The 115,343-nt window shown below is 71.3% G+C and carries 96 protein-coding genes (1 of these 96 running past the window's edge); 40 read left to right on the top strand and 56 right to left on the bottom strand.

The features are described 5' to 3' along the window. The 4 genes from GLX25_RS18125 to GLX25_RS18110 form a co-directional block, all read right to left on the bottom strand. Positions 1-1,590, bottom strand: the 5' portion of a protein-coding gene (locus GLX25_RS18125; protein ID WP_155844037.1) for a carbohydrate-binding domain-containing protein. It extends 207 nt beyond the left edge of the window; the window shows 1,590 of its 1,797 coding nt (coding positions 1-1,590); it begins with the start codon at positions 1,588-1,590; its stop codon lies off the left edge, out of view. A 77-nt stretch (positions 1,591-1,667) separates the two neighbouring features. Continuing rightward, positions 1,668-2,513: a polyphosphate polymerase domain-containing protein gene (locus GLX25_RS18120; protein WP_155844036.1), complete on the bottom strand. Its 846-nt coding sequence runs from the start codon at positions 2,511-2,513 to the stop codon at positions 1,668-1,670. Then, a complete protein-coding gene (locus GLX25_RS18115) occupies positions 2,510-3,187 on the bottom strand; it encodes a DUF4956 domain-containing protein (protein ID WP_155844035.1) in 678 nt (225 codons plus the stop codon). Before GLX25_RS18115 ends, GLX25_RS18120 begins: the two co-directional genes overlap by 4 nt. Positions 3,188-3,326: 139 nt before the next feature. Beyond that, positions 3,327-4,376, bottom strand: a complete 1,050-nt coding sequence (locus GLX25_RS18110) for an LLM class flavin-dependent oxidoreductase (protein ID WP_155844034.1) — start codon at positions 4,374-4,376, stop codon at positions 3,327-3,329. Between the two features lie 241 nt (positions 4,377-4,617). Here GLX25_RS18110 and GLX25_RS18105 point away from each other — a divergent pair, with 241 nt between their 5' ends. After that, entirely contained in the window at positions 4,618-6,096 is a 1,479-nt protein-coding gene (locus tag GLX25_RS18105; RefSeq protein ID WP_271192540.1) for an FAD-binding oxidoreductase, read from the top strand. A 153-nt stretch (positions 6,097-6,249) separates the two neighbouring features. Beyond that, complete coding sequence (locus GLX25_RS18100; protein ID WP_155844033.1) at positions 6,250-7,434, top strand: hypothetical protein; 1,185 nt, start codon at positions 6,250-6,252, stop codon at positions 7,432-7,434. Positions 7,435-7,455: 21 nt separating this feature from the next. Here GLX25_RS18100 and GLX25_RS18095 read toward each other — a convergent pair whose 3' ends face one another. Next, the gene (locus GLX25_RS18095; RefSeq protein WP_155844032.1) at positions 7,456-7,980 is read right to left on the bottom strand and encodes a hypothetical protein; all 525 of its coding nucleotides are present in this window, start codon (positions 7,978-7,980) and stop codon (positions 7,456-7,458) included. Between the two features lie 75 nt (positions 7,981-8,055). Here GLX25_RS18095 and GLX25_RS18090 point away from each other — a divergent pair, with 75 nt between their 5' ends. Beyond that, the gene (locus GLX25_RS18090) at positions 8,056-9,057 is read left to right on the top strand and encodes an LLM class F420-dependent oxidoreductase (protein WP_155844031.1); all 1,002 of its coding nucleotides are present in this window, start codon (positions 8,056-8,058) and stop codon (positions 9,055-9,057) included. 2 nt (positions 9,058-9,059) lie between these two features. Here the strand turns inward: GLX25_RS18090 and GLX25_RS18085 are convergent, their stop codons facing one another. Continuing rightward, positions 9,060-9,341, bottom strand: a complete 282-nt coding sequence (locus GLX25_RS18085) for a glutaredoxin family protein (protein ID WP_155844030.1) — start codon at positions 9,339-9,341, stop codon at positions 9,060-9,062. Positions 9,342-9,443: 102 nt separating this feature from the next. Between GLX25_RS18085 and GLX25_RS18080 the strand changes: the two genes are divergently transcribed. After that, positions 9,444-9,881: a YdeI/OmpD-associated family protein gene (locus GLX25_RS18080; RefSeq protein WP_155844029.1), complete on the top strand. Its 438-nt coding sequence runs from the start codon at positions 9,444-9,446 to the stop codon at positions 9,879-9,881. A 14-nt stretch (positions 9,882-9,895) separates the two neighbouring features. Here GLX25_RS18080 and GLX25_RS18075 read toward each other — a convergent pair whose 3' ends face one another. Next, positions 9,896-13,438: a TM0106 family RecB-like putative nuclease gene (locus GLX25_RS18075; protein WP_155844028.1), complete on the bottom strand. Its 3,543-nt coding sequence runs from the start codon at positions 13,436-13,438 to the stop codon at positions 9,896-9,898. Positions 13,439-13,572: 134 nt separating this feature from the next. Here GLX25_RS18075 and GLX25_RS18070 point away from each other — a divergent pair, with 134 nt between their 5' ends. Then, positions 13,573-13,965: an MmcQ/YjbR family DNA-binding protein gene (locus tag GLX25_RS18070; RefSeq protein WP_155844027.1), complete on the top strand. Its 393-nt coding sequence runs from the start codon at positions 13,573-13,575 to the stop codon at positions 13,963-13,965. A 71-nt stretch (positions 13,966-14,036) separates the two neighbouring features. On the opposite strand, the gene GLX25_RS19230 is transcribed toward GLX25_RS18070, so the two are convergent. Both GLX25_RS19230 and GLX25_RS18060 read right to left on the bottom strand, forming a co-directional pair. Then, entirely contained in the window at positions 14,037-16,895 is a 2,859-nt protein-coding gene (locus tag GLX25_RS19230; RefSeq protein WP_155844026.1) for a helix-turn-helix transcriptional regulator, read from the bottom strand. Between the two features lie 81 nt (positions 16,896-16,976). Beyond that, positions 16,977-17,606: a TetR/AcrR family transcriptional regulator gene (locus tag GLX25_RS18060; RefSeq protein ID WP_155844025.1), complete on the bottom strand. Its 630-nt coding sequence runs from the start codon at positions 17,604-17,606 to the stop codon at positions 16,977-16,979. A gap of 101 nt (positions 17,607-17,707) precedes the next feature. Here GLX25_RS18060 and GLX25_RS18055 point away from each other — a divergent pair, with 101 nt between their 5' ends. The 3 genes from GLX25_RS18055 (at position 17,708) to GLX25_RS18045 (ending at position 22,172) form a co-directional block, all read left to right on the top strand. Then, entirely contained in the window at positions 17,708-19,294 is a 1,587-nt protein-coding gene (locus GLX25_RS18055; protein WP_155844024.1) for a purine-cytosine permease family protein, read from the top strand. Continuing rightward, entirely contained in the window at positions 19,291-20,325 is a 1,035-nt protein-coding gene (locus GLX25_RS18050; RefSeq protein ID WP_155844023.1) for an agmatine deiminase family protein, read from the top strand. Before GLX25_RS18055 ends, GLX25_RS18050 begins: the two co-directional genes overlap by 4 nt. A gap of 119 nt (positions 20,326-20,444) precedes the next feature. Further along, positions 20,445-22,172: an amidase gene (locus GLX25_RS18045; protein ID WP_271192539.1), complete on the top strand. Its 1,728-nt coding sequence runs from the start codon at positions 20,445-20,447 to the stop codon at positions 22,170-22,172. 38 nt (positions 22,173-22,210) lie between these two features. On the opposite strand, the gene GLX25_RS18040 is transcribed toward GLX25_RS18045, so the two are convergent. Further along, entirely contained in the window at positions 22,211-22,732 is a 522-nt protein-coding gene (locus tag GLX25_RS18040) for a hypothetical protein (RefSeq protein ID WP_155844021.1), read from the bottom strand. Between the two features lie 361 nt (positions 22,733-23,093). Beyond that, positions 23,094-24,704, bottom strand: a complete 1,611-nt coding sequence (locus tag GLX25_RS18035) for a molybdopterin-dependent oxidoreductase (protein ID WP_155844020.1) — start codon at positions 24,702-24,704, stop codon at positions 23,094-23,096. Between the two features lie 189 nt (positions 24,705-24,893). Here GLX25_RS18035 and GLX25_RS18030 point away from each other — a divergent pair, with 189 nt between their 5' ends. Then, a complete protein-coding gene (locus GLX25_RS18030; RefSeq protein WP_155844019.1) occupies positions 24,894-25,649 on the top strand; it encodes an SDR family NAD(P)-dependent oxidoreductase in 756 nt (251 codons plus the stop codon). Positions 25,650-25,694: 45 nt separating this feature from the next. Here GLX25_RS18030 and GLX25_RS18025 read toward each other — a convergent pair whose 3' ends face one another. From GLX25_RS18025 to GLX25_RS18000, 6 genes are all read right to left on the bottom strand, one after another. Next, positions 25,695-26,084 (bottom strand): TM2 domain-containing protein, encoded by a 390-nt coding sequence (locus GLX25_RS18025; protein ID WP_155844018.1) that lies wholly within the window; start codon positions 26,082-26,084, stop codon positions 25,695-25,697. 76 nt (positions 26,085-26,160) lie between these two features. Further along, the gene (locus GLX25_RS18020) at positions 26,161-26,841 is read right to left on the bottom strand and encodes an alpha/beta hydrolase family protein (protein WP_155844017.1); all 681 of its coding nucleotides are present in this window, start codon (positions 26,839-26,841) and stop codon (positions 26,161-26,163) included. A 79-nt stretch (positions 26,842-26,920) separates the two neighbouring features. Then, on the bottom strand, positions 26,921-27,790 hold the full coding sequence (locus GLX25_RS18015; protein ID WP_166549000.1) for a tryptophan-rich sensory protein: 870 nt from the start codon (positions 27,788-27,790) through the stop codon (positions 26,921-26,923). Positions 27,791-27,842: 52 nt separating this feature from the next. Further along, the gene (locus GLX25_RS18010) at positions 27,843-29,072 is read right to left on the bottom strand and encodes a carboxylate-amine ligase (protein WP_155844016.1); all 1,230 of its coding nucleotides are present in this window, start codon (positions 29,070-29,072) and stop codon (positions 27,843-27,845) included. A 178-nt stretch (positions 29,073-29,250) separates the two neighbouring features. After that, the gene (locus GLX25_RS19460) at positions 29,251-30,459 is read right to left on the bottom strand and encodes an adenylate/guanylate cyclase domain-containing protein (protein ID WP_155844015.1); all 1,209 of its coding nucleotides are present in this window, start codon (positions 30,457-30,459) and stop codon (positions 29,251-29,253) included. Positions 30,460-30,522: 63 nt separating this feature from the next. Next, positions 30,523-33,516, bottom strand: a complete 2,994-nt coding sequence (locus GLX25_RS18000; protein ID WP_155844014.1) for an aminotransferase — start codon at positions 33,514-33,516, stop codon at positions 30,523-30,525. Between the two features lie 147 nt (positions 33,517-33,663). On the opposite strand from GLX25_RS18000, the gene GLX25_RS17995 reads away from it, so the two are divergent. Further along, the gene (locus GLX25_RS17995) at positions 33,664-33,882 is read left to right on the top strand and encodes a hypothetical protein (RefSeq protein WP_155844013.1); all 219 of its coding nucleotides are present in this window, start codon (positions 33,664-33,666) and stop codon (positions 33,880-33,882) included. 4 nt (positions 33,883-33,886) lie between these two features. Here GLX25_RS17995 and GLX25_RS17990 read toward each other — a convergent pair whose 3' ends face one another. The 4 genes from GLX25_RS17990 to GLX25_RS17975 form a co-directional block, all read right to left on the bottom strand. Then, positions 33,887-34,648 carry a hypothetical protein gene (locus tag GLX25_RS17990; protein ID WP_155844012.1) on the bottom strand — a complete coding sequence of 254 codons (762 nt, stop codon included), beginning with the start codon at positions 34,646-34,648 and terminating at the stop codon, positions 33,887-33,889. Between the two features lie 91 nt (positions 34,649-34,739). Continuing rightward, a complete protein-coding gene (locus GLX25_RS17985) occupies positions 34,740-35,282 on the bottom strand; it encodes a hypothetical protein (RefSeq protein WP_155844011.1) in 543 nt (180 codons plus the stop codon). 277 nt (positions 35,283-35,559) lie between these two features. Continuing rightward, a complete protein-coding gene (locus tag GLX25_RS17980; protein ID WP_155844010.1) occupies positions 35,560-36,612 on the bottom strand; it encodes an FUSC family protein in 1,053 nt (350 codons plus the stop codon). 10 nt (positions 36,613-36,622) lie between these two features. After that, positions 36,623-37,099, bottom strand: coding sequence for a MarR family transcriptional regulator (locus GLX25_RS17975; RefSeq protein WP_155844009.1), 477 nt, complete (start codon positions 37,097-37,099; stop codon positions 36,623-36,625). 93 nt (positions 37,100-37,192) lie between these two features. Here GLX25_RS17975 and GLX25_RS17970 point away from each other — a divergent pair, with 93 nt between their 5' ends. After that, positions 37,193-38,395: an FAD-dependent oxidoreductase gene (locus tag GLX25_RS17970; RefSeq protein ID WP_155844008.1), complete on the top strand. Its 1,203-nt coding sequence runs from the start codon at positions 37,193-37,195 to the stop codon at positions 38,393-38,395. 43 nt (positions 38,396-38,438) lie between these two features. Here GLX25_RS17970 and msrA read toward each other — a convergent pair whose 3' ends face one another. Continuing rightward, entirely contained in the window at positions 38,439-39,014 is a 576-nt protein-coding gene (gene msrA / locus GLX25_RS17965) for a peptide-methionine (S)-S-oxide reductase MsrA (protein ID WP_155844007.1), read from the bottom strand. After that, positions 39,011-39,481: a peptide-methionine (R)-S-oxide reductase MsrB gene (gene msrB, locus GLX25_RS17960; RefSeq protein ID WP_271192538.1), complete on the bottom strand. Its 471-nt coding sequence runs from the start codon at positions 39,479-39,481 to the stop codon at positions 39,011-39,013. The genes msrA and msrB overlap by 4 nt, the downstream gene beginning before the upstream one ends. A gap of 302 nt (positions 39,482-39,783) precedes the next feature. Between msrB and GLX25_RS17955 the strand changes: the two genes are divergently transcribed. After that, a complete protein-coding gene (locus GLX25_RS17955; protein WP_155844006.1) occupies positions 39,784-40,749 on the top strand; it encodes a 5'-3' exonuclease in 966 nt (321 codons plus the stop codon). Positions 40,750-40,868: 119 nt separating this feature from the next. On the opposite strand, the gene GLX25_RS17950 is transcribed toward GLX25_RS17955, so the two are convergent. Both GLX25_RS17950 and GLX25_RS17945 read right to left on the bottom strand, forming a co-directional pair. Continuing rightward, entirely contained in the window at positions 40,869-41,402 is a 534-nt protein-coding gene (locus GLX25_RS17950) for a hypothetical protein (protein ID WP_155844005.1), read from the bottom strand. A 266-nt stretch (positions 41,403-41,668) separates the two neighbouring features. Next, positions 41,669-42,223 (bottom strand): hypothetical protein, encoded by a 555-nt coding sequence (locus GLX25_RS17945; protein WP_155844004.1) that lies wholly within the window; start codon positions 42,221-42,223, stop codon positions 41,669-41,671. 102 nt (positions 42,224-42,325) lie between these two features. On the opposite strand from GLX25_RS17945, the gene GLX25_RS17940 reads away from it, so the two are divergent. Further along, positions 42,326-42,814: a nucleoside deaminase gene (locus tag GLX25_RS17940; RefSeq protein ID WP_240898472.1), complete on the top strand. Its 489-nt coding sequence runs from the start codon at positions 42,326-42,328 to the stop codon at positions 42,812-42,814. A gap of 14 nt (positions 42,815-42,828) precedes the next feature. Here the strand turns inward: GLX25_RS17940 and GLX25_RS17935 are convergent, their stop codons facing one another. Beyond that, positions 42,829-43,647 (bottom strand): class I SAM-dependent methyltransferase, encoded by an 819-nt coding sequence (locus GLX25_RS17935; protein ID WP_155844003.1) that lies wholly within the window; start codon positions 43,645-43,647, stop codon positions 42,829-42,831. Positions 43,648-43,743: 96 nt separating this feature from the next. Here GLX25_RS17935 and GLX25_RS17930 point away from each other — a divergent pair, with 96 nt between their 5' ends. After that, positions 43,744-44,268, top strand: coding sequence for a hypothetical protein (locus tag GLX25_RS17930; RefSeq protein WP_155844002.1), 525 nt, complete (start codon positions 43,744-43,746; stop codon positions 44,266-44,268). A gap of 42 nt (positions 44,269-44,310) precedes the next feature. Here the strand turns inward: GLX25_RS17930 and GLX25_RS17925 are convergent, their stop codons facing one another. Further along, positions 44,311-44,793, bottom strand: a complete 483-nt coding sequence (locus tag GLX25_RS17925) for a hypothetical protein (RefSeq protein ID WP_155844001.1) — start codon at positions 44,791-44,793, stop codon at positions 44,311-44,313. 190 nt (positions 44,794-44,983) lie between these two features. Between GLX25_RS17925 and GLX25_RS17920 the strand changes: the two genes are divergently transcribed. The 4 genes from GLX25_RS17920 to GLX25_RS17905 all read left to right on the top strand — a co-directional run bounded on the left by GLX25_RS17920 (position 44,984) and on the right by GLX25_RS17905 (position 48,429). After that, positions 44,984-45,358 (top strand): YciI family protein, encoded by a 375-nt coding sequence (locus GLX25_RS17920; RefSeq protein ID WP_155844000.1) that lies wholly within the window; start codon positions 44,984-44,986, stop codon positions 45,356-45,358. Then, positions 45,340-46,707 (top strand): RNA polymerase sigma factor, encoded by a 1,368-nt coding sequence (locus GLX25_RS17915; protein ID WP_271192537.1) that lies wholly within the window; start codon positions 45,340-45,342, stop codon positions 46,705-46,707. The genes GLX25_RS17920 and GLX25_RS17915 overlap by 19 nt, the downstream gene beginning before the upstream one ends. Before the next feature lie 64 nt (positions 46,708-46,771). Further along, positions 46,772-47,638 (top strand): NAD-dependent epimerase/dehydratase family protein, encoded by an 867-nt coding sequence (locus tag GLX25_RS17910; RefSeq protein ID WP_309299149.1) that lies wholly within the window; start codon positions 46,772-46,774, stop codon positions 47,636-47,638. Next, the gene (locus tag GLX25_RS17905) at positions 47,635-48,429 is read left to right on the top strand and encodes a transglutaminase-like domain-containing protein (RefSeq protein WP_271192536.1); all 795 of its coding nucleotides are present in this window, start codon (positions 47,635-47,637) and stop codon (positions 48,427-48,429) included. The genes GLX25_RS17910 and GLX25_RS17905 overlap by 4 nt, the downstream gene beginning before the upstream one ends. Before the next feature lie 8 nt (positions 48,430-48,437). Here the strand turns inward: GLX25_RS17905 and GLX25_RS17900 are convergent, their stop codons facing one another. From GLX25_RS17900 to GLX25_RS17890, 3 genes are all read right to left on the bottom strand, one after another. Continuing rightward, positions 48,438-48,791: a hypothetical protein gene (locus GLX25_RS17900; RefSeq protein WP_155843998.1), complete on the bottom strand. Its 354-nt coding sequence runs from the start codon at positions 48,789-48,791 to the stop codon at positions 48,438-48,440. A gap of 245 nt (positions 48,792-49,036) precedes the next feature. After that, on the bottom strand, positions 49,037-50,068 hold the full coding sequence (locus tag GLX25_RS17895) for an SDR family oxidoreductase (RefSeq protein WP_166548999.1): 1,032 nt from the start codon (positions 50,066-50,068) through the stop codon (positions 49,037-49,039). Continuing rightward, a complete protein-coding gene (locus tag GLX25_RS17890) occupies positions 50,065-50,466 on the bottom strand; it encodes a MobA protein (protein ID WP_155843997.1) in 402 nt (133 codons plus the stop codon). Before GLX25_RS17890 ends, GLX25_RS17895 begins: the two co-directional genes overlap by 4 nt. A 135-nt stretch (positions 50,467-50,601) precedes the next feature. Here GLX25_RS17890 and GLX25_RS17885 point away from each other — a divergent pair, with 135 nt between their 5' ends. Next, on the top strand, positions 50,602-51,549 hold the full coding sequence (locus GLX25_RS17885; protein ID WP_155843996.1) for a GlxA family transcriptional regulator: 948 nt from the start codon (positions 50,602-50,604) through the stop codon (positions 51,547-51,549). 23 nt (positions 51,550-51,572) lie between these two features. On the opposite strand, the gene GLX25_RS17880 is transcribed toward GLX25_RS17885, so the two are convergent. Further along, entirely contained in the window at positions 51,573-52,127 is a 555-nt protein-coding gene (locus GLX25_RS17880; RefSeq protein WP_166548998.1) for a VanZ family protein, read from the bottom strand. Positions 52,128-52,326: 199 nt separating this feature from the next. Here GLX25_RS17880 and gap point away from each other — a divergent pair, with 199 nt between their 5' ends. After that, positions 52,327-53,325 carry a type I glyceraldehyde-3-phosphate dehydrogenase gene (gene gap, locus GLX25_RS17875; RefSeq protein WP_155843994.1) on the top strand — a complete coding sequence of 333 codons (999 nt, stop codon included), beginning with the start codon at positions 52,327-52,329 and terminating at the stop codon, positions 53,323-53,325. A 489-nt stretch (positions 53,326-53,814) separates the two neighbouring features. Here the strand turns inward: gap and GLX25_RS17870 are convergent, their stop codons facing one another. Then, positions 53,815-54,528 (bottom strand): DNA alkylation repair protein, encoded by a 714-nt coding sequence (locus GLX25_RS17870; RefSeq protein ID WP_155843993.1) that lies wholly within the window; start codon positions 54,526-54,528, stop codon positions 53,815-53,817. Between the two features lie 88 nt (positions 54,529-54,616). Between GLX25_RS17870 and GLX25_RS19455 the strand changes: the two genes are divergently transcribed. The 6 genes from GLX25_RS19455 (at position 54,617) to GLX25_RS17840 (ending at position 59,443) form a co-directional block, all read left to right on the top strand. Then, positions 54,617-55,591: a DMT family transporter gene (locus tag GLX25_RS19455; protein ID WP_166548997.1), complete on the top strand. Its 975-nt coding sequence runs from the start codon at positions 54,617-54,619 to the stop codon at positions 55,589-55,591. A 71-nt stretch (positions 55,592-55,662) separates the two neighbouring features. Next, complete coding sequence (panD, locus tag GLX25_RS17860; RefSeq protein ID WP_155844065.1) at positions 55,663-56,067, top strand: aspartate 1-decarboxylase; 405 nt, start codon at positions 55,663-55,665, stop codon at positions 56,065-56,067. A gap of 175 nt (positions 56,068-56,242) precedes the next feature. Further along, entirely contained in the window at positions 56,243-56,797 is a 555-nt protein-coding gene (locus tag GLX25_RS17855; protein WP_155843992.1) for a dihydrofolate reductase family protein, read from the top strand. A gap of 46 nt (positions 56,798-56,843) precedes the next feature. After that, a complete protein-coding gene (locus tag GLX25_RS17850) occupies positions 56,844-57,524 on the top strand; it encodes an NADPH-dependent F420 reductase (protein ID WP_271192547.1) in 681 nt (226 codons plus the stop codon). Positions 57,525-57,772: 248 nt separating this feature from the next. Continuing rightward, on the top strand, positions 57,773-57,973 hold the full coding sequence (locus GLX25_RS17845; RefSeq protein ID WP_155843990.1) for a hypothetical protein: 201 nt from the start codon (positions 57,773-57,775) through the stop codon (positions 57,971-57,973). A gap of 126 nt (positions 57,974-58,099) precedes the next feature. After that, a complete protein-coding gene (locus GLX25_RS17840) occupies positions 58,100-59,443 on the top strand; it encodes a type I glutamate--ammonia ligase (RefSeq protein WP_155843989.1) in 1,344 nt (447 codons plus the stop codon). A 42-nt stretch (positions 59,444-59,485) separates the two neighbouring features. On the opposite strand, the gene GLX25_RS17835 is transcribed toward GLX25_RS17840, so the two are convergent. Then, positions 59,486-59,695 (bottom strand): hypothetical protein, encoded by a 210-nt coding sequence (locus GLX25_RS17835; protein WP_155843988.1) that lies wholly within the window; start codon positions 59,693-59,695, stop codon positions 59,486-59,488. A gap of 168 nt (positions 59,696-59,863) precedes the next feature. On the opposite strand from GLX25_RS17835, the gene GLX25_RS17830 reads away from it, so the two are divergent. Then, the gene (locus GLX25_RS17830; protein ID WP_166548996.1) at positions 59,864-60,592 is read left to right on the top strand and encodes a VOC family protein; all 729 of its coding nucleotides are present in this window, start codon (positions 59,864-59,866) and stop codon (positions 60,590-60,592) included. Between the two features lie 267 nt (positions 60,593-60,859). After that, positions 60,860-62,683, top strand: a complete 1,824-nt coding sequence (locus GLX25_RS17825; RefSeq protein ID WP_271192535.1) for an aminotransferase class V-fold PLP-dependent enzyme — start codon at positions 60,860-60,862, stop codon at positions 62,681-62,683. A 3-nt stretch (positions 62,684-62,686) separates the two neighbouring features. Here the strand turns inward: GLX25_RS17825 and GLX25_RS17820 are convergent, their stop codons facing one another. From GLX25_RS17820 to GLX25_RS17805, 4 genes are all read right to left on the bottom strand, one after another. Further along, complete coding sequence (locus GLX25_RS17820; protein ID WP_155843986.1) at positions 62,687-63,076, bottom strand: type II toxin-antitoxin system VapC family toxin; 390 nt, start codon at positions 63,074-63,076, stop codon at positions 62,687-62,689. Between the two features lie 61 nt (positions 63,077-63,137). Continuing rightward, on the bottom strand, positions 63,138-63,371 hold the full coding sequence (locus GLX25_RS17815; RefSeq protein ID WP_155843985.1) for a FitA-like ribbon-helix-helix domain-containing protein: 234 nt from the start codon (positions 63,369-63,371) through the stop codon (positions 63,138-63,140). A gap of 45 nt (positions 63,372-63,416) precedes the next feature. Next, complete coding sequence (locus GLX25_RS17810) at positions 63,417-64,760, bottom strand: hypothetical protein (RefSeq protein WP_155843984.1); 1,344 nt, start codon at positions 64,758-64,760, stop codon at positions 63,417-63,419. 294 nt (positions 64,761-65,054) lie between these two features. Continuing rightward, positions 65,055-66,554, bottom strand: a complete 1,500-nt coding sequence (locus tag GLX25_RS17805; protein WP_155843983.1) for a VOC family protein — start codon at positions 66,552-66,554, stop codon at positions 65,055-65,057. Positions 66,555-66,632: 78 nt separating this feature from the next. Between GLX25_RS17805 and GLX25_RS17800 the strand changes: the two genes are divergently transcribed. Beyond that, on the top strand, positions 66,633-66,809 hold the full coding sequence (locus GLX25_RS17800; RefSeq protein WP_166549003.1) for a TOBE domain-containing protein: 177 nt from the start codon (positions 66,633-66,635) through the stop codon (positions 66,807-66,809). A 259-nt stretch (positions 66,810-67,068) separates the two neighbouring features. Here GLX25_RS17800 and ppk2 read toward each other — a convergent pair whose 3' ends face one another. Beyond that, a complete protein-coding gene (gene ppk2, locus GLX25_RS17795) occupies positions 67,069-67,884 on the bottom strand; it encodes a polyphosphate kinase 2 (RefSeq protein ID WP_240898471.1) in 816 nt (271 codons plus the stop codon). A 182-nt stretch (positions 67,885-68,066) separates the two neighbouring features. Between ppk2 and GLX25_RS17790 the strand changes: the two genes are divergently transcribed. The 3 genes from GLX25_RS17790 to GLX25_RS17780 all read left to right on the top strand — a co-directional run bounded on the left by GLX25_RS17790 (position 68,067) and on the right by GLX25_RS17780 (position 71,354). Further along, a complete protein-coding gene (locus GLX25_RS17790) occupies positions 68,067-68,501 on the top strand; it encodes a DUF1761 domain-containing protein (protein ID WP_155843982.1) in 435 nt (144 codons plus the stop codon). Positions 68,502-68,633: 132 nt separating this feature from the next. Continuing rightward, positions 68,634-69,998, top strand: a complete 1,365-nt coding sequence (locus GLX25_RS17785) for a hypothetical protein (RefSeq protein ID WP_155843981.1) — start codon at positions 68,634-68,636, stop codon at positions 69,996-69,998. A gap of 66 nt (positions 69,999-70,064) precedes the next feature. Beyond that, positions 70,065-71,354, top strand: a complete 1,290-nt coding sequence (locus tag GLX25_RS17780; protein WP_155843980.1) for a hypothetical protein — start codon at positions 70,065-70,067, stop codon at positions 71,352-71,354. Positions 71,355-71,388: 34 nt separating this feature from the next. Here the strand turns inward: GLX25_RS17780 and GLX25_RS17775 are convergent, their stop codons facing one another. From GLX25_RS17775 to GLX25_RS18635, 5 genes are all read right to left on the bottom strand, one after another. After that, a complete protein-coding gene (locus tag GLX25_RS17775) occupies positions 71,389-71,781 on the bottom strand; it encodes a hypothetical protein (protein ID WP_155843979.1) in 393 nt (130 codons plus the stop codon). A gap of 19 nt (positions 71,782-71,800) precedes the next feature. Beyond that, entirely contained in the window at positions 71,801-73,915 is a 2,115-nt protein-coding gene (locus tag GLX25_RS17770) for a hypothetical protein (protein ID WP_155843978.1), read from the bottom strand. A 131-nt stretch (positions 73,916-74,046) separates the two neighbouring features. Then, positions 74,047-74,718 carry a response regulator transcription factor gene (locus GLX25_RS17765; protein ID WP_166548995.1) on the bottom strand — a complete coding sequence of 224 codons (672 nt, stop codon included), beginning with the start codon at positions 74,716-74,718 and terminating at the stop codon, positions 74,047-74,049. Next, positions 74,709-76,595, bottom strand: a complete 1,887-nt coding sequence (locus tag GLX25_RS17760) for a histidine kinase (RefSeq protein ID WP_155843977.1) — start codon at positions 76,593-76,595, stop codon at positions 74,709-74,711. Before GLX25_RS17760 ends, GLX25_RS17765 begins: the two co-directional genes overlap by 10 nt. Next, positions 76,592-78,319, bottom strand: a complete 1,728-nt coding sequence (locus GLX25_RS18635) for a sensor histidine kinase (protein WP_155843976.1) — start codon at positions 78,317-78,319, stop codon at positions 76,592-76,594. Before GLX25_RS18635 ends, GLX25_RS17760 begins: the two co-directional genes overlap by 4 nt. 98 nt (positions 78,320-78,417) lie before the next feature. Between GLX25_RS18635 and GLX25_RS17750 the strand changes: the two genes are divergently transcribed. Together GLX25_RS17750 and GLX25_RS17745 are read left to right on the top strand one after the other, a co-directional pair. Next, positions 78,418-80,031, top strand: coding sequence for a type 2 periplasmic-binding domain-containing protein (locus GLX25_RS17750; RefSeq protein ID WP_166548994.1), 1,614 nt, complete (start codon positions 78,418-78,420; stop codon positions 80,029-80,031). Positions 80,032-80,167: 136 nt separating this feature from the next. After that, entirely contained in the window at positions 80,168-81,661 is a 1,494-nt protein-coding gene (locus tag GLX25_RS17745; RefSeq protein WP_166548993.1) for a TRAP transporter substrate-binding protein, read from the top strand. 170 nt (positions 81,662-81,831) lie between these two features. On the opposite strand, the gene GLX25_RS17740 is transcribed toward GLX25_RS17745, so the two are convergent. Then, positions 81,832-83,244, bottom strand: a complete 1,413-nt coding sequence (locus GLX25_RS17740; RefSeq protein ID WP_271192533.1) for an HNH endonuclease signature motif containing protein — start codon at positions 83,242-83,244, stop codon at positions 81,832-81,834. 160 nt (positions 83,245-83,404) lie between these two features. Here GLX25_RS17740 and GLX25_RS17735 point away from each other — a divergent pair, with 160 nt between their 5' ends. Then, the gene (locus tag GLX25_RS17735; protein WP_166548992.1) at positions 83,405-83,887 is read left to right on the top strand and encodes a PH domain-containing protein; all 483 of its coding nucleotides are present in this window, start codon (positions 83,405-83,407) and stop codon (positions 83,885-83,887) included. A 20-nt stretch (positions 83,888-83,907) separates the two neighbouring features. Beyond that, positions 83,908-84,309, top strand: a complete 402-nt coding sequence (locus GLX25_RS17730) for a hypothetical protein (RefSeq protein ID WP_155843972.1) — start codon at positions 83,908-83,910, stop codon at positions 84,307-84,309. 293 nt (positions 84,310-84,602) lie between these two features. On the opposite strand, the gene GLX25_RS17725 is transcribed toward GLX25_RS17730, so the two are convergent. After that, on the bottom strand, positions 84,603-85,418 hold the full coding sequence (locus tag GLX25_RS17725) for a nuclease-related domain-containing protein (protein WP_155843971.1): 816 nt from the start codon (positions 85,416-85,418) through the stop codon (positions 84,603-84,605). Between the two features lie 666 nt (positions 85,419-86,084). On the opposite strand from GLX25_RS17725, the gene GLX25_RS17720 reads away from it, so the two are divergent. Both GLX25_RS17720 and GLX25_RS17715 read left to right on the top strand, forming a co-directional pair. Next, positions 86,085-87,251: an RtcB family protein gene (locus GLX25_RS17720; protein WP_155843970.1), complete on the top strand. Its 1,167-nt coding sequence runs from the start codon at positions 86,085-86,087 to the stop codon at positions 87,249-87,251. A gap of 675 nt (positions 87,252-87,926) precedes the next feature. Then, positions 87,927-88,400 carry a hypothetical protein gene (locus GLX25_RS17715; protein ID WP_155843969.1) on the top strand — a complete coding sequence of 158 codons (474 nt, stop codon included), beginning with the start codon at positions 87,927-87,929 and terminating at the stop codon, positions 88,398-88,400. An 88-nt stretch (positions 88,401-88,488) separates the two neighbouring features. Here the strand turns inward: GLX25_RS17715 and GLX25_RS17710 are convergent, their stop codons facing one another. From GLX25_RS17710 to GLX25_RS17665, 10 genes are all read right to left on the bottom strand, one after another. Further along, complete coding sequence (locus GLX25_RS17710; RefSeq protein WP_155843968.1) at positions 88,489-91,758, bottom strand: sacsin N-terminal ATP-binding-like domain-containing protein; 3,270 nt, start codon at positions 91,756-91,758, stop codon at positions 88,489-88,491. Continuing rightward, positions 91,755-94,793, bottom strand: a complete 3,039-nt coding sequence (locus tag GLX25_RS17705) for a DEAD/DEAH box helicase (protein ID WP_240898475.1) — start codon at positions 94,791-94,793, stop codon at positions 91,755-91,757. Before GLX25_RS17705 ends, GLX25_RS17710 begins: the two co-directional genes overlap by 4 nt. 170 nt (positions 94,794-94,963) lie before the next feature. Further along, on the bottom strand, positions 94,964-96,142 hold the full coding sequence (locus tag GLX25_RS17700; protein ID WP_155843966.1) for a restriction endonuclease: 1,179 nt from the start codon (positions 96,140-96,142) through the stop codon (positions 94,964-94,966). After that, on the bottom strand, positions 96,142-96,558 hold the full coding sequence (locus tag GLX25_RS17695) for a very short patch repair endonuclease (RefSeq protein ID WP_155843965.1): 417 nt from the start codon (positions 96,556-96,558) through the stop codon (positions 96,142-96,144). The genes GLX25_RS17700 and GLX25_RS17695 overlap by 1 nt, the downstream gene beginning before the upstream one ends. Continuing rightward, positions 96,551-97,297 (bottom strand): DISARM system phospholipase D-like protein DrmC, encoded by a 747-nt coding sequence (drmC, locus tag GLX25_RS17690; protein WP_155843964.1) that lies wholly within the window; start codon positions 97,295-97,297, stop codon positions 96,551-96,553. Before drmC ends, GLX25_RS17695 begins: the two co-directional genes overlap by 8 nt. Before the next feature lie 3 nt (positions 97,298-97,300). Continuing rightward, positions 97,301-99,436, bottom strand: a complete 2,136-nt coding sequence (gene drmB, locus GLX25_RS17685; protein ID WP_155843963.1) for a DUF1998 domain-containing protein — start codon at positions 99,434-99,436, stop codon at positions 97,301-97,303. After that, positions 99,400-103,086 carry a DISARM system helicase DrmA gene (gene drmA, locus GLX25_RS17680; protein ID WP_166548988.1) on the bottom strand — a complete coding sequence of 1,229 codons (3,687 nt, stop codon included), beginning with the start codon at positions 103,084-103,086 and terminating at the stop codon, positions 99,400-99,402. The genes drmB and drmA overlap by 37 nt, the downstream gene beginning before the upstream one ends. Then, on the bottom strand, positions 103,086-107,096 hold the full coding sequence (locus GLX25_RS19050; RefSeq protein ID WP_166548991.1) for an Eco57I restriction-modification methylase domain-containing protein: 4,011 nt from the start codon (positions 107,094-107,096) through the stop codon (positions 103,086-103,088). Before GLX25_RS19050 ends, drmA begins: the two co-directional genes overlap by 1 nt. Continuing rightward, the gene (drmD, locus tag GLX25_RS17670) at positions 107,097-110,288 is read right to left on the bottom strand and encodes a DISARM system SNF2-like helicase DrmD (protein WP_155843961.1); all 3,192 of its coding nucleotides are present in this window, start codon (positions 110,286-110,288) and stop codon (positions 107,097-107,099) included. 52 nt (positions 110,289-110,340) lie between these two features. Then, entirely contained in the window at positions 110,341-111,531 is a 1,191-nt protein-coding gene (locus tag GLX25_RS17665) for a DNA cytosine methyltransferase (protein WP_166548990.1), read from the bottom strand. A 103-nt stretch (positions 111,532-111,634) separates the two neighbouring features. On the opposite strand from GLX25_RS17665, the gene GLX25_RS17660 reads away from it, so the two are divergent. Then, entirely contained in the window at positions 111,635-113,869 is a 2,235-nt protein-coding gene (locus GLX25_RS17660; RefSeq protein WP_155843959.1) for a UvrD-helicase domain-containing protein, read from the top strand. Beyond that, a complete protein-coding gene (locus GLX25_RS17655) occupies positions 113,862-114,347 on the top strand; it encodes a hypothetical protein (protein ID WP_155843958.1) in 486 nt (161 codons plus the stop codon). The genes GLX25_RS17660 and GLX25_RS17655 overlap by 8 nt, the downstream gene beginning before the upstream one ends. Positions 114,348-114,399: 52 nt before the next feature. Here the strand turns inward: GLX25_RS17655 and GLX25_RS17650 are convergent. Further along, positions 114,400-115,343, bottom strand: a 944-nt coding sequence (locus tag GLX25_RS17650; protein ID WP_205719933.1) for an MGMT family protein, incomplete at its 5' end; no start/stop codon positions are given.

Here is a 115,343-nt window from a genome sequence, read left to right as displayed (position 1 = left end):
GGAGGAGACGACCTGGAGCTCCGTGCCTGCGGCCACCTGCTGCGAGAACGCGACGAGCACCGACGCCTGCGCGGCATCCGCCGAGGGCGCCACGGCCATGCCCGACGATCCGCCCGCGACGAGCGTGCCCCCGGTGATGTCGAAGCCGCCGTCGACGTCGAGCGCGCCGTTGCCCTGGCCGGTCGGACCGTTCACGACGACGTCGCCGCCCGACATCGCGATGGTGCCGTTCGAGTCGAGTCCGTCGCCCTCGGCGTCGACGACGAGAGCGCCGCTCGAGATCTCGAGCGAGCTGCCGGCGTTGAGTCCGTCGTCGGAGGCGGTGACCGAGATGTCGCCGCCGGCGATGGCGATGGCGTCGGCCTCGAGGGCCTCGTACGACGTCGTCACGTCGAGCGATCCGCCCGACACCGTCAGCGCGACCTCGGCGTGCACGCCGTCGTCGCCGGTCGCGACCGTGATCGAGCCGTTCGCGAGGTGGGCCGTGTTGTCGGTGTGGACGGCGTCGTCGGCCGCGTCGACCGTGACCTCGCCGCCGTCGACGATCACCGAGACCGCGCCCTTGACGCCCTTGGTCGACGTGTCCTCCGAGACGGTGCCGCCCGCCCCGCCGCCGGCGGTCACGTCGAGCGTGCCGCCCCAGATCACGACGTCGGTCGCCGCGTCGAGGCCGTCGCCGCCCGCGTCGACAGTGACGGAGCCGCCCGCGATCGCGATCCAGCCGCGGTCGGCCTCCTCGGCATTGTCGGCCTTCAGGCCGTCGCCGCCGGCGGTCACCGTGACGGTGCCGCCCTCGATCATCATCTCGTCCTTGCCGCGGATGCCGTCGTCGACCGCGTCGACCGTGATCTCGCCGCCCGAGACGAGCAGGCCGTCCTTCGAGGCGATGCCGTCGTTGCCGTTGCCCTGCACGGTCAGCGAACCGCTGCCGGCGATCTCGAGGTCGGCCGAACTGAACAGCGCGGCGTTGACCTCGGCGTCCTCGGCGTAGCTCGACGTGTCGGCGAGCGTGTTCTCGCTGCCGTCGGCGAGCACGACCTGCGCGCGGTCGGCGTTCGTGATCGCGAGGGCGGCGGTCGACTCGCTCGAGATGTCGACGCCGTCGAGGATGAGGCGCACGAGCCCCTCGTCCTCGGTGTCGACGACGACCTGGCCGGCGAGTTCGCCGCTCAGGCGGTAGGTGCCGGCGGCCGTGATCGTCACCGTGTCGCCGTCGACGCTCACTCCGCTCACGTCGCCCGACGCGTCGTCGACCGTCGCGGTGCCGCCGTCGAGCGTGATAGCGATCTCGTCGGCCGCATCCCACGTGTCGTCGCCGTCCTCACCGGGCGGGTCCTCGTTGGCGGCCATGGCCTCGGCGGCGGTGACGCCGGGGTCGACGGATGCCGCGGCCGCGAGCGACACGGTCGAGTCGGTGCTCGCCGAGCCGTCGTCCGTGCTCGCGGCGGTCGTCGCGGTGCAGCCCGCGAACACGAGGGTGCCGGCGAGCACGATCGGCGCGACGCGCGCGGCGACGAGCCAGGGCCGGCGTGCCGGGGTGGTGCGGCGACCGTCGACGGCGGGGGTGCGGGGGAATCGGAAGAGGGTCATGGCAGGTCCTTTCGTGGGGACGGTCGTGCGGGGATGGGTTTCGAAGTGGCAGGGCGCGGCGCGTGGCTGCGGGTCGCTCAGCCGAGCGGCTCGGTCGTGGCGGCCGCGGTGCGGAAGTGGCGGTCGATGACGCGCGTCCAGCGGTTGGCGGGCAGGTCGGGCCTGATCGCGGCGAGTCCGGTGGCGTACTTGGAGACGCGCGTCGGGCGGTGACCCGCCGACCAGAGCAGTCGGTCGACGGCGCCGGCCTGCGAGCCGGACTTCGTCTCGACGATCGCGGAGCCGGGCGTGCGGAGCACGCGGCCGAACCGGCCGTCGACGCCGCGGTCGATCCAGGCGAGGTCGACGTCGATCGTGGCGCGGCTCGCGGGCCGCCCCGTCTCGGCCGGGAGCAGGAGGGTCGCGCGTCGGTACGAGGTCGTGAGCACGGGGTCGAGGCTCGCCCGGCCGAGTTCGCCGATGCCGGCTTCCGCGAGCACCTGGTCGGCGTACGCGCGGGCCTCGCCCGTGAGCGCATCGGCGGATGCGGGGTCGACCGCGATGCGGTCCTTGACGGTGAGCGCCCGGCCGCCGCGGGTCTTCACCTCGAGGAAGCTCGCCTCGGACTCGACGTAGGAGCGCGTGCGGATCTTGAAGCGACGCCGGCGTGCGTGCGCCGCCAGGCGGAAGCTCGTGAGCTCGGGGGTGTCGAAGTAGACCGACTCGTATGCGCTCGCCCGGGTGCCGTCGAGGTCGAGCACGCGGACCCCGTCGGGCAGGCGCCCGAGGATCCCGGGGAGGGCCTCGATCGGCAGCATGTACTTCCGGTCGATGCGGGTCTGCAGCTCGGCCTCGGCGTTCAGGCCCGCGAGGTCGACGCCTTCGACCGCATCGAGCAGCGCGAGCGCCGCCGGGGTGCCGGATGCCGCGTGCCGCGCGGTCATCGTCCCGCTCCCTCGTACTGCGCGGCGCGCCCGGACCCGGCCGTGGGGGCGTCGAGCCCGACCGGATCGCCGGCGCCGCTCGACGTGGCAGGCGGCGCGAGGCGCCGCGCCGCGACATCCGCTCGGTTCGACCTCGGTGCGTCGAAGCGCACCGTCACGGTCGTCGTGTCGTCGACGAGGTCGAGCTCGTCGACGCGCGCCGACCGGATCCGCGCGCCGAGCAGGGTGCCGAGGTGGTCGTGCAGCTCGCGCTCGTCGGAGAACGCCCGGTCGAGCACGAGAACCTGCTGGCGTGACCGGCGGAAGAGCGCCGGGTGGTCGCCGACGGCGAGCACCGCGAGCACGAGCACCATGAGGCCGATCGTCAGCCAGCCGAAGCTCGCCCCCAGGCCGCCGAGGAGACCGATCGCGAGCGCCGCGAAGTAGTACGCGACCTCGTGCTGCTCGATCTCGCTCGACCGCAGCCGGATGATCGACAGCACGCCGAACAGGCCCAGCCCGAGCCCGGCGCCGATCGTGCTCGATCCGAGCACGAGCGATACCGCGAGCACGCCCACGTTGACCGTGAGGTAGGCGACCACGAGGTCGCGTCGCCGATGGCGCGGGAAGTAGAGCGCGAAGGTGAGCAGGGCGACGGCGACGAGGTCGGCGACGATGAGGAGGGTCTGGTCCATGGGGGGCTCCGAACGTGTGTGGGAGTACCCATGAAGCCGGACGGCTCGAGGTGGATCCTGTGGCGATCCGATGACGTTCCTATGAGCGTCGTGCGGGTCGCCTGAGCGCGCCGCGCCGCGTGCGTGCCGGTGCAGTCCGCTACGCGGCGAGGCGCTCCGCGAGCAGTTCGAGCGTGCGCACGCGGCCCGGAGCGGCATCCGGCGGCTCGTCGGCACGCGCGCCCGCGATCGGCGCGACCATGACCTCGTCGATGCCGTGCCGCTCGGCGAGGGCGCGAACGGCGGATGCCGCGGCATCCGCTTCGCCGATCACCCAACGGGTGCGCATGCGCGCGACGACGTCCTCGGCGTCGGAGTCGCGCGCAGCAGTGGCGGCCTCCTCGACGGTCTCGAGCGGGCGCATCGGGCGGTTCAGACGCAGGCGCGCCATCGCCCGGAGCTGCGGGAGCGCGCGGGCCTCGGCCTCGTCGACGGTGTCGGCGACGACCGCGTTCAGCGTGAGGATCGTCTGCGGCGCCGGGTGCCGCTCGCTCGGCCGGTACCCGGTGCGGTAGAGGTCGAGCGCCTGCTCGAGGCCCTCGCCCGAGAAGTGGTTGGCGAACACGTACGGCAGGCCGAGCTCGGCCGCGAGCCGCGCCGAGTAGTCGGAGCTGCCGAGCAGCCACAGCTCGGGGACGTCCGTCGCGGCGGGCGTCGCCTGGATCGGGTACTCGCGGCCGCTCGTCAGGCGCAGCGTCGCACCGTCGGGCGAGAGCAGGCTCAGGATGTCGGCGACGTGGTCGGGGAACCGGTCGACGTCGGCGGTCGGCCCGCTCACGCGGAGGAGCTGGGTGATCACGGGGTCGCTGCCCGGCGCGCGTCCGATGCCGAGGTCGATGCGACCCGGCGCGAGCGCCTCGAGCGCCGCGAACTGCTCGGCGACGACGAGCGGCGCGTGGTTCGGCAGCATGACGCCGCCCGAGCCGACGCGGATGCGCTCCGTGCGCGCGGCCGTCGCCGCGATGAGGACCGGAGGCGTCGTCGAGGCCACCGACGGCATGTTGTGGTGCTCGGCGAACCAGTATCGGGTGAAGCCGAGCCGGTCGGCGGCCTGCGCGAGGGCGACGGATGCCGCGAGGGCCTCCGACGAGGACTGCCCGCTCCGCACGGGGACGAGGTCGAGCACCGAGAGACGTGGGGAGAGAGGCATCCCCCACTGCAACCGGGCCCGCGGGCGCGGTATTCCGGGCGGGTGGGCGCAGGCCGAGACGTCGGCGGATGCGCGGGATAACCCTGAGCGGATCGGCGGGATCCTCCTGATCCTCGAGGGCCTCCCGCCCCATTGGATGGAACTCGTGTCGTGAGCGCCCCCGGTGATCCGGGCGGCCGTCGGACCTGGCCTGGACGGCCGCCGCCCGGCCCGCGACCATCACCCCGTGAAAGGACCACCAGTGAACCCGCTTGCCTCCCAGACCGTCGCGGCCGAGACCGCGGCGGCCACCGACACCACCACCGCCCCCGCCATGTCGCTCCGCGAGTCGTTCGCGCTGCTCGCCGAGCGCCTCGACGGCCGCCTCTCGCTGCCGGGCGAAGCCGGCTACGACGCCGACCGCCTCGCCTGGAACCTCGCCGTCGACCAGCGTCCCGCCGCGGTCGTCGTCGCGGCATCCGTCGCCGACGTCGCCCGCACCGTCCGCGCCGCACGCGAGCTCGGGCTCGCCGTCGCGCCGCAGGCCACCGGCCACAACGCCGCGCCGCTCGCCGAGGGCCATGGGCTCGCGGACGCGATCCTCCTCCGCACGCACGAGCTGCGCGCGGTCGAGGTCCGGCCCACCCAGCGCATCGCGCGCGTCGAGCCCGGCGTGCTCTGGGGCGACGTCGTCGCCGCGACCGCGCCGCACGGCCTCGCCGCGCTCGCCGGCTCCAGCCACGACGTGGGCGTGGTCGGCTACACGCTCGGCGGCGGCGTCTCCTTCCTGGGACGCGCGCACGGCCTCGCGGCCAACCACGTGACGGCCGTCGAGCTCGTGACCGCCGACGGCGAGTTCCGCCGGGTCGACGCGCAGCATGATGCCGAGCTGTTCTGGGCCGTTCGCGGCGGCGGCGGCGACTTCGGCGTCGTGACGGCGCTCGAGTTCGGTCTGTTCGAGATCGAGCAGGTCGTCGCGGGCTCGCTGTTCTTCCCGATCGAGCGCACCGAGGAGGTGCTGCAGGCGTGGGCCGAGTGGACGCGCTCGGTGCCCGACACGGTCACGTCGGTCGGTCGCGTGCTGCGCTTCCCGCCCATGCCCGAGCTGCCGCCCTTCCTCTCCGGGCAGTCGTTCGTGCTCGTCGAGGCCGTCATCCAGGAGTCGCCCGATCGCGCCGACGCGCTGCTCGCCCCGCTGCGGGCGCTGGGTCCCGCGATGGATTCCGTGCACCCGCAGGCGCCCGCCGAGCTGTTGCAGCTGCACATGGACCCGCCCGGCCCGACCCCGGGGCACGGCGACGGCATGATGCTCGCCGACCTGCCCGCCGACGCGGTCCGCGCGTTCGCCGCCGCCGTCGGCCCGGACGCCGACACCATGCTGCTGTCGGCCGAGATCCGCCACCTCGGCGGGGCGTTCGCGCCGTCGGCCGCGCTCGAGGTGGCCGCCGATCGCGGCCTGCCGATCCCCGGGGCCGTCGGCGGTCTCGAGGCCGAGTACCTCGTCTACGGCGTCGGGATCGCCGCGCCCGAGACGATCGAGGCCGTCGTCGCCTCACTCGGGCGACTGCTCTCGCGCATCGAGCCGTGGCGCGCTCCCGTCGAGTACCTGAACTTCGTCGAGCGCCGGACGACGGGTTCGCGGTTCTTCGGCGACGAGGGTCGGCTCGCGCGGCTGCGCGCGATCAAGCACGCGGTGGACCCCACGGGGGTCATCCGCTCGAACCACCCCGTCGGCCGCTGACCCGGTCACGCATCGAACGGGCCCCGCGATCGCGCGGGGCCCGTTCGACGCGCCGTCCCGTGTGGTGGACGAATGGGGCTGTCGCTTCCGCGTCGAGGTTCCTAGGCTGAAGGACACGCGACGACGATGTCGCCGGACCTGGGGGAGGGACGTATGACCGTTCACCACGAACTGCCCACCACGACCGATTTCTCGACGCTGGCGGGCGAGCACCACCCCGCGATCACGATCTACGCGGCCACGTCACCCGTGGTCAGCGAGCGCGAGCGCGCCGAGGTGGCCGTGAAGAGCGCGTTCGACGAGGCCATCGACCGGATCCGCATCGACGGGTCCGAGGCGGGCGAGGTCGACGCGCTCAAGTCCGAGCGCGACGCCGTGCTCGCCGACCGCACGCTCTGGGCGGGGCTCTCCCGTTCGCTCGCGATCTTCGTCGCGCCCGGATTCACGGACGTCTACGTCCTGCCGAACCGCCTCGACGACGCCGTCCACGTGGGCGCGCACTTCGTGCTCGGGCAGTTGCTCCGGGCGCCAAGCCAGGACCAGGAGGCCTTCGCGGTCACCCTCTCCTCGAACGAGTGGGCGCTCTGGCACGCGCTCCCGACCGCCAGGGCCGAGCAGATGCCGCTCGATCCCAGCCTGCCCCGCAACCTCGACGACGCCGCCAACCGCGTGCCCGGCGACGTCGGGCAGCGCCGCCGCGGCGGCCACGGCGATCGCGGGATGAACGAGGACGACCGTCGCCCGGAGATCCACGACATCTACGCCAAGCGCGTCGCCGACGCCGTCTGGCACGAACTGCAGGAGCACGATCCCGAGGCCAGGGTGCCGCTGTTCGTGTTCGCGGCCGAGCCGCTGCTCAGCTCGTTCCTCGATCGCGCCCACAACGGCCGACGGGTGGTCGGCGTGCAGGGCGGTGCCGACCGGCTCGGCGCGGCCGAGATCGACGCGCAGCTGCGCCAGCAGCTCGCGCAGCTCAACGTGAACGAGGCGAAGACGGCACTGACGGGCCTCGCGGACGGCAGCGCCGGCCGCGTCGAGCGCGACCTCGCCGCGATCGGCCGACTCGCGGCCGACGGCGCCGTCGAGCGGCTCTGGTTCGACTTCACCACGTCGGTGAACGGGACGCTCGACCACGAGTCGGGCGCGATCGAGTTCGCGACCGACCACGGCAACGGCGAGACGCTGTCCGACGGCCGGCACGCCGGGGACCTCCTGCCCCAGCTCGCGATGCTCGTCATCGCGCGCGGCGGGAAGGTCGTCACGGTGCGCGGCGACGACCTCGAGACCGCCGTGTGGTCGGGGCCCGCGATGGCGGAGCTGCGGTTCGCCCTCGCGTGACCCGGAGTCCGGTCCCGGTCGTCAGACGGCGACCGCGAGCGCCGGCGCGAACCCCGCGAACGCCGCGAACCCCGCGAACCGCTCGCGCAGGGCGCCGGACGCCTGCGCCGCGGCATCCGCCATCGCGTGCGCGCCCACGGGCATCGCACGACCCACTGCGCCCGCGCGACGGCGTGCGGTCGCCCGGGCACCGGCCCCGAACGAGTCGTCGGCCTCGAGGACCGGGAGCACGACGGCCGGCTGGCACTCCAGGTGCACCTCGACCTCGTGCGTGCGCTCGTCCTCGATGATCGCCTCGAAGGGGACGCGGACGGCACGGAAGCGGCCGCGCCGTCGCGGCGGGGCCGACCGCAGGCCGATGGTGAGGCGTCCGGCCGGCGTGCCGATGAAGGGCGGACGCCCGGCCGCGACGATGTCGACCTGCCACAGCTCGCTGGGGCAGGTCGCGACGCCCGAGAGGTGGATGACGCGGATCCCGCCGCTCGTGACCGCGACGGCGGAGAGCTCGTCGACGAGGACGTGCGCGTGGTCGATCGTGTGGGCCATGTTCGCCGACGGTACGGATGTCAAGGCCCGCCGACATCAGTGCTGGCGCTGAGATCGCGACCGTAGGCTGGCCCGATGCGATTCGGATTCTTCGTTCCCCAGGGCTGGCGTCACGACCTCGTCGGCATCGAGCCGGCCGACCACTGGTCGACCATGCACGGGCTGGCCGCGTTCGCCGACCGCGAGGGCTCGCCGTGGGAGTCGATCTGGGTGTACGACCACTTCCACACCGTCCCCGTGCCGAGCGAGACGGAGGCCACCCACGAGGCGTGGTCGCTCATGGCCGCGTACGCGGCGTCGACCTCGCGCGTCCGGCTGGGCCAGATGTGCACCTGCATGGCCTACCGGAACCCGGCGTACCTGGCGAAGGTCGCGGCCACCGTCGACGTCGTCTCTGGCGGCCGCGTCGAGATGGGCATCGGCGCCGGATGGTACGAGCACGAGTGGCGCGCGTACGGGTACGGGTTCCCGCACGCGCCCGAGCGGCTCCGCATGCTGCGCGAGGGCGTCGAGATCATGCACCAGGCGTGGACCACGGGCCGGGCCACGCTCGACGGGGAGTTCTACACGGTCGACGACGCGATCGTGCAGCCGCAGCCGCTGCAGGACGGCGGGATCCCGATGTGGGTCGCCGGAGGCGGCGAGAAGGTGACGCTGAAGATCGCGGCGAAGTACGCCGCGTACACGAACTTCTACGGCAGCCCCGAGGAGTTCAGCCACAAGAGCGAGGTGCTGCGCGGTCACGCCGAGCGACTCGGCCGCGACTTCGGCTCGATCGTCCGCAGCGCGAACTTCAACACCGTGATCGGCGAGACCGAGGCCGACGTCGAGCGCCGCCTCGCGGCGATCGAGGCGCGCATGGCGGGCTCGGCCGGCCCGAAGGCGGCGGCGAAGTTCATCCACGAGTTCCGGTCCGACGCGGCGATCGCGGTCGGCACGCCCGAGCAGGTCGTCGCGAAGCTCCTCGACATGCGCTCGCGTGGCCTCGGCTACGCCATCCACTACTTCCCGGAGGCGGCGTACGACCGCTCGGGCCTGGAGCTCTACGAGCGCGAGGTCATGCCCGCGCTCGCCTGAGCTCAGGCGGCGGGGGCGGCGACGGCGTCGAGCTTCGCGCCGAGCTCGGCGTCGGTGGGCTCGGTGAAGTGCGTGCCGTCGGGGAACACGACGACGGGGATGTTGGTGCGGCCCGAGATCGCCTTCGCGCGGTCGGCGCCGTCGGCGACGACCATGAGGTCGACGTACTCGTAGTCGACGCCGCGGCGGTCGAGCAGCGCCTTGGAGCGGCGGCAGTCGCCGCACCACTCGGCGCCGTACATCGTGACGCGGGCGGGGTTCAGGTCGGTGGTGGGGGAGGTCATGCGAATAACCTACGCGGGTATCCTGTGCGGTATTCCCAGCGAGGGCGCGGATGCCTCGGGCAGGGGTTCCGCGTCCGGCCTCCGAGTGCGAGGCTCGGGAGCATGCAGTTCGAGACCACGCTGTCGCAGACCGGCCGCAACACGGGCATCGAGGTGCCGGCCGAGGTGGTCGAGGCGCTCGGCGGCGGCCGGCGGGCACCCGTCGTCGTGACGGTCAACGGCTACGAGTACCGCAGCACGCTCGCCGTGATGGGCGGTCGCCACCTGATCCCGTTCAGCTCGGACAAGCGGGCCGCGACCGGGCTCTCGGGCGGCGATCCGATCTCGGTCGAACTCGAACTCGACACCGCGCCGCGCACGGTCGAGCCGCCCGAGGACTTCGCGGCGGCGCTCGACGCGACGCCGGGCGCGCGGGAGGCGTTCGACCGCCTGGCGCCGAGCCATCGGAAGGCGCACGTGAACGCGATCATGGAGGCCAAGGCGCCCGAGACCCGTGCGCGCCGCATCGCGAAGGCCGTCGAGCAGCTCGCGGGCGGGTGAGTCGGGCCGGTCGACTACCCGACCGGTTCGCGGTCCCACGCCGGCAGTTCGACGCCGACGAGCCGCGCGAACGCGCTGAGCTGCGCGACGCCCTGCGGGGTGCGGGGCAGCGCGTCGAGCAGGCCGGGCGAGTGGATCAGGTACGCGGCGACTTGCGCGCGCGAGATCGCGACGTTCAGGCGGTTCTTGAGCAGCAGGAACTCGACGCCGCGCGGGGCGGCCGCCGCCGACGACGCGGCGAGCGAGACGATCGCGACCGCGGCCTCCTGGCCCTGGAACTTGTCGACGGTGCCGACCGGGACGGCGGTGTACCCCGCACGGTCGAGTGCATCGCGCACCACGGCGAGCTGCGCGTTGTACGGCGTGACGACGATGATGTCGGCCTGGGCCAGCGGTCGTGCCGGCGCGGCCACCGGCTCGCCGTCGCCGTGCGCGATGCCGGTGAACGCGCGCCCGAGGAACGAGCCGACGATGCGGACGACCTCGGCGGCCTCCTCGACCGACTCGGTCGTGTTGCCCTCGTGCTCGATCGGAACGGGGGTCAGGCCCGGCTCGACGCCCTCGATCCCGCGGAGGGCCGCGGACGGGTGCGATGCGAGCTCGCCCTCGTACGAGAGCGCGGAGACGGATGCCGCGAGCTCCGGGTGCATCCGCCGGCTCTCGGCCAGGAAGTAGCCGAACTCGGCGGGCAGCACGTCGTGGCCGTCGGCGACCCACCCCAGCGCGGACATGTCGACGGGCTCGGGGTGCGTGCCCTGGCTCACCTGCGGCAGCTGCTGCGGGTCGCCGAGGAGCAGGAGCCGGCGGGCGGCGACCGAGGCCGCGATCGTCGACGCGAGCGAGAACTGCCCGGCCTCGTCGACGACCAGGACGTCGAGCGCGCGGCGGCCGACCCGGTCGGCGTTGGCGAAGTCCCACGCGGTGCCGCCGACGACGAACCCGGCGTCGCGATTCGCGGCGATGAAGGCCGACATGCCGTCCTTCTCGATCGCGGTCCAGCCGCGCACGGCGTCGTCCTCACGGCTCTTCGGCGCCTTGGCGATGCGCCGCGGGTCGAGCCCGGCGGCGACGACGGCGTCGAGCAGGTGCTCCACGACCGCGTGCGACTGGGCGACGACCCCGACTCTCCAGCCGTGGTGGCCGACGAGCCGTGCGATCACGTGCGCCGCGACGTAGGTCTTGCCCGTGCCGGGAGGGCCCTGCACGGCGAGGTACGAGTCGTCGAGGTCGCCGAGCGACCGCACGACCGCGCCGACGTACTCGTGATCGGGCAGCGGTGCGAGCGCGCCGGACCGGGTGCGCGGCGGGACGCGCCGCAGCAGGTCGACGGCGGCATCCTTCGGCCAGGCCGGCTGCCGGTCGACGATCGGCCGCGCCCACTCCGCGATCGCGGCCTTCTGCCGCCCGGCGGGCGGTGGGTTGCCCGGCACGAGCGCGAACGGCAGGTCGCGCCACGTCTCGTCGACCGTCGACCGCTCCTCGATGCGTACGCCGTCGGGCGTCGCCTCGAGCACCGTGGCCTTGGCCCAGGCCCGTGAACCCGGTCGCCGGGAGAACGACGGGAACGGCGCCGGCCAGTCGTACAGCAGGTAGAGCTCGGCACCCGCACTGAACCGCGAACCGGGCGCGATGCGCCCGCGGAGCAGCAGCTCGCGGCGATCGAACTGCTGCCGGCCCTCGCGGTACCAGTCGTGCAGCACGACCGTGCGCGCGGGGTCGACGACGAGCACGTCGCGGTGGTCCTCCCACGCCTCGAGCGGCTGCTCGACCCGGAAGAAGTGGCCCCACCAGAAGGTCTTGAGCTCACGCTCGTGGTAGTCGATCGCGGCGGCCGCGAGGGCCAGCGCCGTGCGATCGGGGTCGTCGCGACGCTCGTCGGCACTGCCGGCGAGCGCGGACAACTCGGTCGCGAGGGGGCTCGCCGCGTACTGCTTCGCGGTCGGCTCGACGAGCAGGAGCGCCGGAACCGGGGCGACGCCGCGCTCCCGGGCGAGGCCGAGCAGCCAGTCGCGGAGCCGAAGCGTGGAGACGCAGTCGTACTCGTTGTACTCCGCGAGGTCGTCGAGCACGAGCTGCGCGGCCTCGGCATCGCCCGTCGCTGCGAGCTCGCGGGCGCGGACGTACTCGAGGATCGAGTCGCCGCCGGACTTGACGTCGGCCTCGCGCAGCTTCTCGCCCATGTAGAGCGGCTCGAGCTTCTTGATCGAGTACGAGCGGCTCCCGACCCGCACCGCACGCTTGACGATCGGGTACAGGTCGACGAGCACGCCGTCGGCCAGCAGCTGGTCGACCTCGGCCTCGCCGACGCCGTGGCGCGCGGCGATCGAGGTGAGGTGCGTGCGCTCGTAGCTCGCGTAGTGGTAGATGTGCAGGTTCGGGTGGCGCTCCCGCCGCTCCTTCACGAACGCGAGGAACCGCACGAGCGCCTCGCGCTCCTCCGCGAAGCTGTGCGCCCAGATCGGCGTGAACGCCTCGTCGACGTCGATCATGCCGAACAGGTAGTCGAGCCCCCACTCCGTCGCCGCGCCCTCGGTGTAGAGCGGGTCGCCCTCGAAGTCGAAGAAGAGGTCGCCGGCGTTGGGCTCGGGGATCGCCGCCAGCGCGCCCGGCTCGCGCACCTCGACGGGCGGCGGCAGCGGCGGGTCGTCGGGCGAGCGGTCGCCGGATGCCTCGGCCGCGCGCGCCTCGGCCTCGGCGGCGAGCTGGAGCCGCGCCTGCACGCGCAGGCCCTCGAGCGTCGCCTCCATCACGCCGTCGACCGGCCCGGCGGAGGCAGCGAGCGCGTCGATCGTCGTGATGCCCGCGGAGTGGAAATGCGCGCGCTGCGTGATGCGGAGCCCGGCGACGAGCAGCAGGTCGCGGTTGGCCTGCACCTCGAGGTCGCACGTCGGGCAGCGCCCGTCGAGCGCGTAGCGCGGGTCGCCCCACTCGACCGGACCGTCGGCGGCGACGCGCTCGTCGACGATCTGGCGGAGGCGCTCGCGGCGGAGCAGGAACACCGGCTCGATGTCCTCCAGCCGATGGGTGCTCGTCGTGCCGTCGCCGAGCAGCAGCTCGACGGTGTCGGCCCGCGGCACGCCGATGCGGTCGAGCTGCGCGGCGTACGCCGCGAGCTGGAGCAGCGCCGTGACGCGCGCGCGGCGCGCGAGCTTGGAGTCCTGGACGAGGTAGCGCCCGTCGGGCTGGCGCACGATGAAGTCGGCGAATCCGACGAACCCGTCGTCGACGAAGGTCGCCTGGAACACGACGGGTGCACCCGACTCGAACGCGGCACGGGTGGCCGCGACCGCGGCCTCGAGCTGCTCGGCGTCGCGCAGGTCGGGCCGGTCGATCTCGACGACGCCGTCGCCGAACTCGGCGCGGTAGCGGTCGAGGATCCGCAGCTCGTGCGCGTCGCCCATGCGACCGGCCCGCTCGAGCATGGCATCGGCCACCGGCTCGAACAGCGTCTCGCGCCCGAGCTTCACGTCGAGCTCGCGCAGGAACGCGAACTCGCAGTCGGAGGCCTTCTTGAGGTCGCTCGCGCTCGTGACCACCGTGCCGTCGGCCAGGTACATCGGGCTCCCTCCGCCGCTTCGATCGAGACCACCGTAGCCGCGGCATCCGACATCGACGGGCGGAGCGGGGTGGCGCGGCGGCCCGCCCCGGTCGGCCGTCGCCGGCGCGCCCGGTGCGGCGTAGGGTGTCGCACATGGTCGAGTGGGAGGAGATCCGCCGACTGGCGCTCGGCATGCCCGAGGCCACCGAGGCGGTGAGCTACGGCCTCCCGCACTGGCGCGTGCGCAACCGCGGGTTCGTCTGGGAGCGGCCGCTCCGCCGCGCCGACCTCGAGTTCCTGCGCCTCGACGACCAGCCGTGGCCGGTGCTCGGCGCGCGCGTCGAGGACGAGGCGGTCAAGTTCGCGCTCGCCGAGGAGGACCCGGAGGTGTTCTTCACGACGCCGCACTTCGAGGGCTTCGCGGCGATCCTCGTGCGACTCGACACCGTCTCGCAGCGCCGGATCGAGGAGGTGGTCGCGGACGCCTGGCTCGCGGTCGCGCCGAAGCGGCTCGCGGCGGACTGGCTCGCGCGCCACGCCGACTGAGCCGCCGATCACCGCCGGTCGGTGGGGGTCACCGCTGCGAGAGAGGTCGCGTCGGCGACGGATGCCGCGGCTCACGCCGAGCGTTCGCGCCCCTCGACCATCCGGGCCAGGTCGACCCGGTTGGCCGCCCCGGTCTTCCGCAGCAGGTTGGAGATGTGCGAGCTCACGGTCTTCTCGCTGATCGTGAGGAGGGCGGCGATCTCGGCGTAGGTGCGGCCGTCGACGATGTAGGGCAGCAGTTCGCGCTCGCGACGCGTGAGCGGCACATCGCCGATCCGGTCCGCGACGGCGTCGGGCTCGGTGCGGGCATCGTCGTAGAGCCGCACCCGGGACCACTGCGCGAGCGACTCGAGCTCTTCCGTGAGCGCGTCGGCCTCGAGCCCGCGCGCGAGCGCCGCGGCGCGGCGGAGCGACGAGATCGCCCGGTCCCGCCGGCCGTCGTCGCTGGTCAGGTCGTGCTCGGCTCCGCGCCGGAGCGCGTACGCCTCCTCCCACGCGAGTTGCGCGGTCGCGCAGGCCTCGGCGGCGGCGGCCCAGAGGTCGCCGGCCTCGGACGCGTCGCGCGCGCGAGCGCGCTCGCCCGCGTAGATCGCGTCGAGCGCGGCGAGGTCGGCGGGGAACGAGACCCCGAGCGTCCGGGCGAGCACGTGCGGATGAGCCGCCTCGAGTTCGTCGAGTCGACGCAGCGCCTCGGCGTCGGGCTCCCGACGATCCCGCGCGGACCCTGCCAGGTCGGCGAGGGCCCGAGCCGCGAGCGGCACGAGCCACTCGCACGAGTTGTCGCCGGGAGGCGCGGCGATGGCGGGCTCCAGGACGGCGAGCGCCCCATCGGGGTCGCCGTCGACGAGTCGTGCGAGCGAACGGGAGTGCACCTGGGTCGAGATCGCGTAGGCAGGAGGCTCCGGGAACTGCTCGGTCGCGCGCTGCAGGTAGGCCTCCGCGTCGTCGGCCCGGCCCTGCTGGGCGGCCAGGATCGCCGAGACGTTCGCGAGGCCCATCGCGATGTGCTTCGGCGGATCCTCCGACCGCACGTATCGCAGCGCGTCGTGCGCGCCGCCCACGTCACCGATGGTGATCGAGGTCCGCGCCTCGGTCAGCGCGATCGTGGCGGTCACGAGGTAGGGGGCCCCGGCCTCGGCGAGCCGCTCCCTGACGCCGCGAAGCGATCGCAGCGCGGCACGGTAGTCCGGCATCGAATACGCCTCCCAGAATGCGGCGAGCATGGCCGGCCAGTAGTGGCCGTTCGGCAGGGCCGTCTCGAACGCACGAGCCGCGAGGGCCCGTGCCCGTTCGAGGTCTCGCGTGAGGGCGGCGAGCTGGCCGCCCACGGCCAGGGCGTACGACAGCGCCTCGGTGTCGCCGAGTGCCGTGGCGCGTTCGATGGCCTCGGCGGCGTGCGCGGCGCAGGCGGGGTCGCCGGCGAGGATCTCGGCGTACGCGAGCTCGGTGAGCGCCATCGCGTACTCCGGGCTCTCCGGCGCGGAGGCCGAGAGCCGGAGGGCCTCGCGCGCAGGTTCGGGGTCGCCGAGTCCGCCGCCGATGCGGAACTCGAGACGCAGTCGCTGCAGGATGAGGCGGGCCGCACGCAGCGGCTCGGCCGCCCGGTCGACTTCGTCGAGCAGTCGGCCGATCGCCTCGTACTCCTCGTCGGGATCGCCGACGGATGCCGCGGTAGCCGCCCAGGCCTCGAGGAGCTCGCGCCGGGCGGCCCGGTCGGCCGATCCCGGCGCACCGTGGGCGTCGTCGGCCGAGAACCGCGCCGACCTCCGGAGCATGCGCAGCCGCGTCATCCGATCGCCCGATCCCCCGAGTGCCTCGACCGCGCGACGGCTCGCATCGAGGCAGCCGTCGACGTCGCCCGCGGCGGCGAGGTGGTCGGCCAGGTCGACGAGGAGCTCGGGAGCGGGATCGCCGTGGGCGAGGACGGTCGCGGTGCTCTGCGCCAGCTCGGCATGCCGCTCGCGCCGTTCGCGCTCGGTCAGGCCGGCGACGAGCATCTCCGCGGTGAGCGGGTGGTGGAACCAGGTGCGCCCCTCGTCGTCGGTCTCGAGCACCTGCGTCGCGAGGGCCGGGCGCAGGTCGCGTTCGGCGTCGGTCCACCTCGGGTCGATGGCCGCGAGCGTCTCGACCTGGACCGGCTTGCCGTGCAGCGCGAGCATGGTGCAGAGCTCCTGGGTCGCGGCCGGCAGTTGCGACCAGGCCCGGAGCAGCGCGGAACCGAGGTCGGCATCGACCAGTGCCGGAGCCGAGGTCGCCGACGGCTCGACCCCGTCGAGGAGGAGTCGCGCGTGGTAGGGGTTGCCTCTGGTCCGGGCGAGGACGTCGGTGACGAGCGATTCGTGGGGCGGCGCGCCCAGGAGATCCTCCACGAGGTCGCGCATGCCGGGCCGGTCCAGCGGGGGCACCTCGATGGCGCGGGCCGAGGGAAGCCGCAGCAGGTCGGCGCGCCAGCGGTCGAGCGGACGGCCGGCGCCCGCGCGCATCGTGGCGATGACGCCGAGCCGGCGATGCTCGGGCCCGCCGGCGAGGAACATCAGCGCGTCGAGCGTGCTCGCGTCGGCCCAGTGCAGGTCGTCGATGAGGATGAGCACCGGTCCCGCGTCCAGCAGTCGGTCGACCGCGTCGTCGAGCGCGAGGGGCGGCGGACGGTGGACGGCGTCGGCGCGCTCGAGGTCGCCGGACTGCTTGAGGAGGGCGCGGACCGCCAGGTTCGGCACGCGAGTGGTGAGCGGCAGGTTGCGCGCACCGAGCACCGTGAACGAACCCGGCGCCCGCCGTGCCGCGGCATCCATCAGCGCGGTCTTGCCGATGCCGGCCTCGCCCCGCAGGACGATGGTGCGGGACTCGCCGCGGAGCACCGCCGAGAGCTCGTGCGACAGCGCGGAGAGTTCGCGCTCGCGACCGGCGAGGCGCGGCGATACGGCCCCCATGCGGCACAGTCTGCCACGGATCTGAGGGGCGCTCACGGAAAATCGAGGATCGACTCCGGATGCCCCGGGCGAGGTCGCGTGTCAGCCGCGCGTCGCGAGCGACCCGCGCTCGAGCCCGAGCATGCCCTCGACCGCGCCGTGGATCATCGAGCCGCGTGCGCTCGCGTCGCCCCAGCGGACGAGCGCCTGCGCGTTCAGCCCGTCGATCATGCCGAGCAGCTGCCATGCCGCGGCCCCGGCGTCCTCGGTCCGGAACCCGGCCGTCGCCGCGCCGTCCTCGATGACGCCCTGCACGACGGCCTGCCAGGCATCCATCTGCTCGCGGACGGATGCCGCGAGCGCCTCGTTGCGCCGGCCGAGCGCCCACGCCTCGACCCAGACGATCGTCACGTCGTCGCGCGTGCCGTCGAGGAGCGTGTCGAGCAGCGCACCCAGGCGTTCGCGCGGGCCGGGGCGCGCCGCGAGGAAGGCGGCGACCTCGTCGATCTCGTCGGCGACGATCGTCGCGAACGTGTCCGCGACCAGTGCGTCCATGCTCGGCTGGTAGTGCGCGACGAGCGCGGGCGTGACGCCGGCGCGGGCGGCGATGGCGCGCAGCGTGACGGCGGTCAGGCCCTGCTCGAGGGCGAGCAGGCGCGCCGCCTCGGCGATCTCGGCGGATCGCTCGGCGGGGCTCTTGCGAGCGGCTCGGGTGCGGAGGGGTGTTGACATCGTGAGGCCAGTCTAGGTAGTCTCCCACGTTATTGATCGCATGATCAATATATCGATCCGCTCGATCGAAGATCCCACTGTCGAACGATGAGGTTCCGCACATGAGCATCCAGACCCCGGAGGAGATCCGCGCCGACGTCGCCGCGACGCCCTCCGCGCAGGCCGCGGGCGCGGCATCCGCCCCCGCCCGCGCCGCTGCCCACGCCCCCGACGCCGCCCCGGCCGCCGACCGCGTCGGCCACGTCGAACAGCACGGCACCGAGCACGTCCCGGCCTCCGAGCGCCACGGTCGCCCCTCCAGCCTCTTCTGGGTGTGGATGTCGGCGAACGTCGGCTACCTCTACTTCGTCGTCGGCGGCGTGCTCATGCTGCTCGGCCTGCCGCTCTGGGAGGCGCTCGCGATCACCGTCGTCGGCAACCTCTGGTGGGCGCTCGTCGGCTGGCTCGCCGTCAGCGGCCCGGTCTCGGGCTCGCCGAGCGTGTCGATCATGCGGGCCATGTTCGGCGTCCGCGGCAACAAGGTCTTCGGCGCCGGCCTCGGCGTGCTCATCGGCCTCTTCTACGAGATCATCAACGTCGCGTTCGCCACGCTCGGCGCCATCGCGCTGCTCGCCCACTTCGGCATCGGCCTGCCGGCCGGAGGCGAGTGGGTCGTGCTCGCCGTCATCGGCGTCCTGAGCTTCGTGATCGGCGTCTACGGCCACGCCACGATCCTCGCGCTCGCCCCGTGGTTCTCGGCCGCGCTCGCCGTGGTGTTCGTCGTGCTCGCGGTGTTCGTGTTCGGCGCCGCCGACTGGACGTACGCGGTCGAGCCGCTCCCGGTCGCCGACCACTGGGCGCTCGTGATGCTCGGCCTCGCGATCGTCGCCTCGAGCCCGCTGTCGTGGGGCATCGGTGCCGACTACGCCCGCTACCTGCCGGCGGATGTCTCGAAGCGGGCCGTCGCCTGGTACACCGCGCTCGGCGGCTTCGTCCCGGCCGTGCTCATCGGTGCGCTCGGCGTCGTCGCCGGCACCGCGATCGACATGACCGACCCCGAGCTCACGATCGGCGAGATCGTGCCGGCGTGGTTCACGCCCCTCTTCCTCGGCATGATCGTGCTCTCGAGCATCACGAACAACGTGCTCGTCGCCTACTCGACCGGGTTCTACGCGCAGGCGCTCGCCGAGCGCATCTCGCGCGCCGCGACCACGATCGTCACGGGCATCGTCGCGACGGCCGCCGCGGGCTGGGTCCTGTTCCTGTCGCCGAGCTTCCTCGACGCGCTGAGCGCCTCGCTCGAGCTCGCGGTCACGGTGTTCGGCCCGCTCGTGTCGATCTACGCGATCGACATCGTGCTGCGCCGCAACCGCTACGACGGCGCCGCGCTCGACGACACGCGGCGCGGCGGCCCGTTCTGGTACCGCGGCGGCGTGTTCCTGCCGGGCGTCGTCGCGATGGTGACCGCCATCACGATCGCGGTGCTCTCGGCCAACACGACGCTCTACGTCGGCCCGATCTCGAACGCGCTCGGCGGCGCCGACCTGTCGGCCCTCGTCGGCCCGGTGCTCGGCGCGGGTGTCTACGCCCTGCTCTGGCTGACCACCGACCCGTACCGCGACCCCGCCAAGCGACCGGGGGCCGCACCCGCTGCCATCATCGAGACGGATGCCGCGGCATCCCCCCGCACGAACGGAGACCACGCATGAGCTGGCGCATGCCCGCCGAGACGGCCCGCCACGAGCGGACCTGGATGGCGTTCCCGAGCGAGGGGCCGACCCTCGGCGACTCCGGCGCCGAACGCGAGGAGGCGTACGAGGCGTGGACCGCGGTGGCCCATGCGGTCGCCGAGTTCGAGCCGGTCACGATGCTCGTCGACCCGACCGAGCGCGGACGCGCCGCGCGGATGCTCGGCGACGGCGTCGCGCAGGTCGAGGCGCCCGTCGACGAGTACTGGATGCGCGACCACGGCCCGACGTTCGTCGTCGACGACGAGCGCCCCGGCGCGCTCGGCGCGGTCGACTGGACGTTCAACGGCTGGGGCGACCACGCGTGGTCCGAGTGGCGCAAGTCCGCCGAGCACGCGCGCATCATCGCGGAGCTCGTCGGCGCCGAGCTCGTCTCGAGCGCGCTCGTGAACGAGGGCGGCGGCATCCACGTCGACGGCGAGGGCACGGTGCTCCTCACCGAGACCGTGCAGCTCGACCCCCGCCGCAACCCCTACGCAGACCGCGCGCGCGTCGAGGCCGAGATGGCCCGCACGATCGGCGCGACGACGGCCGTCTGGCTGCCGCGCGGCCTCACGCGCGACTACGACGAGTTCGGCACGAACGGCCACGTCGACATCGTCGCGACCATCGCCTCGCCCGGTCGCATGCTCCTGCACCGCCAGGACTCGCCCGAGCACCCCGACTTCGAGGTCACGCGCGAGCTGCGCGCACACCTCTCCGAGCAGACGGATGCCGCGGGCCGGCGCTTCGAGATCCTCGACCTGCCCGCGCCCGCCGCCGTCCGCGACGACGAGGGCCTCGTCGACTGGAGCTACGTGAACCACCTGGTCGTGAACGGCGGCGTGATCGCCTGCGGGTTCGGCGACGAGCGAGCGGATGCCGCGGCGCGCGACATCCTCGAAGCGGCCTACCCCGGCCGCACCGCCGTCACGGTCGACGCCCGGCCGTTGTTCGCCCGCGGCGGCGGCATCCACTGCATCACGCAGCAGCAGCCGGAGGTGGCCCGATGAGCGCCGCCGAGACCACCCGTGGGTCGAATAGCAGCGACGCAGTCGCCGCGTATCGAGACCCGGACGCTGAGGGTCTCGATCCGGGCGCTCCTTCGTCGCGTCCTACTCGACCGGCGGGGGTGTGCGACGTCGTCGAGGCCTCGATCGCCGACCTGCGCGCCGCGCTCGAGGATGGCCGCACCACGGCCGTCGCGCTCGTCGAGGCGTACCTCGCGCGCATCGACGCGTACGACGGGCCCGACACCCCGACCGCACTCAACGCGGTCGTCGTCCGCAACCCCGAGGCGCTCGCCGAGGCGCGACAGTCCGACGCGCGCCGCGCGCGCGGCGAGGCGCTCGGCCCGCTCGACGGCATCCCGTACACCGCGAAGGACTCGTACCTCGTGAAGGGCCTGACCGCGGCATCCGGGTCGCCCGCCTTCGCCGACCTGGTCGCGCAGCGCGACGCGTTCACGATCGAGCGCCTGCGCGGCGCCGGCGCGATCTGCCTCGGCCTCACGAACATGCCGCCCATGGCCAACGGCGGCATGCAGCGCGGCGTGTACGGCCGTGCCGAGAGCCCGTACAACGCGGAGTTCCTCACGGCTGCCTTCGGCTCGGGTTCGTCGAACGGCTCGGGCACCGCGACCGCGGCGTCGTTCGCGGCGTTCGGCCTCGGGGAGGAGACCTGGTCGTCGGGCCGCGCGCCCGCGTCGAACAACGCGCTCTGCGCGTACACGCCCTCGCGCGGCGTCATCTCGACGCGCGGCAACTGGCCGCTCGTGCCGACGATGGACGTCGTCGTGCCGCAGACCCGCACGATGGCCGACCTGCTCGAGGTGCTCGACGTCATCGTCGCCGACGACCCGGAGACGCGCGGCGACTTCTGGCGCGCGCAGTCGTGGATCGAGCTGCCCGCGGCATCTGCGGTGCGCCCCGCGTCGTACCCCGCCCTGGCGACGGATGCCGCCGGCGCGCCGGCCGCGCTCGCCGGGAAGCGCATCGGCGTGCCGCGCATCTACGTCAACGCCGACCCCGACGCCGGCACGGCCGCGCCGGGGGAGTCCATCGGCATCGGCGGCTCGACCGGGCAGCGGATCGAGACGCGCCCCTCGGTGATCGAGCTCTGGGAGGCTGCACGTCGCGACCTCGAGGCCGCGGGCGCGGAGGTCGTGCTCGTCGACTTCCCGGTCGTGTCGAACTACGAGGGCGACCGCCCGGGCGCACCCACGATCGCCACGCGCGGACTCGTCTCGCCGGAGTACCTGAAGCGCGAGATCGTCGACCTCTCGGCCTGGGGCTGGGAGGACTTCCTGCAGGCGAACGGCGACCCGGCGCTCTCGACGCTCGCCGACGTCGACGGGGCGCGGATCTTCCCGCACCCCGAGGGCGCCCTGCCCGACCGCTACACGGGCTTCGACGACGACATCGCCGAGTACCCGGGCTGGGTGCGGTCGCACCCGGGCGCGACCTGGGACGACATGCCCGAGCTCGAGGAGGGCTTGCGCGGCCTCGAGGAGACCCGGCGGGTCGACCTCGAGCAGTGGATGGACGACCTGGGCCTCGACGCCGTCGCCTTCCCGGCCGTCGCCGACGTGGGCCCGGCGGACATGGACGTGAACCCCGCCTCGGCCGACCTCGGCTGGCGCAACGGCGTGTGGGTCGCGAACGGCAACCTGGTGCCCCGGCACCTCGGCATCCCGACCGTCACGGTGCCGATGGGGCTGATGGGCGACATCCGGATGCCGGTGGGGCTCACGTTCGCCGGCCGCGCCTACGACGACACGGCCCTCCTGCGCCTCGCCGCGGCCTTCGAGGCGCTCGCGCCCCGCCGCCCCGAGCCTCCCCGGACCCCGCGCCTCGGCTGAGCCCGCGCGGGCTCCCGGTCTCACGGTGAACGGGTGCCTCAGAGCGCGCGCGATCGCTCGAGTGCCGCCCGGAGGCCACCCGGGTCGAAGAGTCCGAGCATCGTCGTCGAGATCACCTCCACGCGGACACCGAGCAGCCGGGACGCGACGCGTGAGAGGTCCCACGCGGCCTGCCCGCCGTCGACGGGGTCGGTCTCCGCGAGGAGGACGAGCTGCGCCTCGCCCGACTCCGCGCGCCCGGTGTCGAAGATCCGGATGTCGCCGGCTCCCCGCTCGGCGAATGCGCGCGCGAGCTCCCGCCGCCTGAGCGCGAGCCGTTCGAGCGGCGCGAGGTGGAGGATCGTCGGGCGCGCGTCGCGACCGCGGCCGGTCCCGTGTCGGCCGGGCTCGTCGTCGGCGTCGCTTCGGATCTCCGCCGTCTCGAGGTAGCGATCGCGCTGCTCGGCGTAGTCGGCGACGGCGGTCGCGACGACCGCCTTCTTCGTCGTCCGCAGGAAGTACGCGAGCTCCGAGACCGTCTGGTCGGTCGCGGCATCGACCTTGATGGGCTTCTCCGTCATCGTCCCTCCCTCCGCGCACACGTCACAGGGTCGCTGTCGTGGTCTCGTCACCGGTGGGCACGCCCTCCACCACCCCGCCGCCGCGCCACCGCAACCCGACCGGGGCCATCATCTCCGCCGAACTCGGTACCGAAGTACCGCCACACGAGTACCGAAGTACCGCAACACCAAGTACCGAAGTACCGCACCACCGAGTACCGAAGTACCGCCGAATCCGCGGACAACCCCAAGCGTCGGCGCAGATCAGCGGCGCGCGTCGTGCCGCTTCGAAACCGTGGAGAACGGTCCGCCAGGTGCCGAGGTGGAGGACGGCCGAGGTGGAGGACGGCCGAGGCGGGACGCTCAGGTCATGTCGGAACGCTCAGGTCACGTCGAAGGAGCGCTCGTGGTGGCCCGTCGCGCCGTCGGGAGCGACCGGGGCGCGGTCGGCGGTCTGGACCTCGCCGTCGGCCGAGATCGCGCGCACCCGGATCGTGTGACGGCCGGGCGCGGCATCCCACTCGTACCGCCACTGCACCCAGGTGTCGGCGGAGATCGCCGTCGCGAGGGTCGCGGGCTGCCATGCGCCGTCGTCGACCTGGACCTCGACCGAGGCGACGCCCGTGTGCTGGTGCCAGGCGACGCCGGCGACCACGACGGGTCCGGCCACGACGGACTGGCCCACGCGCGGCACGTCGATGCGCGACGAGAGCTTGATCGGGCCGCGCTCGCTCCAGCCGCGGTCGGACCAGTACGCGCGGTCGAGGTCGAAGCGGGTCACCTCGAGGTCGGTCACCCACTTCGTCGCCGACACGTACCCGTAGAGACCGGGGACGACCATCCGCACCGGGAAACCGTGCTCGACCGGCAGCGGCGCACCGTTCATGCCCACCGCGAGCACCGCCTCGCGGTCCGGGTCCGTGAGCGCCTCCAGCGGGGTCGACGCCGTGAAGCCGTCGATGCTCCGCGAGAGCACCATGTCGGCATCGGCGCTCGGCACGGCACGCGCGAGCAGCTCCCGGATCGGGTGGCCGAGCCACACGGCCGTGCCGATGAGCTCGCCGCCGACCTCGTTCGACACGCACGCGAGCGTCGTCACGCTCTCGCCGAGCGGCAGCGCGAGCAGTTCGTCCCACGTCAGCTCGACCTCGCGGTCGACCATGCCGTGGATCCGCAGCCGCCACTCCGCCGGATCGACCTGCGGCACGGTCAGCGCGGTGTCGATGCGGTAGAACTCGCCGTTCGGCGTGATGACCGGGGCGAGTCCGTCGATGCCGAGTTCGGCGGATGCCGGGACGGTCGCCGTCGTCGAGGGTGCGGGGAGCCGCAGCGCCTCGCGGACCGTGCTCACTGCGCGCGATCCGGCCGACAGCGCCGTCGAGGCGATCGCGGCGAGGACGCCGACCGCCGCCGTCCCGCCAGCCCACACGAGGAAGCGACGGCGATCGACACCGTCGACGGAGGCCGCCGACGCGCTCCCCGTGCTCGGGGCATCCTCCGGCACCGTCGATCCGCCTGTCGATGCGGCGACCGTTGCGACCGGGCGGACGGCCGGCAGCCGGGTGAGCAGCATCGACAGCGCACCCATCGCCGCGAGCGCCCCGATCGCGGCGGGCAGGATCGCGAGGAGCGACGCGTTCGCCCGCGTCGCCGCGGCGAGGGCCCCGAACACGCCGAGCAGCGCGAAGAGGCCACGCCCCCACCGGGGGCGCCGCGCCTCGAGCAGCCCCGCGAGGGCGCCGACGCCGACGAGCACCACGCCCACGCCGATGAGCAGGGCGACCTTGTCGGCCGTGCCGAACAGTGCGATCGCGGCATCCTTCGCCCACGGCGGCGCGAGGTCGATCAGCAGGCCGCCGATCGACGTGAACGGCGACGCGGTCGCGGCGATGATCGCCGCCGCGAGTTCCCCGGCCCCGGCGCCGAACGTCGCGGCCGCGACGCCCGCCAACGCGGGACGCAGCCGTCCGACGGGCGCACGATCGGTCGGCATGCCCTCAGGGTACGTCGGACTTCGGGGCGCGGGACCCGCACCGGACCTCACGTAAGCGGTTCGTAAGGACGACACCTCCGACGACGGGACGCAAGGCCCTGCGGATGCCGCGGCATCCTGCCTAGCGTGGAGTGGACGGCGGACCTCGGGCCGTCGCACCGAACCGAATCCCCACGTGAGGAGCAGACCATGGCCACCTACGACGTGTCCGACCGTTCGGCGATCGTGACGGGAGCCGGCAGCGGCATCGGCCGGTCGGTCGCCCTGCTGCTCGCCGCGAACGGCGCAGCCGTGGTCGTCAACGACCTCGACGCCGACCATGCGGCCGGCGTGGTCGACGAGATCCGCTCCGCGGGCGGCACCGCCGAGGCATCCGTCGGCGACGTCACCGACCCGGACTGGATCGCCTCGTCCGTCGACGCCGCCGGCAGGCTCGCGCCGCTGAGGATCGCCGTGAACAACGCCGGCATCGGGGGCGCCACCGCCCTGATCGGCGACTACCCGGTCGACAGCTGGGACACCGTGATCTCGGTCAACCTCACCTCGATCTTCCACAACATGCGGGCGCAACTGCCCGCGATCGCCGGCAACGGGGGCGGCGCGATCGTCAACGTCGCGTCGATCCTCGGATCGGTGGGCTTCGCGAGCTCGTCGGCCTACGTCAGCGCCAAGCACGGACTGGTCGGGCTCACGAAGAACGCGGCGATCGAGTACGCCGACCAGGGCGTGCGCGTGAACTCGGTCGGACCCGGCTTCATCAAGACACCGCTGATCGACGCGAACCTCGACGAGGCCGCGCAGCAGTTCCTCGTCGGCAAGCACCCGGTCGGCCGGCTCGGCGAGCCCGAGGAGGTCGCCGCGCTCGTCGTGTTCCTCGCGAGCGACGCGGCCGGCTTCATCACCGGCAGCTACCACCTCGTCGACGGCGGCTACACCGCCGTCTGAGGCGTCGACCGCGTCGGCGCGACGGGCGGCGCGACGTTCCGGGCGTCAGGGGATCAGCTGGTCGGTCAGGAACGCGAACGACTGCGTCACCGCGCTCATGACCCAGCCGAGCACGACGACGGCCGCGGTCACGATCCACGCGATCGTCTGCTCCTGCCGAGTGCCGAGCACGCGCTTGCCCCCGATGTCCTTGGCGCTGTTGGTGAGCGTCAGCACGAGGTCGACGAGCCACCAGATGCCGAATCCGCCGATGGTGAGCAGCTTCAGGATGCCGGTGCCGACCTTCCCGAGGTAGAAGCGGTCGACGCCCAGCACGCCGAGCAGCCACGCGAAGAGCCAGGTGGCGACGAACGAGCGGTCGGAGGTGGCGTCCTGCGCGGCCCGCGCGACCTGAGGGTTCTGGCCGGGCGCCTGGCCCGGCGGGTAGGCGGTCATGACGATTCCCCCTTCGTCACGCTCCACGATGCCCGGCGCGGCGAGCCCGGTGCGGGGCCTAGGTCCCGCGGCGGGATCAGGCGTGCTCCGCGATGAACTCGGCGACGCGCGGCGCGAGCCCCGCCCCGATCTCGGCGGCGGGGCGCTTCGCGCCCTTCACCTCGAACGAGTGGTTCGCGCCCTCGATCCAGTCGAGCACTGCCGACGGGGCGAGCGGCGCCACGAGTGCGTCGAGCTGCTCGTTCGGGATCGCGAACGGGTCGTTGCGCCCCTGCAGGACGAGCATCGGCACGCCGGCCAGCTGCGGGAAGTGCTCGCCGCGCGACTTCTCGGGCCGACCCGGCGGATGCAACGGGTACCCGAGGAACACGAGCCCCGCGGCATCCATGCCCTCGGCCACGGCCATCGACGCCATGCGCCCGCCGAACGACTTGCCCGACGCCCAGACGGGTTCGCCGCCGGCCGCCTCGGCCCGGGCGGCGTCCATCACGGCCCGCCACGTGGCGATCGCGACCGGCGGACGGTCCGGGAAACGCCGCCCGGCCGCACGGTAGGGGAAGTCGAAGCGCAGCGTCGCCACGCCGAGGTCGCCGAGCGCCCGGCAGAACCCCGTGATGAACGGATGCCCCATGCCGGCGCCCGCGCCGTGCGCCACGACGACCGTGGCGGTCGCGCCATCCGGTCGCCGAAGCGTCGCGGGCACCTCGCCGATGCCCTCGCCGACGTCGATCGCGAGGGGCCGTTCGTCGTCGCTCATGCGTCCATCGTGCACGAGAGACGGGCCGGGACGACCCGAAACGTCCCGGCCCGTGCTGCGCCCCCGCGCAGCATCCGCGTCACCCCGTCCCGGGAGTCCCCACCCGCCGGTCGTCGCGCGTGGAGCGGAGGGCTCCGATCCGCGCGACGAGGGTGACCACGATGACGACGGCCGCGGCGATCGCGGCGGCGATGCCCGTCGCCGCCGACGCCGGCTCGTCCGTGAGGCGTCCCACCGCGACCCACGCGAGCCCCCACGCCAGCGACAGCGCCGGGGCGATCCGGCCGCGACCCCACCAGGCCAGTGCGACGCCGACCGCGGCCGCCGCCGCGATCACGCCGATGGCCCACGCCTCGGCGGGGAGCCCCCACCCCTCGAACCCGGCGGCCTGGAGCACCGCGGTCGCGTTCGCGGCCGTCGCGACGACGACCCAGCCGAGGTACAGCCCGATCGAGCCGTCGGTCACGACCGCGTCGACGGCGCCGCTCGGCGGCATCCGTCGCAGCTGCACGAAGAGCCATGCCAGCACGACCAGCAGGACGAGGATGACCGGCAGGCTCGCCCACAGCAGGTCGAGCTGCACGACGCCGATCCACACGGCGTTCAGCACGAGCGACGCGGCGACCGCGTAGCCGATGCGGCGGTGCCGAGCGCTCGTGCGCTGGGCGGGCAGCACCTGGAAGATCGCGTACGCGAGCATGCCGGTGTAGATCACGCTCCAGATGCCGAAGGCCGGCCGTGCCGGCGCGATCAGCGTCGAGTCGGAGTCGAGCCATCCCCCTGCGGCATCCTGGATCGGCGTGCCGCCGGCGGCGCCGGATCCGACGAAGGCCGCCGCGATCGCGAGCAGCGACGTGACGAGCACGACGACCTGGCGCACCGTGTCGGCGGCCCTGCCGCGCTCGGCGGTCGGTCGTGCCTCGTCGCGGGTCCCTGCGGTCGATGTCACGGATGCCTCCTCCTCGCGCGGCCCAGCGTACGGAGGCCGGTCGGCGTCGGCGTCAACCGTTCGATTGAATCCGGCGGCCGGCGCCGCCGGCGAGGCCGGCACCCCCTCCGGCGAGGCCGGCCCCGCCGGAGGCACCCGACGTCGTGCTCGCGCGCGCCGTGATCGTCGCGGCGAACAGTCGGCGGAGGCCGGCGACGCCGCCGCGGTTCCAGGCGGCCAGCTGGCGCTGCGCGCCCGTGCCGTCGCGGAGCAGTCGCCCGACGAGCTGGTGCACGAGCTCGCGGTCGCCGGCACGTTCGAGCGGCTCCGCGACGTGCCGTTCGAGCCGCCGGACGAGTTCGGGCGCCGGCGCGAGCCGGCCGCTGGCCGGGTCGAACGCGCCGCCCGAGAGGCCGGCGTGCGCCGCGTGCAGCGTCGCGGCGCTGAGGAGCTCGGACGGCACGTCGGGATCGGGTTCGTCGATCGACCGCAACGGGCGGATGGCGGCGGGGTCCGAGCCGAAGCGATCGTGCTCGTCGACCGCCCGCGCGACGAGCGCCCGGCAGAGCGCCGCGACGAGCAGCGTGTCGTCGGCGGTGAGCTGCGCGTCGGCCATCCGGAACTCGATCGTCGGGAGGTGTTCGGAGAGGCGGACGTTCCAGGCGATCAGCGCGAGTTCGACGAGCCCGCCGAACCCGAGCATGTCGCGGATGCGACGGTCGTAGTCGGCGGCGTCCGCGAAACGCGGCGGGCACCCGGCGGTCGTCCACCGGCGCAGCTGCACCGTGCGCCAGCTCTCGTAGCCCGTGACCTCGCCGCGCCAGAGGGGCGAGTTGCCCGTCATCGCCGTGAGCAGCGGCAGCCACGGTCGCACCGCGTTGAGCGCGGCGACGCCGTGCTCGCGACTCGGGATGCCGACGTGCACGTGCAGGCCGCTCATCTGGTGGTCGGCGATGATGCCGGCCATGTCGCGCACGATCCGGTGGTAGCGGTCGATGTCGGTGATCGAGGGGAACCGGGGCGCGTCGGGCGAGGTGCCGACGCTCGCGACGCAGACCGCGTGCCGACCGGCGTCGGCGTCGATCTCGCGGCGGAATGCGACCAACCGGTCGCCCGCCTCGGCGAGGCTCTCGAACACGGGCGACGCGTACTCGACCTGCGATGCGAGGAACTCCGGGTGGGCGTGCTCCCCCCAGCGGGGATCGTCGGCGAGCCGCGCATGGACCTCCTCCGCGACATCCGCGGGGAGCATCGTCTCAGGGTCGAGGAAGAAGAACTCCTCCTCGATGCCGAACGTCGTCATCGTCGCTCCCGTCCGGGGCGCAGGCCGACCGGAGCGGTTCCATGCGCCTCATGCTCGCAGCGTGCGTCGCCGACGCGACGGTGTCAAGGGCTATCGGCGAGAGCCGGACGTATGCCCTCCCTGATGCGCGCCGGGCGCGTTCCGGCCGTGATGCCCGCGTCGGCGGACCGGCCGACGCTCACCCGGATACGGCCGCCTCGAAGACCTCCACGGGTTCGGCCAGGCCCTTGAGCTCGAGCGGACCGACCGGGCGGAACGTCAGGCCGGGGTCCTCGTTCAGGTCCACCACCGCGGCCGTGACGAGGGTCTGTCCTGCGGAGGCCGCGCCGGAGATCCGCGAGGCGAGGTTCACCGCGCGGCCGAAGTAGTCGCCGTCCTGCATCACCACGGGGCCGGCCGCGATGCCCGCGTGGGCGGGCAGGCCGATCGTCGGCGCCGCATCGACCATCTCGAGCGTGGCGCGCACCGCTCGGCCCGGCTGCCGGAAGTGCACCATGACGCCGTCGCCCAGCCACTTCACCGGGGTCCCGGCGTGGTCGGCGACGATGCGCTCGACCATCGCGCTCAGCTCCCTGGCGAGTCGAGCCCCGGTCGCATCGCCCTCCGCGGCGGTGATCCCCGTGTAGCCCGCGAGGTCGATGAAGACGAAGGCCGGGGGTCGTGCGGGTCCGACCCGGGCGCCGGATGCCTCGATCGCGCGCTCGATGCCCTCCACGTTGCCCTCCGTCCACCCGCGCTCCTGCTGCCGGCGGTACAGGGTGAGGACCATCTGCTCCATGAGCGGGGTCAGCTCCGTGCCGAGGGAGGTCGCCCGATCGAGCGCCGCCCCGTAGTCCAGCCCCGACCGCACGAGGCCGCCGACGATGTGCGTCTGGAACAGCTCGCTCTCGGCGTCGGCGACGCGCCGCAGCCCGTCGACGTAGACCCGTCCGATCCGGACCAGCGCGTCGAGGTCGGCCAGCGCAGCGACCATGCCGATCAGCCGGAAGATCGACTCGTCGTCCTCCCGTGCCGGATCCTCGGGCGACAGGTGACGGTTGACGAGGGCGGCACTCGTCTCGCGGATCACCTCGAACGGGATCCCCAGTCGGGTGGCCAACTCGCCGCAGGTCTCGGATCCGTACTCCGACCAGCGGAACTGCGGCGCGTCCATGAACGCGAGCGACAGCCGGCCGGTCGACACGGCCTCGGCGATCGCCTCGGCGTCGAGGCCGGCGCGGTCGCACGCGTCGACGAGGCGCACGCGCTGCACGTCGCCCCGACCGAACGTGCCGTCGGCGGCGGGCGCCACGACGCCGAGCTGCAGGAGCCGTTCGACGAAGTCGGGTCCGACCCCCGAGCGCCTGACGACCTCGTCGCGCGTGTACCGACCGACCGACCCGCCCACGTGGGCGAGCCTAGACCCGTGCGGGCTCCTCCGGCAGTGGTGCGGTGGGCCGCGGCGCGCGCCTCACCACCCCTCGGCGAGCACCCGGTCGAGCATCGCGACGAAGAAGTCGGCGCTCTCCCTCGCGACCACGAGCGGCGGCTTCACCTTGAGCACGTTCTGGTGGTCGCCGGTGGGCTGCATGATGACGCCGAGCTCGAGCAGGCGGTCGCAGATCGCCGCGGTCTCCTCGGTCGCGGGTTCGAGGGTCGCTCGGTCGCGCACGAACTCGACGCCGAGGTACAGCCCCAGGCCGTGCACGGCCCCGATGAGCGGATGGCGCTCCGCGAGCGCCTCGAGCCGCGACTTCAGGTACGCGCCCGTGTCGGCCGCGTTCCGCTGGAGCCCCTCGTCGCGGAACGCGTCGAGCACGGTGAGCCCGGCGACGCTCGAGGCGGGACTGCCGCCCGTGGACGAGAAGAAGTACCCCTGGGTGCGGTAGCGCGCGGCGATCTCGCGCGTGGTGATGACCGCGCCCAGCGGGTAGCCGTTGCCCGCGGCCTTCGCGACCGCGATGACGTCGGGCACGACGCCCTGCTGCTCGAAGCCCCAGAACCAGTCGCCCAGCCGGCCGTAGCCGGCCTGCACCTCGTCGGCGATCGCGAGCCCGCCGGCCTCGCGCACGGCCCCGTACACCTCGGCGAGGTAGCCGTCGGGCAGCGGGATGCCGCCGGCGTTGCCGTAGAACGTCTCCGCGATGAACGCGGCCGGCGGGCGAGCGGATGCCGCGAGCTCGCGGATGCGCGCAGCCGCTTCGGGTCCGTAGCGCACCGCGTCCGTTCCGCGGTGGCGGCCGCGGAACGGGTTCGGCGCGTCGACGGGGTGCACCCAGTCGGGGCGGCTCGCGAGCGCGTTCGGGTTGTCGGCCGTGGAGGTGCTCACGGCGTCGGACGCGTAGGTCCAGCCGTGGTAGGCCTCGAGCACCGAGACGACGTCGCGGCGACCCGTCGCCGCCATCGCGACGCGGAGCGCGAGGTCGGTCGCCTCGGAGCCCGAGTTCACGAGGAACACGGTGTCGAGCGGGTCGGGGGCGAGGGCCGCGAGGCGCTCGGAGAACTCGACGACCGCGCCGTAGTTGAAGCGCGAGTTGGTGTTGAGCGTGCGCAGCTGCTTCGCGACCGCGGCGGCGAGGCCGGGGTGCCCGTGACCGAGCGGCGTCACGTTGTTGACCATGTCGAGGTGGACGCGCCCGTCGGTGCCGACGAGGTGCTCGCGCCATCCGCGCTCGATCCGCGGCGGGGTGTCGTAGTAGTGCTCCTGCACGTCGGCGAACGACCGGTCGCGCCGCGCGATGAGCGCTGCCGCATCGTCCCCGGTGGTCGAGTCGGCGCGAAGCGCCGCATCGAGGCCCTCGTCGTGCAACCCGATCGCCGCGGCGGGGTCTTCGGTGACCGCGAGCCAGCCGACCGCGTATTCGGGCCGGACGAGGTGCGGGACGTGCGGCGGGGCGTCGGATGCCTCGAGCCGGATGCGGGCGCGCGTGCGCGCCGGCACGGTGCCGTCGAGGATCGTCATGCCGTCGGCGGCCTCGACCACGAGGTGAGCGTCGCCCCGCGTCGTGGACACCCGGGTCGCCGCCGCGAACCAGACGTCGATGCCGAGCGGCACGGTCGCGGATGACTCGGGCGCGAGCGTGCGGCTCCGCGTGAGGCGGGGCGTCGCGCGCTCGAGCCAGGCGAGCGGTGCGCCCGCGTCGAGGGCCGCGAGGGCGAGTCGGTCCTCGAGCTCCGGGTCGAGCCACGCGCCGGCGTCGACGTCGTCGGACGTGATCGAGACGTCGAGCCGGATCGCGCGGTCGAGGTCGACGGCGGGGTCGGTCTCGATACGCGCCGGCTTCGCCGGTGCTACTCGACCACCGGGGGGCGCCGGCTTCGCCGGTGCTACTCGACCACCGGGGGGCGCCGGCTTCGCCGGTGCTGCTCGACCACCGGCGTCGAGGCCGATGTCGAGGGCGTCGGCGATCACGTGCGTCATCACGGACGACGGCACCGAGACGGCCTGCTCGAAGATCCGCCACTCCCGCTCGACGCCCTCGGCCGCGTACGCGTTCGCACCCCCGTCGATCTGCACCTGCTGCTCGCCGCTCACGACGAGCACGGCCCCGCGCAGCACGACGAGCGGCCACAGCGCGCGGACCTCGGCGGACGACAGGGGACGCAGCGCATGGAACGCCCGCACCGCGGGCAGCACCGACACGGGTTCGGCGCCCGCGTGGTGCAGCACCGACGAGATCGTGATCGCGAGCTCGGCGACCGCCCAGCTGCGCGTCACGTCGCCGAAGTCGATCATCCCGTCGGGCAGGCGGATGCCGCGCTCGGTCGTGCACACGACGTTGTCGTCGGTCAGGTCGAGGTGCACGGCCTGCACCGGGAGGTCGGCGGCGACGGCCCGCACCTCCGCCCAGGCGCGGGACGCGGCATCCGTCACCTGCGCCCGCTTCGCGGGGTCGGGGTGCACGTTCGCCAGCAGGTCGACCACGCGATCGGCGTGCCTGGGGTCCCACTGGAGGACGCGGTCGAGGCCGACGTGCTCGAACCCCGCGAGCGCGAGGCTCGCGTGCGCCGCGATCCCGCCCATGCGCGCGACGACGGCGGGCGAGAGGTACGCGGGCCCGTTGAGGGTGCCGCCCGGGAGGTGCTCGAGCAGCCGGATGGCGAGCGGGCCCTCGCTCGTGTCGGCGACGACCGAGCGAGGCGTGCCGTCGTCGGCGAGGCTCGTCGTCGCGATCCGGAGGTGCGGCGCCGCGTCGGCGATGCGGGATGCCGCGTGGTCCTGCGCGTCGAGCTCGTCGGCGGTGAACGCCGGGTTGGTGATCTTCACGACCCCGATCGGCGTTCCGCCGCCGGGCGCCCGCGCGAGGAAGTTCTGGTCCTGCTGGCTGCCGAGCGGCTCGAGCCCGACCTCGAGTCCCCACTGCTCGCGCACGATCCCGGCGACCTCGTCGACGGGCAGTGCCGGTGCGGGCAGTTCGCCGGCCGAGAAGAAGTCGAATCCGCGGCGGCTCGCGGGCTGGCTCATGTTCGCCCCTTTCCGCCTCGAACATAGTCAGGGCGGATGCCTCCGGCCGAGCGCCGTCGTGTCGATCCCGCTGCCGAACGTCCACCGCGCGGGCGACGCGCGGACGGCCTGCCGCGGATGTCGTCGGTCGCTCGTACCGTGATGGCCATGACGAACCAGCCGCTTCCGACGCTCGAGCCCGACGTGCTCGACGAGCCCTGCCTGCGCTGCGGCTCCGCCGCGGTGCGGGTCATCGTGTACGGCCCGCTCGACCTCGAGGTCGAGGCCGATCCCGCGGCCGCCGGCCGGTCGGGCGAGGCGCCGATCTTCGACTGCCGCGACTGCGGCTTCGAGTGGGGAGAGGCGGTCCGCGACCTGCTCGCCTGACCGGCTACGGCCGGTGGCCCGCCGCTCCGTCCGCCGCCGCGCGGTCGGCGCTCAGCGCGAGGATCGCGGCGCGCATGACGAAGGCCGACCAGGCGAGCACGCCGAGGAGCTTGGCGCCGTCCTCGACGATGACGGAGAGGCGGGTCGCCGGGTCCACGAGCACGTCGACCATCGCCGACGCGCCGAGCCCGACGAACACGATGGCGAGCAGCGCCGGGTCGAAGCGCTCGACGACCGCGTCGAGGAAGCGGAGCGCGAAGGCGAGGAAGCCGACGGCGTACGCGGCCGCGAGCACCGTGCCCGAGCCCGGACCGAACGCGGCGGTCTCGTGGAGCAGGAGCAGGTCGTCCAGCGCGAAGACGAGGCTGAGCGCGAGGCCCCATGCGAGCAGTCGGCGGGACGCCGCGCCTCGCGGCACGAGTGCGAGTGCCGCCACGAGCGTGCCCGCCGCCAGCACGAGGACGACGATGCCGAGGTTCGACACCAGGCCGTACGCGGGGCTGGCGTCGCCGTGCTTCGCGGCCACGGCCTGGCTGTCGCGCACGAGGTCGGTGGGTGCGAACCACGGCTGCGTGAGCACCACCGCGACGGTGACCGCGACGACGACCGCCATCGCCACGTGGATCCAGGGCGGCGTGCGCCGGAGCGCATCGCCCACGTGGTGCGGCGTCGTGGAGTCGGGGACCGTGCGTTCCGTCGTGTCGGTCGTGTCGCGTGCGTTGGTGATCGTCGTGCCTCCCTGCGGCCGCGGGCGCGGCGCGCGCATCAGGCGAGCGTAGGCGGATCCCGTCGCTCGTCCCCAGTGCTTGACAGGTGGGCCGAGTCACGCCATCGCGCGGGCGCGGGCGTGCCACTGCTCACCACGACCGGCGGCCGTTCGTCGCGACGACGTCGACGATCTCGTCGAGGTGCTCCAGCGCCGTCAGGAGCAGCACGCCCATCGGGAAGCGGCTCGGGTCGTCGAGGTCGACGAGGAGCACCGTCGACGCCGGATCCCGGCCGTGCTCGCGAGGGTCGACGAGTCGCGGGTTGCGGGCCCCGAGTTCGCCGAACGCGGTCTCCAGGTCCGTTCGCCGGAGCTCGAGCCGTTCGGCGATCTTCAGCCGTTGGAACGTCGCCTCCGAGATGCGGCTCGCACCGATCCGCGACCGCTCGGCCCGCTCGGCCGTCGAGAGTTCGAGCTCGCCGGCGGCCAGGCGCCCGACGTGTCGTGCGCCCGCGAGCGCGAGCCGCTGGTCGCGCTCCTCCGCGCCCTCGTCGAGCCGGCGCTCGCGCCACACGGCGAACGCGTTCACGGCGTCGCGCACGACCTGCCCGCGGGTGCGGCCCAGCAGGTGCGCGAGATCGCCGATGAGTCGGTGCGTCTCGGCGTCGACCTTGACCGTCGTGAGCCCGCTCATCGCGATCGCCTCGCGAATCGAGCGATGGTTTCTCTCGTGATCATGGGGGAAAGGTATTCCGGGGATGCCTTTCTCCTTCGTCTGCGGACGGAACGGTCACCGGGTGCGTCGGACGGCGTGCCGGTGGAGGACGGGTGCGCCTGCGTGGGCGCGGAATGCGGGGCCTCCGGACGCCTTCGCATGGCCATCAGGCCGCTTCGCATGGCCATCAGGCCGCTGGCACGGGCGGGTGGATGGTGGACCGCCTCGGCTTCGTCGGCTCGGACGGGGGCGCACGTCAGGAGGGCGGGCCGGTGTCGACGTCCTCCTCGAGGAGTTCCTCGCGGATCCGGCGGAGGTCCTCGAGGAGGGAGCCCAGCAGGATCCAGTGCTCCGACTTCGGCGCGCCGATCTGCAGCGGCGCGGTCAGCGCGGGGATGACGGAGGTCAGCGGCTCCGGGTCGACCTCGGCGAGGTGCACGGCGAGCCGCACGTCGTGGGCGACGCGATGCAGCTGCTCCGCGATCGCGCGGACGGTCGGCTCGGTCGCGAGGCCGTCGTCGTAGTGGTCGACGAAGGCCCGCGTCATCCCGCCGACCTGGGTGACGATGGGGCTGAGCCGGGCGAGGAGGCGCCGCTGCTCGGCGATGTCGCCGCGATGGGCCGAGCGACGGGGGTTCAGCGTGAGCGACTCCTCGGCGTCGGCGATCGCCGCGCCCGCGGCATCCCGCATCGGCCGCATGAGCCGCACCTCGAGCATCAGCTCGGTGAGGTCGGCCGGTCGCTGCGGTGCGAGCAGCGCCTCGGCGAGGCGGTCGACGGATGCCGCGAGCTCGCTGCCGAGCCGGGCGAGGTGCTCGCGTGCCGGCCCCGCGAGCACCGGCGGCACGATGACCGCGTTCACCACGATGCCGATCACGGCGCCGATGAGCGTCTCGAGCACGCGGTCGAGCGCGTACTCCGGCGACGTGCCGCCGAGCGCGAGCACGAGCATCGCGCTGATCGCGACCTGGTTCGCGGTCGCAGCGGTCATCCGCGCCGCCCACGCGGCGACGAGGGCCACGAGGATCGCGACGAGGATCACCCAGCTGTTCGGGCCGAAGAGCAGGCCGAGTGCCGACGCGATCGCGACGCCCGCGATGACGCCGACACTGCGCTCGAGGGCCTTGCCGAGCGACTGGTTCACGCTCGGCTGCACGACGAGCAGTGCCGCGATCGCGGCGAAGACGGGGAGCGGCCCCGGGATCAGCCACCCGGCGATGAGCCAGGCGCCGACGGTCGCCACCGCGGACTTCAGCACCTGCAGGATCGGCGCCCGCTTCGTGGCGCGGAACCGTTCGGAGAACCGCATGCGCCCCACGCTAGCGGGCGCGCATCCGCTCGACCTCGCCGCGGTTCACGTCGGCGGCCCGCGCCAGGAGGTCGTTGGCGAACGCGAGCTCGTCGTTGGAGAGCGACTCGAGGACGGCGCCCCATCGCTCCGTCACGCCCGCGTACGCGGGGCCGACGGCCGCGGCGATCGCATCGGCGTCGGCCGTCACCAGCACCCGGCGTCGGTCGTCGGGGTCGCGCGAGCGCGACACGAACCCGGCGCGCTCGAGGCGGTCGACCACCGCGGTGATCGCCCCGCCGGCGGTGAGGCCCGTGCGCGCGGCGAGCTCGCCCGGCGTCGCCGGGCCTCCGGAGAGGAGGAGCCCGACCGTCTGCAGGTCGGTGCTGTTGAGCCCGGCCGAGCGCGCGACCGCGTCCTGGAAGAGGACCGCGTGCGCCATGAAGTCGCGCATGACCTCGGCGTTGCGCGCGACGAGGGCGCGACGCGTTGACGATGTCGGCGGCATCCGTTATTCTCTCGAAATCAGAGAGACTCTCTCATCGAGACTCTCGGTTCAGTCCACAGTCTATCGTCCGCTCGCGGGCGGGAGGAGGATGCCATGCCCACCGCCCTCGTCGTCGGCGGCGGAGTCGCCGGGCCCGCCGTCGCGATGTTCCTCGCGCGTGCCGGATGGGAGGTCCGGGTCGTCGAGGCGGCACCGACCCCCGGCCGGCACGGAGGCGCCTTCCTCAACGTCGCCTCGAACGGGCTCGACGTGCTCGCGCAGCTCGGGCTCCGCGACGCCCTCGTCGCCGACGGGCACCGGGCCGGTCGGATGGTCATGCTGAGCGGTCGCGGGCGCGAGCTCGGCGTGGTCCCGAACGGTCCGGCGGGCGACCTCGCGCGCGGCGGCGTGATCGTGCGGCGGGCCCACCTGCACGCCGTGCTGCGAGACGGCGCGGCGCGCGCCGGCATCCCCATCGAGGACGGCGTGCGCGTCACCGGCATCCGCTCGTCGACGGATGCCGCGATCGCGACGCTCGCCGACGGGCGCGAGCTCCACGCCGACGTGCTCATCGGCGCCGACGGGATCGGTTCGCTCACCCGGACCTGGATCGACCCCGGCGCGCCGGCGCCCACGTACACCGGGCTCGTCGGACTCGGCGGGTTCGCCCGGGTCCCGGGGCTGGCCCCGACCCACGAGACGCGGGTCATGGTCTTCGGCGCGCGCGCGTTCTTCGGCTACCTCGTCCGCGACGACGGCACGGCGCTCTGGTTCGCGAACCTCACGCGACCCGAGCCAGACCGGCGCGCGCTCGCGGCGATCCCGTCGGACCGGTGGCTCGCGGACCTCGCCGAGCTGCACCGCGACGACCCCTTCCCCGTGCCCGACCTGGTCGCGAGCACCGTCGGGCCCGTGTCCGCCCACCCGATCCACGCGCTGCCGCACGTCCCGCACTGGTACCGCGACCGCGTGGTCGCGCTCGGCGACGCGGTGCACGCCACCAGCCCGAGTGCCGGGCAGGGCGCGTCCCTCGCACTCGAGGACGCGATCACGCTCGCCCGCGCACTGCGCGACGCCCCCGACCACGGGGCGGCGTTCGCGGCGTTCGAGCGGATGCGCCGGCCGCGCGTCGAGCGGATCGTCGGGTACGCCCGGGCGGTCGACCGCAACAAGCGCGTCACGCGCTCCCGGCTCGGGATCGCGGTGCGCGACGCGATGCTGCCGCGCTTCCTCGGTCGCGCGATGGAGGATCACCGCAACGACGACCTCTACGAGTTCCGCGTCGACTGGAACGCGAAGGGCGTGCCCGTCGGGTGACGGACACGCCCGTTCGCAGCGCCGGCCGGTTGGCGCGAGCGGGTCAGCTCGCGGCGGCCGACTCGGTGCCGGTCGACTCCGAGGCGGACGTGTCGCGCTTCGGCAGGCGCCATCCGGGCCGGACGAAGTGGCAGGTGTAGCCCCACGGGATGCGCTGCAGGTAGTCCTGGTGCTCGGGCTCGGCCTCCCAGAACGCGCCGGCGGGCGCGACCTCGGTGACGACCGGGCCCGGCCAGATGCCGGAGGCGTCGACGTCGGCGATGGTGTCGATCGCCGTGTCGTACTGGGCGTCGCTCGTCGGGAAGATCGCCGAGCGGTAGCTCGTGCCGACGTCGTTGCCCTGGCGGTTCTTCGTGCTCGGGTCGTGGATCTGGAAGAAGAACTCCAGCAGTTCGCGGTAGCTCATCTTCGCCGGGTCGAACACGACCTCGAGCGCCTCGGCGTGCGAGCCGTGGTTGCGGTACGTCGCGTTCTCGACGTCGCCGCCGCTGTAGCCCACGCGCGTGTCGATCACGCCGGGCAGCTTGCGGACGAGGTCCTCCATGCCCCAGAAACAGCCGCCCGCGAGGACCGCGGTCTCGGCTCCGGGGACGGTGGTGATGGCGCCTGGGGTGGTCATGCGGTCTCCTCGGTGGTGGTGGTCGTGCTGAACAGGATGAGGTACTCGCCGTAGCCCTCAGCCTCGAGGTCGTCGAGGTGGACGAAGCGCAGTGCGGCGGAGTTGATGCAGTAGCGGAGGCCCCCGGCATCCGTCGGCCCGTCGTCGAAGACGTGGCCGAGGTGGCTGTCGGCGCCCGCCGAGCGCACCTCGACGCGCTTCATGAAGAACGAGCGGTCGACATGCTCGGTGACGGCCGTCTGGTCGATCGGACGGGTGAAGCTCGGCCAGCCCGAACGGCTGTCGTACTTGTGCACGCTCGCGAACAGCGGCTGCCCCGAGACGACGTCGACGTAGAGGCCCGGCTCGTGGTTGTTCCAGTACTCGTTGCGGAACGCCGGCTCGGTCGCGTCGTCCTGCGTGACCTTGCGCTGCAGCGGGGTGAGGCGGTCGACCGCCTCGGGAGTCCTGCGGTAGTCGTGTGACACGGTTGCTCCTTCTCCTGGCGGCACCGGCTGGGCCGCCCGGACCATGACACCGGCTGGGCCGGTTACGTCTGCGTCCATGAGGAAGAACCATCGAGGGGCGGCCGATGTTCCGCAGGATGCGCCCGCCCGCTGTGGGTTCGCTGTGAGCGCCGCGGGAGCCCCCTCCGGTGGTCGAGTAGCCGCGCAGTGCCTCCCCTCCGGTGGTCGAGTAGCCGCGCAGTGTCTCCCTCCGGTGGTCGAGTAGCCGCGCAGCGGCGTATCGAGACCCCACGCCCGTCACCCGGTGGTGGGAGGATCGGCGCATGGCCGATCGACTCATGCTCCTCGATACCGCGTCGCTGTACTTCCGGGCGTTCTACGGCGTGCCCGACTCGCTGAAGCGCGCCGACGGGACATCCGTGAACGCGGTGCGGGGTCTGCTCGACATGATCGCCCGGCTGGTGGCCGAGTTCGAGCCGACGCACCTCGTCGCCTGCTGGGACGACGACTGGCGTCCGCACTGGCGCGTCGAGCTCATCCCGAGCTACAAGGCGCACCGCGTCGAGCTGGTCGTGCCGGCCGGTCCCGACATAGAGGAGGTGCCCGACCCGCTCGAGGCGCAGCTGCCGATGATCCGCGAGACGCTCGGCCTGCTCGGCATCCCGATCGTCGGCGTCGCCGCGCACGAGGCCGACGACGTGATCGGCTCGCTCGCGACACAGGCGACCATGCCGGTCGACGTCGTCTCCGGCGATCGCGACCTGTTCCAGCTCGTCGACGACGATCGCGGAGTCCGGATCATCTACACGGCGCGCGGCATGAATCGGCTGGAGCTGGTCGACAACGAGTGGGTGGTCGCGAAGTACGGCATCGAGGCGTCGCAGTACGCCGACTTCGCGACGCTCCGAGGCGACTCGTCCGACGGGCTGCCGGGCGTCGCGGGCATCGGCGAGAAGACCGCGGCGGGGCTGCTCGGCGACTTCGGCTCGCTCGACGCGATGCTCGCGGTGGCCTCGGGTGATCCGGATGCCGCGGCCGCCGCGCCCGCGACGATGTCGGCCTCGATGCGCGCGAAGCTCACGGGCGCGCACGAGTACCTCGCCGTCGCCCCGACCGTGGTCAACGTGGTGCGGGACCTCGACCTGCCGTCGGCGGAGGAACTCGGTGCTCGGCTCGCGCCGGTCACCGGGGCTCGCCGCGAGACGCTCGAGGACCTGGCGGAGGAGTGGAACCTCGGCGGGTCGGTGCCGCGCGCGCTCGCCTCACTCGACCGGGCGCCACGAGCGTAGCGCGTCGGGGACGCTCGCCGCGTCGGCGGTCGCGTGGTTGAAAGGGTGGGTGAGTCCCGCGCTGACACTCGGTACCGAAGTACCGGAGGTCCGGGGAAAGACGCCTCCCCGCGCCCGGGTCAGCAGCCGGGGCCGTCGGGGATCGCCGTGCAGTCGCCGGTGACGAGGACCGTGTCGAACTCGCCCACGAGCACGTCCATCCGCGGCGCGGCCAGGCTGAGCGTGCCGTCGATCCACCGCCAGGCAGACCCGTCGAAGCGGTACTCCGCGACGTACACGACGGTCGGGTCGACCGTGTACCGGCCGGATGCCGTGTACGTGCGACTCGTCGGCGTCGCGGTGAACTCCGCGACGCCGAGCTCGTCCCAGGTCGCGCCGGGGTCGGTGGCGTGGACGACGGCGCCGTCGGAATGCGTCCACCGGTAGGCGACGGGGTGGAACCTGACCTCGGCGGGACGCCCGAGCAGGCTGCCGGACCGGGTCTCGACCGAGCCCTGTCCGATGAAGTTCGCCGGGAGCCCGACGACCGCCCATCCGGCCGGCTGCATCTCGCCGGACGGCACGCTCGGCCGGAACGACGCGATGTCGCGCAGCGTGACCGTCGGCTCGCCGGGAGCGGGCGGTTCGGGTTCGGCGCCCTCGAACGCGCACACCGTGGGATTCTCGGGGTTGCACACGTCGCGCGGGGGCGCGGTGGGGCGGGAAGGGACGAGAGTAGAACCGTCGGTCGCGTCGCTGGTCAAGTCCGCGGTTGGATTGCCGGCTCGCTCACTCATCTCTGAGAGTTCTGCCTCGATCTGCACGAGATCGTCTGACACTGATGGGTCAAGTCGGAGGTCGCATAAGCCTGCGAGCTGAAGGTCTGCAGGGCAGCCGGACGATCCAGCCGCCACCACTGCTGATGCGCTTATCGCCGTTGCTAGCAGAAGTCGTCGCCAGACCATAGTTCATTTCCACTCACCTTCAGTGCGCCGCTGGACTCTCGAAACTGCAGTACTAGCGGGACCCGTTCGTCGCGATCAGGGGGCGTGACATCCTTGCCGTCGGCGTTGAGCAACGTCGTTCCGGAGACGTCTTGGCACGCGTATATCGAGACCGCGGTGCCATCGTCCTCGACATACGTCTCGACCAATGAGGTGGAGTCGATCGCGATAGATCCGCTCGCCCGCAATCCCGAATCGAGGAAGGCTGTGAGTTCCGACACACGCTGTTCGCCGTACTCGCGTGACGAAACCTCTCGTATGGCGTCGACGGGTTGCTCGCCGGAGAGAATCCCGGCTGTCGCAGCAAGATGCGCCTCGTACGCCGCGACCGCCGCCGCCAGCGCCTCCTCGTCGGTCGCGAAGAGCGGGGCGTCGGCGGCATCCGTCGTCGGGGCGGGCGTCGGCTCGGGCGACTGCGCGGCGCACGCGGCGAGACCCAGCATCGCGGCGGTGATGGCGAGCGCGGCCAGGCGGGGGAGGGCGCGGGGCATGCGGTCCAAGGTAGGGGATCGGCGCCGGCCGAGACGGCGTCATCCACAGGGACGAGCGCAGAATGGGAGGCCGGAGGCATCCGTCGACGGAGGAGGAGCGGGATGAGCGGCACAAACGGCATGAGCGACGGCGACCTGGCGCGGCTCCGGCGGTGCGTCGAGCTCGCCCGGCAGGCGCGCGAGCGCGGCGACCACCCGTTCGGGTCGGTGGTCGTCACCGCCGACGGGCGCGTCGTGGAGGGCATGAACACGGTGGTGACGCGGCGCGATCCGACCGGGCACGCCGAGACCAACGTGGTGCGCGAGGCGGCCGCGACGCTCGACGAGGCCGAACTCGCGACCGCGACGCTCTACACGAGCACCGAGCCGTGTGCGATGTGCTCGGGCGCGATCTACTGGAGCGGCATCCCCCGCGTCGTGTTCGCGCTGTCCGAGGCGGGCCTCCGCGATCTCGTCGCGGAGCAGGAGGGGGTCCCGACGCTCAGCCTGCCCTCGCGCGAGGTGTTCGCGCGCGGCGGCCGCCCGGTCGAGGTCGTCGGACCCGCCGACCTTCCGGAAGCCGTCGAGGTCCACGCCGGGTTCTGGGCCTGATCCCCGGGCGACGCTCAGCCGAGCCGGCCGACGACCACCCAGGCTCGCGCCCGCAGCATGATCGAGCCGTCGGGCCGGCAGCCGAAGGAGGTCTCCTCCCGCATCCGGTCGCGGATCGCCGCGCGCGAGCCATCCGTCATCGACTGCAGGTAGGTGGGCGCCGGGCCCTGACCGCCGAGGAAGGGGTCCCACAGGTCGTCGAAGTCCGCGAACGTCATGCCGATCTCGATCGACTTGATGCGGACGGTGGCCACGTCCATCCCGGGTGCTCGCGACCACAGCTGCCGCAGCGGCTCGGGCCGGCAGAGTGCGAACCGCCGTCCCTCGTCGAGCTCGGCGGCTTCCGGATCGAGCGCGACGGCGACGTCCCAGAACGTCCGGAGCATCTGCATCTCCCCGGCGTAGTCCCAGACGTAGGCGGCGACGAGCGCGCCGGGCGCGGCGACCCGGGTGAACTCCGCGACCGCGGCCGCGGCATCCGGCAGGAAGTTCAGCAGGAGCCCGGAGACGATGGCGTCCGCACTGTCGTCCGGAATGGGCAGGTGCTCCGCGTCGCCGACCAGGAACCGGGCCTCGTCCCGTCCGGCGATGTCGGGCCGCTCGCGCGCGGTCGCCAGGAACCCCTCGGACGGGTCGATGCCGACGATCGACGACGGCGCCCACCGCTCGATCACGGCGCTGGTGAGCGCGCCCGTGCCGCAGCCGACGTCGAGCCAGCGGATGCCGGGAGCCGCGTCGAGCACGTCGACGAACTTCGCCGCGACGAGGCGACTCCAGCGCCCGACGTATCGTTCGTACGGCTTGCCGTCCTGCCAGACATCGGCCTCGACCATGCTCCGTTTCTACGCCCGTCGCGCGTGCGCGGCAACAGGCCCGGCTCAGGGCGAGCCCTGTGACGGCCGGCGAGGGCCCGGGGATACGCTCGCCGGATGGACCCGACCCACCGCCGACGCGGCCGCGGACGCCGCGTGACCGCCGGACCGATCATGGCCGCGGCCGTCGTCCTCGCCCTCGCCGGCTGCGCGCCGGGCGGCCCGGTGGCGCCCGCCACGACCGAGCCGCCGGCGGCGACCACGCCGGCCCCGTCGCCGACGGCGAGCGAGATGCCGCCGGCATCCGACGCGCCGATCAGCGCCGACGCCGACCGGCCGCTCGAGGCGATCGACGCCTACGCGCTCTGCCGTGCGCAGACCTACGCCTACTACCCGGGCGACTTCGCGCTGCTCGACCACGCGCCGTTCCCCGACGCCACCGTGCTGCTCCGCGACGACGGGCTGTGGTTCGTGTACATCGAGGTCGACGACGGCAATCGGCCGGCCGACCTCGTCGACTCGAGTGCGAGCAACTGCATCGTCGGCGGGACGATCGGCGAGCCGCGGTGGGAGCTCTTCGGCGTGGTGGCCCGCGGCCGGGACGTCATCGACGGATACGACCGGCCGCTGCCGACACCCTGACGCGCGCGGCCGTGCCGCTTCGATCGAGGCGGATGCCGCGGCTCAGGTCGGCACGCCGGGCGCGGGCTCGGTGGTGCCGAACCAGTACGACGGCGCCGGGAGCTGCACCCCGCCGCTCGCCGCGACGATCACGATGAACGCGTAGATCGCGACGCCGATCGCGAGCGCGCCGAGCACCGTCGCGAGCGGCACCGCCCACGACACGCGCACGCCCGCGCGACGGTAGCGCGACGGCGCCATCCAGGCGACCCACATCGCGGCCGCCCCGAAGCCGGCGATCCACACGGTGCGCAGCGCCTGCCCCTCGAGCGGCGCGAACAGCGCGATGCCGAGCGCACCCGCACCGAGCAGCACCGCGCCCCACGCGAACAGGCGCCCCATGCCGAGTCCGCCGACGTCGTACTGGTCGCCGAACCACGGCGTCGGCGGCTGGCCGGTCGGGCCGTCGACGGGGCCGCCGCTCGCAGGGTCGCCCCGGCCGTCGCGGCGCTCGCGGTCGTCAGGATCGGGCGCGGGATCGGTCATGCGTCGATCGTACGGGCGACGGATGCCGCGGCATCCGTCTGCATGGAACGAACAACGGGCGCGTCCGGCGCGGGGCTCCTGGGAAACGCATCGGACCCGGGTGTCGATCGGCGGCGGGCTCGATCGTCATCATGTCGACGGGCCGGAGCGGCCCGGTACAGTGACCGCTGATGGCCGGAGGGAGACCGCCATGCGCTACACCCTGCTGATGCACTACCCCGAGGTGGCCGACGAACTCGACCCCGCCGCGATCGAGGAGGCGCAGCGCGCCTTCGCGAGCTACACCGAGACGCTCGAAGCCGCGGGCGTGCTCATCTCCGCCGAGGTGCTGCAGCCGTCGTCGAGCACGACCACGTTGCGCCTCCGGGACGGCGCGCTGCAGGTGCAGGACGGCCCGTTCGCCGACACCAAGGACCAGCTCGGCGGCACGCTCGTCCTCGACGTCGACGACCTCGACGCCGCGATCGAGTGGGCGCGGCAGGCGCCTGCACTGCAATGGGGCGCGATCGAGGTTCGGCCCGGCGCCGTGTACACCGTCGCGGGCGCGTGGACGCCGAACGGCTGACCGACCGGGAACGGGCGGCTCGCCTCGCCGCGGCGCGGACCGCGGCGGCGCGCGCAGCGCGCGAGTCGTACGGTCGGCTCGTCGCGCTGCTCGCGGCATCCACGGGCGACCTCGCACTCGCCGAGGATGCGCTCGCCGACGCGTTCGAGCGCGCGCTCCGCGTCTGGCCGGATGCCGGCGTGCCCGCCAACCCCGACGGATGGTTGCTCACCGTGGCCAGGAACCGCGAACGCGACGAGTGGAGGTCCGCCGCCCGGCGTCGCACGGTGCCGTGGCCGGCGGACGACGAGTCGGGGGCGCCGAGCGCACTCGCGCCGACCGGGGTGCGCGGCCCCGGGTCATCCGCCCCGACCCACGACCCGCTCGCCGAGCTCGACCCCGACCGGATCCCCGACCGCCGGCTCGAGCTGCTCTTCACGTGCGCGCACCCGGCGATCGACGCGTCGGTGCGCACCCCGTTGATGCTGCAGGCGGTGCTCGGATTCGAGGCGGCGGAGATCGCTCGCGCCTTCGCGGTGCCGCCCGCCACGATGGCGCAGCGCCTCGTGCGCGTGAAGCGGCGCATCCGCGACGCGCGGATCCCGTTCGCGGTGCCCGATCGGCGTGCGATGGCCGAGCGGGTGCCGCCGGTGCTCGAGGCGATCTACGGCTGCGCGGCGATCGACTGGCGCGGCGACGCGGGCACGCTCGCGGGCGAGGCGCAGTACCTGGCCGCGGTGTTCGCCCGGCTCCTCGAGCACGAGCCGGAGGCGTGGGGCCTCGCCGCGCTGACCACGCTGTCGCTCGCGCGACGAGGGGCGGATGCCGCGGGCTTCGTTCCGCTCGACGAACAGGATCCGTCGACGTGGGATGCCGGGCTGATCGCGACGGGGGAGTCCGCCCTGCGCCGCGCCGCCCGCGAGCGCGTCGGCGCGCGGGGCGACGAGCGCGTCGACGCGCGTCGCGACGCGCGTGGGCCCGCGCCCGGCCCCGGGAGGTTCGAGCTCGAGGCCGCGATCCAGGCGGTGCACTGCGATCGGCGTCGCACGGGCACGACCGACTGGGCTGCCCTCCGCACCCTCTACGACGCCCTCCGCCTCGTCGCGCCGAGCCTCGGCGCCGAGGTGGCGCGCGCGGTCGTCGTCGCGCGTCTCGATGGTCCCGAGGCCGGGCTCGCGGAGCTGCCCGCGGACGCGTCGGACTTCCAGCCCTGGTGGGCCGCGCGGGCCGACCTGCTCGCCGATGCCGGGCGGCGCCGCGAGGCGGAGGAGGCGTACCGGCGCGCCGCCGAGCTCGCCGACGAGGCGGACGTCCGCGCATACCTCGCCGGCCGCGCTGCGCGGCTCGAAGCCGACGCGCAACCCGGGTGACGCGACCCCGGCCGGGCGGCAGGATTGGAGCGTCCGACACCGAAGCGAACGAAGGAGCACGCCCATGTCGATGCGGATCTGCGTGACCGGAGCCTCGGGGCTCGCGGGTCGCGCCGTCGTGGCCGACCTGCTGGACCACGGGTACGAGGTGCTCGCGACCGACGTGACGCCGCCGTCGCCCCTCCTGCCGGCGCGCTGGTCGCGGCCCGACCTCGTCTACACGCAGGCCGACCTGACGGACTTCGGCGACGCGATCGAGGTGCTCTCCGGCGTCGACGCGGTCGCGCACCTCGCGGCGATCCCGGCGCCGTCGATCTTCACGCCGGCACGCACGCTGAACGTCAACAATGCGGTCAACTCCAACGTCTTCCTCGCGGCCGCGCAGCTCGGACTCGAGAAGGTCGTGTGGGCGTCGAGCGAGACGACGCTCGGGCTCGACTTCGGGCCGGACGCCCCGCCCGACTACCTGCCGCTCGACGAGGACCACTACCCGAAGCCGACGTCGACGTACTCGCTGTCGAAGGTCCTCGGCGAGACGATGGCCGAGCACGTGTCCGACTGGACGGGCATCCCGTTCATCGCGCTGCGCTTCTCGAACGTCATCGACCCGGCGCGCTACGACGAGTTCCCGGGCTTCGAGCAGGATCCCGCCTCGCGGCTCTTCAACGCGTTCGGGTACATCGACGTGCGCGATGCCGCGCAGTCGGTGCGCCGCGCCCTCGAGGCCGACGTGGACGGCGCCCGGGCCTACGTCATCGCGAACGCCGACTCCGTCATGACGCGTCCGACGCGCGACCTCATCGAGGAGTTCTTCCCCGGCGTGCCGCTGAAGGAGGAGTTCGAGGGCAACGCCTCGCTGTTCTCGATCGAGCGGGCGCGCGACGAGCTCGGCTTCGAGCCGGAGTTCGGCTGGCGCGAGGGTCGCTCGTGACGGCGCGCTCGGTCGGCTGCGAGCTCCGGCTGCGCGTCGACGAGCCCGCCCGGCTGGCCTTCCAGGTCGCCGTCGCGAGCGGCGCCGACGCGACCGAGCGCCTCGCGTTCCGCGCGGACGGCCACCCGATCGAGGCGGCCGAGCTGACGGATGCCGCGGGCAACCGCCTGCACGTCGTCGACGCGCCCGCCGGATCGCTCGAGTGCTCGTACGCGGCCGAGGTGCCGGGGCGAGCGGCCGAGGCATCCGTCGACGCCGTCGACCTGCTCACGTACCTGCGGCCGAGCCGCTACGCCGAGTCCGACAGGCTGGCCGCCACGGCGGCCGCCGAGTTCGCGGGGCTCGACGGCGCGGACTGGCTCGCGGCCGTCTCATCGTGGGTCGGCACGCGCCTGTCGTACGTGCCGGGCTCGAGCAGTCCGACGGATGGCGCGGTGCAGACGCTCCTCGCGCGCCAGGGCGTGTGCCGCGACTACGCCCACCTCGTCGTCGCGCTGCTGCGCGCGCTCGACGTGCCGGCGCGGCTCGTCGCGGTGTACGCGCCGGGCCTCGATCCGATGGACTTCCACGCGGTCGCCGAGGCGTGGGTCGACGGCGCGTGGCACGTCGTCGACGCGACGACGCTCGCGCCGCGCGACACGATGGTGCGCATCTCGACCGGGCGCGACGCGGCCGACACCGCGTTCCTCTCGTTGTACGGCGGCGTCGTCCGGCTCGACTCGGTCGAGGTGACGGCGGTCGCCGAGGAGCTGCCCGACGACGACGTGCGCCGGCTCGTGCGACTCGGCTGAGACCGGCGTCAGCCGGCGACGCCGGTCGAGCTCGGCATGAGCAGCGCGGGGAGCACGGAGATCGCGACGATCGCGAGCGCGCCGATGCCGAGCCACACCGCCGCGATCGCCGCGGTGGACGGCCGCTCGCCGGCGCGGCGCGCGCGGCTGCGCGCGACGAGGCCGAGCGTCGACGTGAACACCGCGAGGGCCGCGAGCAGAGCCGAACCGAGGGACTCCCGGTAAGGGGTCGCGAACGCGAGGATCACCGTGGTCAGGCCGAGGACGAGCGCGGCGGATCCGACCCCGCGACCGGATGACGCCGAGGGGTCCCCGACGCGCAGGCGGTCCTCGCCCGACTCGTGCGACTCGGCTGCCGACATGTCTCGTTCCCCCGGATGTTCGCGTGGCGGTGCCCGCGTGCCGGGAGATCCGGCACGTCGTCGTCCCAGCTCGCGGTGATGCTCCAGACATCCTCCCGCGAGGCGTGCGCGCATGACGCCGGTTTCGTGTCCGGAGCGGTCACGATCCGGTCACGTCGGTTTCGATCGGGTCACGACGGTCTCGGTGACGTCACGAGTCGACGGATGTCTCCGGTTCGGCGGGGCTCCGGTCTTCGATGGCTGCGTCAGTCGCGGAGCAGGCCGAGGTCGATGAGGCTCCGCGCCGAGGCCAGCACCGCCTCGTCGCGCTCGCGGGGCACCCAGCCGAGGACCCGCGTGGCCTTCTCGTGCGACGCGTCCGCGCGGCGGCCGAGCTCCTGCGACATCAGCCGGAGGTCGCGGCTGAAGGGGGCGCCGGCCTTCACCGCCCAGTCCGGGATCACGCGCGTCGGCACGCGCGCGGCGCGCTCGCCGAGCCCGGCGCGCAGGAGCCGGGCGAGCTCGACGTACGTGATCGCGTCGCCCGACACGGCGAGGAAGCGCTCGCCCGCGGCATCCGGATGGCGCATCGCGAGCACGTGCAGGTCGGCCACGTCGCGCACGTCGACGGCGCCTACCTCGCCGTTCGGCACGACCGGGAAGACGCCGTTCAGCAGCTGCCGCAGCAACTCGAGCGACGACGAGAGGTCCGCGCCGAGCGCGGGCCCGAAGATACCGACCGGATTGACGGTCGCGAGCTCGAGGTCCCCGCCCTCCCGATCGATGAAGTCCCACGCGGCCCGCTCGGCGAGCGTCTTCGACTTGGTGTACGGCGTGACGCCGGGGCCGTCGGGGTCCGTCCAGTCCGCCTCGGTGTACGGGCGGCCCGGGTAGGGCCGGCCGTAGCCGATCGCCGCGAACGACGAGGTCTGCACGACACGTCGCACACCCGCGTCGCGTGCGGCGCGGAGCACCCGCAGGACGCCGTCGCGTGCGGGCACGATGAGCTCGTCCTCGTCCTTCGGCTGGCGTGCGGGGAACGGCGACGCCACGTGCAGCACGTGCGTGGTGCCGGCGACCGCGGCGTCCCAGCCGTCGTCGTCGAGGAGGTCGGCGGCGACGACCTCGACGCCATCCGGGTCGGCCCCGGCGCGGCGCACGAGTTCGCGCACCTCGTCGGCCCGCGCCAGGTCGCGCACGGTCGTGCGGACCTCGGCGCCGTCGCCGAGCAGCCGGACGATGCAGGTGATCCCGACGAAGCCGGTGCCGCCGGTGACGAGGACCCGTTCGTCGCTCACATCGCCGCCCGGTCCGGGCCGCGGACGTCGCCGTCGTGGCCGGTGTCGTCCGCGGCGTCACGCGCCGCCGCCCACCGGTCGATGAGGATCGGGATCGCGGTCCGGACCCAGAACGACGGCAGCACGCGCCCGTCGCTGATGCCGCTGCCGGTCACGAACGCGGCGACGCGCAGCGGCTCGTCGGTGTCGGTCAGCGGCTCGCCGGTCAGGCGCGCGAACTCGCGCTGGACGGCGCTGCGCACGTCCCAGAATCCGGCCGGGAACGGTTCGCCGGCGAGCGCGTCGCGCATCGCCTGCCACAGGTGCGGGTCGCCGCGCAGGCCCCACTGCACGAGGCCGCGCGCGAAGAGCGAGCCGAAGTCGGCGACGGATGCCTCGGGGCCGGCCGGGGTGGACATGCGCCCACGCTACGCGCGGGCCGGTCGGGCCGCGACGGCACCGGGCTGCGAGATCCTTGCGATCGGTGGCATCCTTGCCAGTGCGCCGGTCGCGCCGCGGCCGGCCCGTCGGCCGTTCGGGAGAGGGGCGAGCGGATGGCACGCAGGAACCACCGGGTGGCCGTGCTCGTGCTCGAGGGCGCCAAGCCGCTCGACGTCGGGATCCCGGCGCAGACCTTCACGACCCGCGCGAGCATGCCGTACGAGGTGCGCGTGTGCGGCGCGCAGCCCGGGCCGGTGACCGGCGGCGACGGGCTCTCGTACCACGTGGCCGACGGCCTCGAGGCGTTCGAGTGGGCCGAGACGATCTTCATCCCCGGCTACCGGCACCCCGACCGCGAGGACCCGCCGGCCGCCGTGGTCGACGCGCTGCGCGCCGCGCACGAGCGCGGGGCGCGGCTCGCCGCGATCTCGACGGGGGCGTTCGCGCTCGCCGCCACCGGACTGCTCGACGGGCGCCGGGCCACGACGCACTGGCACTACACGCGCGCGCTGCAGGCGCGGCATCCGCTCGTCAGGGTCGACGAGAACGTGCTGTTCGTCGACGAGGGCCAGGTGCTGACGTCGGCGGGCGCGGCATCCGGCATCGACCTCTGCCTGCACCTCGTGCGACGCGATCACGGCGTCGCCGTCTCGAACCACGCCGCGCGGCGGCTCGTCGCGGCACCCTACCGCAGCGGCGGGCAGGCGCAGTACGTGCCGCGCGCGCTGCCCGAGCCGCTCGGCGAGGTGTTCGCGGCGACCCGGCAGTGGGCGATGGAGCACGTGCAGGATCCGCTCACGCTCGCCGATCTCGCGCGGAACGCGAACGTGTCGCCGCGCACCTTCTCGCGCCGGTTCGTCGAGGACACGGGCTACACGCCCATGCAGTGGATCCTCCGCGCCCGGATCGACCTCGCGCGCGAGCTGCTCGAGCGCACCGACCTCGGGGTCGAGCAGGTCGCCGACCGCGTCGGACTCGGCACCGGTGCGAACCTGCGGCTGCACTTCCACCGCATCCTCGGCACGTCGCCGAGCGAGTACCGCCACACCTTCTCGGCCTGAGCGGCCGGTCTCAGGAGGGCGGGTCAGCGGATGCTTCGCCCTGCGGGCGCGCGGGTGCTCGCGCGGTCGTCGGGGGTGAGGCGGATGCCGCCGGTCGCCGTCCGGATCGGCGAGGTGCGCGTGCCCCCGCGCGCGAGCGCCGCGCGGCGGCGGGCCTTGAGCCTCGCGGGGATGCTCGCGATCGCGTCGGAGAGGCGCGCGACGAGGATGCCGATCACGGCGCCGAGCGAGTTCGCGACGAGGTCGCGCGGGTCGGAGATCCGGTCGGCCATCGGGATCTGGGCGACCTCGATGAGCAGCGCGAACCCGCCGCTCATGACGGCGGGCACGATCATCGGCGCCCCGCGGAGGGCGAAGGCGAGCAGTGCGCCGAACGGCACGAAGAGGAGCACGTTGAGCTCGAACTCGGTCTGCGAGCCGATCGTCCACGTGTCGGAGTCGAACCAGATGCTCGGGTCGAGGACGCCGCGACGTGCCTGGTTGCCGGAGACCGCGCCGGGCGCGGGTCCCAGCGTCACCCAGAGCATGACGACGACGTACGCGAAGAGCAGTACGGCGGCGGTTCGGGAGGGACGCATGTCCCGATCGTCGCGGGCCGACCTTTGTCCCTGCTGTGTGCTCGGTGGGAGCTCGGGACGAGTCGACGTCCGACCGGCGCGGCGGCGTGCGGGCACGAGTTGGCGAGATCCTTTCGCATGATGTCGCTTCGGCCACTGCCGAGGCATCCGTCACACCATGATGCTGGAACGCGCAACAGAGGAAAGGACTCCTGACGTCATGACCCGCATCGCCGTCAACGGATTCGGCCGCATCGGCCGCAACGTCGTCCGCGCGCTCATCGAGCGCGACGCCGACTTCGAACTGGTCGCCGTGAACGACCTCACCGAGCCCGCGGCGCTCGCGCGCCTGCTGAAGTACGACACCGTCGGCGGCCGCTTCGGCCGCCCCGTCGAGGTGGACGGCGACGTCCTCGTCATCGACGGCCGCCGCGTGAAGGTGCTCGCCGAGCGCGACCCCGCGAAGCTGCCCTGGGGCGAGCTCGGCATCGACCTCGTGCTCGAGTCGACCGGCCGCTTCACCGACGCCGAGGCCGCGAAGGCGCACCTCGAGGCGGGCGCGAAGAAGGTGCTGGTTTCGGCCCCGTCGAAGGGTGCCGACGTCACGCTCGCCTTCGGCGTGAACACGGATGCCTATGACCCCGCGTCGCACACGATCGTCTCGAACGCGTCGTGCACCACCAACGCGCTCGCGCCGCTCGCGAAGGTGCTCGACGACCTCGCCGGCATCGAGCACGGCTTCATGACGACGGTGCACGCCTACACGCAGGACCAGAACCTGCAGGATGCCCCGCACTCCGACGCACGTCGCGCCCGCGCTGCGGCCGAGAACATCGTGCCGAGCTCGACCGGTGCCGCGAAGGCCATCGGCCTCGTGCTGCCGAACCTCGACGGCAAGCTCAACGGCGACGCCATGCGCGTGCCCGTGCCGGTCGGCTCGATCGTCGAGCTCAACACGACCGTGTCGAAGGAGGTCACCCTCGACGAGGTGCTCGCCGCGTACCGCGCCGCCGCCGAGGGCCCGCTGAAGGGCGTGCTCGAGTACTCCGAGGAGCCGCTCGTCTCGAGCGACATCGTCGGCAACCCGCACTCGTCGATCTTCGACGCCGCGCTCACCCGCGTCGACGGCAAGCACGTCAAGGTCGTCGCCTGGTACGACAACGAGTGGGGCTTCTCGAACCGCGTGATCGACTCGCTCGGGCTGCTCGCCGCGGCCTGATCACGGACCGACCGCGGGCCTCCGGGCCGAACGCGGTCGCACCGACTCCGGTCGGCTCGGGTATGCGCCCGGGCCGGCCGGCCCCGACATCGCGTCGGCGGGGGAGTGGAGCCCCCGCCGGCGCGATTCGCGTCTGCCGGCCGTGCCGGCCGTGTGCGCGGTCGGCGCCGGCGCCGTACCTGCCTGCCGCGGGCGCCGGACCTGCCTGCCGCCGCGCCGGACCTGCCTGCCGCCGGCGCCGGCCGTGCCGACCGCCGGCACAGCCGCCTGCGCGATCGTGCTGACGCCCACCGGCTCGATCCATCGTTCCCAAGATGCGGGGGAAAGGTATCCCCGGAATACCTTTCTCCCTCGTCTCGGGGAGGAAGGCACTCGCTCGAACGGCGCGGAGCCGGTCCGGCGATCCGGCCGCAGGCAGGATGGGGCGCAAGCCGCACGCGAGTGACGACTGCCGGCGCGTGGCGGCGGTGCGTGCGACGAGTGGTGACGTCAGCGGTCCTGCGGGCCGGCGGCGCGCGAGTACGGGGTGCCCGGCGGCAGCTTCTCGGCGGCCGCGCGGAGGATGGGACGGGGCATCCGCTCGAGGTTCGCATCGAGGAAGGCCACGAGGCCGTCGGGGTCGACCGCTCCGGCGTGCCGCAGCGCGATGCCGACGGGCTTCGCGACGACCGGGTCGGGATCCTCCAGCAGGAGCCCGGCGAGACGGAACAGGTCGGCCCTGGCATCCGCATCGCCCCGGCGCAGGAACCCCAGCGGCGCGGTCATCGCGGTGCGACGGCGGAGCGGATCGGACGACGCGGAGAGCTCGAACAGCGGCGCTCGAGATCGGGCGGCGAGGTACTCGCCGATCACGCGCGGAGCCGCGCGGTCCACCATGTCCCACGTGTCGATGCGGTCGTGGCGGCGGAGGTAGAGGTCGTACCGGTCGCGGCGAACGGCGTCGTCGCGCGAGCCGCGCACGGCGAAGTCCATGATGCAGAACGCCGCGAGCCGCGGCTCGTACTCGGGTTCGCCCAGGAGGAGTTCGAGTTCGTCGAGGGGCATCGCCGTGTACCCCTTCGCGATGTCGAAGAGCGTGCCCATGCGCACGCCGAGGACGCCGGCCGTGCCGTGGTAGTGCCGTTGCGGATACTCGTCCGGGCGCGCGGCGGCGCGGAGGTCTGCGAGGAGTGCGGCGGCGGTCGGCGTGGGAGCGGCGGCCATGGGCCCACGCTAGATCCCCGCAGCGACATCCGCGAACGGTGGAACGCGACCGATCGCGGGTGTCGGCGGCACGCGCGAGACTTGGCGCGTGACTCGCCGTGGGTTCTTCCTCTTCGCCGCGCTCGGTGTCGCCTGGGGCATTCCGTACCTGTTCATCAAGGTGGCGGTGAGCGAGCTCGAGCCCGCGATGGTGGTGCTCGGACGATCCGCGCTCGCTGCGCTGCTGCTGATGCCGCTCGCGTTCTACCGGCGCGAGGTCTGGCAGGTGGTGCGGCGGTGGAAGCCGATGCTCGCGTACACCGTGGTCGAGATCGTCCTGCCGTGGTACTTCCTGAGCGCGGCCGAGCAGCGGCTCCCGAGCTCGACGGCGGGGCTCCTGCTGGCGACGGTGCCGCTCGCGGGCGTGGCCATCGCCTTCATCATGGGGCGCCCCGAACGGCTCACGCGGCTCAACTGGCTCGGCATCGCGCTCGGCATGCTCGGCGTCGCGGCCCTCGTCGGGCTCGACATCGCCGGCTCCGACCTCATCGCGGTGGCCCAGATGGCGGTCGTGGTGATCGGGTACGCGCTGGGCCCCGCCATCCTCGCCCGCTGGATGCCCGACCTGCCCGGCGTCGGGGTCGTCGCCGTCTCGCTCGCCGCCACCGCCGTCGTGTACGTGCCATTCGTGCTGTTCACGGGCGCCTGGCCCGCCGCCTGGCCGTCGACCAATGTCATCGTGTCGATCATCGTCCTCGCCGTGATCTGCAGCGCGCTCGCGTTCCTCCTGATGGTGGCGCTCATCGGCGAGATCGGGCCGGTGAAGGCCACCGCGATCACCTACGTCAACCCGGCCGTCGCCATCCTCGCCGGGGCGCTGGTGCTCGGCGAGCGCGTGACGGTGTGGACGATCGTCGGCTTCGTGCTCGTCCTCGCCGGTTCGTACCTCGTCACACGGAAGCGCCGGGAGCAGATCGCGGCCGAGGGCGTCGAGGAGGCCTGTGCCGAGCAGGCATCGCTGACGCTCGCGGAGGGCGGACCGGAGCCGGAGCCTGAGCCGGAAGCACCGATCGGCCGCCCGTAGCCCACGGTCGCACACCCACGGCGATCGACCGGGTGGGGCAGAATCGGCGGGTGCCGAGCTTCCACCGAACCATGCTGAAGTCCAAGATCCACCGCGCGACCGTCACGCACGCCGACCTGCACTACGTCGGCTCGCTGACCGTCGACCTCGACCTGCTCGAGGCGGCCGACCTGCTGCCGGGCGAGCTCGTCTCGGTCGTGAACATCAACACCGGCGACCGGTTCGAGACCTACACGATCGCCGGCGAGCGCGGCTCGGGCGTCATCGGCGTGAACGGCGCCGCCGCGCGCCTGGCCGCCGCGGGCGACCTCGTGATCGTCATCTCGTGGGCCTCGATGGCGTCGACGGATGCCGCGGCCTTCACGCCGCGCATCGTGCACGTCGACGCGGCGAACCGCATCGTCGGGCTCGGCGACGATCCGGCCGAGGCCGTCGTCGAGGGGCTGGCCACGCCGCCGCACGCCCTCGTGGGCTGAGCGAGCGCAGGGCGGGCCGCACCGTGTCCCCGTGGCATCCGTCGTGCCTCCACTCGCCGGAGCCGGATCCATCTCGAGGAATTCCGTTCAGGATGTCGATCGGGCGCACAGCCGTTCGACGTCCAGAATGAGAGCGGAACTCCCCGCCTCGCCCGAACCGAGCAAAGGACGGCCCATGCGCACCCTCATCGTGACCGAGTTCATCACCCTCGACGGCGTCATCGACTCGCCCGGCGGCGGCGATCACCCGCGTGCGGGCTGGACGTTCAAGGAGGTCCCGTTCGTCGAGGAGGCGTACGAGATCAAGGGCCGCGAGCAGCTCGAGGCCGGCGCCATGCTCATGGGTCGCGTGAGCTACGACGAGTTCGCGCCGGTCTGGCCGACCATGACCGAGGAGTTCGCCGAGTACAACGCGATGCCGAAGTACGTCGTCTCCTCCTCGCTCACCGACCCCGAGTGGGACGGCACGACCGTGCTGCGCTCACTCGACGAGGTCGCCGCGCTCAAGGAGGGCGAGGGCGACCCGATCATCGTGCACGGCAGCGCGACGCTCGCACAGGGCCTCGCCGCGGCCGGACTCGTGGACCGCTACCACCTGCTGGTCTTCCCGGTGACGCTCGGGGACGGCAAGCGCCTCTTCGACGGCCACGAGCAGGGCACGCTGAAGCTCGTCGAGCACGAGGCGTACTCGAACGGCGTCGTGAAGAACGTCTTCGACGTCGTGCGGTGAGCAGCGGGCGACGGATGCCGCGGGACGAGCCAGGCGAAGAGGGAACATCCCGCCCGCGGCATCCGTTGTCGTCACCATGACCACTCTCGGAATCATCGGAGCAGGACACATCGGCAGCCAGGTCGCTCGCGCGGCCCTCGCGAACGGCTACGAGGTCGTCATCGCGAACTCGCGGGGCCCGGAGACGCTCTCGGACCTGATCGACGACCTCGGGCCGGGCGCGCGCGCCGCGACCGCGGCTGAAGCCGGCGCGGCGGGCGACATGGTCGTGGTGACGGTGCCGTTCAAGGCGTACGCGTCGGTCCCGGTCGAGCCGCTCGCCGGCAAGGTCGTCATCGACACGAACAACTACTACTGGGAGCGCGACGGCCGAGTGCCGGCGCTCGATGAGGGCCGCGCGACGGTCTCGGGCCTCCTGCAGGCGCACCTGCCGGAGAGCCGCGTCGCGAAGGGCTTCAACCACATCACGGCGAAGGACATCACGACGGATGGCGCGCCCGCCGGAACGCCCGGTCGTCGCGCGCTCGCGACCTCGAGCGACTTCGAGGATGCCGCGGCCGCCGTCGAGCACCTGTACGACCAGTTCGGCTTCGACACCGTGAACGTCGGCCCGCTCGCGGAGAGCTGGCGCGTCGAGCGCGACCAGCCGGCGTACGTCGTGCCGCAGACGCGCGAGGAGCTCGTCGCGAACCTCGCCCGCGCAGAACGGCGCGCCGCGGCGGCCTGAGCCCTCCAGTTCGACCAGCGGAACCCGACCGGACAGTCGTTGCGGGTGCATGGCTCGGCGCACCCGCAACGCCTCTCGTGACACGGGAGGCTGCGACGACCGCCGAACCGGACGCGGTCGCTACCCGACTGGAAGGCGACGGCGAAACGTTCACATTCGGCTTTGCGGTGGGGCCGGGAGGCGGTATCTTCCTCTGCACCGGTTGACGACGACGTCATGATCGCTCCGACGACCGAGAAGAGGAGACCATGATCTACGAAGACCGGGACCGCCTGAAGCGCGCACTGCAGGCCAGCGCAGAGGGAACCAGCCGACAGCTCGAGCTCGACCAGGCCGCACGCGAGTGCGCCGAGGCCTTGATGACGGGCGCGATCGACCTGGCACAGGTCCACGCACAGCGCTACTCCGAGCTGAAGGGCGTGCCTGCCGCAGCACCGGCCGGAGCCTGACGACCGCGCCCGCCGACGACGCGCGCCCGCGCGCGAAAACCGCGCGAAACGCGCCGGGTGCATACTGATCCCGAGCGCCGGGCCCGACCTCCCCCGACCGGGACCCCGGCTGGGAGGAGACCCGGCATGAACCGATCCGTGCGCTTCGACGACATCCGCGCCCTGCTCGTGTGCCACGTCGACAACGCCGGCATCTCGCGCGTCAAGGTGCTGCCGCACCGGAGGCTGCTGTCGGCGAGCACGCACGGCGTCACGATCTCGAACAGCGCCGGCGTGCTGTTCTCGGTCGACGACCACCTCAACGCGACGCCCGACGTCGATCCCGTGGTGGGCGACCTGCGGGGCATCGCCGACACCTCGTCGATGGCGATGCTCGACCGCGAGGCGCGCCTCGCGTGGGCGCCCGCCGACCTGTTCTCGCTCGACGGCACGCCCCACCCGACATGCCAGCGCACCGCGCTGCGGCGCGTCGTCGACGACGCCGAGGACGCCCGCCTGACCTTCGTCATCGGGTTCGAGCTCGAGTGCACGGTGTTCCGCCCGTCGCCCGTCGAAGGCGAGGCGCCGGTGCCGGCGACGACCGGCCCGGCCTACTCGACGCGGGCGATGCTCGAGGTCGAGGCGTTCGCCTTCGCGGCGCTCGAGGCGCTCGACGTGGCCGGTGTGCCGGTCGACCAGATGCACCCCGAGTTCGGCGCGGGACAGCTCGAGTTCGCGTTCGCGCCGCGCGATCCGCTGGCCGCCGTCGACGATCTCGCGCTCGCGCGCGTCGTGCTGACGCGTGTCGCGCAACGGCACGGGCTCATGGTCTCGTTCGCCCCCGTGCCGATCGTGGGCGGTTCGACGAACGGATGCCACGTGCACGTGTCGGCGCGCCGCGACGGCCGCAACGTGTTCGCCGACCCGAAGGCCAAGCTCGGCGTCACGCCGCTCGGAGCGAACATGATCGCCGGCATCCTCGACCGCCTCGAGGAGGGCGTCGCGCTGCTCGGCGGCAGCGTGCTCTCGTTCGCGCGGCTGCGCCCGCACGCGTGGGCGGGTGCCGACATCTGCTGGGGCGAGGGCAACCGCGAGGCCGCGATCCGGTTCGTTCCGGGCCAGGCGGGCATGGGCGCCGAGCAGTCCAACATCGAGGTCAAGCCCGTGGATGGCGCGGCCAACCCGTACCTCGCCGTCGCCGCGATCATCGCGGCCGCGGTCGACGGGGTCGCGCGGGGTGCGACGGCCCCGAAGCCGGTGCGCGTGGACCCCTCGACGCTCACCGCCGCACAGCGGCGCGCCGGCGGCATCCGCCCCCTGCCCGCCGATCTCGGCTCGGCCCTGCACCGCCTCGAGTCGAGCGAGTTCTACCGAGGCGTGCTCGGCGACGTGCTCGTGGACGCGTACGTCGCGACACGCCAGCACGAGTGGGAGGCGTACGGCGAGCACGTCCCGGAGGACGTCGCCGAGCTCGTGCGCTGGCGGTACTGAGCCGGCCTGCCGGGCCTGCCGAGCCTGCCGGGGCTGCCGGGGTCAGTCGTGCCGGCTCGTCCGGCCGGCGCCGAAGAAGCGCGCGATCGCGGCCCACAGGCTGTCGTCTTCGGCGCGGGGCGGCGCGGATTCGAACCCGTCGTGAAGGTGCACGGGGCCGGTGAAAGCCAGGGCTCCGCTCCAGCCGGGGTCCGCCCACGGGTCGGATCCGCCGTGCTGCGGCGTCCGGTAGATGCTCGTGGCAGCGCTCATGTCATCCTCCTGCGGTGTCGTCATCGACGTTCGGATCGCGCCGACGCTGCCCTTCCATTGTCCTCCTGTTTTCGCGAGTTCTCCTCAGGGATCGCCCGGGCGGCGCCATCCGCCCGCACCGCGCACGGGCCTTGCCCGGTGTCGGTCGGCCCGGCGAGCATGGGTGGCATGGATGTCGCAGCCGCGCCGGAGGGCGCCCAGCCCGACCCGCCCATGCCGCCTCGGGCGATCTCGCCGCAGCAGTTCCACGACGCCGAGGGCGTCGACGACTGGCGGGTGCTCTACTGGGGTGCGCATGCGTTCTTCCGGGCGTCGTCGTACGTGGAGGCCGCGCGGTTCGTGGCCGCGATCACCGCGATCGACGAGGTCGCGCGCCACGAGCCCGATGTCGACCTTCGGCACGAGGGCGTCGCCGTGAAGCTCATCAGTCGCGAGGTCCGCGACCTCAGCACGCGCGACGTCGAGGTCGCGCGCCTGGTCTCGGCGGTCGCGCGCGAGCACGGCCTGACGGCGGATGTCTCGGTGCTGCAGGTCGTGCAGACCGCGATCGCGTCGCCGCCCTCGGCGGAGGTCGCGCCGTTCTGGACCGCGGTGCTCGGCTACGTGCGCCCGAACGACACGCATCTCGTCGATCCGCTCCGCCGCGGGTCGTCGGTGTTCCTCCAGCCCGAGGAGCGCGTCGGCCCGCGCCGCGGCCGCATGCACGTCGACGTCTGCGTGCCGCACGACCAGGTGCGCGCGCGCATCGACGCCGCGCTCGCCGCGGGCGGCCGCATCGCCGACGACTCGTTCGCGCCCGAGTGGTGGACGCTCGCCGACGCCGAGAACCACGGCGTCGACCTCACGACGTGGTGGGGGCGCGAGTCGACCCGGCTCGAGGAGGAGCGGCCCGCTTGACGGGCGGCGGCTCGTGGCAGCGGATCCGGGCCGGGGCTCGCCGGCGGCGACGCCGGAGCGCCTGCCGAGGTCGACCCGGACGATGGTCCCGCGCTCGGTCGAGGGAGAAAGGTATCCGCGGAATACCGTTCTCCCTCCGATTCCGACGACACCGTGCTCGCGACGATCGATCGGCCGGTCGGAGGAGCCGGGCCATCGCCGGATCGCGCCGCCACCACGGGACCAGCGACCGTAGCCGCCGTCGGCGGACGGCGTTACCCTCCTCCCGTGGACCTCGACGAGGCGAACGACCCCCGTGCAGGAGAGACCGTCGGCGCCGCCGGCGCCGATCGATCGCGCCTCGACGCGATCCGGTTCTCGCCGCTCGTGCGACGCATCCGCGAATCGGTGATCGGCGACGACCAGGTCGTGCCGGGCCCGTACGGGCCGCGCCGTGTCACCTACGCCGACTACACGGCATCCGGTCGCGCGCTGACGTTCATCGAGGACTTCATCCGCGACGAGGTGCTGCCCCGGTACGCGAACACGCACACCGAGTCGAGCGGAACGGGCCTGCAGACGACCAGGCTGCGCGAGGACGCGCGCGCGACGATCCGCGACGCCGTCGGCGGCGACGACGACACGGTCGTGATCTTCACTGGTGCGGGCTCGACGGGCGCGATCGACAAGCTCATCGGCATGCTCGGGCTGCGCGTGCCATCCGCCCTCGACGACCGGTACCACTTCGGCGCGTCGATCCCGGCCGAGGAGCGGCCGGTCGTGTTCATCGGCCCGTTCGAGCACCACTCGAACGAGCTGCCGTGGCGCGAGTCGATCGCCGACGTCGTGACGATCCCGCAGGATCCCGACGGGCACATCGACCGGCGCGTGCTCGAGGCCGAGCTCGTGCGTCACGTTGACCGGCCGCTCAAGATCGGCTCGTTCTCGGCCGCGAGCAACGTGACGGGCATCGTGAGCGACACCGCGGGCATCTCGGCCCTGCTGCACGAGTACGGGGCGCTGTCGTTCTGGGACTTCGCCGCGGCTGCGCCCTACGTCGAGATCGAGATGACGCACGGCGACCCCGCGATGGCGCTCGCGACCGGACGGTACAAGGACGCGATCTTCCTCAGCCCGCACAAGTTCATCGGCGGCCCGTCGACGCCCGGCGTGCTCGTCATGCGCCGCGAGCTCGCGACGAACCGGGTGCCGGATGTCCCTGGCGGCGGCACCGTCGCGTTCGTGAACCCGACCGAGCACGAGTACCTGGCCGACGTCGCGCACCGCGAGGAGGGCGGCACGCCCGCGATCGTCGAGTCGATCCGCGCCGGGCTCGTGTTCGGCCTGAAGGACGCCGTCGGCGTCCCCACGATCCGCGCCCTGGAGGACGACTTCCTCCGCCGAGCGATCGCCGCCTGGCACGACGAGCCCGCGATCGAGGTGCTCGGCAACCTCGCGGCCGAGCGCCTGTCGATCGTGTCGTTCATCGTCCGGGCGCCGAGCGGGAAGTACCTGCACCACAACTTCGTCGTCGCGCTGCTGAACGACCTGTTCGGCATCCAGTCGAGGGGCGGGTGCTCCTGCGCGGGCCCGTACGGGCACGACCTGCTCGGCATCGACATCGAGCGTTCGCACGAGTACGAGCGCGAGATCTCGCGCGGCTGCGAGGGCATCAAGCCCGGCTGGGTGCGCATCAACTTCAACTACTTCATCTCGGAACCCGTGTTCGACTACCTCATCGAGGCCGTGAAGCTCGTCGCTCGCGACGGCTGGCGGATGCTTCCCGACTACACCTTCGATCCCGAGAGCGGCATCTGGCACCACCGCCGCGGTCCGCTCGAGCCGCCCTTGCGGCTCTCGCAGGTGTCGTACGACGCCGACGGCCGACTCGTCTACCCGCACCACGACGACCGCGCGCCCGAGTCGGCGCTCGCCGGGTACCTCGCCGAGGCCGAGGCGGTGTTCGCGGCCGGGCCGAGCGCGACCGCGGCATCCGCTGCGGCCGGCGCCCCCGGTGACGAGCCGGCGACGGATGCCGCGCCCGCGCGCCTCTCGGCCGACTTCGAGCACCTCCGCTGGTTCGACCTGCCCGCGGTGTGCCTCACGCCGTGACGCCTACGCGACGACGGTGATCGCGCAGGTCGTGCCCGGCGCTCGCGCCAGGCGTGCATCGCGCGTGACGAGCGTGGCGTCGATGCGTTCGGCGAGCGCGACGTATGCGGCGTCGTAGCTCGACAGGTTTCCGCGCAGTTGCCAGACGCGCTCGCCGAGCGTCGGCCAGGGCCAGAGCTCGATGTCGAGGGCGGCGTAGTCCGCGAACGCCTGCTCGGCGTCCCGGTCGGCGAGCTTGCCCGCACCCTGCAGTCGTCTGAGCACGTTGGAGACCTCGTACGGGACGATGCTCGGCGCGTGCAGACTGCCGCGCGACGCGATGGCGTGCTCCTCCGCATCGGGGTCGAGCAGCAGCCCCACGACGGACGACGCATCGAGCACGAGCTGCTGCATCGGGACGGCTCCGACGGCTCTGGGGACCTCGCGCGGGCGCGGCGGGCGCGGCGGGCGCGGTTCAGTGTCGGTCGGCATCGCGCGCGTCGAGGATGTCGCCAGTGGACACGCTCGGGTACGAACGCGCGTGTTCGCGGATCGCGGCAAGGGTGTCGTCCGCTGACGGGGTGGCGGCGAGCCGACGGAGTTCTGCGGTCAGGAATTCCTGGAGCGAGCGCCCGGAGCGCTTCGCGCGCGCGGCCAATTCGTCGCGCACCGCATCCGGTACGGCACGGATGGTGATGTTCACCGGCATCCTCCGAGGATAGCAGGGATGCATGCACTATGCATGCATTCCTGCTCACGTGGCGCTGCGCAGCATCGCGATTCCGAAGGCCCGGGCGTTCGGATGGGCGATGCGGCCTTCGGCGTCGACGAGTTCGAGCGTCGCGAGCATCCGGTCGAGCCGGGTCGGCCCGAACTCGCTGGTGCGTGCCGCCGACCATGACCGCCGGTGCGCCTCATCGAACGCGAACCGACGCACGTCCCGGTCGCCGCAGACCAGGTCGACCGCGCGCTCGGCCACGTCAGAGCGCGAGCGGTACGAACTCGACGAGGAGTCGTGCATGAGACGCTCCGCGAGCGTGTGCCAGAGTGCGAGCGGATCGTCGAGGAGCGTGTCGCGCACGGTCACGTAGGTTCGGAGGATCCCCTTCTGGACCCGGGCCAGTCGCAGCGTCTTCAGGTCGTCGCCGAGCGCGCCGGCCGCCTCGATATCGACGCCGTCGGTATCCGCGCCGGACCGCAGCAGCTCCCGGATCGGGGCGAGGGCGCGAACGACCTGCTCCCCATCGACGATGGGTGGCTCAAGTGCGCCGAGCCCGAAGAGATCCATGCGGAGGGCGCGTCGAGCGGGTGCGCTCGACCCGCTCAGCGCGGCGTCGAGCGGAGCCCAGGTCGGTCCGTCGAACGGAAGGCCGAAGGAGGTGCTGCCGAACATGAGGTCGAACTCGTGGTCGAGGGCGGCACGGTCCGACGGATCGCCGAGCTCGCCGTATGCTGCCTCGGTCCCGAGACGGGGCACGGTCCCGGCGCCCCCGAGCAGCGCGGCGCTCGGCGCGAACGTGTCGGACGTCGCCGCGTCGAGCCCCGAGTCGACCACGATGCGATGGCGCCACGTCGGGCCGGATCGCACGGCCGCGGCACCGGCCCCGGCCCCGCTTCCGCGAACGCCGCCGAGGTCGACCTGGCGGTACTCGAACTCGAGTTCGCCGCCGAATCGCTCGACGACCTGATCGACGTTCCACTCGCGGTCGTGCTGACGAGTGCGGCCGTCGTAGCCGCACGGATCATCGGCGTACGGGTCCTCGTCGTAGGCGGAGCCGGCCACCCCGTACCGGTACCCATCGGACCCGAAGTGGGAGCCGCCCTCACCACCCGCGCGGCGTGCGATGGGCCGAGCCGGCGTGAGGATGCCGGAACCCCATGCATCCGCATCGCGCCCCCACCACGGAGTGTGCCTCGTGCCGAACCGCCAGGACCCCGCGCCCGTCCATCCGAACGCGAGCATGATTGCGTCGGCCAGCCGATCGAGCCCGACCGCGGGGTCGATGCTGATGGTCCGCCACGGCGGATCGCCGCCGAGCGAGACGAGTTCGACGCGGAGGGCGAGTCGTGCGCGCGGCGCACCGGTTCGACTGGGCATGCATCGAGCGTCGCCGTTCCGACGTCTCCGGGGTCGCGGTCGTCCGGATCGGAGATTCGAGCGCCGTCACGGCGCCCTGTGGAGGGGTGGACGCCGCGTCGGTCGCGGCTCACTCCGAGCGGCGGGCGCCGCAGTTCCAGCACGTGCCGCCCTCGACGAGCGCGCCGCACTCGCCGCAGGTCGCGGCGAGCCAGCAGACGTCTCCGATCGCACCATCCCGCAACCGGTCGTGGACCCGGTCGGTTCCGGATGGCGCGGGGGCGCCCACCGCGCGCCCGGTGTCACGCCGATCGGTCATCGCGGGCCGTCCCGGTCGGCCCAGATCGCGACGTCGACCTTGTTGCCCGCAGGGTCGGCGAGCGTCCACCACCCGTGGTGCTCGGCGCCGGCGGCGATCCGCCCGCCGGCGCGGAGCGCCGCATCGACGCGAGCCCGGCCGATCGCGCGCGGGACCGAGACGTCGGCGTGGAACGCGTGCCGCAGCGGCTTCTCGGGCGGGAGCTCCTGGAACCAGAGGCTCGGGCCGCGGCCGTCGAGGTCGACCAGGTCCTCGTCGCCGTGCTCGGCGTAGGCGAACAGCTCGCGCCAGAACGGGCGCACCGCGGCCTCGGCCTTCGACGCGATCGCGACCTGCACGGTCTGCACCTTCGACGGGTCGGAGCGCGCGCCGAACGTCGCCGCGACCTCGGAGATCCGTCGCGCCAGGTCGAGGTCCGTCTCGACGAGCTCGGCGAAGTCGCGCGCGAGTCGCACCGCGAGCCCGTCGGCACGCACGTCGAGGTGCAGCCGATCCGCGCCGTCCAGCGCGGCGAGCTCGGCCGCGAGGGCCGCGCTCCGCGCGAGCGACCCCGTGTCGAACCACGCGGTCGGCCCCCAGAACACGACCGGCCAGTCGTCGAGGTCGGATGCCTCGCGGAACGCCATGAACATGGCTTCACCACGCTCGAGCTCGGCGGGCCCGGCGGCGAGGAGCGGGGGCGTGCGCGGCGCGAGCGCGGCATCCGTCGGCGAGGCAGGCGCACTCTCGGCGGCCTCGGGCGGGGCGGTGGCCCCGTCGGACTCGCCCGTCGAGGAGTCGGCACCGGCTTCGGCGGGCCCGCCCCGTGCGACCTTCAGGATCTCGAGCGATGCCGGCGCATCCTCGGGCACGGGCAGGTCGGGCCAGGTGACGAGGTCGACCTTGTTGCCGGCGGCGTCAGCGCACGTCCAGTACTGCGGGGCCTCGCGGTCGAACGCGAGGCGGCCTCCCGTTTCGAGGGCCGCGGCGAGTCGCGCCGGCGCGAGCTCGCGCGGCACGGCGAGGTCGAGGTGCATCGCGTGCCGCAGCGGCTTGTCGGGATCGAGCGGCTGGAACCAGACCGACGGCCCGCGCCCGCGCGGGTCGACGAGGTCGTCTCCCACGTGGTCGTCGTATCCGAGCACGGCGCGCCAGAACGGCACCACCTCGTCGATGGGACGGCTCGTCGCGATCGCGACCTGCACGTCCTGGACGCGGTGCGGCCGCGGGGTGAGCCCGTGCGTGCGGGCGACCGCCGAGACGGCCCGCGCCCGGTCGGCCGCGCCGTCGTCGAGGTCGATGAGGTCGCGCACGATACGGACGATCACGCACTCCGGCCGCACGTCGATGAGGGGCGGATGCTCCGTCAGCACGTCGAGCGCGGCGACGGCGGTCGCGAACACCGTGCCGGCCGGCACCGAGTCCGTCGCGAACCGCGTGATCGGCCCGCAGTACGCGACGCGCCAGTCGTCCACCCCGTCGGCGGCGAGGAACGCGAGCCGCTGCTCCTGGCCCATGCGGCCTCCGTCCCGGGGCGTCGACCCCGACGCGCACGAAGATAGCGGACGGCCGCGCGCTCGGGAACCCGTGGCCCGATCGCCACGGTCGTGCAGGAGAGCACGTTCCTTGGCAGCGTGCGCCGCACCCTGCTCCGCACCGAGGGCGGCGAACTGCTGCGCATGCAGCACCCGGTCGGTGAGCGCGCCGAGTTCGGCGAGCGGGTCGGGGTGACGATCGACGAGGTGCCGGTGGCGGTGCGCGAGGTCGCCTGATCCTGCCCGGCCAATCCCGCGCGGCTGGCCGTGCTCGGGCTGGCCGTGCCCGGGCTGGTCGTGCCCGGGCTGGTCGTGCCCGGCTGGTCGCGCCCCGCTGCTCGCACCCCTCTGACCGCGCACGACGCGGGGACCATGCCTGCCGAATTCCCCCGGTACTTCGGTACTCGGTACCCGGTACTCCGGTACTCGGTGCCCGGTACTCCGGTACCGACTTCGCCGGAGAGGACGACCCGCGCCCGAGCGATCGCGGGCTGGATCAGTCCGCGGCGCCGGCCCGCTTCTCGACCTCGCGCGCGTAGTCGGGCACCGAGTTGGTCCACTGGCGCGGCGGGCGCTCGTAGCCGGCCGACGGCGGGCGCTCGGGAATCTCGATCTGCGCCTGCGGCACCGGCTCCCACGGCACCTTCGAGAGGATGTGCGCCATCACGTTGATGCGCGAGCGGCGCTTGTCGTCGCTCTCGATCTCGTACCAGGGGGCCTCGGCGATGTCGGTGTGGAGGAACATCGTGTCCTTCGCACGCGAGTAGTCCTCCCACTTGGTGATCGAGCTGAGGTCGGTCGGGCTCAGCTTCCAGCGCCGCATCGGGTCGTTCAGGCGCGAGCGGAACCGCTCCTCCTGCACGACGTCGGACACGCTGAACCAGTACTTCAGCAGGATGATGCCGTCCTCCACGAGCATCCGCTCGAAGATCGGCGCCTGGTGCAGGAAGCGCTGGTACTCCTCGTTCGTGCAGTAGCCCATGACCCGTTCGACGCCGGCGCGGTTGTACCAGGAGCGGTCCATCAGCACGATCTCGCCAGCGGCCGGCAGGTGCGGCACGTACCGCTGGAAGTACCACCGGGTCTTGTCGCGCTCGCTCGGCGCGGGCAGTGCGACGATCCGGGCGACCCGCGGGTTCAGGTACTCCGACACGCGCTTGATCGCGGAGCCCTTGCCCGCGGCATCCCGCCCCTCGAAAATCACCACGACCCGCGCGCCCGACTGCTGCACCCACTTCTGCATCTCGACGAGCCTCGCCTGCAGCGCCCTCAGCTCCTGCGTGTACAGCGGTTTCGGCATCCTCTTGCCCATGGCGCACCCCTGCACCGAAGCCTAGAGCGGATGCCGCGCCGCGGCGCTGCACGCGGCATCCGGCGTGCTGCGTTCCGCGCGCACGCGCACGGGAGTACGCTCGCGGCCAGCGATACCCGACGCATCGCGACAGCGCGGTGCGCGCGACGAGCGCGGCCCCGCGCCGCGGCGAGGAGGCGGAGATGACGGTCCCCGAGATCAACTACTGGGCGGTGCTGCTGGCGACCCTGTCGAGCATGGTCGTCGGCACGATCTGGTACGCCCGAGGGGTGTTCGGCACCCGCTGGTCGAAGCTCGCGAACGTCGACATGGATCGCCCCGGTTCGAGCGCGGTCGGCCCGATCATCGTGACCGTGCTCGTCAGCTTCGTGACGGCGTGGGTGCTCGCGGGCGCGACGACGATCGCGTGGCACTTCTACGGCGGCAGCTACCTGCTCGCGGCGCTGTTCACCGCGATCATCCTGTGGGCGGGCCTCACGGCCGCGCGGTTCATCACGCACGACGCCTTCGAAGGTCGTCCGTCGTCGCTGACGATCCTCAACATCGCGCACGAGCTCGTCACGCTCGTCGTGATGGGGCTCATCATCGGGGTGTGGCCGCCGGCGGGGACGGTGTAGCCGCTGGCGCGAGGGTCGCCCGCGGCCGCACACGCGTCGGCGCGCGGTGGCGCGCGCGGCCGCGGCGGCGCCCCCGCGCGCTCCCGAGCACTCTCGGGGAAGGCTCGGCGGGCCGACCCTAGGATCGAGGGCATGGCCGGATTCTGGGGCAAGCGCAAGCGCGAGGAGCAGCTGGAGCTCGAGGCGCAGGACGCCGACCTCGCGGTGCGGGCGCGCACGGCGCTGGTCGCCGCCGACGAGCGCATCCGGGTCACGACCGACGAGCTCGACTTCGCCGACGCCGAGCTGGGCTCCGAGGCGACCGAGCCGCTCCGCGAAGCGCTCGCGGCGGTGCGCACGCACCTCGCCGAGGCGTTCCGCCTGCATCAGCTCAACCACGACCACATCCCCGACACCCCCGACGAGCTGCGCACGCGCAATGGGCGCATCGTGCAGCTCTGCGAGTGGGCGGAGGACCTGCTCGACGATCGGACCGCGGCCCTCGCCGAGCGCATCGCGCGGGCGCGGCGCGCACCCGAGATCATCGCCGGCATCCGCACCGACATCGGCCGCCTGCGCGCCCGCGTCCCGCACGCGCGCGAGACCGTCGACCGGCTCGCCGTTCGGTACGCGAGCGAGGCGCTCGCGCAGGTGGACGCGAACCCCGCCGAGGCCGACCAGCTGCTCGGCTTCGCCGAGCACTCGGTGGGTGTCGCTGAGCGCCGGCGCGAGGCGGGCCAGCGCGAGCAGGCGAACCTGGCGCTCGAGGCATCCGCCGAATCGGTTCGTCGCGCGACGACCCTGCTCGATGCGGTGGAGACCTTCGAGGTCGAGGCGCTGCGCGCCGAGTCGACGCTCGCGGCGATCGTCGAGGACTCCCGCGGCGACCTCGTGGTCGCGCTCAAGGAGCCGCACTCGCCGGGCGTCGCGCAGGCGATCGGCGAGCTGCAGACCGCGCTCGCGAGCCTGCCGCCGGCGGGCGTCAACACCGACCCGTTCACGCACCTCGACCGGTTGCGCGAGGCGAATTCCGGGCTGGATGCCGCGATCGCCGCCGCGCGCGAGCGTGCGGCCCGTCCGATCCCGCCGCTCGAGCACGTGCGCCACGCCATCGACGACGCCGACCGGCAGCTCGCCGTCGCGCGCGACGTCATCGCGGGGCACCGCGGATGGATCGGAGCCGACGCCCGCACGCGCCTCGCCGAGGCCGAGCGCACCCGGCAGGACCTCGACCGCTACCTCGGCGAGCCCGCTGCGACCGCCATCGTCATCGGCGACGACCACCGCGAGCACGCGATGGCGATCGCGCGCCGCGCCGCCGCGCTCGCGGGCGAGGCGCTGCACCTCGCGCGCCGCGACATCGACTCGTCGCGGCCGCAGGATCCGGGGCAGTGGGGCGGGCCCGGAGGAGGCCCCGGCTGGGGCGGCGGCGGGCGCCGCGGCGGAGGATCCGACGTCATGGGCGGCATCCTCGGCGGGCTCGTGATCGGCAGCATCCTCGACGGGATCTTCGACTGAGCTTCGACTGAGGCCGGACGGCGGCCGTATATGGCGACTGTCGGGCGGCGCTCGTAGAATCCATGCATGGCCGGGTTCTGGGCCAGGCGCAGGCGGGGTGCGCCAGAACTCCAGGCCCACGACGCGGAACTCGCGACGCGGGCCGGGTCGGCGCTGTTCGCCGCCGACGAGCGGGTGCGCGCCGCGGCCGAGCAACTCGACTTCGTCGAGGCCGAACTCGGGCCCGACGCGACCGTGCAGCCGGCCGAGGTGCTCGCCGTCGCGCGCCGGCAGCTCGGCGAGGCGTTCCGGCTGAACCGGCACAACCACGACCCCATGCCCGGCGCGGCCGACGAGGTCCGGGCGCGGTACCTGCGCGTCATCGACCTGTGCGAGACCGTGCTGCGCGTGCTCGACGAGCAGGCGTCCGACCTCGGCGAGCGGATGTCGCGTGCGCGCCGAACTCCCGACCTCATCGCCCGCGTCCGCGCCGACCTCGTGCGCGCGCGGGCGCGGATCCCCTACGTCCGCGCCACGCTCGACCGGCTCGGTGCGCGCTACGCGCGCGACGCGCTCGCCGGCCTCGACGCCGACCCCGCTGAGGCCGACCGGCTGCTCGGCTTCGCCGCGCACAGTCTCGGCGTGGCCGAGCGCCGGCGGTCCGACGGCGAGAGCGCGCACGCGGACGTCGCCCTCGAGGCATCCGCTCGATCTCTGCGTCGCGCGGCGACGCTGCTCGACGCCGTGGAGACCTTCGAGGTGGAGGCGCTGCGCGCCGAGGCGGCGCTGCCGGCGCTCGCCGACGAGTGCCGGCGGGAGCTCGCGCTCGCGCTCCGCGCGTCTCGTTCGCCGGATGCCGCGGGCGCGATCGCCGAGCTGCAGGCGGCGCTCGCGGTGCTCCCGGCGGCCGGCGTGGACACCGACCCGCTCGGTCACCTGCGGCGGCTGCGCGCGGCGCGCGAGGGGTTGGCTGCCGCGATCGCCACCGCGCGCGCGTCCGCGTCCGCGACCTCGCCCGAGTCTCGGCCCGAGTCCTCGGCGGGCGAGCGGCCCGCGGCCCCGCCCGTGGTGCACGTTCACCACGCCGTCCGGGACGCCGACCGCCGGCTCGACGTGGCCCGCGACGCCGTCGCCGGCCACCCGGGCTGGATCGGCGCCGAGGCCCTGGCGCGGCTGGCCGAGTCCGAGCGCATCCGGGTCGACCTCGGCCACTACCTCGGCAGCGCCAGTTCCGAGGTGACGGTCGTCGTGACCGACCTCCGCCACCGCGAGCACGTGATCGAGCTGGCCCGTCGCGCCGCGTCGCTCGCGAGCGAGTCGCTGAGCCTCGCGCGCCGCGACATCGGCGCGATGCGGGCGCAGGGCCTCGGGGCGTAGGCACCGCGCCGCCGGGAGGGGCGGCGCGAGCGGCTCAGCCCGGGAGCGTGAAGTCGAAGGGGTTCGGCCCCGGGATCGGGTTCGTCTCCGGGTCGAGGCACGTGCAGACGAGCGTCAGGTTCGTGAACGTGGTGCCGGTGCCCGGTGGTCGCGCCGCGCCGTCGATCTGCACGATGAGGCCGGTCGGCGCCTCGAACCGCGTCGACCGTCGGGTGTCGCCCGGCTGCCAAGCGGGCCCGCCGAACGGGAAGAACTGCGTTTCCAGCCGCCACTGCGCACCGGTCGCCGTGACATCCACCACCTGTCCGAAGGCGATGGCGTACTCGCCGTCCGCGGCATCCGACCCGGTGATCAGCATGCGCTGCGCGAAGTGGGAGTTCGCGTTCGTGAGCACGATCCGCCAGGGCCCGAAGAACGTCTCGCTCATCTCGCCGCTCCCTCCGACGTCACAGGTCGAGTCCGGTGCGTCGCGTGAAGTCGCTGCTGAACCGGTCGCGGCTGCCGGAATCGGTGACGTCGGCGAGGGCCTGCCGCCACGCGCCGAGGTCGCCGTTGGTCGGGCTCGTGGGGTCGCCGAAGAGCCGCTCGATGTCGGCGGCGGTCGCGTCGTTGTGCTGGCCCCAGTGCAGGATGCCGCCGATGTTCGGGTTCAGTGCGAGCCGGGCGGCGTAGTCCACCATGTCCTGCCCGCCGCTCACGTCCTTGAGGCAGGCCACTTCGACCGAGCAGGTGGTCGGATGCCGCTGCATCCCGATCTTCGCCCGCGTCGGGCCCATGAACCGCAGGGACGCGTACCCGACGCAGGCCCGGCCCTGGAACTCCTGCATGATCTCGAACGCGAGGAGCGCGTCGACGAACGCGATGAGCCGCTGGTCGACCGCGTTGAAGAACACCTCGACGGAGTCGACGTTCACCTCGCAGCTGATGTTGCGGTAGTCCTTCTGGTCGGTGACGGCGTAGCTGATCGCCTCGTAGTCGCGGTCGGACTGCTGCGCCTGGAAGCCGAGGTAGACGATCAGCTGCCAGGCGAAGAGTCCGGCAGCGCGCTTCGCGGGGTCGGGCTCGTCCGGGTCGAGCAGCGAGTTCTTGATGCCCTCCATGTGCTCGCCGAACCGGTCGTCGGCGTCGAACGCCTCGAGCAGTGCGCGGAGGATGATGAGGATCGCGAGCAGCGCCGGGATCAGCAGGAGGAGTCCGCCGCCGCCGAGCGCTGCGATGGCGGCGATGCCCGCGCCCACGACGGCGCCGTTCGAGTTCACGAACTCCTCGATCTCGTTGATCGCCGCCTCGATGATCCCGGCGAGGAAGCTGCCCTTCGAGCACGCGAGGGCGATCGGGTCGGGGTCGTCCTCGGCGTTCAGCGGGTCATCCGGGTCGAAGCGATAGCTGAAGTTGTTGCCCGCGTTCGCGAAGCGCGGCGCCTGGATGCCGGGGTCGAAGTCCGTGACCAGGTCGCCCACGCGCTCGGCCCGTCCCGGCGGGTCATCCTGCAGTCGGAGCTTCCACTGCTTGGTGACGCCCGCGAGGTTGCGCTGGAAGTTCAGGTGCGGGGTCAGGCTGACCGCGACCTGGAGGAACCGCTGCGGGCTGGTGACCTGGGTCGACGGGACGTAGCCGCCGGGCAGGATCGCGGCATCCCGATACAGCTTGCTGCTGCGGTCGAGGATCTGGTGCTTGAAGTCCTGCCACATGTGCAGCCGGCGCCGCTCGTACCGCGCGTACTGGGGGAGCGCCCGGAGCACGACGGAGTAGATCACGCCGAACCGCCCGGCGGCCACGACCGCCGCGTCGAAGAGCGCGTTGTCGGGGGCTCGCACGATGTGGAAGTTCTCGTCGCCGCCGAACTCGTCGATCCCGTAGACCTCCCGCAGCCGGTCGTCGTCGGTGACCTGGGGCCAGTAGCGCTCGTCGGACGACTCGATCCAGTAGTGCGCGCCCCCGTCGGCGACGAGGTGGATCGCGACGACCGAGTCGGCGATCGGGCCGCAGTCGAAGTCGCCGCCGTGCGTTCCCGTGGAGAACGCTCCGACGATGGTCTGCCCGCCGGCGTTGCCGGCCGTCTCCATCCCCCACGGCCCCTCGAACGCCGTCGTGCCGAAGTGGTCGAGCATGAAGGCGCCGAGCGACTGCACGCCATCAGGCGGTTGCAGGTCGAGGGGGTCGACCTGGTCGAGCTCGGCGTAGAGCTGGTAGACGCGCTTGCCCGCCTCGACGTGCACGAGCGACCCGTGGTGCTGCACGAAGCTCGGCTCCGCCATCCGCTGGACCAGTTCGGGGTGGAGGCAGTGCGGGACCACGTCCTTCAGCGTGCGCCCCATCGCCTGCCGCTGGTTGCGGGGGTCGTGCGTCTCGATGAACGTCTCCTCGCTGATCGCCGCCTCGGAGAGCGCCCAGTGGCTGCCGGCGGCCTTCAGGCGGCCGAGGTTCTCGTCGCGGCAGATCTCGATGAGCTCTGCGAGCGACTTCGGGTAGACGATGCGCGGCGTCGACGGGATGAGGGCCTCGCGGGGGTCGTCGTGCTTCCGCGTCCACGCAGCGCCCAGCACCGTCTCGATCGCCATGTCGCGCCCCCTGAACCCCGTGCGATGCGCGCAAGCTACCACTCGGGGGGCGGGGCCGCCATGGGCGGGGCGGGTGGCGGGCGTAGCGGCGCGGCGCCGCGGCGAGCACGGCGAGCGGAGCCGGCGCGCGGTCAGCGTTCGGGCGGCCCCGAGGCATCCGCCGTTCGGAGGAAGGTCAGCACGGCGAGCACCCGGCGGTGGGTGGTCTCGTCCTCGCCGAGCCCCAGCTTGGTGAACACGTTCGTCACGTGGGTCTCGACCGTCCGCTCGGCGATGAAGAGCCGGGCGCCGATGGCGCGGTTCGACATGCCCTCGGCGAGCAGCGCGAGCACCTCGCGTTCCCGGCTGGTGAGCGCCTCGAGCGGGTCGGACCGGCGACGCCGCGAGACCAGGCGGGCCACGATCGTGGGGTCGATGACGGTCTCGCCGTCGGTCAGGCGGCGGAGCGCGTCGACGAGCACCATGATGTCCGAGAGCCGGTCCTTCAGCAGGTAGCCGGTGCGTTCCGGGAACTCCTCGACGAGTCGCATCGCGTACGCGGTCTCGAGGTACTGCGAGAGCACGAGCACACCGGTGCCCGGCACGGCCGACTTCACGGCGGCCGCGGCGGCGAGCCCTTCGTCGGTCCACGTCGGCGGCATCTTGATGTCGAGCACGACGACATCCGGCCGCTCCGTCTCGACGAGTGGGACGAGGTCGGTCGCGTCCGGCCGCTCGGCGATGACGTCCACCCCGGCCTCGCGCAGGAGCCGCACGAGGCCCTCCCTCGTGAGCAACGCGTCGTCGACCACGATCACGCGCACGGGATCACCACCTCGATTCCCCGGTCGGACACCAGCATGGACCCGCCGAGCGCTCCGACGCGATCGGCCACCCCGACGAGGTCGCAGCGAGGCGGCGGCGAGGGGCGGATGGCGAGCCTCGCGTTCCCGTCGACCTCGCCGATCTCGAGGTCGACGGCCTCGGCCGTGGCATCCGTGCACTCGGCGACGCGGACCGCGACCGCGTAGGCCGCGCGCTCGACCGCGGCGGGGAGGCGGGTCGTCAGCCGGGAGTGCACCTCGAGCGGAATCCGGCTCGTCTCGGCGAGGTGCTCGAGCGCGGACTCGAGTCCGACGTCGTCGAGGACGGCGGGGAACACGCCGTGTGCGAGGGTCCGCAGCGACTCGACGACGACGTTCACGCGCTCCCGGAGCGCGGCGGCCCTGCGCTCGAGTGCGGCGTCGCCCTGCTCGGCCGCCCGCGCCTGCACGAGGCCGAGCTCGAACAGGGCGGCGAGCAGGCTCTGCTGGGCACGGTCGTGCAGGTCGCGTTCGATGTTCCGCCGCGCGGCATCCGCCGTCTCGACGATGCGCTGGCGCGACGCGCGCAGCTCGTCGAGTTCGGCGAGCACGAGCGCCCGCATGCGTTCGTTGTCGATCGCGATCCGCGCTGCGGGGCCGATCCGCGCCTCGAGTTCGGCGGTCGAGGCGACGGGAACCGTGTGCTCGAGGACGGCGATCGGCGCTCCGTCACGGCGGATCTCGGTGATCGGCGACCCGGGCTCGGGCGCCGCGGAGGCGTGCCCGGCGCCGTCGACGAAGCTCGCGGGGCGACCGGCTGGGCCGAGCGGGCCGGGCGGGCCGGGCGGGCCGGCGGGGAATCGGACGCGCAGCCCGGGGTCGCGGAGGGCGGCGCGCAGGTCGTCCTCGAGGCGTCCGGGTCGAGGCGTCCGCCGGATCTCGTCGCCGAATCGCCTGACCGCCGCGGTGCGGCGACGCATGACGATCGCGACGGCGGCGACGGTCGCACCGAACAGGACGAGCAGGGCGGCGCAGACGAGGTACGGCAGGCGAAGGGCGGGGGCGGATGCCGCTGGCGGCGCGTCCGCGCCCTGGACGGGCTGAACCGACAGCACGAGCACCACTGCGGCGAGGGCGGCGAGCGCACCGGCGGCCGTCGCGGCCGTCCTCGCGTCGATGCCGACGCCGGCGCCGCGCTGAAGCGCGGAGCGCCGAATGCCCGCCGCAACGGCCCAGGCGCACACCGCCCCCGCGCCGATCGCGTAGACCGGGAGCGCGAGCTCGAGCGCACGGGCGAGCGGTGGGACGGAGACGACCAGGAAGGAGTTCGCGCTGCAATTCGCCCAGCAGTCGGGGTCGAGCAGCGGATCGCCGACGAGGGCGGTCGCGACGACGAGCGCGGCGGCTCCGGCGAGGATCGACCAGGCGAGACGTCGCGCGACGGCCCGGAAGCGTGCGTCGGGGTCCCGAGCGCCGACGCATCCATGGGCGCCGGTGCGTCGATCGGCGTCGACGCGTCCGTCGGCGCCGGTGCGTCGATCGGCATCGACGCGTCCGTCGGCGCCGGCGATCGCGAGGGTCGCCGCCGCGAGCACCGGCACGAGCAGTGCGCCGCAGATGGCGGCCACCGATCGGACGGGTTCGGGAAGCGCCTGGTGACCCTCGACGAGCGGCGCCGTCCAGCACACGGCCGCGAAGGCGAGCAGCACTCCGGGCGCGAGGCCGGCGGCCGTGGTCAGGGCCGCCGCCGCGCCGGCGAGCAGCGCGAGTGCGGCGAGCATCGTCGCCACCGGATCCGAGGTGCCGACGGCGATCACCTCCGGAGCGGCGATGAGGTCGAGCGCGAGGATGGTGCATGCCGAGGCGACGACCCAGACGCCCCATCCGATCGCCCTCATGACGGCTCCCCGCGGTAGGTGAGCTCGACGAGCGTGCCGCTCCCGGGCGGCGACTCGACGTGAACGTCGCCGCCGACCGCGCGCACCCGGTCGGCGAGGCCGCGGAGACCCCGGCCGCGGGACGGATCGGCGCCGCCGGCACCGGCGTCGCGGATCCGGATCACCAGCGAGCCGTCGGCGTCGGCGATCTCGACCGCGGCACGATCGACGCCGGCGTGCTTCGCGCAGTTCTGCAGCGCCTCCGAGCAGGCGGCGTACATCGCCGACTCGACCTCCGGCGCGTAGCGCGTGCCGCGACCGGGCGAGAGATCGACGGTGAGCGGGCTTCGCTCGGACAGCACCCGCACCGCGGCACCGAGACCGTCGTCGAGCTCCCTCGGTCGGAGTCCCTGACCGGCCTCGACCACCTCGACGAGGGCGCCCTCGAGGATCGCGATCGTGCGCGCGAACGCGGCGGGTGCGGCGGGGTCGGCGGCGGGTGCGGCGGGGTCGACTGGCTCGTCGGCGTCGGCGTCGGCGTCGGCGTGGGCGTCGGCGTCGGCGTCGGCCGGATCGGCGTGCCCGGCGGCGTGGGCGAGCTCCGCGGCGTCGGCGGGCTCCGCGGCCCCGGCCGGCCCGGCGGCGTCGGCGCGGAGGGATCCGAGGAGGCCCTCGAGCGGTTCCTCCACCGTCGTCCGGAGGCGGGAGCGGAGCGCGCTCCGTTCCCTGTCGGCGGCCCGGGCGAGCCGTCGGCGGGCGTCCTCGACCTCGGTCACGTGGGCCGCGATCTCCGCGGTGAGGTGCTCGTGCTCGTCGATCGCGGCGGTGGCCGACCCGATCGCATCGACGAGGGTCCCCGCCGTGACGGAGGCGGCGTCGTGCTCGATGATCGCCACCGGCCGACCGCTGCGCAGGATCGGCGTGGTCGCGCGGCCCGATGCCGGACCGGCCGGGTCGAGCGGGCGTCCGTCGGCGTCGCGGAACCCGTCGGCCGTGGCATCCGCATAGGCGATTCGCACGCCGCGATCGCCGAGCGCGCGCGAGAGGCGTTCGCGCATGCTCGTGTCGGGCGTGCCGTCGAGGTCGATCACGAGGTCGGCGACCGCCGACGCGGACGGCCGGGGAAGCACTGCGCCGAGGGCGAGCGCGATCGCCGCGACCGTGATCTCGTAGGCGACGTAGAACGGCAGGGCCGTGCCCGCGGCCTCCGAGGCGTCGATCAGCGCACCGATGAGGATCAGCGCCGCGAACGCGACGAGCGCGAGGTGCGCGGTGAACGCGGCCCGGCCGCGAGAGCGGATCGATGCCGTCGACCAGGCGGCCACGGCGCCGAGCACGGTCGCGATGCCGGCGCTCGCGATCGGGTTGCTCCACGCGAACGGCACGGTCGAGATCGCGATGGCCGCACCGGCCACGATCCCCTCGAGCCGAGTGGCGGGGCGCAGCAGCGGGTAGGCGAGCAGCAGCCACGTGAGCGCGCCGCGGTGCCAGAACACGGCCGGGGCCCACGCCGTCCCGGCGTACCAGGCGAGGGCGACCGCACCCGACAGCACGGTCACCGGGACCGAGAACGGGACGGCGACGACGGCGAGCCCGACGAAGGCGAGCCCGACCGCGAGGTCGAGGACGAGCACCGGGGCGTTGCGCGGGTCCCAGGCGACCGACGCTGTCGCGAACGCGACGAGGACTCCCGCGACCGCGATCGCGGCCCGGGTGCCGCCGATGCGGGCAGCCGAGAGCGCCACGTGCTCATGATCCCACCCGGGAGTCGCCGCCGAACTCCGTGGCACCCACGATGACGGACGGACCGCTTGGGGTCCATACTCGGCACGAGGGGGTCGTGATGCTGCCGATCGATCGATTCCGGCGGCGCCCGGCGCGCGAGGGCGAGCCCACGGACGCGGGCGCCGGCGCGGGCGCCGGCGCGGGCGCTGAAGCGGTTGCCGATGCGGGCCGTACGGCCCATGCGGCAGCGCGGATGGTCGCGGCGGCGGCCGTGGCATCCGTCGCCGTTGCCCTCAGCGGCTGCGCGCAGGGTGCGGCCTCGAAGGCCGGGCCGGGTGCCGTGCCGCGCACGATCGTGATCGGCCTCGGCGACTCGGCGGGTCGGCCCGCGAGCGACGACGCCGAGCATCTCGCCGAACCCATCGAGTCGTACTCCGACGGCGCGCTCGTACCGCAGATCCGGTGGGAGGCGCACACCGAGCGCGTGGACCGCGCGAGCGGCGAGGGATACGCCGTCGTCGGCGACATGGTGCTCGATGGCTCGGTCGACCTGGCCGTGCTGCCCGACTTCGTCTGGATCGACGCCGGGGCGGAGCGGCTGTCGGCGGTGAAGGCGCCGTTCCTCCTCACCGACGAGGCGACGATGGATGCCGTCGCGACGAGCCCGCTCGGAGCGGAGATGCTCGACGAGCTGGACGATCTCGGCGTGGTCGGCCTCGCGCTCCTGCCCGAGGCGCTGCGACATCCGATCGGCTTCGACGAGCCGTTCCTCGAGGTCGACGATGTCGCGGGCGCGACGCTGCGTTCGCTCGATCCCGCGGGTCGCGAGCTCATCGAGGTGCTCGGCGGCACGGCGACGAACCTCGCGAACGAGGACCTCGCGCAGGCCGTGACCGACGGCGAGGTGCAGGGTGCGGAGTCCTCGTACGCCCAGATCGGCAGCCTGCCGAGGTCCGGTACCTTCACCGGCGACGTCGCATTCTTCGCGAAGTTCAACACCGCGGTCGCGAACCGCGGTTGGTTCGACGGGCTCGACTCCGACCTCCAGGACGCGGTCCGGCGGGCCGCGGCCGATACGACCGAGTACGTCGTCGAGTCGAACCCGACCGAGGCCGAGAGCGCGGCGGCGTTCTGCGCGGCCGCCGGCTCGATCGCGTTCGCCGGACCCGAGGCGGTGGCCGCCTTCGAGGCCGCCGCGTCGCCGATGCGGGAACGGATGGAGGCGGACCCCGTCGTGCGCGAGGCGATGGCGTCGATCGGGGACCTCGAGCGCGGCGTCGAACCGGCCAGCATGGTGGAACCGTGCGACTTCGACGCCGGTGAGGCGACGGATGCCGCGGGCGGCATGGATCCCGAGACGGCGACGTTCCCCGAGGGCACGTATCGGGCCGAGCTCGACGTCGACGACTTCCTCGCGGCGGGCGTCGATGAGGGGACCGCGCGGAACCATGCGGGAGTCTGGACACTGACGTTCGAGGACGGCGTCTTCGACGATCCGGGATGCCCGGGCAGCACCTATCTCGTCCGGGACGGCCGCGTCGAGGTCCGCCTCGGATCGGTCGGGGAGTCGTGCGGCAGCGTCGCCGGGTCGGTGCTGTTCAATGCGGCGTGGACGTTCGCGGACGGCGAGCTGCGGTTCGTCGACATCATCGGGTCGGAGGCCGACGGGCCGGCTCTCCAGCGATTCCACGAGGTGCTGTGGGGCAGTCAGCCGTGGAAGCGCGTGGAGTGACGGCGAGCTGCTGATCGCCGGCACCCGCCTCTCGTGGACAGCCGCGAGACCGCCCGCCCGAACCCGGGTGGCCGCCACGATGAGGCGGGTCCCGGCCGTGCGTACCGTCCGAGGCATCCGGACGGAAGGACCGATCATGCGAACCACGCAACTCACCCTCGTTCCCGCGGTGGCGGCGGCGGCCGTGCTCGCCGTGCTCGCCATGGGCGGCTGTGCGGCGGGGACCACGGCGGGTGCCGACTCGTCGCCGACCACGCTCACCCTTTTCCACATCGACGGCGGACCGGAACTCGACCCGGCGGTCGACTGGTACGCCGACCGGGTCGCCGAGCTCTCCGAGGGGGCGATCCTCGTCGAGGTCGAGCGCTCGTGTTGCGGCGAGGCCGTCGACCTCGAGGAGCAGCTCGTCTCGGCGGTCGCCGACGGCGAGGCCGATCTCGGCTGGGTCGGCACCCGCGTATTCGCCGAACTCGGTGTGACCGAGCTCGCCGCGATGACCGCCCCGATGCTCATCGACGACTACGCGCTCCAGCAGGAGGTCGTGTCGAGCGAAGCGGTGGCGAAGACACTGCCGGCGCTCGATCGACTCGGCGTGACCGGGGTCGCGATCCTGCCCGGTTCGCTGCGGTACCCGTTGACCTCGGAGGCGCCGATCCGGGCGCTCGCGGACTGGCAGGGACGCACCGTCGCGTCGTTCCATTCGTCGCAGTCCGCAGAGGCGCTCCGCCAGCTCGGAGCCGAGCCGCTGGACGTCGACTTCCACGCGCGCGACGAGGGCCTCTACGACGGCAGCATCACGGTGCTCGAGAACTCGGTGATCATGCTCGACAACGGCCGCGAGCAGATCGTGCCCAACGCGACCGTGAACCTCCCGCTCTGGCCACGGAGCTCGGCGCTCATCGCCGATCCGTCGCTCGCCGACCGGATCGGCACCGACGGCATGGACGTGCTCGCGCAGGCGGCCCACGACATCGTCGATCGGACCGGCGAGTACGTCGCGCTCGACGACGCGGCCATCGCGTCGGCCTGCTCCGAGGGGGCCCGCTTCAGCGAGGCATCCGCCGACGAGCTGGCGGCGATGCGCGACGCGGTCGCCGAGTCGTACGAGACGATCGCCGCCGACCCGGATGCCGCCCCGCTGCTCGAGGCGATCGAGGAGCTCAGGGACGCCCGTGGGTCGGCTGCGATGCCCGAGATCCCGGACGGGTGCACCGGCGAGGCCGCGCCCAGTGCGCAGGACGAGGCATCCGGTTCGGGCGATGTCGCCGTCTTGAACGGCGTCTTCGAGACGCCGTTGCTGACCGAGGAGCACCTGACCGACATCGGGATGCCGCCGCAGGACGCGATGAACGCGGCGGGCACCTTCCGCTTCACCTTCGATGACGGCACCTTCGCACTCGACGCCGAGGGCACCAACGGCGGGCCGGCGCACTGCGACGGCAGCTACGTCGTCGAGGGCGAGCGGGTGACCATCTCGTTCCTCCCGGGCGGCGACTGCGGCCCCGGTGGGGTCCTCATCGAGGCCGACTTCGCGGTGGATGACACGGGGCTCGTGTTCACGAACGCGGAGGCGCCCTACGCGAGCGACGCCGTGCTGTTCTCGGACTTCACCTGGACGCGGGTGTCGTAGCGCGGGGATCCCGACGGAGGCGGATCGCTTCGGCGGCCCGCCTCCACTCGTGGGCGGTTCGCGCGCAGATGACGTCGCGCTCGCGATGGTCTCTGCGGCGCGTGCGTCGAGCCCTCGTGCGAGGCTCACGCGACCGGCGGGTCGTGCGCAGCGTGACGCACGCAGCAGGCTCACGCGGCCGGCCGTCTTGCCGGCAGGGCGAAGCGCGCTCTACCACCGAGCCGCGGGATCTGTTCGGGGTCGACGTGCGGGGGTGGGATGAACCACACCTCGGTTCGGGATGCGCGAATGTCCCACCCTTCGCGGTGGATGCGGTGATGGCAGAAGGAGCAGAGCATCACTCCGTTCGCGAGGTCGGTCGGGCCGGCGTCGCGTTCCCACCATCTGATGTGGTGGGCGTCGACGTAGGCGATGTTCTGACCGCACGAGGCGCAGCCGCCGTCGCGCTCGGCGAGGGCGAGCCGTTGAGGGCGGCTGAAGAGTCGAGCGGACCGGCCGAGGTCGAGCGGGAGGCCCTCGCCGCCGAGGACCATCGGGATGAGTTCAGCGTCGGCCGACATGCGGCGGGCGGTGGTCGCCGAGATCGGTTGCTCGATGCCGTCGATGTGCGCGGCGCCGAGCCCGTCGATGAGGGCGTCGTGGTCGAGGCGCACGACGACCGTGGCCTTGGCGAGCGGAGCGAGAGTCTGCTCGCACCCGAGGCTGTGGCGCGCGATCGCGGCGAGCGCGTCGGCCTGGATCTGCGGGATCGAGCGCTGGTCGTCGATGACGGGGCCCTCGCCTGGGACGGCGCCCCGACCTGATGCCGCAGGCTCGCGACGGCGCAGCGCGTCGCGTACGAGCGCTTCGACCGCCGTCTTGATCGGTGCCGCGGTCTCGGGATCGAGCCGGGCGTGCAGGTGCACCATGCCGGCCGCGTCTTCGCGCATGGTGAGTGATCGCTCACTGCGCAGCTGCTCCTCCCGAGGTTCGATTCCGTCGCGATCGAGCCGCGCCTCGGCCTGACGTATGCCGCGCATGAGAAGGTCGAGCGGCACTCTCGTAGCGAGTTCGACCAAGCCCGCTTCGGCGGTGTCGGCGGCCGCCGGGTCGGCACGCCATCGCACGCGATCGAGCATCGAGGTGATCGCAGACGCCGCGTCGATTCCGATCCGGGTCGACTCGAGCGCCGCCGCGACACGTGGATGCCGCGACGGCATCCGCTCGCCGCCGAACGTCTGCCGCTCGGCGGTGGCGGTGCCCACCGCGATCAGCTTCGCAGCGTCGCTCCGGGATGCCCCGGTCGACGCGGCGATCAGCCGCACCGGATTGTGGAAGCCGTGCGCCCTGGCGAGGCTCACCTCGCCGCGCTCGGTGCTCGACCGCTTCGACACCTCAGCCGCGACGCGCGCGAGGAGCGCCTCGGCGTCTCGGCGAACCCGCGCGAGGGCGTCGGTCACCCGCACCAGCCCGGCATCGCTCATCTCGGCGATCTCGGCCTGGGTTGCGCCATCCGTCGCCCCTGAAGCCGGCGGCATCGCACCTTGCCACGCCGCACGCAGCGCCGCGACGTCGCGGTCGAGGGTGCTGAGCAGCGATTCCACGTCTCGATTCTGCAGCGACCCACTGACATCCGCTCGACGAGGAAAACCATCGCTGACCGGCCATATTGCCTGTGGATAGATCTCGCCGCCACCGACCCGTGGAGGACAAGTCGCTGCGAGTACGTCCGGGCCGGGACATCCGCGCGCTTTGGTTCGACGGGTGATCGATCTTCAGAACGGCACGATCGTCAAGCTGTCCAAGGCGGATGTCGCGAGCATCGAGCCGAGCGTGCCCGAGCTTTACGTGGGCGGCGAGTCGTCGATGGTCGCGGCGAAGGATATGCGCGACTTCATCATGTTCACGAACGAGCGGATCATCGCCCTGAACGTCCAGGGCATGACCGGAACGAAGCGCGACACCACGTCGCTGCCCTACTCGAAGATCCAGGCGTTCTCGATCGAGACCGCGGGCGGCTTCGACGGCGACGCGGAACTCGAGATCTGGCTGAGCGGGCTCGGTCGCGTCCGGCTGAAGTTCGCCGGCACTTCGACGCCGGCTACCTCGCGAAGCTCATCGGGTGGGCGGTGCTGTAGGCGCGGGGCTCCATCGGGAGAGCGCGCGACCGGGGTTGCATGCGGCCCCCGAAATGGGGTGACCACTGCGCCACACTCGCCGCCGAGTGATCGCCCGCACGAAACATGACCTCGCTACGCTCGGCCTTCGTGACGCTCGCTCAAAACGGCCCCGCCCAGCCCGCTCCGTTCCTGGTCTCGATCGGAAACATCCACGCGACGCCGCATCATGTCGTGACCCCGGCGGGAACCTGGCCGATCGCCGAGGTCAACGTCTCGACGACCGACCAGACCGCGACGACGACCCACACGCCCACCTGGGCGATCGTCATGGTGATCATCTTCATCTGGTTCTTCCTGCTGAGCCTCCTGTTCCTGCTCGCGCGCGAGACCCGAGTGCAGGGCTACATCACCGTGACGATCTACGGCGAGGGCCGGTCGTACGTCGAGAACGTGCCCGTGTGGAATGCCGTGCAGCGAGCGGATGTATTCAACCGGGCGGCGTATCTCCAATCCCTGATCGGCCAGGAGCGATTCCGGCTGGGGCGCTGAGAAACGGGCGCCGCGGCTGAGATGTCCACAGGTTTGCAGAGTCTGGAGCCTCGCTGAACTCATCCGCGGATAGAGATTCTGCGGCAGGAGATACCCGTCCGTCTGCCTGACCCGAAACCCGTCCGTTTGTCGAACAGGCGGCTTGTACCGCCTCGAACTCACGGATTCGGGCGGAGGCTTCCCTCGAAGTGAGGTTCGCGCGTCCGAGCGAGGTTGCGATCCTGCCTCAGGCGCAGAAACCCTACTTGCAGCGAGCGGGGGAGCGGGGCGGTCGAGGTGTAGTCCTCCACTTGTCAGCCGGCGAGCATCGCGCTGATCGCCTCCGACACGAGCGGGAGGGCTGCCCAGCCGGCGAGCCCCAGCCCCGCGACCAGCCCGAACGCCCACCCGACCCGCCGACGGCTCGCCCGATCGACGTCGACCCGAAGCCGCTCGAACGCGCCATGGTCGACGACCTCGGCCTCCGGCATCCGCTGCCAGGCCGACGGCTGCGCCGCGACGACGGCGAGCCGCTCCACCTGCTCCGGCGCCAGCGCAGCGCGCCGTCGCCGCAGCCAGCGCACCAACTCCACCTCGCGCAGCACGACGACGTCGGCGGGACGCTCGCGCACCGTCATCCGCTTCGCCCCCACGATCGCGATGGTCGGTGTGACCTCGACAGGCGCGCCCGCCGCCGCCGACAGCAGCTTCGACGTGCGCTTCGCCTCGTGCGCAGCGTTGCGGAGGTGGTCGGTGCGCTGGCCGCTCACGAGGATGCGCTTCGCGGCGACCCACACGTGCTGCCCGCGGTGGTGCTTCGTGTTGATCGTGAATACGCCCGCCGGCCCGATCACCACGTGGTCGAGGTCGCTCGACCCGGTACCGATCGGTACCGAGTGCAGCACGAACCACCCCCGGCCGAGCGCGTCGAGGCGGCGCGCGACCTCGAGCTCGCCGAGTGCTCCGAGGTACCAGGGCTCGGCGTCGTGTCCGAGCGGTGAGACCCCGAAGAACCGCTGCACGGCGGTGTTCGGCGGCACGCTCGCCTGCACGCGCAGGCATTCGGCGATGACGGATGCCGCGGGGCGGCGATTCGCGAGGGATGGTGTCGCGACGTGCTCGGTGCTCATGGGGTCCTCGCGGCGGTAGGGTCGCTCGATCCTGACAGTTGTGCCGGGGTGCGGGGGAGTCCCCGAATGCGGGGTGGACTGCGTGCCCGTCCGTTTGTCTGATACGAACCCGCCCGTTTGTCTGATTGGCGGCCCGTCGTCCTGGAAGTCACGGATTCGCAGCCTCAAAGTCACGGATTCGCAGTCTCGAACTCACGGATTCGCAGGGCGGGCTCCCTCGAAGTGAGGTTTGCGCGTGCGAGTGAGGTTTCGGTCCTGCCTCAGGCGCAGAAACCTCACTTGGAGCGGGGCGGGGTGGTGACTGGCCGGGCGGATGCCGCGAAACCCGCCATTGACCCCACCCCCACACCACCGCTATCGTCGCAAGGCTGCGCACCCGCGCAGCATCCCGGAGACCTGCACGAGGAAGGACGAGCCGCCGTGTATCTGCAGCACACGAATCGCCAGTCCTTCGTCGAGCCCGCGAAGGCTCGCCAAGCGAGCACGCTTCGCGAACTCGAGCAGGTGCTCGAACCGGCACGCTGACGCCGCCGCGGCCCGATGGCCGCGAGAATCGCGTCACCCCGTGCCATCCGAGGCCCGGGGTCTTCTTCTGTCTGCGCGCGCGACGGGAGCCCTCGGGCTCCGCGACCAGAAAAACGCAACGCAACCAGACAGGAAAGGACCATGGAGAAGCTCTCCGCACGGCTCGTCTCGTGGGCGAGCCTGATCGACGAGAAGACCGTCGAGCAGGCCCGCACGTCGTCGACGATGCCGTTCATCTACCCGCACCTCGCGCTGATGCCCGACGCGCACCTGGGCCTCGGCGCCACGGTGGGGTCGGTCATCCCGACGCTCGGCGCGATCATGCCGGCCGCGGTCGGGGTCGACATCGGCTGCGGAATGATCGCCGTGAAGACGCAGTTCGCACGACACGATCTGCCCGAGAACCGGAGGGAGGTCCGGGAGCAGATCGAGCGCGCCATCCCGCTGTCGGCCGGTCACGCGAACCGCAAGGTCGTCGCGACCGCCGAGCCGCGGATCGCCGAGCTCGAGGCCCTCGCCGAGGCGAAGGGGTTCGACCCGGCCCGCTACCGGGGCGACTGGCGGCTGCAGCTGGGCTCGCTCGGCAGCGGCAACCACTTCATCGAGGTCTCGCTCGACGAGACGGATGCCGTGTGGCTGTTCCTGCACTCCGGAAGCCGGGGCGTGGGCAACAAGATCGCGCAGCACCACATCCGGGTCGCGCAGGAGCTCTGCCGGAAGTGGTGGATCGACCTGCCCGACAAGGACCTCGCGTACCTCGTCGAGGGCACGCCGGAGTTCACGCGGCACATCGCGGAGCTGCGGTGGGCGCAGCACTTCGCGCTGCTGAACCGTGAGGAGATGATGGACCGGGTCATCCGGCAGGTCTCGGAGTGGGTCGGCGCGCCGGTGGAGGAGCGGGAGCGGATCAACTGCCACCACAACTTCACCGAGAGCGAGGAGCACTTCGGCAAGCGGGTGTGGGTGTCGCGGAAGGGTGCGATCCAGGCCGATGCGGGCCGGCCGGGCCTGATTCCGGGTTCGATGGGCACAGCGTCGTACGTGGTCGAGGGCCTGGGTGATCGGATGTCGCTGAACTCCTCGCCGCACGGCGCGGGCCGCACGTACTCGCGGTCCGCCGCCCGGCGCACGTTCACGCAGGATCAGCTGCGGGAGGCGATGGCCGGCATCGAGTTCCGCGACACCGACGCGTTCATCGACGAGATCCCGGCGGCCTACAAGCCGATCGACCGGGTGATGGCGGATGCCGCATCGCTCGTGCGGGTCCGGCACACGCTGCGGCAGGTGGTCAACGTGAAGGGGGACTGACGGGTCGCTCGCCTGGTTGAGGGGGTGACGGATGCCGCGGCTCGCGCCCGCCCGGAGACGGGCGGGCGCGGGTCGCGGCGTACGACCGGCGCTCGCTGGTGATTGCCACAGCGGGCCGCATCGAGGCGATCGAAATCAGACAGACCAGATCGCCCGACTGAGGTGCCTGGTCTCCGGGTCACCGCGCGGCCGCATCGAGCACAGCCCATCTGAAGGTCGACTTGACAGATGTGGAATCACGTGTATAATTTGGGACCCGATTGCGCTGCGGTATCTGATGCCGCCCTCCCACCTGCATTCGTCCAGGTCTCTCGTCATCGCGATCGACGGTGACTCCCCCTGCAAATCCATGCCCGTTGGTCGCTTTCGACCGGCGGGTTCTCACTCGTGAAGGAGGCTCATTTTGCGACGAACCCGACATTGGCGCGATGAAGAATCTCGGGCCGTACCGGAATCCAACGAGGCTTGGGTGTTCGGCGTCCGGCCCCTCAGATGGCACCGCCGGAAGGACTGCGCAGTGCTCGAGCGCGAAGCGAGCGAGGCCCAGCAGCCCATCGTCCGCGGCCATGGCGGCTCTGCCTGCGGCCTCTGCCTGCCGCCTCAGACCAACGGCCGCCGCGACCGCTGGGCGTAATCGAGCGCGAGCACACCGCAGATCCGATGAGAAGGGTGAAGATGCCAGCTGAAGAACGCACGAACACAAACGACACCGCGTACCGATTCGACGAGGTTGTCTCGGAGCTGCTTGAGGAGGGAGGCGTCGCCAGAGTAATGATGATCTCCATCCGGCTTCCCTTGCGAACCCTTCGCGCTGACTTCCGCACGCCGACCATGGGGATTTCCACCCCGCTCGCGTCCGCGTGTGAGGTGATTCGCAACCTGAACGCCCGTGGCGCCGGCTTCGTAGAGGTTCCGATCGCGTTGAACGATCATCCAGAGACGGTTGATCTGCTCTGCTCGATATTCGGACTGACCGGAGGCATCAGTCGACGATTCCTGGTCGGCGACGCGCTCAGCGAGTTGATCAAATGTGTCACCTCCACGAAGGCTGAACTCTCAACCTACGAATCGCGCGCTGAGTTCCTCTTCCAGGTTCGACCGGCGATTGAGCTGCATCCCGAAGCCGAGTTCACGGTCGAAGTCGCCTGATTGGATCTTTGCCAGGGTTCGTCCGTTGACGGCTTTGCCGCGTCGATTGAAGGGGCCGGGCCAGCGCGGGAGCGCAACGCATCGCGGGCTACTCGTCCTCGTCTCGACCGTCGGGAGCTGGGTCGAATTCGGCGTCAAACGATTGCGCCTCACTGCCTTCGAGCGCGGCCTGCAGATCGATCGCGTGCCTGCCGACAAAGCGAATGCGTTGACGCTCTCCCGCCAACGTGACTTCGACGGGCACGCTGCCGCTGTCGCCGACGCCCTGGGTCAGTAGGTCATCGCGCACTTCCTCCAATGGGGTGGTGCGGGCGTGCCGGTATTTCGCTGCGCAGATCGGGCAGAGGGCGAGACGATTCTCGTGAAGATCGCGCTGCGCGTCGGCCACGAATTGGACCGCCTCGAAGTAGTAGGCATCATCTAGCTTGAACGGCAGCTCTCGATCGCAGATCTGGCAAACCATAATGCCGTCGTCGTTGGTGTACAAGGCTGTCAGGTAGCTCTTGGATGTGCTGCGGTATCCAGGTTCCTGGATCCGGACGCTTCGCTGCCTCATCTCATGCTGTCTTGCCGGGGCGTCGGCCGCTTGCTCCCGGACGCGCTGAGCGCGACGTTCGGGAGCTGACGATGATGCCTCGGGCAGTTCGGGTCCTGCGCGGCTGCTGAGCCAGGCCTCGAACGCCTCGGGATCTTCTGCGATGACACGCGCGACTTCGCGAGCCTGCTCAGCCGAGTCAAATCCGAGCCTTGCCGCGCGCTCCTCGTCACCGCGCCTGGCAGCAGCTGCCTGCGACGCGGCCTGCCCGAAGTTGGCTGCCAGGAGAAGGGGTGCGTTGGATGGAAGAACAAGTCCCTCCGCGAGATCCGCCTCGGTAGCGTCGTGAGGCAGACGCAGGTTGCCGTCACGGTCCAGGATCCAGGGTTTGCTGCGCAGGGACTGCACAAGCCGGGAATCGACCCGATGCACCTGACTCGAAGCGTTGGCGCGGTACACGGCCAATGCTGTCGTTCCTTCCGCCTGCGTCACGAGTGTCCACAGCATGCGCAGCAGTATCTCGTCGTTCGTCTTTACGATCGCGTCGAAGTGCGGCAGGTCCCAGTCACGAGAGACGAGGTTCTGGTTCTCGCGCGAGCTCCAACGCCATCCGCGGTCGAAGAGAGGGTTGTCCCATATCCTGATCTGCTCGATCTCGAGCTCGACCAGAGCCCCGAGACGTGTGGCGAGCCTGGCGACGTCCACATCGGACTCAAGATAAATCGAGGCCAACGGGAACATCTTCGTCCCGCTGAAGTCCGCAGACTCGTAGAGCGCGCGCAATCCGGTCGATTCGAACGGCTCGTCGAGGTAGACCTCCGAGGCCGAGGCCCACCTCAGCCCGGAAGGGCCCTCGGCCAGGAAAATCGCTCGCCTTGCATAGACACGCTCGGACACGGTGTTCTCCGTTATGAGGTGAGCCAAGGTCGCCAGGTCTGCCACATGTGACCCGCTCAGAGTTGGGGTGAGGTTTGCGTAATCCCGCAGCCGGGCGTCGAGCTGAGCTGAGATATCCCAGGGACGCACACCTGAGACCTCGTAGAACTGCCGAAGGGCGCCCGCTTCGGCTCGCGCTGCCCTACTTTCGGAGTCGCCCTCCGGAGCATCGAACGCTACGAGGGAGTCCAAGACCAGTCCGTCGCCCCGAAGGCCGTCCGTAGTGGGCAGGAACGCTTCGCGACCCCGGACGTGCGCGACATCGTCCCCTGCCCGCACGCGCACGATCGCGATCGAGGCGAGACTTTCGGTGAAGTCGTCTGCATACATGTAGTGGCGGTAGTCAGTCTGTAGGAAGGGATTCCTACGACCTTGCTGAGTCAGCCGGCCAAGCGCGGCGTAGAAGCCTCTGAGCTTCTCATCGGGGCAATCTGCGAGCCACTGGAGCCAGCTGCGATGTGACTCAAGCTCAGATGCGTCGACGTAGTCCTCCGCCGCCTCTCCCCAATCGTTCACATCGTCCGCGACCGCAGCGAGATGTTGGAAGAGCTCGCCCAGTTCTTCAGACCCGAAGCCGATGGACTTGAGTGATGTGAGGAATGCGCCTGGGCGTCCATCTCGATCTGGGAGCCATCCTGCCGCCGCGTCGATGTCACCAGCCTCACAAAGCTGTCGGAAGAAGTCGATGTCGGCAGGTGCGAGCGCCGCCCGAAGGGGGCTCTCTGATCGGATCAGCTTGCGAGACTCGGCGTACCCACCACCTTGGACCGGGGCAAGCGATTTGGACGCGAAGGTAGAGATGATTCGTTCACGAAAGAGTTCATACCGGCCGGGGAGCTCGTCCATGTTGTTCGGCAGGACAGCCAGGAGTCCATCGGACACGAGCCCTGCGTCACGCATCTTGGGCAGCGACTCGCAGACCACGTCAGCGATCCCGGCGATGAGGACGTCGTTTCCTTCATCGTCGCGCACGCTATCGCGGGCAACCGTCGAGGCGAACGGGGCGTGGATATGGAACTTGAGTGACGAGGTCTCCCGCACCGCTGGGAAGTAGATGAAGACCTGTCCTTCGACTGGTCGGACCTCGTAGTGGTCGACGGATTCCAGCGGTGCCGCAGTCGTTGCCGATCCGTTCGACCCGGTGGCGCGTGCGAGAGCAAACGCTGCCGCGACAGGATAGGTGTCACCCCCGACCTTCGCTGTCCCCGTAACGCGATACCAGTAGCTCGGCTCCGTCGACTCATGCACGCTGTCAATCTCAACGATTCCCCCGGCCGCGGTTCTTCGCTCGAGCAGGCGCTCCTCACGGTCCGGGAAAGTGCAGAGGATGAGGCGAATGTTGTTGAGGAATAGCAAAGTTGAACGAGAGATCTCACAGAGCGCGCGGTCTACTTCTGCATACGCCTGTGATTGAAGCTTATCGGGGCGATCAAAGGGGAACCAGAACGTGGTCATTCCGTCGATCTGTTCGAACCGCTTGATGGGTGTTGGCACGAACAGATCGCGAATCGTGAACGAGTGCTCGCCCGACTGAATATGCGGCGACTGCGTATAGGCGAAAACGGCCTTGAACCCGACGCCGAACTTACCGATCTTTGTCGTATCATCCGACTTTGTCGACTGGCCGATGCCGGTGATCGATTCGATGTCTCGGAGGTCGAAAGGGCGCTTGCCGTCGTGTTCGAACCGCAACCCATCCGGACGGAGTTCGAACATGACCTCCTCGGCGCCGGCGTCTTCGGCGTTCTGGAGCAGCTCGTAGATGAAGTGCGCGTTATCGGGGTAGAGGTCGGCCAGGAGCTTGCGAAGCCCCTCCTCGAACCCATTCTCCCGGGCAGCCTCGACGTACGCTCTGCGCTTCTCAGTGAGTACATCCAGCGTATTCATGGGGATACAACCTCCAGGATGACGTTCGCCAACAACTTTGTTGTCAGATCGGCGCGGCCGAGTGTCTGCTCCTGTGCCGAGATGAGTCGGTCAAAGGCTGCCTCGGCTCCGCGGATCTCGCCCTCCTTCATCATCCTGATCTCCTGGTGACTCGCGGCGTCGAGTTGTCGGCGGATCGCTCCCACCCGCCGCATTCGTTGCGCTCGGAGTGCGGCCAGTCGTCGTTCCGCGGCAGCGGTCTGGTGTTCGCGATAATGCTGACGCTCAGTCGACCAGAGAGAAGCATGGCGCAGGTCGATCGCGCTGCGGCCCCTATCGTCGGTAGGCCGGTTCACGCCGTCAGTAGACGCAGAAAGGAGCGCGGCCGCGTGCTGGTCGAGGACGGGGTCTTCCGCGACCAAGCGGAAGGTCCGGGCATTTCTGCTGCCGAGCCGCATCCACGAGTAGATCCCGAGCTGGTAAGAGCCTGGTGCAACGAGGTCGGATGCAACCCGCAGGGAAGCACTGACCGATTCGGTCTGAAAGCTCCTCATCGCGGCGAGTTGCACGAGCGGATGCGTCGGGCCCAGGAGTTCGATGTCGGCGTCGTCCTCGGCCAGATCTGGATCGGTTGTCAGCTGGAGGACAAGCTTCTCTCTTCGCAACCTTCGCCTGAGTCGATAGGCATCGACGCTGACTTCATCGAGATCGGTCGCGATCTGCCTCGCGGTATCAGGGCTAAGTGGGACACGTGCGACACGCCCTGGTCTCAATGCGATCGATCGACCGGGTTGAAGCGACTCGAAGTAGCGGCGAACAAGTGCCGCGATCTTCTCGTCACTCAGCCACTCACTGGATGCTTCGGCCACGTGCTTTTCGAACCCGCGCCCGGTGTATCCAAGAAGGTCGGCCTGCTCATCCTCGAGACGCTGTTCTTCGGCAACTCGCGCGATTTCGTTGTCTGCGAGTTGTCGTAGCGCCGCGGCACGCTCGCCGGCCGTGAGCTGCAGATTGGTGGCGATATCCACGATCTCGGCCGTCAGCTCACCGAGAATCTGTTCGCTCCCACCTATCGCGTGGTTGAATACGCCAATCCGCGAGAGGCATCGATCGTAAATCTCCGCCTCGATCGTGCCCCGCGTCAGGATGTTGATGATGGCGACAGTTTCACTCTTCTGGCCGCGTCTGTCGATGCGACCGATCCGTTGTTCGATCCGCATCGGATTCCATGGAATGTCGTAGTTCACCAGGGTATTGCAGAACTGGTAGTCCAGTCCCTCGGTTCCGACCTCGGAAGTGAGCATCACGTCCAGCGCATCGGCGTCTGAGCGGTCGAGTTTGAAACGTCGTCTTATGGACCTCCTTTCCTCATCGGGTGTTCCGCCGTGCATGACGCCGACGCGGAGTCCCCAGAGCCTGCAGCAGGCCTCAAGGTAGGAAATCGTGTGTCGAAACGTGCTGAATACGAGCACCTTGTTGTTCGGCTCCGAGGACTTGTCAGTAAGTACTCGTCTGAGTAGGTCAGCTTTCGGGTCGGGTCCGCCGACGAGCTCCGTCGCAAGCTCCTGAATCCGAAGTACGTCGTTTCTGAACTCAGCTATCTGGTCAGGATGAAGGGAATATCCCTCGTCCTCGGCAGACATCTCTGAGTCACGCAACCGATTCTCGAAGAGGTCTTCTATGAGCGGTGCGAGACCGGAAATGGAGCTCGCGGCTTGGCGATACAGGGTAGAGAGGAGGAATTTGGTCGGTATCTGCGGCGTTCGGGCAGCGGCGATGCGTTCGCCCAATCTCAGTACCGCGACATAGACGGCCGCCTGTTGCTCGGTGAAGTCGACGATTGGTGCAGAGGGTTTCCTAGTTGTGAATTCACCGATGTCTCGGCGCCGAGTCCGCGTGACAATCTCTGAGAAGGTGTTCATCTGCTCAATCAGGCGAATGGCCTCAACGCGTGCGTGATGGTCCGGACTTGGCGCGCAGAGGAGACTACGTAATTCGGCTGTTCGAGGGTCGTCGGCGAGGACATCGGACCCCCACTGCGTGGCAAGCGCACGACGTACCTGGGTATCCGCCTTCGAGCGCCAGTCGGGGCCGGCTTGGCGTGCAGCTTCGGCGGCGTTGTAGAGATGCTCGTTGGGTTCGAGCATGACGAGAAAGTCGTCGCGGTCGAGCACGAGGTCGTCCCGAAGCAGATTGACGAGGGTGAATAAGTCCTGGCTATGCGTCTGAATCGGTGTCGCTGACAGCATCACTACCGCTTCGGCGCCGTCGACGAATCTTTGAACACATTGATACGCCTTCGTGTCGCGATTGCGGATGTGATGGGCTTCGTCGACGATGACCAGGTCGAAGCTCAGCTCGCCCGCCAGGTCGTTGAGGGACGCGTTGCGTGACTTTCCGCTCTTTCGGTGACCGGTTAGGAGCGCTTCGTCGAGCAATGAGTACGAAACGATTGCCTTCCGGTATCTACTCGGCCAGAGACCTTCGCGAGCGGTCTCCTCCAGACACCATCGAAGGGTCCTGCTGTCGAGATGGGCGAAGTCCTCGTCGAACCGCTTGAGCTCGTTTCGCCATTTCTCATCAACGACGAGTGCCCGCGGGCAAATCACGAGCACAGAGTCCGCGCGTCTCCGCGCTTCGAGTTCCTTGATGATGAGACAAGCCTCGATCGTCTTGCCCACGCCGACATCGTCGGCGACGAGTATGCGCGGTCTGTCCGCCTGAACGAGCTTGAGGACCGGTCGATATTGGTACGGCTCGAAGTCGACCCGGCCGGCATTTCGGGAACGGAGGTAGTCGGAGTCCGGGTCCAGCAGCAGTGCAGCCGTGAGCGCGGCATGTAGTTCACTGGCGGTGACAAAGCGCTCTTCATCCCGGCCAGTGATCTCCTCGAGCTGCTCTGCGAAGTAGTGGTGAGCAGTCCCGTCGTGGAACACCGTGTACCGCAGCTGCTCGCCGATCTCGTCTACGCCGATGACGACGCCACTGATTTCGCGCCGAGCGACCAAGCTCACCACGCTCCCCACGGAGAGCGGTCGATCCGCAGATGAGGTCATGGTTGACACCCCCCAATCAGCGAGTCCGTGACTACGCCTGAGCAGTCCGACTCGCGAAAGACATCCAAGCCAAACCTAGCCGTGAGTGCTCGTCGACGAGGGTGCGGACAGCGAGCTCGCAATCGTGGAATCCGCCGCCGCAATGCTCGGCCCCGATTTGGATGGACCGACTACGGATATCTCGGGAAGTGTGCCTGCAGGTAGGCGTCAATACCGCCGTCTGCCGCCACCCCGCTCCGATGGATGATTTCGGCGATGTCCCGGCCCGACAGGACGACGATCGGGTGGCCGTCTTCCTTGATCTCCGAGTACGCCTGCTTGTCCACGTGGCTCGTGGTCACCATGATGCCGAACTGTCGATGCCGCATCCGCGAGATCAGTCGAGACATCTCCCTCACTCCGACGCTGTTGCCGGGGCGATAGCACTTCGCTTCGACAGCGAAGTCGATCTCGATCGCGCTCGGACCGGTTCCGACTCGGTACCTGCCGACCGCGTCTCGGCCGCCATCGCGACTCGGCCGCGTGACTTCGATATCGAAGGCGTTCGAAAGATACATCCTGACGACGCTCGCGGCGAACTGTTCGAACTCGTACGGATGCGTGGCGAAATGCGCATGGATGGCGCGAACGATCTCTTGATGCTCGGCAGTGATCGGCTCCTGGTCCTGGCGCGAACGTGCTTCCCGGGTTCGAGGCGCGCGCAACGGTTCTGCGTCTGCACCCGATCCCCAAGCGAGGAACGCGGGCGGCGCCAGGTCGTAGGCGACGTCGTCGCTGTCGAGCGAATCGAGCCATCCTCGCTTGATCGTCCCAGCATCGAGGATCGTGAAGAGCGCCCGGTAGTTCTGATATCGCTGGCCGCCCGTCGAGCGCCAGATTCCGACCAGTTCATCGATCGAAGATGCGTGTGATGCGCCAGGCACCGCGAGCCCGAGAAAGCGGTGGTTTCGCCGAACGCCGGTACCGCCGAAAACCAGGATCGGGGGAACACGTTGCCGGTCAGCGAGGGTGCCGTTCGACCAGTCGAAGATGTTCCGAAGCAGATGGTTGCCGCGCCTCGAAGTTTCATGGAGTTCGTGTCCTGGTCGCTTGTTGTCGCCGAAGTAGGTCAAGACTCCGGTCTCGACGTCAAGCCAATCGGGCCAGTCAGCGTCTGCTCCAGACGTGACGAGAGCGATCACCTTCGGAGCGCCGATCCGGCCTCTGAAGCGAATTCCTCCCGAGTTCCCGACTGGTAGCAGCTTTCCGATTGGATCATCGCCGGCATTTCCGCTCGTCCCGCCTTCGTAGACGGCGTCGACGATGAGGTCGGCCTCTGCCAGCCCATCGAAAGGGACTGTTGCAGCCATCAGAGGGTTCCTCTGAGCGCCGTCGTCACGGCCATCGCGACGCTTTCCGGCGCCTCGTGCTCCCAGTACCGCAGCACCCGCCATCCCGCTTCCTCGAACCGTCGGTCCGTATCCCGATCGCGCGCGATATTCGCCGCCAGCTTCGGTCCCCAATACTCCGAGTTCCGCTTCGGTTGTGTCGCGTGTTCGGGGCATCCGTGCCAGAAGCACCCGTCGATGAACACCGCGATGCGCGCTCGCGTGAACACGATGTCCGCTCGCCGTCGAAGCCCCGGCACTGGCGCGAAGTCCACGCGGTACCGCAGCCCTCGGGAGTGGAGTAGCTGGCGTACGGCGAGTTCGCTGGTCGTGTCGCGTCGCTTGTTCGCGAGCATCGAGCGCCGCGTGCCCTCAGAGGTGGCCCAGGAGTCAGGCATCGCCAGTGTCCATTGAAGCGGTCGAAGGAATTGCGGGAGACGGAAGTGCCACGATGGTCGGAGTCTGGGCCAGCTGCCGGAATCGTTGTCGCAGCCCCGAGGCGAATGCGGCATCGCGAATCAGGACGCCGGCTTCGAGGTTGCGATGAGCGGCGGCGCGAGAGAGGTTCGCGCTGGTGACGAGCGCGACCCTCGAATCCACGATGAGCACCTTCGAGTGCTGAAGGCCGTAGGCGCCGCCGGCGGGTCGGTAGGTGAGGAATCGCGCACCGAACAACCGCTTCTGCAGCGCGCTTGCCGTCTTTGCGCGCTCCATCGTGTCTACGAGCATCGTCACATCGACGCCTCGGCCGATCGCCCGCCACAACGCATCGACGAACGGTGAATGATCGGCTGCCGAATAGGTCGAAGCGAACACATCGGTCGTCGCTTCATCGACCAGATGTGCGAGCGCCGCCGTCGTGTGATCCCCGTCGCCCTGAAATGTCGGCCCGCTCCACACCGGCCGGACGTCGGTGCGGCTCGACTCGCGCGAGACCGCGAATCCCCGCAGCACTGACGCGAGCGCGGATGCACCGATCAGCTCGAAACTCGCGCGAAACGCGTCGCGCGCGGGATGCTCGGACCCGAGCACTGCGAGCGCCTGCACTCGGCTCCCATCGATCTCCAGCGACGCCGCGAGTGCAACAGCATCGGCGGCGGTCACCGTGTCGGCGAGGAGTTCGAGCGAGCCTGGCATCGATCAGCTCCCAGTCCAGTGCACGTGCTCGAGAAGTGGTGCGGCATCCTTCGACCCCGCGCCGAGCTTCAGCGCGAATCTCCGATCGAGGAATCGGTTGGCGCGTTCGCACGACGTCTCCGAAAGGAAGAGGCAGAAGTGGCATGCCGCGCCATGGAGGAAGTCCTCCTGGCCCTTGGGAACGCGATCGGCGCAGATCGGGTCGGACGAGCACCGGCCTGCGCGGTGGATCGCATCCTCCATCACCTCGTCGAGGCGAGCGGTGCGGGCGAGGTCGACGAGACCGCCGAGTGTGCCTTCGCTGTCAGGCGAGGTGGTGGTGATCAGGATGCCGGCCGCGGGTTCGCGCTCGTCGGTACCGGTCCACGCGTAGATGCGTTCTGCAATCGAGGCGGAGCCGTACCCACTCGACATGGCCATCTCGCGAATCATCAGATGCGAGATGGTGTGGAGCGCCCAGTACCGCGGCGGTGGCATGACGGCTTCGGCGTCGAGCGCGATGCCCGTCTGGCTCTCACGGCGCTTCAGATTCCGCTTGTGGGCGGCGACGTGATCGGCCCACACGTCCGACCGCAGCACGCCGGCTTCCCACGCGACGACGGCGTCCTCGGCGAACCGCAGGAAGACACCCTCGCCGCGGTCTTCGGTCGCGGGCACCCAGGTCGGCCTGCCGTTCTGGGCGATCGGGGCGATGCGCGCGCGCTCGCCGCCGACCCGATCCGGCGCGTCGATACGAGTGAATCCGGTGAACGCGTTCGCCTTGCGGATGCGGTCGACCGCGACGACATCGGCCACCACTGGTGCGAGCGCCTCCGGCACCGGCTCCGAGTGCACCTTGAACCCGGCGCGTCGCGACTCGGTCTCGAATTCCGACGGGTGCGTGAGCGTCTCCCACTCGGGGATCAGCAGCCGGTGTTGATCGTGCACTGGCGCGTCAGCCGGCGCCGCCGCGACTATCGCAGGGTAGAGCGCCGCCTTGACCGCCTCGACGATCTGTTCGGCGGGCACACCGGAGAATGGGGCTGCTTCCTCAGGACTCCACTCGCGCCACATGGCAACCTGCTCGACCGAGGTGAGTTTCATCGCCTTGCCAGCTGGCAGTCCCATGACCTCGAGGGCGAGGTCGGCGATCGTCGGCACTTTGCGTGCAGGGAGTACGAGCACGCTCACCGTCGTTGGGAACCACTGATTCGCTGCGCCGAGCAGCATGAGCCGCACCTCTGCGGTGCACGGCTTGTCGGCGGGCGCCCAGGTGGGAAGGTGCGGATGCCTGCCGCGGCACGCGGGCAGCAGCTTCTCGCCGCCCGCGCGGGTCACCTCGGCGATGTTCCGGGTCGCGCCGCATTGCACGCATTCCAGCTCGACGGCCGGACCGAGGTTGGAACGGTACTCCCTCATCCGCAGAGCAGGGTTGGGCACCTTGCACTCGATCGGGTTGCCGTCTTCGCGGTGCAGCCATTCCTTGTACGGGAACTCGTCGAGATGTCCATTCGTACACGCGATCAGGTATCGCGCGGGTACCGCCGGCCGAGGACGCGGCTTGAGAACGCCTTCCTTCCGGCCTTTTCCGGGCCGGCCCTTGCACGCCTTGTGTACGAACCTCGCTTGATCGGGTCGGTACTTGTTCGTGTTCTCGAAGACGAAGAACCCGGATGACTCGGGCGCGAGTCGATCACAGCCGGTGCACCGCAGCCAGGCGGGGAAGATCCGAGTCGGTATGCCGATGGGCGCGTCATCGTCGGGGACCCACGGCGGCTGACGCAGCTCTTGCACGAGCGGACCGAGCTCGCGACGCACCGCGTCGAGCAGACGGGGTACCTGCACGAATACCGCGCCACCCTGCCGCGAGTAGGCCTTCTCCCACGCATCCAGCCCCTGCGGCATCACGGCGAGGTGAGGCAGGTCGACGGTCGAGCCGATCCCGGCCGTGTACAGCATGCCGTTCGGCCGAATCGATCCGACCCGGCCGCGGTTCTTCGATTTCTGGTCGTCGTCGAGGAAGGTGTCGGCGATCTCGCCGGGGACGCCCGCGAGCGTGCCGGTCGCGGCTTCCCCGGCCGCGGGCTCAGTGGTCGCGTCGGCGGGTTCTGCAGGTGATTCGGTCATTTCGTCTTCGCTGACTTGTTCGGGAACGTCCATTTCGGAACGATCGTGGAGGCCGGTTCGCTGAGTTGCTGCGGCGCCACGCGCAGGTTGATCTCGGGCTGCACCTCGCGCATCGAGTTCGCGACCTGGAACAGCTTGTCGCCGGTTTCGGAAATCTCGTCTTCGGGGCTGATGAGCAATGGCTTCACGTACTGCCCAGGGAGGGAGGCCTTGACGTACGTGAGGCCCTTGTTGACGAGGTCGGCCTGCTCAGTCCACTTGTCGAGCCGTAGCACGAGCTTGCTCATGGCCGACTTCGCTGCGAGCCCGCCGTCGTTCGCGGCGATCGACATGCGCGCGGTGAGCCGATCGACGAGACCATCGACGGCGGCGCGGCGGGCCGCGATTCGTCCGGCGCCGGCCTTCGTGTCGGGGGACAGCGACTCGGATGCCGCGACCGTCGCATCGGCCACGCGTGTCGCAGACACGATCAGGCCGGTGAGCCCGCGTTCCAGCGCAGCCTCGGAGTATGGCGTCACCGAGAGCGCTTCGACATTCGCGTAGAACGTGTCGTGATAGTGCTCGAACTGTTCGTAGTGCGCCATGTCGCGGGGTCGCGAACGGTTCGCGAGTGTCACCACGAGTCCCGGCTTCTTCGCATCGCGGCCAACGCGCGAGGACGCCTGGATGTACTCCGCGGTGTTCTTCGGCTGTCCGACGATGAGCATGAGCCCGAGCCGGGGCACGTCGACGCCGACTTGGAGCATGGATGTCGCGAGCACGACGTCGTACGCCCAGTCGCGCGGCGGCAACTTCTTTCCCTGCGCGTCGGCGGCCGCCGCGATCTTCGCCCACTCGGCCTTGCCGCTCGTAGAATCGCGGCTTGCGTCGAACGGTACGGCGAGTGCGGTGAGCGTGTCGCTGATCTGCGCGGACGAGATGCGCGACGTCAGCTCGCCGATGCGCAGCCCGTTGGTGGCGCGGCGCGCATAGCCGCTCGCCGCGTCGGGGTTCGAAATCCGGTTCGCGACATCGTCATCGAGGTAGCGCCGCATGCCGGCGAGCTCGCGGGTCGCGCTGAAGTAGTCGACGAGCGTCATGTACGGGTCGGCGACGTCGCCGTGCGCGTCGAAGAGCCGTTGCCCGGCGAGCAACAAGATCTCACTGATACGGATCTCGGCGAGCGTGAGCCGTGCGCCGTGCGCGCAGACCCCGAGGTATCGGCGCCCGGGCGTCTCGGGCGTGATCGCCACTTCCTTCGAGAAGAACGTGTCGCTCACACTCAGCACCTGCGGTGGAAACACCTGCACCTGGCGGGCGTAGAGCTTGCGCACCTGGTCGGCGGCCTTGCGCACGGTCGCGGTGGAGGCGACGACGAGCGGTTTCACCGTCGCCGCCGTCTCGGCGTCGGCCCCGGACCGCCAGGTTGAGAGCACGTCGATCGCCCCCTCGAACAGCCCGACCGCAGTGCCGAGCGCGCCGGTGATGAGGTGCAGCTCGTCCTGGATGATCAGGTCGGGAGGCCGGAGCCGAGTCGCCGCCTGCACGTGCACCGCGGGGTGGGCGACGCCGCCGGCCCTCTTCGCGTTGTGCGAGTCGCCTGTGCAGACGGTCGAGTCGGGGTGCTGGTATCCGTGCCGTGGGCATCTCTTCGAGACGAAGCCGAAGAGCGCCGCGGCCTCGCCCTCACGGGCGAGCCGGGCGAACTTGTCGACCGTCGCGAGCAGGAACGTGGGTGGATGGCGGTAGATCTCGTCGTCGACCGTGAGCACGGGCAGACCTTCGACCGCCGCGCCGCCCATGCGGAACGGACAGCCGCTGCGAGCGCCGCAGTACACCCGGATGCGCTGCTCGACGTCGTCCGCCTCAACGTTCGCGCGCGGGTTGATCGGCGTGCCGCACCACGGGCAGTGGCTGAACTGCAGCACGGTGAGGCCGTATGCCGAGACGGTCGCGCGATCTTCGGCGCGAACGTCCGCGACCTGCTTCGCAGCTTCGGTGTAGCGCTTCGGGCTCACGCTCGAGCCGACCCAGAGGCCGATCCGGAAGGGCGTCGTACCCCAGGTCTCGGGGTCTTCGCGGCGCACGAGTTCGGCGGCGCACATGAGCGTGGTGGCGCGCAGGAACTGCTGCGAGGTGAGCAGCCGCAGCGTGTAGCGCATGAGCACGCTGACGCCATCGCCGCCGTCGAGCGCGCCGTCGGGGCTGTCGACGATGCCCTGCAGGCGGCGCATGCCGAAGGTGAAGGCGGCGAGCCCGAGGTATGCCTCGGTCTTGCCACCACCGGTGGGGAAGAAGAGCAGCTCGGCGCGTGGCAGTTCGGACGAGCGTCGAGGCAGGGTCGGGTCGACGATCGCCGGGAGCTGCATCAGGATGAACGCGAGCTGGAACGCGCGCCAAGATGCCGCGGCGTCGCCCTTCGTTTCGATGGCGGCGCGCGCGTCGGCCTCGCTGAGCGACTTGTCGGCGGCGCGGGCGCTGGCGATCTGCGAATGTATGCGCTGGTCGCGCATGGTGCGATTCATGAACGCGAACGCGGCGCGGGCCCGCTCGTCGGCCAGCAGCACTGCGAGCCCCTCTCGCAGACGTTTCGAAGCGAGCGTGCCCTCGTCGAGCCCGAGTTCGGCCTGGTCACGCAACCAACCGGGTAGCTTCGCCGCTTCGGCTGCCTCGTCGCCGAGCCAGGCGTCGTAACCGGCGATGAGCGGATGCAGGCCGGCTTCGAGTTCCTCCACAGAGGCGTCCATGAGCACCCGCATACTCATGACGGCGTCGGGAACCTCGGGCGCGAGGGTCTGCGGAATCTCGGCGGTCGGCAGCCACGTGGTTCGCACGGTGGTCGCGCGGCGCGAGCCGGGCGAGGGGAGATCCCAGGTGACCGACGCCGTGCGCCCGATCGCGAACTCGAGCCGGTCCCGATAGAGCAGGTCGAGCCGCTGCGCCTCACGGTCGCGGTGCCCTCGATCGCGGTCGAGTGCATCGCGGGTCGGAAGGAAGACTGGGGAGCCGTCGACCGCCTCGACCGCGAGTGCCGCCTGGAAGAGCCAGAGTCGCGGCGGCAGTTCGCGACCGGTGACCACGGTGTTGAGCAGGGCCGCCTCGACGACGAGCGCGCCGTCGTGGTCGTAGACCTCGATGGCGAGCTCGACCTGCCCTGCTTCGATGTCGAGGCGCCGCGACGTACCGGCCGGGATGCTCGCCACGTCGACCTCGACCGGTTCGCCGCCAGGATGGCGGTCGTAGTAGGTCTTCGTAGTGCCCGAGTCGTCGGTCTCGCGGCGAGATGCGTAGCGGCCCCAGCTCGGCGTGAAGCGCAGCGGTGGGGCATCCTTAGGAATACGGAAGCGCACCCCCATCGACGACGGCGCGATGATCTTCGATTCGGGTCCCCGGTCGTCGGTGTTCTCGCGGGCATCGCCGTCGCTCACCTCGTCGTCGTCATCGCTCGGGATGCCCTGAACTTCGCGACTGCGGTTCAGATCGGTGCTCACGCTGTCATCGTCGACGAGGTCGGCGGTGGTTGCCTGTTCGGGCGTGGTCTCGTCGATCGAGATCGGCGCGAGTGCCCCGACGAGGTACCGGCCGCGAGGGGTACCGACGATGGATTCGTCAGGTCCGTCCCACGGGCCCATCAGGTCGCGTTCGAGCAGATCGAGGAGCTCGTCGCGCACCTGCGCCGATGTGACAGTGGACGCCTCGGACACTAGAACATCGCTCCTTCGGGCTTCTCGGACTCCTCGAGGCTCCTGCCGCGCTTCGCCTTCCTCGGGTTCTGCTGGGCCTCGATCGCCGCACGGCGGTGGTTCTCCTCGAGCAGCCGGTCGAGGATCTCGACACGGGCCGCCGGGCTCACCGTCCATCGCTCCATCTGCCGGTAGGTGTGGAAGCCGTGCTCGAGCGGGATGTCGGTCCAGCCGTACGCCTCCATGACCGCCTCATCGATTTGCACGTGGATCGAGCGGATGAGGTCGACATCGGCATCGCCCTGCACGGTGGGCGAGTTCACGAGGTTGTACAGCGCGGTGAGCCCGAATTGGCGACGCAGCATGATCTCGCGGCGCTCACCATGGAGCCGTTTTCCAACTGTGGACAACTTCGATGTAGCGGCAGGCCTCGGCAGAGTTTCAAAGCAGCGCTCGGGCGTATATGTCGCATCCACCCGCATGGTGGTCCCATACTTGATCGTCCAAAGCTGATGCGTGGAGGACGAAACTATTGCCTGAAAGGCATACGAACGATCTCCGAAAACGACGAGCTTCTCGTGAAATACGCCCCCGTTGGCCACCCTAACCGGCATGACAGTCTTGCTGACCCGAGCAATCGCGAGCACATCGTCGAAGTCCTTCACCGCGCGCCTGAGAGCAGGCGCCCTAGAGCCAAACTGCCACCACTTCTCGCGGCGTTCCTTCATCTTGTTCGATGCACGCTCGGGCCGAACAAGCTCCTGCACCCGCGCGAAGGGCGCCTTGTAGGCAGCCGCGGCGGACTCGGGGAGGTCGTTGAAGTCAATCACATTACGACTAGGGGAAGAGTCCGGCCTCTGGTTCAGATCTTCCCCGCTTAGGTAGGTCCGAATTACGTCAGAGTTGCGCGAGTCGTCAGCAAGGAACCGTGCAACTGTTTCGTCGTCAATCACAAAGCCCATTCCAAGAACGATGCAGCCCTGGAACGCGAGATTTGCATTCTCGGAGAGTCGCGCAGGGTCTCCGTCGAGTCGTGTGGCCGGCTCCAGAAGGGTTGACAGGCGCTGCACAGCCTGGCCCTCTGAGTATCGAGGCAGAGTACTTGGAACGGTGCGACGCGTGCCCCAAGCCGCCGCATACTCCAAGTTGGCCCCGGCGGCGGGCCATGCTCGGCTCTGAATGGCACGCACCAACGTGAAGTTCTGCTTCGCTAGGCGGTCCAGTCCCACCTGGCGAGTGTCACCCTGAGCGAGCGAGTTTGTTCCGATGAGACCGAATACGCCGGAAACGGAGATGAGCTGGCCAGTTCGCAGGAAGAAGTAGGCAACTAGATCTGCGCTGCCTCGTTCGCCGCCCGCCAGCGCATCCACGAGCCAGTCTCGGAACGACGTACCCATTGACGATGTCAACTTCTGTCCGCCAAGGAACGGCGGATTGCCGATGATAGCGTCGAATCCGCCGTGGTTGTGGATCACGTCGGGCGCTTCGAGGATCCAGTGCAGCGGCTTCCAGCGCGATTCGCCTGTGTCGACCGTCGGCGTAAGTCCGGCGTCCCTGATCGCATCAAGTCGTCGCCGGTCGCCTGTGGATCCGTCATTCGGGTACGCGTCGCGCAGCGCCTCCGCGAGCTCGTCGTAGCGCTCCTCGAGCTTGCGTCCGGGCTTGCCGCCTTCCAGCAAGCCTGCGGCGATGATGCCGTCGGCGACGTCGCGGAGCTTCGCAGTGACCTGCTTCGACTGTTCGAGAAGCGCGCGCTTCGCGCGGGTCGAGCGCATGCGGTCGGCGTCGTCGACCTGTCCGGAGGCGAGTTCGCGGCGGAGCCGCGCGGCATCCTCGAGGTCCTTGTCGACATCGAACGCGGCGAGCTGACGCTTCATCGACTTCCGCGGATAGATGTGCTGCGCCTTCAGCTGTTCTTCGGTGGTGACGCCGAGCAGCGAGTTGCCGTGGAAGACGCGGTCGTCGACGAACGAGAACGGCTTGCCGGGGTCCATCGAGATGAGCCAGAGCGAGAGCTTGCACATCTCGACGGCCATGCCGTTGATGTCGGCGCCGTAAAGGCAGCGGGCGACGATCTCACGAACGGCCCAGCGCTTCAAGTCGGACTCGCTGCTGACGTCCATGCCCTCGTTCGCGCGCGCTTCGATGAGTCGGTCGGCGAGATAGCGGGCCGCGGCGACGAGGAACGCGCCCGAGCCGGCGGCGATGTCGGCGACCTTGAGATCGAGGATCTCGGCCGACGACTTCAGCACCCACTCATCGGAGTTCTCGGTGTCGAGCGGGCCGGGCGAGTAGACGAGCGGCTCGAGGGCGTGCAGCACGACCCCCTCGGCGAGCGACCGCGGCGTGTAATGCGTGCCGGTGTTCGCGCGCTGCGGGGACTCCGTCATCACGATGCCGTCTTCAGGCACCACGTAGGGGAACCCGCGCAGGTCGTCGCGGATCAGCCCCGCGAACGGCAGGAGGCGCTCGACCGCGTCGTCGTCGCCGAGCAGGGTGTAGCGGAGCTTCGTTCGCGCGTCCGCCTCTGTATCGGCGCTCACCGACGTGTACGCCTTCGCGATCTGATTTGCGGTCTGCGGCTTCGCGTGCCCCTGGGTTCTCTTCAAGTGCTCGATCAGCCGCTTCCCGAAGTCGGCCGGGGTGCTCGAGGCATCCGCGATCTTCTCGAGCTCGATAAGCGGAATCTCGGGCTCGAATCCGGCTTTGCCGTGCAGTCCGACGATGAGTTCGGGCGCGAACTCGGCCGAATACCCGAGTAGACCTTCGTAGACGTACCCGATCTGCTCGACATCGAGGTCGCGGAACGACAGCGGGCGCGCGTCGCCTCCAACGACGGCGATCTGCACGGCGCGCAGCACCTCGAGCATCGCCCGGTCGGAAACGCGAACGAGAAGCCGGCCCTGCCCGTCGGTCGCCTCGAGCCATGGGAAGCGGGACGGATCGAACAGTGATCCGCCGTACGCCGGCATGCGTATGTCGTCGAAGGAGGTTCCGTCGAAGACGGCATTGCTGGCGGCGAGCAGGCGGTGCCAGGTCTCCCAGGTGTGGTCGAGGGCTTCGGCCGAAGTCCGCTTCGCCTCGCGTGCGAGCTCCTCGCGGATGCCCGAGATGGCATACGCCGAACGGTAGAGCTCGTGCTCTGGCAGCAGTCCCCGCTGCTCGGCGAAGAGCAGGAACACGATTCGCATGAGCACCGTCACCGCGCCCTCGTACACGAGCTTCGGGTCGGCGGGCAGTGGCGATTCGCCGCGCTCCGCGATGGCCCGAACATGCACGTCGGAGAACGACTGGAGCACGAGCTCGACCGCTCGCCGCACCTGGTCGCCGAGTGCCTCCGTGATCTGCTCGGCGCTCGCCACGCTCTCGGCGAAGAGCCGATCGAGCTGCTGGGGCGAGCCGCCGGCGATCGATTCGAATCCCGCGAGGGCGAAGAACGCGTCACGACTCGGTCGCTCCTCGCGCCAGAGCTGAGCATCCCACACGCCGCTCGCCGTCGTGACGTCCTTTGCCGCCGATACGAGCGCCCACCAGCGCCCATCAGTCACGATGCCGACCGTGACGCCGTTCTCGCGCAGGAGGTTTGCCATGCGGTCGATGGCGTTCGCCGACCACCCGTCGACGCCGGTCGCACGCAGATTCGGCGTGCGGTCGACGACCGCGACGAGCGCGCGCGGCGTGCCATCCGCCTCAAGGGTCGCCGACGCCGACAGGGTCACTGCGCTGTTCGGCGAATGAGCTGCCAACGTCGGCGACGGCTCGAGGTTCAGCTCGTCGCCCCACTGCAGGAGATCGCGCAGCACGGCGATCACCCACCGCTCGCGTGCCTCGTTTGCCGCATCGGTATCAGGCGTCATCGACGCGTTCATCCAGCGGGTGTGCTCGTCGACGAACGTCGCGTTGACGTCATCGACCGAGGCATCCGCCTTGGGAAGCCCGTGCTTGTAGAAGGACCGCAGCGCCGCCTTCGACAGGAATGGGCCGTCGGCGTCGACCAGCGACAGCCACTCCCACGGGTCGTTCTGGGCCACTTACGCCTCCAGCTTTCGCACGTCGTCGGGGGTCAGGGCGAACACGAGCGCCGCCACGAAGGTGTGCGCGGTCACGTTTCGGTACCGGCGCTCGATCGAATCGCGCTCGGCCCGCTGCTCGTCCTCGAGCGTCACGAGGCGCTTGCGAACGCGCTCGAGATCGCGCTCGCGCTGCTGTTTCTCGTCGGGGAGTTCGAACAGCATCTCCTCGCCCGCACGACGCTGCTCGTCGGCACGCGCGAGCGTTTCGTCGAGTGTGAGGCGGAAGCGAGCGAAGATCGCATCGACCGCGGCGAGATCGGCTTCGCGGCGGGCCGCAAGGTCGTCGGAAACGTCACGGCGGCGCCGCTCAGCCCGAGTCGCGACGGCGGCTGCCACGCGTGCGCCGACGCCATCGGGGTCGTTCGCGTCCTGGTTCCATCTCGACGCCAGCATCTGCAGCGTCTTCGCGCCCGGCGCCGACAAGCGGGACCCGTCGAGCGCCGAGTTCAACAGGTCTTCGGCCTTCTCCATGCCGAGTTCCTGACGGCGCGAGAGCCTCGTTCCCGCGAGGAACACTTCTTCGTGGAGTCGCACGCCGCCCTCGCCGACGAGTACGAGTCGGGCGACCCCCGCCGCGAACGACTGATCGAGCCCGTCGACCACGACCGCGCTGATGCCTCGCACACGGTCAGTGCGGGTCCACACCTGGCTGCGCAGTTCGCGGGCCGCGCGCTGGACGAGCGGATGCCCCAGGTGCGCGAACACGGCCTCCGGCAGTGCGCGTGCCCGCTGTTCGTCGAACGTGAGCGGGCGATAGACGCCGCGATTGAGGCGCGTGTCGAGCCCATCGAGCGCCGGCAACCACGACTTCGAGAGTCCTCTCGGCACCTCGTAGAGCACGCCGTCGCCGCGCGAGTCATCCACCTCGACGAGCTCAGGCTGCCCGGAGACGCGGAGTCCCTCCGACATCACTCGCAGGAGGTTCTGTTCGTGCAGGTGCATGCGATCGCGCGAGACATCCAACCGCTCGGCGAGCTTCGTCAGGTCGCGACTCAGCGTGTGCTCTTCCTGGAGCACCGTGTTGATGACCTGCTCGCCGGCGTCGACCTTCTGCTTGCGCGCCGGACCCTCCCCGAAGCCGAGCGCGCGCTGCAGGTCGGGAGCGATGATCTCGTTCGCCGAGCCGATGTCGCGCCGCACCTGCGAGAGCTTCTGCGCGACCCGAGCGAGCAGGTCGACGTCCTTCGCGTAGTCGCTCGCAGCGCCCGCGGCCTGGGGATGCCAGACGAGGGGAGTCTGCAGCTGTCCGTACCGATCGATTCGTCCGATGCGCTGCTCGAGCCGGTTCGGGTTGAACGGGATGTCGAAGTTCACGAGCCGGTGGCAGTAGGTCTGCAGGTCGATGCCTTCGCCCGCGGCATCCGTCGCGAGCAGGATGCGCACGGGCTCGCTGGAAGGGGGAGCGGTGAAGCGGGCGCGGATGTCTTCGCGATCGTCGACCTGCGTTCCGCCGTGGATCACTGCGACCCTGTCACCCCCGAATCCATTCGCCTCGAGCACAGCCTCCAACCACTCGAGCGTGCTCACGTACTCGGTGAAGATCACGATGCGCTGGTCGCCCCAGCCGAGACCGGGCACCTTCACGACGCCCTCGATCAACCGGAGCAGCGCCTCGAGCTTGCTGTCGGGCCGACCCTCGTGGCGGTTCCCCCAGTCGATGAGCCACTCCAGGTCGGAGACATCCTGAGTCGTGAGCGCGACCTGCGCGCGCTTCGCCGAGCGCAGCGCCTCGAGCTCGGGCTGCTCGACACGGCCCTCCTCCTCGTCGGAGGCCTCCTCACCGAGCACGTCGTCATAATCGGGGATCTCGAGCGCGTCGTCACCACGCGCGGCGAGATATGCCTCGGCCGTCGAGGCGAACGCCACCGGCGACGAGAAGAAGCGCTTCTTCAAGATCAGCGTCGCGAGATCGGAGGCGCGCCTTCCCCTCTCCTGCTTCACCGCGGTGTTGCGCCGCTTGGTGAACGCGATCAGCCGCTCGTAGGCCTCAGCCTCGGTGGCGGTCGGTTCGAAGTGCAGCGGCTTGACTTCGCGCGGCTTGAAGCCCTTCTTCGGGAGGTCGCGCTTCAGCCGTCGTACCGCGACCTCTCGGAGCGCCTGCTCGTCGAGGTCGGCGCCTCGGGCGAAGCGCTGCTGGTCGATCATCTCGAGCAGAGCGGTGAACGACTCGGTGTAGCCGTTGTGCGGTGTCGCGCTCAGGAACAGCCGGTGCTCGCACACCTCGGCGAGTCGTCGTACCGCGACCGTGCGCTGACTGTCGATCGCGTACCGTGCCTTCTGGTCGTTCGCACCTCGGCTCGGCGTCGACGGCGCGACGTGGTGCGCCTCATCGACGACGAGCACGTCGAACGCGCGGTGCGTCGCGGTGCCGGAGTCGCGGACGCTCGCATACACCTCGTCGAGCATCCGCTCGGCGCGCGGCGACGGCAGCCACGACATGGACACGATCACGCGCGGGTAGACCCGGAACGGGTTCGCGTGCACACCGAACGTGCGGCGGAACGCCTTCATCGTCTCGGAGTTGACGATCTCGAAGCTCAGGCCGAACTTGTCGCGCATCTCCTCCTGCCACTTCAACTGGAGGCCCGCAGGGCAGACGACGATGACCGAACGTGCTCGGTGTCGGAGCAGAAGTTCCTGGATGACCAGGCCCGCCTCGATGGTCTTGCCGAGGCCGACGTCGTCCGCGAGCAGCATGTTGGCGCGCGGCGACTCGAGAGCCCGCCGCAAGGGCTCGAGCTGGTAGTCCTCGACTGTCGCGCTGCTTCGGAACGGCGCCTGCAGCGTGCGGGGGTCGGCGCTCGTGAGTGCGCCCCAGCGCAGTGCGTCGACGTAGGCAGCGAAGGTCGTCGGGTTGTCGAATTTTGTCGGATCGATCCGCTCGGGCAGCCCCTGCTCGCGGACCACGCTGCGGCCGGGCTCGAGTTCCCAGATCACCGTGAGATCGCGGCCGTAGTGCTCCTCCTCGACGGACTGCATCGTAACCGCGTGCTGCAGCTCGGCGCGGCCGTCGTCGGCAGAGCTGCGGGGGAGCGACTGCGCCGAGACATCCGTCACCGACCAGCGGGCGCCGCGGACGTTGACGAGCTGACCGGGTTCGGGGACCTCGAGACTCGTCACCGAGGTCGTGTCGACGGTCGTCGCTTCCATTGCGGTGGCTCCTTCGCCGGTAGGGGGCGGTGTTACTCGTACCGACGTGCTGCTACGCGAGCGCGGACGTTGGTTGAACGCTTTCCATACTGCCGAACGCACCAGCGGTCAGCAGAGAGGAAACGACCGCTGTGCCCAGTTGTGGGGGCACGGCGTTGCCGATCATCGTGGCGAGCGCGCTGCGCGTCGTGCAGGCCGAGAAGTCGAAGTAGTCGGGGAACCCTTGGATGCGTGCGGCCTCGTGCGCAGTGAGTGCGCGGGGAAGGTCGGGGTGCATGTAGCGGCCCTGCCCGATGCTGCCGAAACCGCTCGTTATGGTCTGGGCGGGTTCGTCCCACCGCAGACGGCCGTACATCGATTTGTAGGTGTGGTCGCCCTGATGGCACTCGGGGCGCAGTCGATTGGGCAGGTCGTAGGCGCTGTTGTCGAGGAGCCACTGCATGCGCTCGAGGTTCGGCGCCTTGGCCTGAGGCGGGCGGTCCATCATGCTCGTCGGTGAGACATCGACGAGGTCGCCGATCGCCCACGCGAGATCGTTCTCGACCGCGTCGGCACCGAGGTTCTCGAAAATCGTCGCCGGCGAGACCGAGCCCTCCCGCGTCGCCAGGAGGATGTGACGTCGTCGCGTTTGGGCGACGCCGAGCTTCTCGAGGCTGACCACCTGATCTGCCACCTGGTAGTGGAGGGCGGTGAGTGCTTCGCGCGCGCGCTCGACGACTCCGCGGCCGTCGTGGCGGTCGCGGAGCACGGCCGGGACGTTCTCGATGAGGACGACCTCGGGATTCAGAACCTCGGCGGCGCGAACCATCCTGAGGTAGAGCGCGTTCTTCTCGTCGACGCGGCGGGTGTGGTTGTTCAGGTTGCTGTGCCCCTGGCACGGCGGACCGCCGACGAGGATGTCGACCCGACCGACCTCGCGTGCGGTGCGGTGCTCGGTCAACGTAGGTTCCTTCGAGCCGATCGCGCCGTCGAGGAAGTCCTCGACGGGCGCGGTCTCGACTCGATTGGCCGACGGGAAGTTCCGCTGATAGGTCGTCGTCGCCTGCTCCTCGAAGTCGACCGCGAGGGCGATGTCCAGTCCGCGGCCTGCGGCCAGGGCGGCCTGAGCGATGCCGAGGGTGATGCCACCGCAGCCGGCGAAGAGATCGACCAGGCGGAGGGGCGAGTCCCCGACCGAGAAGTCCGGCCGAATCGACTCGCGCAGCGGGTTCGGATCGGTTCTCGCATCCGTCGCCCATTCCACGTCTTGAACGATAGCGGTGGCCGACGTCGTGCCCGAACCCCCACGTCGCCGTCGGCCGATACGATGTGGCGCACAGCCCTGACCCGAACGAAAGCGCCGTGCGATGCCGAACGTGCTCTGGACCGACCTCAAGGGGCTCAAGCCGCCCAAGCTCGACAAGGCCATCGAGATCCGCGAGGCCGCATTCATCAAGAAGCTGCGCCAGGACGACACCGCCGATGGCCTGCGCATCAAGCCGATGACGGATGCCGCCGACCCACGCGCACGGACGGGCCGGGTCACGCAGGGCTGGCGGGCAGTGCTGTTCCGGTTCGACTCCAGCGAAGGGGTGCGAACCTACGTCTACGCCGGCACCTGGCCGCACGACGAGGGCAACAGGCTCGCCAAGACGCGGCGGCTCGAGGGGAATCCAATCAACGGCATCGCCCAGATCGTCGACCTCGCGTTCCCGGTGCAACCTGTCCACTACGAGCCGGCGACGGATGGCGGGGCCGTGCCGGTCTCGTACCTCGAGAGCACCTACAACTACTCGCTCGCCGACCTCACGGATGTGCTCGGATTCGACGAGGCATCCGCTCGTGCACTGCTCGCCGCGACGACGCGGGAGGCGGTCACCGACATCGCCGAGCGCTTCCCGAACACGTGGCAGCAGCTGGCTGCCCTGGGGCTCGCGTTCGGCGACGAGCTCGGGAAGATCCGCACGGACCTCGGCTTCGATGAGGCGCCCGATGCCGCAGAGCTCGCAACGCTGAGCGAGGACGACCGCATCCTGCGTGCGCTCGACCACCCGGCCGCCAAGATGCAGTTCACCTACATCGACAGCGACGAATCCCTGCGCCGCATCATCGAGGAGGGAGACTTCGGCTCCTGGCGGGTGTTCCTCCACCCCGAACAGGATCGGTACGCCACGGGCAGCTGGAACGGGCCCTACCGCCTCTCGGGCGGCGCCGGCACTGGGAAGACGGTCGTGCTGCTCCATCGGGCTCGTCACCTGATGCGGCGCAACCCCGAGGCATCCGTCGTGCTGACGACGTACACGCGGGCGCTCGCCGAGAACCTCAAGCGCGATCTCGCACGGCTCGACCCCGATCTTCCGCTCGCGTCGGCGTTGGGGGAGCGCGGAATCCTCGTTCGAGGTGTCGATCAGCTCTCGGCCATGGTCCGGTCGCGGGCCGGCAAGGGCTTCGGGGCGGCCGCCGTGGCGGTCCTCGGCGAGACGATCGGCTTCGCGAAGTCCCTCATCGGCAACCACGATCGCTGGGCCTCCGCGTTGGATGTCGCGGCTCCCGACCTTCCACCCGACCTGCTCAACGAGTCCTTCTTCGAGCACGAGTACGTGCAGGTCGTGCTGCCGGCGAGGGTCACGGAGGCTGAGGAGTACCTCGCCATCCGTCGCCCCGGTCGCAAGGTCGCACTCGATCGTCGCAAGCGGGTCGAGGTTTGGCGGACGATCGAGGAGTACCGCCGACAGCTCCGCGCAGCGAACGAGCTCACGTGGGCCGAACTCGCGTCGATCGCGTCGGTCTGGCTCGATTCGGTGGGCGACTTCGAACGGGCGCTCGTGGATCATCTGCTCATCGATGAGGCCCAGGACCTCGTTCCCTCGCACTGGCAGATGCTGCGCTCGCTTGCGCGTCCGGGAGCGGACGATCTGTTCATCGCCGAGGACAGTCACCAGCGGATCTATGGCGAACATGTCGTGCTGCTCCGGTACGGCATTCCGATTCGAGGGCGCTCGCGTCGCCTGACGCTGAACTACCGGACGACCGAGGAGAACCTGCAGTACGCGCTCGGCGTGCTCGCGGGGGCCGAATACCTCGACCCGGAGGGCGACGAGGTCTCGCTTGCCGGATACCGGTCGGCTCGGCGCGGCCCGTCGCCGCGAGCACTCGCATGCGCTGATTCGGACGAGTTGCATGACGGCATCGCCCGCTCGATCCGATCGTGGATCGACGATGGCGTCGATCCGGCGACTATCGCGGTGCTCGCGAGGGGCAATGCCGGGGCGGCCAAGGTGCGCGCCGAGATGAGCCAGCGCGGCGTGCACATCAATCACATCAAGGCGCCGAGCCTCAACGGCGACACGCCCGTCGCGCTCACCATGCACACCGCGAAGGGGCAGGAGTTCAGTCGAGTCGTGCTGTACGACGTCTCCGACGGGGTCATGCCGAATCCGGTGATTCTCGCCAATGCGCCCGCGGACGAGATCGAAGACGTGATGTTGCGCGAGCGGTCGCTGCTGTACGTGGCGGCGAGTCGGGCACGGGACGAGCTGGTCGTGTCGTGGGCGGGGGAGCCGTCGTCACTGCTCGGACGGAAGGGGTCAAGTAGTGACTGAACCGTCTTGGGCGGACGCGCTCGCGGCTTGGTCGGCGTTCGCGTCAGCTTTCTTCGGCGCGATCGCCCTGGCGGCCGTGTTCTACGTCGGGCACCAGCTTCGTCTCCAGCGAACCCAACTCCACAGGGATCTGGAGAATCTCTATCTCGAACGGTATTGGTCGATTTGGGATCGAATCGCTGAATCCGAGTTCTACCGGGGGGAAGAAGCCGGTCGGCGCCGAACTGTTGCCATACACGCGTATCTGAGGCTGAGCGAGGATCAATGCGATCTCCGGGCTGCCGATCGCGTCACGAATGCAACCTGGCAGGACTGGCTGGATGGCATGCGCACCCAGCTGGCTGACCCGGAATTCCGTGCTCAGCTCGCTGCCTCTCCCGACGGCCAGATGACGAATCTCAAGAAGCTGGTTACGACCGAGAACGGCTTCGAACCGTCTGTTACTTCAGCCAAGGTTCGGCAGCGCAGGGGGTTGTGATTGCACAGCCGGTTGAGAGTGCGGTGTTCGCTTCGGGCGGTATTCGCCCGCACTAGGCTGCCGTTTCTTTCGAGGCCAGTTCCTGGTCGAAGCGATCGAGCTCGCTCATGAACCATTCGAGGGCTGCGGTGATCCGCTCCCGGTCTGTGCGGTCGTCGAGCACGTCGAGTGGGAACGAGGGACGCTTGCTCAGCTTGTCGAGCGGAAGGTCGACGCCCTTCGCCTCGCCGAGTCGGGTCCGCAACTCGTCGCGGAGTTCGGGCTCGTCGAACGGCGGACGTGTGACCAGGTACTGGAAGCCGACCTCGACGTAGCCGGACGCGTAGAGCGCGATGGGCCAGAGGTGCTTGGGTCGAGCGGGGCCGATAGGTGCCTGGAGGATGCAGGCGAGATCCTCCCCCGAGCCGTAGGTCAGGTGACCACCCAGCCGCTCCCACGCGTCGAGCAGCTCGATCACCCCATGGATCGTGGTGGGCGGCTGGTTCGCCGTGAGCTGCGTCATGAACGCTGTACGCTCAGCTCCCTCCTCTTCGGTCTGGGGCTCGACGTCCGATCGAACCGAAAGTCCGATGAGCTCGGCGAGCTCGGAGACCTGCATCCGCTGCTCCGCGGAAGCTCGGAGTTCGGAGTCGAAGTCGATGCCCTCCTCTCGGAGTACGTCGTGGACGTCTCGTCCGCTGTACTCGTTGTCCGGGTTCCAGTAGAAGCCGGGTGACACGGTGCCTGCAGCCTGCAAGACGCGATACGCGCCGGCGATCGGCTTCGTCGCGAGGAACTGGCCGAGCGGAACCGGATGCGTTCCTGCGATCGCCGCAACGTCGCCGTAGCTCGCCCATCGACCGGCGGGGATGGCGCCGACCGCATCGATGGCGATCTTCCAACTCACCCCCGAGTCGCTGGTATCCGTTTCGGCAATCGGTCCGACCCAAGTCGTGAAGCGCCCCGGGTTTAGTGGAGGGCGAGTTCTCCCAGCTGCGGTTGCTGCTGGGGGTTGAT

The sequence above is a fragment of the Agromyces luteolus genome, assembly GCF_009729855.1.
GTDB classification, from domain to species: Bacteria; Actinomycetota; Actinomycetes; order Actinomycetales; family Microbacteriaceae; genus Agromyces; species Agromyces luteolus.
This window is presented reverse-complemented; position numbering and strand designations above follow the sequence as displayed.

Coding starts and splice junctions, on each gene's coding strand:
- GLX25_RS18120 (WP_155844036.1), bottom strand. CDS start 2,513: ATGACCGCGCGGCACGCGGCATCCGGCACCCCGGCGGCGCTCGCGCTG.
- GLX25_RS18115 (WP_155844035.1), bottom strand. CDS start 3,187: ATGGACCAGACCCTCCTCATCGTCGCCGACCTCGTCGCCGTCGCCCTG.
- GLX25_RS18110 (WP_155844034.1), bottom strand. CDS start 4,376: ATGCCTCTCTCCCCACGTCTCTCGGTGCTCGACCTCGTCCCCGTGCGG.
- GLX25_RS18100 (WP_155844033.1), top strand. CDS start 6,250: ATGACCGTTCACCACGAACTGCCCACCACGACCGATTTCTCGACGCTG.
- GLX25_RS18095 (WP_155844032.1), bottom strand. CDS start 7,980: ATGGCCCACACGATCGACCACGCGCACGTCCTCGTCGACGAGCTCTCC.
- GLX25_RS18090 (WP_155844031.1), top strand. CDS start 8,056: ATGCGATTCGGATTCTTCGTTCCCCAGGGCTGGCGTCACGACCTCGTC.
- GLX25_RS18085 (WP_155844030.1), bottom strand. CDS start 9,341: ATGACCTCCCCCACCACCGACCTGAACCCCGCCCGCGTCACGATGTAC.
- GLX25_RS18080 (WP_155844029.1), top strand. CDS start 9,444: ATGCAGTTCGAGACCACGCTGTCGCAGACCGGCCGCAACACGGGCATC.
- GLX25_RS18075 (WP_155844028.1), bottom strand. CDS start 13,438: ATGTACCTGGCCGACGGCACGGTGGTCACGAGCGCGAGCGACCTCAAG.
- GLX25_RS18070 (WP_155844027.1), top strand. CDS start 13,573: ATGGTCGAGTGGGAGGAGATCCGCCGACTGGCGCTCGGCATGCCCGAG.
- GLX25_RS19230 (WP_155844026.1), bottom strand. CDS start 16,895: ATGGGGGCCGTATCGCCGCGCCTCGCCGGTCGCGAGCGCGAACTCTCC.
- GLX25_RS18060 (WP_155844025.1), bottom strand. CDS start 17,606: ATGTCAACACCCCTCCGCACCCGAGCCGCTCGCAAGAGCCCCGCCGAG.
- GLX25_RS18055 (WP_155844024.1), top strand. CDS start 17,708: ATGAGCATCCAGACCCCGGAGGAGATCCGCGCCGACGTCGCCGCGACG.
- GLX25_RS18050 (WP_155844023.1), top strand. CDS start 19,291: ATGAGCTGGCGCATGCCCGCCGAGACGGCCCGCCACGAGCGGACCTGG.
- GLX25_RS18040 (WP_155844021.1), bottom strand. CDS start 22,732: ATGACGGAGAAGCCCATCAAGGTCGATGCCGCGACCGACCAGACGGTC.
- GLX25_RS18035 (WP_155844020.1), bottom strand. CDS start 24,704: ATGCCGACCGATCGTGCGCCCGTCGGACGGCTGCGTCCCGCGTTGGCG.
- GLX25_RS18030 (WP_155844019.1), top strand. CDS start 24,894: ATGGCCACCTACGACGTGTCCGACCGTTCGGCGATCGTGACGGGAGCC.
- GLX25_RS18025 (WP_155844018.1), bottom strand. CDS start 26,084: ATGACCGCCTACCCGCCGGGCCAGGCGCCCGGCCAGAACCCTCAGGTC.
- GLX25_RS18020 (WP_155844017.1), bottom strand. CDS start 26,841: ATGAGCGACGACGAACGGCCCCTCGCGATCGACGTCGGCGAGGGCATC.
- GLX25_RS18010 (WP_155844016.1), bottom strand. CDS start 29,072: ATGACGACGTTCGGCATCGAGGAGGAGTTCTTCTTCCTCGACCCTGAG.
- GLX25_RS18000 (WP_155844014.1), bottom strand. CDS start 33,516: ATGAGCCAGCCCGCGAGCCGCCGCGGATTCGACTTCTTCTCGGCCGGC.
- GLX25_RS17995 (WP_155844013.1), top strand. CDS start 33,664: ATGACGAACCAGCCGCTTCCGACGCTCGAGCCCGACGTGCTCGACGAG.
- GLX25_RS17990 (WP_155844012.1), bottom strand. CDS start 34,648: ATGCGCGCGCCGCGCCCGCGGCCGCAGGGAGGCACGACGATCACCAAC.
- GLX25_RS17985 (WP_155844011.1), bottom strand. CDS start 35,282: ATGAGCGGGCTCACGACGGTCAAGGTCGACGCCGAGACGCACCGACTC.
- GLX25_RS17980 (WP_155844010.1), bottom strand. CDS start 36,612: ATGCGGTTCTCCGAACGGTTCCGCGCCACGAAGCGGGCGCCGATCCTG.
- GLX25_RS17975 (WP_155844009.1), bottom strand. CDS start 37,099: ATGCCGCCGACATCGTCAACGCGTCGCGCCCTCGTCGCGCGCAACGCC.
- GLX25_RS17970 (WP_155844008.1), top strand. CDS start 37,193: ATGCCCACCGCCCTCGTCGTCGGCGGCGGAGTCGCCGGGCCCGCCGTC.
- msrA (WP_155844007.1), bottom strand. CDS start 39,014: ATGACCACCCCAGGCGCCATCACCACCGTCCCCGGAGCCGAGACCGCG.
- GLX25_RS17955 (WP_155844006.1), top strand. CDS start 39,784: ATGGCCGATCGACTCATGCTCCTCGATACCGCGTCGCTGTACTTCCGG.
- GLX25_RS17945 (WP_155844004.1), bottom strand. CDS start 42,223: ATGCCCCGCGCCCTCCCCCGCCTGGCCGCGCTCGCCATCACCGCCGCG.
- GLX25_RS17940 (WP_240898472.1), top strand. CDS start 42,326: ATGAGCGGCACAAACGGCATGAGCGACGGCGACCTGGCGCGGCTCCGG.
- GLX25_RS17935 (WP_155844003.1), bottom strand. CDS start 43,647: ATGGTCGAGGCCGATGTCTGGCAGGACGGCAAGCCGTACGAACGATAC.
- GLX25_RS17930 (WP_155844002.1), top strand. CDS start 43,744: ATGGACCCGACCCACCGCCGACGCGGCCGCGGACGCCGCGTGACCGCC.
- GLX25_RS17925 (WP_155844001.1), bottom strand. CDS start 44,793: ATGACCGATCCCGCGCCCGATCCTGACGACCGCGAGCGCCGCGACGGC.
- GLX25_RS17920 (WP_155844000.1), top strand. CDS start 44,984: ATGCGCTACACCCTGCTGATGCACTACCCCGAGGTGGCCGACGAACTC.
- GLX25_RS17910 (WP_309299149.1), top strand. CDS start 46,772: ATGTCGATGCGGATCTGCGTGACCGGAGCCTCGGGGCTCGCGGGTCGC.
- GLX25_RS17900 (WP_155843998.1), bottom strand. CDS start 48,791: ATGTCGGCAGCCGAGTCGCACGAGTCGGGCGAGGACCGCCTGCGCGTC.
- GLX25_RS17890 (WP_155843997.1), bottom strand. CDS start 50,466: ATGTCCACCCCGGCCGGCCCCGAGGCATCCGTCGCCGACTTCGGCTCG.
- GLX25_RS17885 (WP_155843996.1), top strand. CDS start 50,602: ATGGCACGCAGGAACCACCGGGTGGCCGTGCTCGTGCTCGAGGGCGCC.
- GLX25_RS17880 (WP_166548998.1), bottom strand. CDS start 52,127: ATGCGTCCCTCCCGAACCGCCGCCGTACTGCTCTTCGCGTACGTCGTC.
- gap (WP_155843994.1), top strand. CDS start 52,327: ATGACCCGCATCGCCGTCAACGGATTCGGCCGCATCGGCCGCAACGTC.
- GLX25_RS17870 (WP_155843993.1), bottom strand. CDS start 54,528: ATGGCCGCCGCTCCCACGCCGACCGCCGCCGCACTCCTCGCAGACCTC.
- panD (WP_155844065.1), top strand. CDS start 55,663: ATGCTGAAGTCCAAGATCCACCGCGCGACCGTCACGCACGCCGACCTG.
- GLX25_RS17855 (WP_155843992.1), top strand. CDS start 56,243: ATGCGCACCCTCATCGTGACCGAGTTCATCACCCTCGACGGCGTCATC.
- GLX25_RS17845 (WP_155843990.1), top strand. CDS start 57,773: ATGATCTACGAAGACCGGGACCGCCTGAAGCGCGCACTGCAGGCCAGC.
- GLX25_RS17840 (WP_155843989.1), top strand. CDS start 58,100: ATGAACCGATCCGTGCGCTTCGACGACATCCGCGCCCTGCTCGTGTGC.
- GLX25_RS17835 (WP_155843988.1), bottom strand. CDS start 59,695: ATGAGCGCTGCCACGAGCATCTACCGGACGCCGCAGCACGGCGGATCC.
- GLX25_RS17830 (WP_166548996.1), top strand. CDS start 59,864: ATGGATGTCGCAGCCGCGCCGGAGGGCGCCCAGCCCGACCCGCCCATG.
- GLX25_RS17820 (WP_155843986.1), bottom strand. CDS start 63,076: ATGCAGCAGCTCGTGCTCGATGCGTCGTCCGTCGTGGGGCTGCTGCTC.
- GLX25_RS17815 (WP_155843985.1), bottom strand. CDS start 63,371: ATGCCGGTGAACATCACCATCCGTGCCGTACCGGATGCGGTGCGCGAC.
- GLX25_RS17810 (WP_155843984.1), bottom strand. CDS start 64,760: ATGCCCAGTCGAACCGGTGCGCCGCGCGCACGACTCGCCCTCCGCGTC.
- GLX25_RS17805 (WP_155843983.1), bottom strand. CDS start 66,554: ATGGGCCAGGAGCAGCGGCTCGCGTTCCTCGCCGCCGACGGGGTGGAC.
- ppk2 (WP_240898471.1), bottom strand. CDS start 67,884: ATGGGCAAGAGGATGCCGAAACCGCTGTACACGCAGGAGCTGAGGGCG.
- GLX25_RS17790 (WP_155843982.1), top strand. CDS start 68,067: ATGACGGTCCCCGAGATCAACTACTGGGCGGTGCTGCTGGCGACCCTG.
- GLX25_RS17785 (WP_155843981.1), top strand. CDS start 68,634: ATGGCCGGATTCTGGGGCAAGCGCAAGCGCGAGGAGCAGCTGGAGCTC.
- GLX25_RS17780 (WP_155843980.1), top strand. CDS start 70,065: ATGGCCGGGTTCTGGGCCAGGCGCAGGCGGGGTGCGCCAGAACTCCAG.
- GLX25_RS17775 (WP_155843979.1), bottom strand. CDS start 71,781: ATGAGCGAGACGTTCTTCGGGCCCTGGCGGATCGTGCTCACGAACGCG.
- GLX25_RS17770 (WP_155843978.1), bottom strand. CDS start 73,915: ATGGCGATCGAGACGGTGCTGGGCGCTGCGTGGACGCGGAAGCACGAC.
- GLX25_RS17760 (WP_155843977.1), bottom strand. CDS start 76,595: ATGAGGGCGATCGGATGGGGCGTCTGGGTCGTCGCCTCGGCATGCACC.
- GLX25_RS17750 (WP_166548994.1), top strand. CDS start 78,418: ATGCTGCCGATCGATCGATTCCGGCGGCGCCCGGCGCGCGAGGGCGAG.
- GLX25_RS17745 (WP_166548993.1), top strand. CDS start 80,168: ATGCGAACCACGCAACTCACCCTCGTTCCCGCGGTGGCGGCGGCGGCC.
- GLX25_RS17725 (WP_155843971.1), bottom strand. CDS start 85,418: ATGAGCACCGAGCACGTCGCGACACCATCCCTCGCGAATCGCCGCCCC.
- GLX25_RS17720 (WP_155843970.1), top strand. CDS start 86,085: ATGGAGAAGCTCTCCGCACGGCTCGTCTCGTGGGCGAGCCTGATCGAC.
- GLX25_RS17715 (WP_155843969.1), top strand. CDS start 87,927: ATGCCAGCTGAAGAACGCACGAACACAAACGACACCGCGTACCGATTC.
- GLX25_RS17710 (WP_155843968.1), bottom strand. CDS start 91,758: ATGAATACGCTGGATGTACTCACTGAGAAGCGCAGAGCGTACGTCGAG.
- GLX25_RS17705 (WP_240898475.1), bottom strand. CDS start 94,793: ATGACCTCATCTGCGGATCGACCGCTCTCCGTGGGGAGCGTGGTGAGC.
- GLX25_RS17700 (WP_155843966.1), bottom strand. CDS start 96,142: ATGGCTGCAACAGTCCCTTTCGATGGGCTGGCAGAGGCCGACCTCATC.
- GLX25_RS17695 (WP_155843965.1), bottom strand. CDS start 96,558: ATGCCTGACTCCTGGGCCACCTCTGAGGGCACGCGGCGCTCGATGCTC.
- drmC (WP_155843964.1), bottom strand. CDS start 97,297: ATGCCAGGCTCGCTCGAACTCCTCGCCGACACGGTGACCGCCGCCGAT.
- drmB (WP_155843963.1), bottom strand. CDS start 99,436: ATGGACGTTCCCGAACAAGTCAGCGAAGACGAAATGACCGAATCACCT.
- drmD (WP_155843961.1), bottom strand. CDS start 110,288: ATGGAAGCGACGACCGTCGACACGACCTCGGTGACGAGTCTCGAGGTC.
- GLX25_RS17660 (WP_155843959.1), top strand. CDS start 111,635: ATGCCGAACGTGCTCTGGACCGACCTCAAGGGGCTCAAGCCGCCCAAG.